Genomic DNA, 115,343 nt, shown 5'->3' on the forward strand with positions numbered 1-115,343 from the left:
TGCAGGTGTTGAGGAAGGAAGGGATGCCGGAAACAGAGCGCGAGACCTTGCTGGCTCTGATGGCGGCAATCCCTGTTATTATTGAGGAAATTTATCAGGAGGATAGATTTTGAGGGGATCTCTCAGGCTCCCGGCGTTTTTTTACGGCGGTCTGTCCTGCCCGCCGCCCTACGGGCCAACGCTGCGCGTTGTTGAAATTTCCTGTGGAAATTTTTGTTTGTCCGCGTTGATGCGGGTAGACTGCTCCACCTGTTTGACTTTGGAGTAGTAACCATGAGCGAAACGACAAGTTGGCAACCCAGCGCGCCTGTCGCTAATTTGTTGAAGCGCGCGTCGATAGTCGCCGCTATCCGGCGATTCTTCACCGATCGCGGCGTTCTGGAGGTTGAAACGCCGGCGATGAGCCGGGCGACGGTAACCGACGTCTTTTTGTGTCCGTTTCAGACTCGCTTCGTCGGGCCGGGCGTCGCGGACGGCATGACGCTGTATCTGATGACCAGCCCGGAATACCATATGAAACGCCTTCTGGCGGCGGGCAGCGGCCCCATTTTTCAGCTGTGCCGCAGCTTCCGCAATGAAGAGTCCGGCAGATACCATAATCCGGAATTCACCATGCTGGAATGGTATCGGCCGCACTATGATATGTACCGCCTGATGAATGAAATGGACGATTTACTCCAGCAGGTGCTGGAGTGTGAAAGCGCGGAAATGCTTTCATACCAGCAGGCGTTCCAGCGTCATCTGGAAATCGATCCCCTGTCGGCGGACAAGGCGCAGCTGCGCGAAGCGGCGGAAAAGCTGGGATTGGGCGACATCGCCTGCCGCGAAGAGGACCGCGACGCCCTGGTGCAGATGCTGTTTGCCTTTGGCGTTGAGCCGAATATCGGGCGCGAAAAGCCGGCGTTTGTTTATCATTTCCCGGCGACCCAGGCGTTGCTGGCCGAAATCAGTACCGAGGATCATCGCGTCGCCGAGCGCTTCGAGGTCTATTTTAAAGGCATTGAGCTGGCGAACGGTTTTCGTGAATTAACCGACGGCGACGAGCAACGCCGGCGTTTCGAACAGGATAACCGTAAACGCGCCGCCCGCGGCCTGCCTCAGCAGCCTATCGATGAAAATTTACTGGCGGCGTTAAAGCAGGGTCTGCCGGAGTGCGCCGGGGTGGCGTTGGGCGTCGACCGCCTGATTATGCTGGCGCTGAATGCCGAAAGGCTGAGCGATGTGATCGCCTTTTCCGTTGAGCGTTCCTGATATCGCCGGGCCGGGCGCGCGCCGCCGCACCCGGCCGATCCCTTCTTTATTATAGGCTTCCCGCCGTGCGGTTACCGGACGTCAACGTTTTTCTATTGCGCGATAAACTCTCCATCCGTACCTGAAGCGGCGGGAACGGCATCACCAGATTGTGCTTGCGGTAATTTTCCAGAATCAACTGATGCAGCTCATGGCGCAGCGGCATGCGGTGGCCCATCTCGGCGGCGAATATACGCAGTTCGAAAATCTGGATCCCCTGTTGCAGGTCAACCAGGAAGACTTCCGGCTCCGGCGTATCCAGGATCAACGAACAGCGGCTAATCGCGTCCTTCAGCAAGCCGGTGACTTCCTTACTGTCGGCATCCGCCGGCGCCGGAACGGTCATCACCACGCGCGTCACCGAATCGGACAGCGACCAGTTGATAAACTGCTCGGTGATAAAGGCCTTGTTCGGCACGATAATCTCTTTGCGGTCCCAGTCGGAAATGGTGGTGGCGCGGGTATTGATGCGCATCACGCTGCCGGTGAGCTCGCGAATGGTGACCGTATCGCCGATACGGATCGGCTTTTCGAACAGGATAATCAGCCCGGAGATAAAGTTGGCGAAAATTTCCTGCAGGCCGAAACCCAATCCGACGCCCAGCGCGGCCACCAGCCATTGCAGTTTGGACCATTCGATGCCGATAAGGGAAAAACCCATCAGACTGCCGATCAGCATCAGGATATATTTGCTGATGGTGGTGATGGCGTAGCCGCTGCCCGGAGAAAGCGCCAGATGCTGTAGCAGCGCCAGTTCCAGCAGGGCCGGCAGATTACGCACCACCTGCGCGGTAATAACGAAGATAAGCACGGCGATCAGCACCGAGCCCAGCGTGATGGACTGTACGCTTTCGACGCCTTTTACCGTACTGCTGACGTCCCACAGGCTGATATTTTCCATAAAAGCGAACGCGGAATGAATTTCCGACCACAGCACAATCACCGAAACCAGCGCGATTAACGTCAGGATAGAGCGCACCAGCTGCAAGGATTTGGCGCTGATGGCGTCCAGATCCACCACAGGTTCTTCAATGGCTTCCGAACCGCTCTCATAAGAGGCGCCGGACGGCGCGTCCTCTTCGCCGCGCGCGCGCTGCGCCAGAATCTCCGAGCGCCGGTTTTTGGCGCGGTCGAAGGCGATACGCCGGCGCTGGATAAGCATCCAGCGGCGGATAATATGATAAACCACCAGCAGAAAGAACCAGATGGAGACCGAGGTTTCCAGCCGCACCAGCAGGGCCTGCGCCGTGGCAAGATAGCCGATGCAGGACGCCAGCGCGGCCGCCAGCGGCGCGCAGATCAGCAGGTTCCACATCGCCCGGTTGACGGAATTCTCTCCCGACCCTTCTTTATCCAGATAAAGGGGAATGCCGGCCCGTTTCAGACCGGTGGTGACCAGGCTCAGCGCCAGACAAAGCAAAATAAAACACAGGCGCCCCAGGGTACTGGAGAATTCGCGATCGTTGAGCTTATCGAAGGTGATCAGCGCCATGATCAACGGCACGATAAAGGCAATCGACAGCCGGTAGTAGCGCATCGCCCGGGCGACCCGTTCCGGCGACCAGCGGAAGTGGACGATAAACAGCCCCTGAGGATGGGAGAACGACGCGCTGATCATCACCACCCACATTAACGGCACCGTGGCGGTTACGCTGTCGCCGATAGCCACGGCCACCGGATAGGGCCAGGCGTTTTGCAACCCGTAACCCAGCGCGGCCCAGAGCACGGGCAGCGGCAGCGCCACCAGAATCGACCAGAACACGGTACGCAGCGTCAGCATAAAATGGTCGAGCGTCACTTTCCCCACCCGGCTGCTGGCTCGTTCCATAAACGCATGGTAATGCCGGCGGGAACTGATGCTGAACCCCACCAGCAACAGCGCCCCCAGCAGCGGGATCACCGTTTCCCGGCTGGTGACCATCATCACCATGGCGCTGCTGAGCTGGGTCAGGGTATCCAGCGACAGCAGGCGGGTAAGGTCCTGCACCAGCTTCAGCGGGTAGGCAAAGGTGATGGGGTCGACATCCGCCACCCAGAAAAGATAGCGGTGCGCCGCTTCCCGGGTTTCGCTTAACGCGTCTTGCAGCTGATTGTTGGCCACCTTGAGTTTGGTCAATTCGAGAATTTGCGTGTCGCAGCCGGAAATCAGCGACGTCAGCAGATCGCGCTGGGTACGCAACTGGTCGGTCAGGATGCGTTGCTGGGTATTGGTGAGCGGCGTGCCGTCATCCTGTTTTGCCTGGTCGACATCGTGTTGCTTATTAATCAGCTCCTCAAAATGCAGGCGCTGTACGCGCAGCTGCGCCATATCGCTGTCCAGCAGCTGCGGCTTGGGCATTTCCGGCAGTCGCGCCACCTGCGCCCGCAGGGTTTCCCCCAGCACCGGAGAAACCCCCAGCCACTGCGCCTGCTCGCGGATGGTGCTCAACGCCTGACGGACCTGCAGAGTATGGGTGGCGGCCTGACGCTGCTGCGAAGCGATAAGGTCCATATGCTGCGCCTGCTGATTCAGGGCCATGGACAGCTCGCGGTTGATGGTCAGCAGTGAACTGATGGCGGAGGGCAAACTTCCGCTTTGTTCCGCCAGCAGCTCCGTTTTTTCCAGCGCCTGCTCCGCTTCCCGTTGACGCAGGCTGTTGATATTGCTGCGTAACCCCTGCAGCAGGGTATCCAGGCGGTCATGACGTTTTTTATACAGTTCGGCGCGTAGGCGGGACAGTTCCTGACGGCTGCTGGCGGACAGCTGCGCCAGCTCCAGCTCGTCAACCCGGCTTTTACGCAGCGCGGATTCCGCCTGCAGCGCGGCTAACTGCGCCTGCCCCAGCGGAGTGGTCGGCGACCCCAGAGACTGGATGCGGCTTTCGATCTCTCCGAGCGAACGGCTGGCTTCGGTTTGCTGCTGGGGAAGCTGCCCCAGAGAATCGCTGATCTCCCGCAGCCGTTCCTGCTCCTGTTGGAGCTGGCGCGCCTGCTCCAATAGCTGGCTGCTGGTTTGCAGGATCTGCTGTTCGAGATCGTTGACGGATTGATTCTCCGTGATGGTCGACGGCTTCTCGTCTTCCGCCGTTATCTGTCGGCGGAGTTCCTGCACCAGCTTGGGAAAATCATCAATAACGCGTTGATACTGCGCCGCGCGCTCGCGTGACTCTTTACGCTCCTGCATGGCGCTCAGGGCGGACTGCAGTTCTTCGACTATTTCGGTCTGATCGGCGGCGCCTTTATTCGCTTCCGCCTGCTGTAATTGCTGGCGTAACTGCGCCTCGCTGGGCACCGGAGCGGCCAGTGAGGCGGTTGATAATAAACATCCCAGCAGAAAAGCCACAATCAGACGCACGTTCATCCTACCTTTCATTTACCACAATAACGGGGGTGATTATTTACGGCGCGGCGGGTTTTCAACCCGGATGGTCCGTGGCGCCGGCGTTGGTGTCCGCATCAGGGCGCGCAAGCGGCCCGGACGTCTCTTCTATGGCGTCGTCCGCCTGTTCATTATCCAGCACCTCAGCGAAAGGTTCGCCCACGCGGGTGACGCTGAGGCAGCCGAGGTGGGCGGAAAACTGAATCCGGCCGGATGAGAACAGGTTGATTACCGTGGAGCCGAGCTTAAAGCGTCCCATTTCCTGGCCTTTCGCCAGTTCGACCGCGCCTTCCTCGCCCGCCTGCGGGTAGGTCCAGCGTTTGATGATGCCTTCGCGCGGCGGCGTCGCCACGCCCGCCCAGACGGTTTCAATACTGCCGACGATGGTGGCGCCGACCAGAATCTGCGCCAGCGGGCCGAATGCGGTGTCGAACAGGCAGATAAGGCGCTCGTTGCGGGCGAACAGATTAGGCACGTTTTGCGCCGTCAGCAGATTGACGGAGAACAGATCCCCCGGCACATAAATCATTTCCCGCAGCACGCCGTCGCACGGCATATGGACGCGGTGATAGTCGCGCGGCGATAAATAGGTGGTGGCGAACAGGCCGTCGCGGAACAGGTCGGCCATGACGTAGTTGCCCGCCAGCAGCGCTTCCAGCGAATAATGGTGATTTTTGGCCTGAATCAGCTTGCCGTCGGCGATGGCGCCCAGCTGGGACAGCACGCCGTCGGCCGGCTGCACCAACCGCTGCGCGTGAGAATCCACCGGGCGGACGTCGGGGCGCAACGGACGGACAAAAAACTCGTTGAAGGTGCGGTAAGCGGCGGTATCCGGCTGCTGCGCTTCCTGCATATTGACCTTGTAGCAGCGGACGAACAGATCGATCGCCAGCTTGGTGAGTTTGCCCGCCGGTTTATCCGCTCCCCAGCCGGCCAAACGGGTCAGCCAGATTTTGGGCAGCCAATACTGTAATTTGATTTTGATGCGATCCAGCACAGTGAGCCTCTTGGATTAGTGATGCGCCATAAAATAGGGGATAAAGGCGGCGCATTGTAGCGATGGATAAGATAAATGTCAGTTATCCGTATCGGAAAAGGTTTTACGTGTTTTTACCTGAGCCATGCTTTCCAGAATGCGATGGTAGTTATCAAAGCGCTCGGCGGCGATTTCGCCGCGTTCCAGCGCCGCGTTAATCGCGCAGCCGGGGTCGTTTTCATGACGGCAATCGCGGAATTTGCAACTGCCGATGTATTGGCGAAACTCAATGAAACCCTGGGTGATCTGATCGGGGTCCAGATGCCAGAGACCGAATTCACGCACCCCTGGCGAGTCGATAACATCTCCGCCGTGCGGGAAATGATACAGCCGGGCGGCGGTGGTGGTATGCTGCCCCAGCCCCGAGTTATCCGAGACCTCATTCACCAGGATACGTTCTTCTTCCAGCGCCAGCAGGGCGTTGAGCAGGCTGGACTTGCCCACCCCCGACTGCCCGGCGAAGATGCTGATGCGTCCGGTCAGCGCCTGCTCCAGCTCGATGATGCCCTGCTGCGTATGGCTTGACACCATAATCACCGGATAGTTGAGGGCGCGGTAGATATCCATCAGACCGTCGACAAACCGCCGGGCTTCGTCATCCAGCAGATCGATCTTGTTGAGCACGATCAGCGGCTCGACCTCCAGCGTTTCGCAGGCGACCAGATAGCGATCGATGATATTGAGCGACAGCTCGGGAAGAATGGCGGAAACGATCACGATCTGATCGATATTGGCGGCGATCGGCTTCACGCCGTCATAGAAATCGGGACGGTTCAGCACGGAACGGCGCGGGTGGACGGCTTCAACAATGCCGCTGATGCCGGACAGAGTTTCATTGCCGGCGCGCCACACCACGCGATCGCCGGTGACCAGCGATTTAATGGTGCGACGGATATTACAGCGATGCACCACGCCGTTTGCGGCTTCCACATCGGCATGCATACCGAATCGGCTGATGATAATGCCCTCCTGGGCCTCGCCCAGCTGGCTATCTTCCCATACGATCTTGCTTTCGGAATGCTTAAGGCGACGCTGGTGATTGGCGCTGACCCGGCGTTGTTGACCTTTCGACAGTTTCTTTTTGCTCACTGAGCCTCACTTAATACTATTATGATCGCCACGATGCTGTTTATCGCTCATGGAGATTGCAGCGACTATAATAACACCCTATTTGATTAATGCTGGTCACTTAAGACTGGTGTTCTGGATTGACGCGCTATGGTCGTCAACCGGCGGGCAATGGCACAGGCTAAACAGGAATACCTACGATGGTAGATGAAAATAATCTAATCTGGATCGATCTTGAAATGACGGGATTGGATCCCGAGCGGGATCGCATTATTGAAATTGCAACGCTGGTGACGGACGCCAACCTCAACGTATTGGCCGAGGGGCCGGTTTTGGCGGTACACCAGCCGGACAGCCAACTGGCGCTGATGGACGACTGGAATGTGCGCACCCACGGCGCCAGCGGCTTGATTGACCGCGTTAAGGCCAGCAAGGTGGACGATCGCGCGGCGGAGCTGGAGACGCTGGCCTTCCTGCAAAAATGGGTGCCGGCGGGCAAATCGCCCATTTGCGGCAACAGCATCGGCCAGGATCGCCGCTTTCTGTTTCGCTATATGCCGGAACTGGAAGCCTACTTCCACTATCGCTATCTGGATGTCAGCACGCTGAAAGAGCTGGCGCGCCGCTGGAAACCGGAAATTCTGGCCGGTTTTAAAAAACAGGGCACCCATCAGGCGATGGATGATATCCGCGAGTCGCTGGCGGAGCTGGCTTATTACCGCGAACACTTTATTCAACTTTAGCCCGGACCGGCCCGTATCAGAGGGCGTTCGGCGAGCCGGCCGGGCGTGAAACCGGCCCGACGCTCCGGTATGCTGATGGATAAACGTTTTAGCGCCGGATTGCTCTTTTTATCGGCAGTCAGATGGTTTTTCATATTCGGGGGCTTGCGGCCGAAAGGATTTTTCGTATAATGCGCACCCCGTACCGATGCACAATTTGGTATCCGTACGCCACTTCCCGAGCGGGAATAGCTCAGTTGGTAGAGCACGACCTTGCCAAGGTCGGGGTCGCGAGTTCGAGTCTCGTTTCCCGCTCCAATTCTTGTTCTATAGACGGCCACCAAAGTCTGTAGTTCTCTGATTCAACAGGGTAATCGCTCTGTTGAGCATCCGGCGAAATCCATTAAAAACCACCGTCAACCACGCCGAAGTAGTACATTAATCAGTACCAGAAAATCGGGTGCGTTGCGCTTATCATTATGCTCACGTAACTCCCCGTTGCTGTTGGAAATTGATCGTTAGCCAACATTTTGCCGCAAAATATATCTTTATCCCTTACTCGATTTGCCCAACAATTCGGAACGTCCAATAACCGTTCTTTGGCTTCCGGTTAGCTCTGGTTCCGAAAACCCCGCTTGTGCAATCGCCTTATCCAGCCCCTTGAACGTGGCAACACTTTTTGGACTGCGTAATGATGCCATTCCGTCATTCCAGGCATATACCATTTGCTTGGCGACTGTATGCCAGCGAGGTTCATTTTTGGCGGCTTCGATCACTTCCTTACCTACCTCAATGGCCGATTCGCATAAGCGTTCCACCATTTCCGTATACTGTCTCGGTGCGATCCCTAGTCTGGCTTTGCAGAACCGTTCCAGTGTTTTGCCGACAGCCCATGCCTGGCGTCCCTCGACAGATAATCCCGGTGGATTAGTCGCGTAGCGTGGATAGGCCTGCGTCGTTACGATATCGTAGACCGGCGTGTAGGCCACATCTTTCAACGAACTGTAGTACAACGCGATGTTCTTGGCATGACAGTCGGCGTTGCGTACCACATAGTTGGTCAGAAGATGCCAGCTAAACTGCTCCAATTGCTTTCGGACTTTCGCTGCTGGCAGATATGTGCGAGTCGCATTAAGAACGCGCTCAATGGTGGTTGCATACTTCTCGTGCGGCGGAAGCCCCAACAGACTACAGGCATCCTCAATGCCATGCGTTGACAAACCGTTTTCATCAACGTCGAAGCGATCCACGATCAGTACGCAGCCATCATCAGACATACGCGTTTTTGCAACCGGGACGACATGTAAACGTTCCAGAACCCGCATGGTGTAGAACTCGTTGAAGCCTAGATAAGGAGTGCTGTCGTCCGAGCCCTTGATGATATGATGGTTGCTGCGCAGCGTAGGTTTGCCTAACGGTTGGCTTGGGTTCTTGGCATTTTCTTCAGGCGCAATGAATTTGGGCACCATGCCGGAAATGGACGCGCGGGCGTACTGGCGCACAAGGCTGGCAAAGCGTTCAGTGGTGTTCTCCGCCTTCAGTAACTGCTCGATCTGCAAAGGCGCCATCTCTTCAACGGGAGCGCCGCCTTCAGGGGTAACCGTAACTCGACCGATGCCCATGCCACCCACGACGGCCAACAGTGAAAGATCGGTGCCATCAAGCAACGGCCCGAATTCCTCGCGGATAATGCTCAGCAGATAGCCTTCGGGCAGATTCTGTCGAAAGAAAGGATGCAGATCCCGCGGCCAGCGCCAGGGCTCCTCACGAACTGGCATCGTCAGGCTGATAAAGTCTGCTGGGGCCGTGCCGGGCAGGTATTTCAGAATATATTCGTCGCGTTCCCGATAGAGGCTGGCAACGGTTCGTCCGCAAACATGCACATCGAGTTTCATACCTCGTCACCTCGCCGTTGTTCAGCCAGGATATCTTCGATAGTGCGTGTATGACCCGGCCTAACGGGTTGCAGATCGTAGCCTGCGGCCTCAAATAAGCGTACCAGTGCCGAAACGCTCATATCCCCTTTGGCCAACGTTTCCATACGTGCAACCGTGGTGCGGGAAACGCCAGCGCGTTGCGCGAGCGCCTCCTGGCTTAGACCGGCTTCCCGTCGTATGTTGCGCAACATATCGGCGATATCGGCTAATGTGGTCATTGTATCCCTCAGGCTTCAAAAGTGAGTTATAGTAGGTTTACTGTAGCTTAAGGGATACAAATGGGCAATCGTTACGGCTATGTCATAGGATAGATAGCCAAGATCTCGTTTTTGTAGCCTTTAGGCATCAAAACGTGAAAATCAGGACTGAATTGTAGCTTGAGGGATGCATTTTATGGTGTTTAAAACGCCGTCTGGATCAAGGCCAGAATTGAGGTTGGAATGAGCAGGAGAGTTTCAGACATCTTGCCAACTACCCCAATCCAGTACGCAATATAGCCAGACAACCAATTCGGTGTACCGAAAATCCTTGTTGAATCAGCTGATTGATCGAGAAATATTTATCTCGTTTCCCGCTCCAAATTCTTTTCTATAAATGTTCGCCAAAGTCTGTATCTCTCTGATTAAACAGGTTAATCGCTCTGTTGAGCATCCAGCGAAATCCACTGAAAACCACCGTCAACCGCGCCTTGCGGCTTGGTTAAACCTGAATAATCAGTAAACGCTAGTGGGCTAAGTGTCGGTTCAGTACGGGTTCCCTCTATTGTCATCCCTCGTCATCAATTGTATGAGTTTCGGATGTACATAGAGCTTTTCACGGCCTGCGGTTATCTCGTTCAGAACGCCAATTTCACATAGCTGTTTCAAATAAACAGAGGCTGTTTGGCGTTGGGCGATGCCTTTATCGATAAGGTTTGCGATGCGGCAATAAGGCTGTTCAAAAATGACCTGCACCAGTTCGTGGCTGTAGATTTTGGGTAGAGTCTGTCGAATGTGATTTGTGGTAATGGATAGCAATTCACGAACGGCAGCGATTTTTGCCGTGGTCCATATTGATGTCTCTTCAACTGCTTGCAGCATAAATAAAATCCAGGGCTCCCAGTCACCAGAAGCCGTTACCCCACGCAGCAGACTATAATATTCCGCTTTATGGGTGACGATATATCGGCTCAGGTAAAGTATTGGTAACGTCAGCAGTTCTTTTTCAATTAGAAACAGGATGTTGAGAATGCGCCCCGTCCTGCCGTTGCCGTCGGGGAAAGGGTAGATAGCTTCAAACTGGTAGTGTGCGACGGTCATTTTCACCAGCGGATCGATGTCATCCTCTGCGTGAATATAGTTTTCCCAGTTGCCAAGTAGATCTCGGATGAGTGCTTCACCGCTCGGGGGCGTATAAACGATCTTATCGTTGCCGCCGATCAGTACAGTGCCGGGAATTTTACGGATATCAATCTCGACATTTTTCAGCGTGCTGCAAATTCTTACGGCTGTTGATGTGCAGAGAGGCTGTTTTTTTAGGTTTTTGAATCCGTTATAGAGTGCGGTGCGATAGCGCAGCGCTTCTTTGGTGGCAGGATCGGCCTGGCTGTCTTCCTGCGAAAACTGAAAAAGCCTGTCTGACGTGGTGACGATGTTTTCAATTTCGGATGAATCTTTGGCTTCCAGCAAAGGAATAAGGTTGATTAATAGCCTCTGATTAGGCAGCAATTCTCCGGCCTGTTTAAGTTCAGCCAGTGCGGCGCGAGCTTTGATGCAAGCCTTCAAGACAGGCACTGACTCAATCTGATCGCCGTTTGGCGGCAAGCGAGGAAGTTGGTTAAACGGTTCTTTTGGATCCCATGACATAGTTAAAGATCTCGTTTTTATCGACAGGTTTTAAGCATATGTCGATGCGATAAACATGTTCCACTAATATGTCGAAAAAAATGAATTTTATCGACATGTTTTTGAACCATGTCGATGCGATAAACATGTCCCCCCAACCTTATCCCTCAATCAGCACATGCGGTAGATGAAAACCGGATACATTGCCGTGCGCGGGTAACAGAAATGTTTAAGCGCTAAACATTTTTTTAACATCGATTTTCATATGACGATGAAAATTTGCCTTGGCTTGCGTTTTTTGCGCGGCATCTTAGGTGCTTATTAATGGCTTTTTTGCTGTTATTTGGAGTTTTATTTAGTGGATAATTCTATATATCCCGCTATCTTTTATTGTTTTTAGCCTTTTATTTTATTTTTCCAACGGCGTTGAATGCCCGGCTGGTGTCATTCATTTGTCTAAAATTAATAAAGATTGTCTTTCTGGCCTGGCCGCTTTTAATGCGCTCTGCCAATGTGCAAGCGTCGGCACGTTAGGGGGGGCGGAGAGCGTGAGCGACAAGGTTACTCACCAATAATATGAAATGTCACGAGATGTTTATGGGGGCTTGACTTCACTTTGGCCAGTCGTGATAGTTCTATAAAAAGGTAAGTAAAAATCTTTAGGGCCGGGCAGGTTATTTATTTTTGTCTGCGTCCATTTAATTTATGACGATTATTTTTTATTTAGACAAAGGCACTGGCATGGTTTATCCGGAGCAATCCATCTCTCGTCTGACAAAAATGCTTTCTCCGCACGCGCATGCTGCAATCCCCTCGGAGGTTGTAAGAGGGAAAAGACGTTATCATCTTCATTCTTCTGGTGAACAAGTTATCTATTTCCTCGATGAAGGTGAATTTTTAATAAAAAGAACCCGCGATAACAAAGTTATCTCGGTGATCCTGTCTCCGACCATAGTCGGCTGGTCTTTGGCGGCATTGAAGAGTGATGATATCTATATTGAAAGAGTCGACTACGGCAAAATAAGATGCTTGCCATTTAATATCGCGCTAAGGGTGGTTACCGCCTATCAGCGTTTTGATGATGTTCTGATTATCATTAATTTCTGGTTTCATTTTCTGATTGATTTTTGTGCCGATAACGACGGCGATTCGCTATCTATAGTGAAAAATATGCTGCTTTCGCTTAATAAACTGCCGCCGGATGTCCGGCGGCGCTATACCGCGTTAACCTTTATTGCTCAAAGAACCTCGCTTTCTAAAAGCACTATATTCAGGGTGTTAAAGAAGTTGCAGACAGAAAAGCTTATCGAGTTAGAACGCGGAAGGTTAAAAAAAATAGCTTTTAGCCAACCCGTTGTCTGCTGAATCGCCGTCAATGTCGGCATTCGCTTTTCCTCGCATCCCTCCCTTGCCGGCCGCGCTTTTCTCTTCCTGATACAAAGTAAACCCATCGTACCATTCTCGCCTATTGGTTTCCTGCCAGAATAAATTCATTGTTTAATTGTAACGCTGCATGAAATAGTCATTGCTGTTGTATTTTTATATTGATTATTTTCTGGTTTTTTTAATTATTTAAATTGTTCTCGGTCTTATTGGTTCATTTTAATTTTTTCAGAAATGTTAAGTGTCTGATGGGAATGTTTATATAACTAAACAATAAAAAAACATCCATATTCATATGAGAACTATTTATTTATTTTTAATGCTACTAATTACATCCATCAACTACTGATGGTTTGGTTTTTTGTGCTTTTTTATACTTTTTTATGGTGCTTTTATCTGGTTTTTTAGGTTCTCCTGGCGGCGGATTGGTTTTTTTATCCGCATCATTCCGCTTTTGGGTTTTCGCTCACAATTTATTTTTTCGCAAATACTTAGAGGGCAGGGTAAATCCTATGCATGCAGTAATTTCTCCATCCCAGCGCTTCTGGATTTATATAAAGTCAGCCGTTCAGGTGTGCCTTTATATTGATGCCGGATAGATCCCGGTAGGTGAGAAATACCCATGTGGTTGAACGCCACATTCATTTTTTGGACTATTTATCTAGCCTTTTATTGGCAATAAGGAATCGTAAATTATGCGTAAAACTCTACTCAGCGCTTTAATCGGTGCGTCTGTTCTGTCAGCCGGTTTCGCTACTCTGGCTGAGGCGGCTACTACTACGGTTGCCGGAGGCACTGTGCATTTCAAAGGACAGATCGTTAATGCGGCCTGTGCGGTTAGCACCAATTCTGCCGACCAGACGGTTAACCTGGGGCAATATCGCACTTCCAACTTTGCGGCGGCAGGTGCTTACTCCGGTAAAGTTCCTTTTACGATCAAACTTGAAGATTGCGATACCACAGTATCCACTACGGCCTCCGTTGCCTTTAGCGGATCGTCCGACAGCAGCGATAACACCGTTCTGACCACCAGCAACATTAGCGGCGGGAGCTCCGGCGCCGCTTCTGGCGTAGGTATCGAAATCAGCGACAGTAAAGGCACCGTACTGTCGCCGAACGGCGCCGTTTACTCCAACGCGCAAACGCTGACCAACGGCAGCGGTAATACCCTGAATTTCAACGCGCGCTATAAATCCACGCTGGATGCCGTTACCGCGGGCCAAGCGGATGCGGATGTCACTTTTACCATGAAGTACGAATAACTATCGGCACATGCAGGGACGAGGGACGGCTGCCAGGGACGGCGCCATTTCCGATTATCAGAAGAGACGGCGTTATGGGAAAGACAATCGCCGATTCCAGCGTTTCCGTGGTTCCGACCCCGAGCATGGTTACCGGGCGCGCCGCATCGTCGGCTGCGGAACGGAGCGCGGCGGGTCTGATACCCAGCATAGCCCGCACCAATACATCGTATGGCCGTCAATCAGTTATTTTTCATCTATGAGGTTTTGCGTGTTTAATACAACTTTTTTCCGCCTCGCTCTGGCTGGCGCGGCGTTTCTTTCTCTGGCGACGCTGTCGCTGGCGGCCAAAGCCGGCGGCGTGGAATTAGGCGCGACAAGGGTCATCTATCCCGCCGGGGCGGCTCAGAGCTCGCTGGCAATCATCAATACCGATAATAAAACCCCTTTTCTTATCCAGTCCTGGGTTGAGGACAGCAGCGAAAAAAAGAGCGCGGACTTCGTCGTTACGCCGCCGTTGTTCGTCGCCAAACCCTCGGGAGAAAACACGCTGCGTATCATGTACGTGGGGGGCGAACTGCCGACCGACCGGGAGTCGGTATACTGGATGAACGTAAAAGCGATTCCGTCCGTCGACCGCAACGCCATTCAGAATAAAAACGTGCTGCAACTGGCCGTTCAGTCGCGCATCAAACTGTTTGTCCGGCCTGAAGGTCTGGCGCAGAGTCCGAGCGATGCGCCGGCTCAGCTGCGTTTCCACCGTCAGGCTGATTCCCTCGCCATCACCAACCCGACGCCCTATTTCGTCACGCTGGTCAACTTCAATATAGGCGCACGAAAACTTCCCAACACCATGGTGCCGCCAAAAGGAAACGCCTCCGTCGCACTGCCCGCGGATGCCCGCGGCGAGGTGGCTTTCCAGTCGGTCAACGACTATGGCGCCAATACCCCCCGGACTACCGGCACTATGCAGTAGTTGCGGACCGGGGCGCCGGTGAGGCCCGAACCGGGCATGGAATAAAGGAAACGTCGGCCGCGTTACGCGGTACGTTCCGTCACTTCTTCAGGAGTTTTTCGTATGCGGCCATTTTATTGGAAGCGCAGCCCCAGACATCAACGCGCAACGGCGGGATGGCGCCGGTCGCCGTTATGCCGGGCCATCGCATTATGCGCGGCATTACCTGCGGTCAGCGCTTATGCCGAACTGTTTTTTAATCCGGCGTTCTTGTCCAACGACCCCGCCGCGGTAGCGGATCTGTCTCGCTTTGAGCAAGGGAAAGGGCAGGCGCCGGGCGTCTATCACGTCGATATTTATCTCAACGGCGAATATATGGCGACGCGCGATATTCAATTTAACGAGCGCCAGCCGGAATCCGCCGACGCGGAGCAGGGGGATGATTCGGGGCTCGATCCCTGCATTACCCGTCCCCAACTGGAGGCGTTCAATGTCAATACCAAGGCGTTTCCGCCCATCGCCAACGCGCCGGCGGATCAGTGCGTGGCGCTGACGCGCCTCATTCCGGATGCGCACACGACCTTTGATTTCGAACTACAGCGCCTGAATGTTACTCTTCCCCAGGCGTCGCTGAACAACAGCGCCCGCGGCTATATCCCGCCGGAGCAGTGGGACGACGGCATCAACGCCGCGCTGCTGAATTACGATTTCACCGGCAGCAACACCTCCGGCGACGACAGCAGCAACAACTACTTTCTCAATCTGAACAGCGGGCTTAACTGGGGCGGCTGGCGGCTGCGCGACTACTCCACCTGGAACTACTACAGTTACCAGGGGCGCCGTACTCACGACTGGCAGCACGTTAATACCTATCTGCAACGCACCATCGTTCCGCTAAAGAGCGAGCTGACGCTGGGCGACAGCAGCACGTCGAGCGAGGTGTTTGATAGCCTCGGTTTTCGCGGCGTACGGCTGGCCTCCGATGATAATATGCTGCCGGACAGCCTGCGGGGATTCGCGCCCACCATCCGCGGCGTGGCGAAAAGTAACGCCCGCGTCACCGTGCGGCAAAACGGCTATGTGATTTATCAAAGCTATGTTCCGCCGGGCGCTTTTACCATCGACGATCTCTACCCCACCACTTCAAGCGGCGACCTGGTGGTGACGGTAACCGAAAGCGATAACAGCACCAATAGCTTCACCATCCCCTATTCGGCGGTACCGGTGCTACAGCGCGAGGGGCGCGTCAAGTATGCGCTGACCGCGGGTCAGTACCGCAGCAACTACAGCCAGCAGGATAAACCCGAATTTGCTCAGGGCACGTTGATCTGGGGGCTGCCCGCCGGCGTCACGCTGTATGGCGGGTCGCAGCTGGCGGATAACTATCAATCCATGGCCCTTGGCGCCGGTAAGAACTTGGGGGAATGGGGCGCGTTTTCGGCCGACGTCACCCAGGCCTACAGTACGCTGGCGGATGGCAGCGATCATCAGGGCCAGTCGTTGCGCTTTTTATATGCCAGATCGTTAAACGCCTTAGGCACCAACTTTCAGCTACTGGGCTACCGTTACTCAACGCAGGGTTTCTACACCCTGGATGAAACCAGCTATAAGCGGATGAGCGGCTATAGCATCGATACGGTAAATGTCCGACCGATTTACCAGGACTATTACGACCTCAACCATACTAAAAAAGGTAAGGTTCAGGTGAATATCACCCAGCACCTGGGGGAGAACGGAACGCTCTTTTTCACCGGCAGCCGACAGGACTACTGGCACACGGACAAGACCGCCGATTTGTGGCAGGCCGGCTACAGCGGCTCCTGGGACGGCATCAGCTATAGTCTGACCTACAGCTATAACAAGAACCTGGGCGCAGAGGCGGATCGCCTCGTGGCGTTTAATCTCTCGTTGCCGTTAGGCCAATGGCTTAGCGGCGGCGGCCGCAAAACCGATATAACCCATTCATCCAATTCATCCTACCTGACCTATAACGCCAATACCGACACCCACGGACGCAATATCCAGCAGGCCGGCGTCAGCGGCACGCTGCTGGCCGACAACAATTTAGGCTACGGCGTGCAGCAGGGTTACGGCAGCCAGGGGATCGGCTATAGCGGCAATGCCAGCCTCAATTATCAGGGCGAGTACGGCAACAGCAACGTCGGCTACAACTACAGCAAAGGGTTCCGGCAGGTACATTACGGCGTAAGCGGCGGCGTAGTGGCGCATGCCGATGGCGTCACCCTGAGCCAGCCGTTAAGCGATACCAACGTGCTGGTCAGCGCGCCCGGCGCCGGCGGCGTAAAACTGGAGGACGTCACCGGCGTCAGCACCGACTGGCGCGGATACGCGGTGGTGCCCTACGCCACAACCTACCGGCGCAATCGCATCGCGCTGGATGTCAACACGCTGAACAACCATACGGAAGTTGACGACGCCGTAGTGAACGTCGTGCCGACGCGCGGGGCGCTGGTGCGCGCCAACTTCGATGCGCGGGTGGGGGTGCGTGCCTTGATCACGCTACGGCAGCGCAGCGGTAAACCGGTGCCGTTTGGCGCCGAAGTGCGTCGCGCCGACGGTAGCGGCACGGCGATTGTGGGCGATAACGGCCAGGTTTTCCTCTCCGGACTGTCGCCCAAGGGCGTGCTGCAAGTTGCGTGGGGGGCGTCTGCGCAGCAACAGTGCGCCATCAATTATGCCCTGCCGGCAGGGAGTGAAAACAAGCCGATGACTTATGCTAAGGCGGAATGTTTATGATCAATAAAATGAAAATGTTAATCAGCGCGTTGGATGGAAAACGGCGGTGGCTATGCCCGGCGGTATTGCTGTTTCTTTGTCCGCAGTATGTTTTCGCGACGCAGTGCAATACCGCCGCCGGCTCGCCCGTGACCTATGATTTTGCCTTTCAGTTTACTTCACAGCAAAACACCATCGGTTATACCACCGGATGGAATGAAAAAAGGGACAGCGGTTCGTACACCATTAGCGGGGGATGCAATAACAAGGATACGGTCTATTACACCGCCCAGCCCGGCCCGTCGCTAAGCCTGGCCTCTTCGGAGAGCGGCATGAACTGGTATGATATTACCGGCAATGATTACCTGCAGATTGCCTCGCAGATGTATGTGTATAACGCATCGGGCGGCAGTACCTATAACAATGTTCCCTTTGTCGACCTATCGAATAATTGCAACGGCAGATGCGGCGGACAGGCGACGACGGGCAGCCGGGTGCGGGTGAATTTTCGTATCAAGCGCAAGTTCGTCGGCGTGACCACCATCCCGTTGACGCCGGTTTTCTATCTATACGGCAACCAGGGAGGGACGGGGCAGGGAACCGGCTCGCCGCTGGTGGTCGGATATATGAGCGGATCGATGACGGTGCCGCAAAGCTGTACGCTCAACTCGGGGCAGGTCATCGCCATCGATTTTGGCACTATTTCCACCGGGGCGTTCAAAACGGCCGGCGCCAGACCCGACGGCGTCAACCCGGTGAGCCGGACGATAGGCATTACCTGTAACGGTATTGACGCTCAGGCCAGTCTGACTCTGCGCGTCCAGGCGGATAATACCTCCGGCAATATCATCGTATCCGATAATCCCGACGTCGGCTTTGTGATTACCGATAGCGGCAGCAGCCCGCTGACGCCGAACGATCTCTCCAGCGTGCTGCCCTTTACCCTTGATGACGCCAACAGCGCCAATGTGACCATCACGGCCTATCCGGTGAGCGTGACCGGGAATAAGCCGGCGGAGGGCGTTGTGACCGCGCTGGCTTATTTGCGAGTCGATTTTGCCTGAGGAGGAGAAAGGGATGATAGGGCCTTATAGAGCGAAACGTCATACGGGCGCCTGCGCCAGGAATATGGGCGCGGAGGGAAAGCGAAGAGCGGAGATGGTCGGGAACGGCGCCGCTCTGGCGCGCGGGCTGCTGGCTAGCGCGATCCTGTGCTGCGCGCCATTCGCCCACGCCGATTTGGGAATGTCCAATATCCAGCTTACCGCGACGCTGGTGGCAAACGGGTGTTCCGTCAGCGTGGGGTCTCAGGAGCAAACCGTCGATATGGGCACCAGAGCGTCGAAGCAGTTCACCGCCGGCAACCGCAGCGCGCCGCCGGTCAGATTCGTCATCAATCTTGAGAGCTGCGGTCCGGCGACGTCCGGGGTAGAGACCGTTTTCAACGGCACTATCGACGGCGACGACGGCACGCTGCTGGCGCTGAGCAGCGACAGCACCGCCGCCAACCTGGGGATCGCGATTCTCGATAAAGATTACCAGCGTATTCCCATCGGCCAGAGCGGCACGGTCTATCCGCTGACCGCCAGCGCCGGCAGCGCGCAGCTGGTGTTCTACGGACAATACGTGGCGACGAAAAATAGCGTGATTCCCGGCACGGCCAACGGGGATGTGACCTTTACGCTGAACTATCAGTAAATCCGCGTCGTGCCTGGCGGCGGCTTTCAGAAGAGGGGCGGGAAACCGGCAACGGCGGCAATGGTGCTAAACTTTTATTTATTGCTAGCCTGCGCCAACCGTTTTCCGCCGGCCGCTTAAAGGTTTGGGCGTGGTTGGCTATCCGTTGAAAGGAGCGCCTCGCCATGAAAATCATCGGTTTCCCGTCGTCTGGGTACGTATTGGCCGTCCAGCGGCCTGACGGCGAGCGCTATTGATGTTGACGCCTGAACGTCGTTCTTCGTCCTCCCTCAGCCGCTTCCAGCCAGCCACTCAATCGTGGTTCGCGTCGGCTTTCGCCGCGGCGACGCCGGTGCAGCAGGCCGCCTGGGCGGCGATTGGCGCCGGCGACAGCACGCTGGTGATCGCGCCCACCGGGTCCGGCAAGACGCTGGCCGCCTTTTTGCACGCCATCGATCGGCTGTTTCAGGAGCGTGAGGATAGTGCCGAGCGCGCGCGTCATACCGCCACCCGGGTAGTCTACATTTCACCAATCAAGGCGCTGGGCGCCGACGTGCGGCGCAATCTGCGCGCGCCGCTGGAGGGCGTCGGCGCCGCCCGCCGGCAGCGCGGCGACCCGCAGGTGGAACTGACGGTGGGCATGCGCACCGGCGACACGCCCGTCGCCGAACGCGCCGCTCTGCTGCGGCGTCCGCCGGATATTCTGATCACCACCCCCGAATCGCTCTATCTGATGTTGACGTCGAAAGCGCGCGAGACCCTGCGCGGCGTGACTACGGTGATTATCGACGAGATTCACGCGGTGGCCGGCGGCAAACGCGGCGCGCATCTGGCGCTGAGCCTGGAGCGGCTGGACGCCTTGCTGTCCGCGCCGGCGCAGCGTATCGGTTTGTCGGCGACGGTGCGCCCGGTGGAGCGCGTGGCCGATTTTCTGGGCGGCGCGCTGCCGGTGACGGTGGTCAATCCACCGGCGAGCCGCACGCTTGAGGTGAAGATCGCGGTGCCGGTAGAGGATATGACCGATATCCCGGCGCGCGGCGCGGCGAATTCGACGGCGGAGACGACCGGGCGCGCCGGGTCGATTTGGCCGCACGTGGAGGCCGGCATCCTGGAGCAGATTCTTTCCTGCCGCTCCACCATTGTCTTCGCCAATTCCCGCGGGCTGGCGGAGAAGCTGACCGCGCGCCTGAATGAACGCTACGCGGAGCGCTGCGCCGCCGCTCTGCACCTGGAGGAGCCGGCCGCCAACTACGTCTCCTCGTCGGGCGGCACCGGGAAACGCGCCGCCGGCGAACCGCCGATCCTCGCCCGCTCTCATCATGGCTCGGTGTCGAAGGAGCAGCGGGCGGAGATTGAAACCGCGCTCAAGTCCGGCGAATTGCGCTGCGTGGTCGCCACCTCCAGCCTGGAGCTCGGCATCGACATGGGGCTGGTGGACCGGGTGATCCAGGTCGGCGCGCCGCCTTCGGTGGCGAGCGCGCTGCAACGGGTCGGGCGCGCCGGTCATCAGGTGGGCGGCGTCTCGAGAGGGGTGATTTATCCGCGCACCCGGCGCGACCTGATCGACGCCGCGGTGACGGTGGAACGCATGCTGGCCGGTCGTCTGGAGGCGCTGGCGCCGCCGCGCAACCCGCTCGATGTGCTGGCGCAGCACACCGTCGCCGCGGTGGCCGTGGAGCCGCTCAATATTGATGAGTGGTATGCGCGGGTGCGGCGCGCCGATCCGTTTCGCGCTCTGCCGCGCAGCGCCTTCGACGCCACCCTCGACATGCTGGCCGGGCGCTATCCCTCGGAGGCGTTCGGCGAATTCCGTCCGCGCCTGATCTGGGACCGCGCCAGCGGCCTGCTCACCGCCCGTCCCGGCGCGCAGCAGTTGGCGGTCATCAGCGGCGGCACCATCCCCGATCGCGGCATGTTCAGCGTGATGCTGCCGGAAGGCGAGGAGCAGAGCGGCGCGCGGCGGGTCGGCGAACTCGACGAGGAGATGGTCTACGAATCGCGGGTGAACGACGTGATCACCCTCGGCGCCACCTCCTGGCGCATCCAGCAGATCACCCACGACCAGGTGGTGGTGATCCCGGCGCCGGGGCGTTCCGCCCGATTGCCGTTCTGGCGCGGAGACGGACTGGGGCGCCCGTCCGAACTGGGGGAATCCATCGGCGCTTTTCTGCGCGAGGTGGAGGCGGCGACGGGCGGCAAACGACGCCTGACTAGCGAGGACGGCCCGCTGGCGGCGCGCCTTACCGCCGCGGGATTGGACGACAACGCCGTCAATAATCTGCTCGAGCTGGTGGCGGAACAACGCGAGTCCACCGGGGCGCTGCCCACCGATCGCACGCTGGTGATTGAGCGCTGCCGCGATGAGAGCGGCGACTGGCGACTGATGCTGCATTCTCCCTATGGTCAGCGCGTGCATGCGCCCTGGGCGTTGGCGATCGCCGCGCGCATTCGCCAGCGCCTGAAGTTCGATCCCGCCGTCGTCGCCAGCGACGACGGCATCATTGTTCGCATACCGGACGGCGTCGGGCGGGTTCCCGGCGCGGAGATGTTCGTTTTTGATCCGCAAACGCTGCGGCGGATCGTCGCCGATGCGGTAGGGCACTCGGCGCTGTTCGCCGCCCGTTTCCGCGAATGCGCGGCGCGCGCGCTGTTGTTGCCGCGACGCCGTCCCGGCAAGCGTTCGCCGCTGTGGCAGCAGCGCCTGCGCGCCGGTCAACTGCTGGAGATCGCCCGCGAGCATGACGATTTTCCGCTATTGCTCGAAGCCGCCAGAGAGTGTTTGCAGGACGTTTACGATCTGGACGCGCTACAGGCGCTGCATCAGCGCCTGCACGACGGCGCGGTGCGGATGCTGGAGGTCGCCACCGAGATCCCTTCGCCGTTCGCGGCCAATTTACTGTTCGGCTACGTGGCGGAATTTATCTATCAGGGCGATGCGCCACTGGCCGAACGCCGGGCGTCGGTGCTGTCGCTGGACAGCGGGCTGCTCGGCGAACTGCTGGGGCAGGGCGAACTGAGCGAGTTGCTCGATCCGCAGGTGGCGGCGCAGGTGGAACAGGAATTACAGCGCACCACGGCGGATCGCCAGGCGAAGGGCGCGGAGGGCGTGGTCGATCTGTTGCGTGAGCTCGGCCCCCTGTCGCTGGCGGAAATTACGGCGCGCCTGGCCGATGCCGACGCGTTACCGGAGTATCTGGAACAGTTGGCGGCGCGCCAGCGGATTATTCCGCTGTCTCTGGCGGGCGAGGCGCGCTGGGCCGGCGTCGAGGATGCCGCCCGTCTGCGCGACGGGCTGGGCGTCGCGCTGCCGCCGGGCATTCCCGCCGTTTTCCTGCAAGCGGTCGAGGAGCCATTACGCGACCTGATCGCCCGCTATGCCCGTACCCATGCGCCTTTTACCGCAGCGCAGGCGGCGACGCGCTTCGGGCTGGGCGTCGCCGTGGTCAATGAGCAACTGGCGCGCCTGCGCGATCGGGGGCGGCTGTTGCCCTGCGACGTCGCCGACGGCGAGGCGGAAAACGACGTCGACAGCGGCGCCAGACGTCGGTGGGTTTGGGAAGAGGTATTTCGTCGCTTGCGGGCGCGCGGGCTACAGGCGGCGCGCGCGGCGACCCGGCCGGTATCGCGCGAGACCTTCGTGCGCCTGGTGCTGGAGCGGCAGGGCCTGCTCGCCGATGCCGCCGCGTCGGCGTCGGCCCAGGAGCTGCCCGCGGCGCAGGGCGCATTTGACGGAATTGACGGCGTCGCGCGCGTGGTTGAGCAACTGGCGGGGGTGGCGTTGCCGGTTGCGCTGTGGGAAAGCCAGATTTTCCCCGCCCGGGTGCGTGACTATCGGTCGGCCATGCTGGATGAGCTGATCGCCGCCGGCGAGGTGCTTTGGGCCGGCCACGGCGCGCAGAGCGACGGGCTGGTCTCCCTGCATCTGCGCGAGCTGGCGGGCGAAACGCTGCCGCTGCCGGAGGAGGAAAGCGCCGCCTCGACGCTTTCGACGTTGCAACGGGCCATCCTCGAGGTGCTTGCCGACGGCGGCGCCTATTTTATCCGCCAGCTGGCGCCGCTCGCCCAGGCGCGCCTGTCGCTTGTCGACGGGCAGCGCGTTTCGGCGCCGGTCACGCCGGAGGAGACGACGGAAGCTTTGTGGGCGCTCGTCTGGCAAGGGCGGGTCACCAGCGACAGCTGGTCGCCGCTGCGCGCGCTGAGCGGCTCGCGATCTCCGGCTCGCGCGCGTCCGACCCGTTCCCAGCGCCATCGGCGCCAGGTGGTCGGCTGGGAGCCGGTGTGGCAGCCGGTCAAATCCGCTGCGGGGCGCTCCCGCAGCGGCGAGGCGGCCCTGGCCGGACGCTGGTCGCTGCTGGCCGGCGAACCGGTCAACCCCACGCTCAGAATGCTGACCTGGGTCGAGAATCTGTTCGATCGCTACGGGGTGCTCAGCCGCGGCGTGGCAATGGCGGAGCAGGTGCCGGGGGGCTTTGCCGCGCTTCAGCCGCTGCTGCGCAGAATGGAAGAGGCGGGCCGCGTGCTGCGCGGACGATTCGTCAGCGGATTGGGCGCCGCGCAGTTCGCCGAGCAGGGCGGCATCGAACGTCTGCGGGAGCTGGCGCAGGCGCCGGACGGCGCGCCGGTGGCGATGTCGGCCAGCGATCCGGCCAATCCCTTCGGTTGGCTGATGTCCTGGCCTCCTCACCGTTCAGGCATTCGCCCGGCGCGGCGCGGCGGCGCCATCGTGGTGATCTGCGACGGTAAGCTGGCGTTCTATCTGGCGCAAAGCGGCCGCCAACTGCTGACCTACGGGGAGAAAAATGCGACGGAGGATGCCGAGTGGTTCGCCGCCGGCGCGCGTGCGCTGGCGGCGGCGCTTAAGCGCGAGAAATCGCGGGTGTTCACGCTGGAGAACGTCGACGGCCGGCCGGCGGGAGCCAGTCCGGTCGCCAACGCGTTATCCGCCGCCGGCTTCTCGCGCGTGCCCAAAGGGTACGCGTGGTACGGCTGAGGCGGCGGGTTCCCGCCTTGCCGCCTGGCGGAGTAGGGATATACCTCGTCGATTTGCAGCCAGTTGGCGTTGTTATAACCAATCAGACGGCGACGAATGAGAAAGGGCTTGCCATGCTCGGAGAACCGGTTCATAATGCGCCCATTCCAAACGCCGACTTGTATTAAAGTCTGTTTAATCAATCGGTTATCAAATAAAGCTTCGAATGAATAAGCTGTTTGGAATACCCACCATATGCGGGAATAGCTCAGTTGGTAGAGCACGACCTTGCCAAGGTCGGGGTCGCGAGTTCGAGTCTCGTTTCCCGCTCCAATTCTTGTTCTATAGACATCCACCAAAGTCTGTAGCATCCTGATTCAACAGGGTAATCGCTCTGTTGCGCCTCCAGCGAAATCCGCAGAAAACCACCGTCAACCACGCCGAAGTAGTACACAAATTAGTACCAGAAAATCGGGTGCGTTATAGGTGCGGATTGTTTGCTGAGTCGCTTCCCTGTGCGCGGTACACCTCTCTTCAATCTTGAAGGAGGCAACCCCTATGGCGTTAACCGATGCCGTCGCCCGGCAGGCCCGCATCACCGGCAAAGCCTACATACCGCCAGCAATCCAAAGCCGCGGCGCAGAATACCTTTGCGGCGGTATTCCGCCAGTGGAGCGATTTCAGGGCGCCGAGTCTGGAATCCGGGCGACAATCTCGACGGAGCTTAACGAACTCGGCTACCCGAAAAAGTGGATCGAAGTGCAATTATCCCATGCCGATCCTGATAAGATCCGGGCGGCCTATAACCATGCGGTTTACGTTGAGCAGCGGCGGATGATGATGCTGATGGGATCGATCGAGAGCAAGCGGGCAAGGTGGACAAATTCTACGATGCCTAACCGGCGCTCTCCGTTTTCGACCTTGGCGATAAACGACTGAGGGCGATCCAGCGCATGAGCCAGACTTGCCTGCGTAACCCCTTTCGCTATACGCGCCTCGCGCAGCGCCTTGATAATGCGTTGATATTCATCGGAGTAAATGGAAGCCATCTGATCAATTCCGTTAGAAAGGCCGGATTGACTATCAATGACGGATTGATTTATCCCAAAACAGGATAACTAATGAAATGCGTTATGAAGAGGCGTTAGAGAGATGAATAAAAATGACTGGCATCCTGCTGATATCATTGCATCTTTGAGAAAGCAGGGAACAACGCTGGCTGCGGTTTCCAGAGAGGCAGGGCTGGCATCGTCCACGTTGGCGAATGCGCTGACGAGACATTGGCCAAAGGGAGAGCGCTTACTTGCTGATGCACTGAAAAAAAACAACCAAAAGAGATCTGGCCTTCACGCTATCAGGATTGATCCTACCCAGCAATAGTGGACACGCAGCTAAGCGAGTAAACTCTCAACCAGAGGTGACTCATGACAAAGCCTACATCTGTGCCATCGTGAACCTGTAGGTCTATCCTGCATCTCGAAGTTTATTGATTATATAATCAGCTAACATATAAACTGAGTTTTTAATTAATCATATTACTATGACTTTAAATTATAAAAGGATAACGGTGATGCAGAAAAAAACCATTTCCCCTTAACAACTATATTTATCATATGTCTGACATTTTTTTATTCTATATATGTTCCATACTCCCTAACGGGTAGTTTTATGGGTGAAATAAGCATTCTGGATTTAGATAAGTTTGGGGGGGTAACGCCAAGTAAACTGTATGATTTTGAAATTTGGAGATTACTGGTTTCTCAATTCATACATGTTAAGCAGATTCATATGATTTACAATGTGTTATCTTTTTTCATATTAGGTGTTTTATTAGAAAAACATATTGGTTCTCGATTTTTTTTCGCTTTATGGTTTACTACTGGTGCATTAGGAACCCTTTATAGTACTAATTTTGTAAGTTATCCTTGGAATATAGGGTCAGGAGCATCTCAAGCTGTGTTGGGTGTTTCTTCTTTCGCTTTATTATTGGTTTTGGTTAAAGAAAATACGACTAATATGTTAAAGTTTGCTGTTGTTTTTGCTATATTGCCAGCAATGGCCTTGGATATTATTTATGCGCATTATCCAAAACCTGGCCATGTGCTTTCCATTTGTGTCGGTCTTGTGTTGAGTATAGTTTATTACAGAAAGCATAAACTATATTTTGATAATAAAATTATTTAAAAAATTGCAAGTTACACATAAACTATGCCAGTACTCATTGAAGATGCTTGATTTTTTTGACAGTACGCTGCCAGAAATAGTGGACTCATTAGCGTCCCGAACTCACGACAATTTTCAGGCGCTCAAACCTGTATCGTGATGTATCACGAGTATATGCCGTTATTCATATTATTTATGCTGCCATTCTGATGGCGAATTTATCTCACCGTACCAGATGTATAAAGCAAGAACGGGTTCTTTTTGTGCCTGAGTAGCATGTGGAACATTACTGTGGTGGAAAATTAGCTCGCCTGGCTTGCGAGGATGGTAGTCAGTTCACAGTAAAATTTTGTTCATGAATCATGAGCAAACTTTACTGTGAACAATCAATGAATTAGTCGCGACTCAACCTGAAACAGTTCAATAGCAAGGTTTGATTAAATTTAACAGTCGGCTATGAGCGATCAACAGACGCTCAGGTTAACTCATTTGTGGACAAAACCTTCATAGAAGTTAGCATATGTTCCACATATGTCTGATTGCTCACTATATAGTATTAAAGTTTTAAGGCAGCGCGAAGCTCTGAAATGGAAGTCCGACTACACAGCAGCTTATTGCTTGTGATTAAAATGTGTCCCCATCATAAAGTCCCATCGCCTTAGCTTGCTCACGGATTTGTTCTTCTGTGATATCAGGGAAAGATTCAAACCAACTCCGAATACCTATGAGATTTTCATCTGTTTCTAGCAAGTATTCAAAATACGGTTTATATTTTTCTGGGATTAATCCCATGAGCCTTTCTGCCTGTCTTGGATAGAAGAAACCGGATGCTGGTGGATTAAACCCGAACTTTGTGTCAAGGTCAAAACCTTGAAGTAAAAATGGGTTGCTGGCAGCTACAATAACTGCAATATATGACACGCTCAAAATGTAAGCATCAAGTGCAGACTTGCAACTTTTTTCTGTGAAAGCAGGGACTCCGATACCATTGATAACGGAATAAATTGGGCTGATTTCAAAAAAAGAATTTTCTGTTCCTTTAACGTGGACAATGTCGGAAAATTTCCAGAAAACTGAGAGGATATCCTCTAGCCAGTTATATTGATTATTTAAGTTCTCAAAATAAGCTTTCTTGGCGAGAGCTTCACATGCCCTTTTAAAATTAGGTGTGCTTCTGTCAGATTTCATCCATTCCCTTGCTTTCAAGGAAACTGTATTATCAGAAACATAAAACGCACCGGTTATGACAAGCTCAATAGCTCTCCTATATGAGTCATATGCGTGCTTAAAATGACCTTTAAGTATTAAGCTTAAGCTTTGATCTAATTCTTGTGATGCTTCTACCCAAGGGAAAAAGTCAACTTTAGCAAGACTATTCACATCTCCCTTTGGAGCTTCAATTAGATCATGGTGACAAAAATCGATGGCTTCTTGAAGCTGAACACGATTCTCATATCGCTCATTGATGTATTCGACACAACATTTCATCGAAGTCGAAGCGGATTCAAGAAGAATCATTCTTCTTGCTTCAAAATGGTCGCTTGGCAGGTCAAATGGATTCATAATTTACACATTGAATGGTCACCATTGCTCTAGACAATTTGCAGTATTATTAAATTTTGGTCAACTCGGTAGTGCCAGTTTTTGCATCTTTTAAGCTGCTGACACGGAAAGGGCGGGAACGTGTTAGCTCATTACAGCAACACACCTAGGGGAAAAAGCGAGTTAAAGACAAAGTCTGCTTTTGACATGAGCAGCCGGCTAGATCTGACCCAGAGTAGCAAGATGTCAGATTAAATATAATTCAGTACACCTTAACTCTGTTAACACCAAGCGATTTTGTCGTACTTTAATTACCACGCCCAAGCCGCCATCAAATGCCAAAGCCCTCTCGAAACCGATCAATCTGATGCATCCGCTCGTGCAGAGCCACCACTATACCGATGTCGCCGTTTGATAGTTTGTGTCAGTAGACGACATGTTGCTCGTAGTGAAAGAAGAAACCTTCTACTCCAAATTCAGCAGGTATCGGTCGCGATACGACTTCATGGGTTTTTATCCTGTCAATTGCTTGAAAAATGAAGGTAATGTAGCGATCCGCTTGCTCTGTACCCCATCGCTCGCACGTGTATCGGTAGATCTCGTCAAGACGACAGGAGGAGGCTTCCTGTATACGAACATTAGCCATAGAGTCAGACCTTGAGTCGTGCGAATGCTTCCGCTTCTACCCTTTCTTTGTCCCGGCGGGTCAGATCCCGGACGTACTCTCTGAAGTTGTCGTAAGCGCCGTTTTCGCCTAGGTTGACGGCCACGAAGTCGCTCAGCGGCCCTTTGAGGCGAACGGTCATTGTCGTGGTGCGGGGGACATGGTGTGTTCCTCATGTGTCCTCGCGATTACCTTGATCTCGAACTGAAAGCCATAAAGCCAAGTGACACCGACGGCTGTCAGCGTTGGATGAGGCGCCTTGCCCCAATATTCCGGCACGACCCGCCAGATCGTCTCGAACTTCGGTTCGGGATCGACCATGAAGACGGTAACGTCAACCACGTCGTCGAACGAACTGCCGGCAGCCGTCAGGATCGCATTCAAATTGTCAAATGCCCGCCGAACCTCTGTCTCCAGATCGGGTTCCGGCGAACCGTCTTCACGGCTGCCGACCTGTCCCGATACGAACAGAAAGCCATTGGATCGGACGGCGGGAGAATAGCGATTCCGCTCATAGAGAGCCTGGCGGCCGGGGGGGAAAACAACGTCACGCTTTGTCATGGTCTTACCTTCATCAAAGAGCCGAGGCCGGGCTGGCATCAGCAATGAGGAGACTTTAAAGCCTGGTACGTTGCGGATAAACAGGGAAGTCAGGTCTAAACTGTTTGCAGAATCCAAACAATCTCGGAGCAATAGAGTCACTATGGATCGTTTCGACGCAATGCAGGCATTCGCCCGGGTGGTGGAAACAGGCAGCTTCACCAAGGCCGCTGAAACCCTGCATATGAGTAAGACCAGCGTGACGCAACTGGTGCAGCAACTGGAAGCGCGGTTGCGCGTCAGGCTGCTCAACCGGACCACTCGAAAGGTCAACGTCACCGCCGACGGCGCCGCCTACGGGTGGATGTGCCTAGCCCATTCGCACCTATGATTCTGATACCGGCACTGCCTGCGTTCCACGCTCAATTTCCAGAGATTCAACTCGACATTGGCGTGAGCGATCGCATGGTGGATCTGATCGGTGAGAACGTTGACTGCGTCGTTCGCGGCGGGGAGCTTACCGACCAGTCGCTGATGGCGCAGCATACCCCTGTCGCCGCCACGATCTTGCGGCACCCTGGGAAAACCATGCCGAGGGAAATCGTCGGGCCCCGACGTTAGCCGGCTTCCTACGGCCGCTCACGCCACATCGAAAACGACGTTTACCGCCTCGCCGTCGCTGAAGGTGGCGAAAGTGGCTGATGTGCCGGTGTCGAAAAAAATCTCCACCACCTGTCGATCAATCAGCACATCCCACCGCGTCGGCGTAGCTGGCAACGTCATCCGGTGAGGTTTGAGGAAGGCGGCGTTGTTTTCCAACAGGACCGACCATCGGGTGACGGTGCAAACGCCCGTGGCGCAAACCAGCGCCAGCGAAATGCGCCACTTATCGTTGCCAATGGCGAGCGTCAGATTTTCGGCGTTATTGTCCTCCAGCGTGATGCGCAAACGGCCGCAGCCGTTGCTGAACGAATCAAGTGCGTAGCTGCCTACACTCGTCGCCGTTTTCGTCGTCGACAGCGTGCCCGTCGGCACGTCGAAAGCTGGCTCGGTCTCCAGACGGTAACGGTTGTCGAGATACCGCAGAGTCACCTTGCGCGGCACGCTGGCGCAGCCGATGTTGCCGTTGCTGTCGACGGCCGGAAGGGCCGCCGTATCCTGCCAGTAGCTCCAGTTGGATACCCATGCCAGGCAGCGCAGATTGTCGTAAGCGCCTTCCGTTTCGTAGCCGATATGGGCGCCGTAAAAATCGGCGCCGAGGTCAAGGGCAAGCGGCGTCGGCGTTTCGATCGCCTGAAACAGCATGTCGTCATCGAGCGTGCCGACATGCAGAAAGGTTCCGCTGGTGTCCAGTCCGCCGCCGTTGCCGCCGAACACCAGCACCGCTTTGTCCATCTTGAGATCGGGGCAATGCAGCGTCGTTATTGCCGGGCATTCAATCATGCCCATGTATTCTATCGGGACGCTGCCGAGGTAATCGAACGGCGCTTTGCCGGTCGCGGATCGATAGACGCCGAATTCGCTCTCTTCAGCCAGATAGAGATAAACGTGGTTGTTATGGATAAAGGCGAAAGGATCGCGGTAATTGGTTTTGTTGAGCGCATTCGGCTGCACCGGGTTGGATTCGCAGGGAGAAAAGGTGTATCCGTTATCGGTGGAATACCAGAGGTTCGTGGTCTGAAGCCCGCAGCAATAGCTGGTGACATACGCCAGCCAGGCGCCCGCGCCGTACCCGGCCAGATTGGCGTCGTCAATCACGATCGAACCGCTGGCAATATCCCCTTCCTTGGTTTGGTATTTGGGGATGGCGACGCCATGATCGGTAAAATTCTCCCAGTTCGATGTAGCGTAATGACGCCAGGACGAACCGTTGCCTCCCCAGGAATAGTCCCCGTTCCACAGATAGTATCCGTGCCACTGACGTTGGCTGTCATCATAGGCGAACGTCTGAATATCATTCATAAAGCCCGGCTCTGGGCTGGTCAGATGGAAACTTGAGTTGTAAGCGTATTGCTCAAGGGTAATGCTCATCGGTGCGACTCCTGTATATTTGCTAATATTTTCAACTGCGATGAGATGAAACATCTAATATCTAACGCAGATTACAATTAAAACTTGTAGATATTAAAATTTAAATTGAAGTCATTAAATAATGCAAATAGAATTTGATGCCATGAAAAAAGATACTCATTCGCTCTGCGCCGCGCGCATCGCGCAGGTTCTGGCTGAAAACGGCTGGAGCCAATCCGAGCTCGCCCGCCAACTGGGGGTTACGCCTCAATCCGTCCAATACTGGGTGAGTGGCAAAAATGCGCCTGCCGGCAAGCGGTTACAGGCGCTGTCGGCGCTGAGCGGTTATCCCGAATACTGGTTTTTTATGCCGACTCAGGTTGAAAGCGCCGACGCCAGCTATCGGGTGGAGATTCTGGATATCAGCGCCAGCGCGGGCAGCGGGCAGATCGTCTCGTCGGACTTCGTCGAAACGGTCAGAGCGATCGAGTACAGTCAGAGACAGGGAAGGACTTTGTTCGGCGGCAAGCCTGATAGCATGATCAAAGTGATCACGGTGAACGGCGACAGCATGTCGGACACCATTGAACCGGGCGATCAGATCTTTGTGGATATTTCAGTCCATACTTTTGAGGGGGATGGCATTTACGTTTTCACGTATGGCGCTACGCTGCACGTAAAACGGTTACAGATGCTGAAAGATCGTTTGCTGGTGCTTTCGGATAATCAGAAATACCAGCCCTGGTCCGTCGACAAGCAAGATGAAGCGCAGTTTCACATTATGGCGAAAGTATTGCTGCGCCAGTCGATCGACTACAAGCGTTTGGGGTGAACTGATACCCGAAAATCGGGTGCGGATTGTTTGCTGAGTCGCTTCCCTTTGCGCGGTACGCCTCTCTTGAAGAAGTACCGCGCTTATCTATCTGAGCTGTGTTGTTCAACCCTTGTAACTTATTGGAGACCTTATGCCTTACGTAAACATTAAAATTACCAATGAGGGTGCTACCGCTGAACAGAAACGCCAACTGATCGAGGGGGTGACCCAACTGCTGGTCGACGTTCTGAATAAAAACCCGAAAACTACCGTCGTAGTGATTGATGAAGTGGAGACGGACAATTGGGGCATCGGCGGCGTTCCCGTTACCGAGTTGAGAAAAAACGCCAAATAGCCGCGTTTCCGGCATGGGCTATCCGCTCTACGTCTTATCCAATATGGGCAAAACGGACGTATGCATTTTTTTGCACCGCTTAATAGCCGGCTTCTTTTTGATGGCGAACAGCCAAAATGGGAACGATATTGCTATCGTTGCGATACCGGACGACATAGCCGCTGTCGCCGAAATCGATTAGCCACTCCCGGTATTCGGGAGCCATATCCTCAATCGGGCGCCCGGCATTAGGCTGGTTAGCCAGAACTTTTACCCCGGTGCGTATTGCTTTCACAGCGCGCTTAGCTGCGTCAATATCTTTCTGGGCAAGGAATCGGTAGAGACGTTGAACATCAGCCAATGCCGGTGGGGTCCAAATCAAACGTGGCAATTGGGCAGCTCCGAATCCTCGCCAGATTCAAGTTTTTCCAGCCAGGCATCAGCTTCCTCAAGCGTCAGGTGCAAACCTGTCTGCTGATACTCTTCCCACGCGCGCAGAGCATCCTGCTTTAGCGCCTCACGTTTTTCTTCTCGCTCGACGTATTGCTCAATAGCCTCGCGCATGAGCCAATGTGAGGTTCGCCGACGAGTGGCGGCCAAGAGCTGCACGCGTTCTTTCAGGTCTTCATCGAGTTTGATGGATACTGGCGTTGCCATGTTATGGCCTCCGTAGTGCAAGGTAATACCTTGTACTACTGTAGGCGTGTGGTTGTTTTTTGTCCATCAATTCACTTCTATCAACAATAGCTTTTCAGATCAAATGAGGTCTGGCGCAGACAAGATAGTCCGCTTTGCTGTTGCATGTAACACTAAGGTGGGTTATTTTGTTACATGTAACAAAAGAGGAGAAGGCTATGGCGAATGTAAATACCCGCGTCCAGAAGCACCGCGACGCATTGCGCCGGGCCGGGCTGCGCCCGGTGCAAATCTGGGTTCCTGATACCCGGCGTCCGGATTTCGTGCGGGAGTGCCGCCGCCAGTCCGGTCTGGTGGCGCAGGCCGATCAACAGGATGCCGAACTGCGGCAACTAATGGATGATGCATTAAGGGACGTGGATGGCTGGACGGAATGAGGCGCGGTGATTTTGTGACGATCGCCGTGCAAGGCGACTTCGGCAAGCCAAGGCCCGCGTTGGTGATTCAGGCCGATCATTTCAGTGAAAGCGCGAGCGTTACCGTGCTGCCGGTTACCGGCGCGCAGGTAGCTGCGCCTTTGTTGCGAATTGAGGTTCAGCCCACGGCGGACAACGGCTTGCAGAAGCTTTCGCAGGTTATGATCGATAAAATTATAACCGTCAGACGCGAGCAGGTCGGGCCTGTGTTTGGCAGCATTGATGCCGATTCGCTGGTCGAGGTTGAGCGGAGTCTGGCGCTTTTTCTCGGTATTGCGAAGTAAAAGGGCGTTTTGCACTGGCCGTCATACCTATCCATTTTATTGGGTGGGGCGGTATTTGTTCACCCCATAAAATATTAACCGGGCAATCAAGCTGGCGCGTCGTCGTTTTGCATGGCGGCGTAGTGGATGGCAAAGTCCCTGAAGCGGGTTACTACCCGGCTGACTTCACTGCTTTTCAGCCAGACCATCCGGGTATCCACGTCAGCTATCTCCGGATCGATGGGATGACAGCGAATGGCGAGCCTATGTTCATATTCCCGTACGACGTTTTCTGGCAATAGGGCTATCCCCATGCCGGACGCCACACACCCCAGAATCGCCTGGAATGAACCGAACTCCTGTATGCCCGGCGCAATAACGCCCTGCGTGTTTAGCCAGCGCTCAAAGCGGTAGCGATAATTGCAACCATTGCGAAACGCCAGAGGTTTACATACACGCAGATCGGCCGCTGTTCGTACACTGGGATGGTCTTTGGCGGTGACCAGCAACAGTGTTTCATGGAATAGCACTGCGGAACTGAGTTTTTCGTGCGCCAGTTTTACATTGTCGGCTACGAACGCGATACCCAGGTCGCTGCTTAGTACTTGTTCTATCAATTGCTCTGTCGGCATGGTCCTCAGATTCAGCTCCACCATTGGCTCTTGTTGGCTAAAGGCGGACAGCAGTGGAGGTAAACGTATTGCGGCAGTGGTTTCCATTGATCCTAGATGTAGCGGCCCGACGGGTTTTTTCTCGCTCAGTGCGGCCTTGGCCTCATCCATCAGCGCCAGAATTCGATTGGTGTAATGCAGGAGGTGTTCACCTTCCGGTGTGATGTAGAGTCGATTCTTTTCACGGATAAACAGCGATACGTTCAGATTAGCTTCCAGCTGTTTCAGGCGTGTCGTCACATTAGACGAAACACAGTGCAAACGCTTTGCTGCACCAACGATAGAGCCGGTTTCCGCTACCGCCTTGAATAACCGCAGGGATGCGCTGTTCATGTTAAATGTTCTCACTTTTTGTGAACGAGTTATTAAGTATTATTCACTTTTATTCGCCGCGCAAAAAAGGAAGGATGAAACTCGAACGGAATGAGGTCCCCAGATAAGGCGATAACAGTAATGGCGCAGGAAAATACGGTCCAGGATCTGAATCATTTCAAAGCTGCTGTATTCGGTATGGTTATATTGGCTTTGGGGATGGGGATCGGACGGTTTCTTTATACGCCGATACTGCCGGTCATGTTGGATGAAGGGCTGTTCACCTTTAATCAGCTCTCCTATATTGCCAGCGCCAACTACGCTGGCTATCTGGTAGGGAGCCTGTTTTTTTCGTTCGGCAAACTGGGGAATGTGTCCCTTGCTCCAAGGATGCTGTATGGCGCGGCTATCGCGACTAGCGTGCTGATTGTCGCCATGGCATTAACGACTCACTTTCCCCTGGTGATGATGATCCGCTTTGCCGCTGGTGTTGCGAGTTCGGCGATGATGATATTCGGCTCTATCACTGTCATGCAGTATACCCATAACGTGCGGGTTATCGCCTCGCTTTATGCCGGTGTGGGGGTTGGGATCCTGCTGGGCAACGAATATGTCATAATCGGTTTGAGTCGTGCGTTGGACGCTACAGGTCTGTGGTGGGGGGCAAGCCTGCTATCTGTCGTGTTGCTGCTGTTGTTGTTTATTCTGTCACCGCATCGTATCAATGAATCCCGCCCTGCCGCCGCTGCGACGTTGGAACAAGAAAATATCGTCTGGTGGCAACTGGCTCTGCTCTATGGGTTGTCTGGATTCGGCTACATCATCGTCGCTACCTACCTGCCTCTGATGGCGAAAACGTCTAATTTCCCGCTACTCGCCGGACACTTATGGTCGCTCGTAGGGGGCGCCATTGTTCCCGGTTGTTTTATATGGCTGTGGGCGGCGCGCCGATGGGGGACGCTGTTCTGCCTGACGATAAACCTGATTATCCAGGGGGGCTGCGTATTGCTGACGCTTTTCTATCAGTCTCCTCTACTGCAGATCCTCAGCTGTATAGGATTTGGCGCGACGTTTATGGGAACCACCTCGCTGGTAATGCCTCTTGCCAGACGGCTGCGCGCGCCGCATGGCATTAATCTGCTCGGGTTGGTCACTTTAACTTACGGTATCGGCCAGATTCTGGGCCCTCTGCTGACCAGCCTGCTGCAATCTGGCTCGCGTACCGTTGCGCCTTCCATCATTTGCGGTGCCGTAGCGCTCTTCGCTGCCGCCGGTATTTGTCAGCGCGGTCTCTGTAAAAAGGCGGCTTGTGTCTCATAACAGCGCGGCCTCCATCAGAAAGTAGTGAACATCCGTCAATGCATCTTTGCAGAACCTTGTGAATGTTGAACTATTCTAAAAGGAGACGACAATATGCCTCGCACTACGGTTGCTATTTTGGGCGTTGGCCCTCGTGGGCTCAGTATCCTGGAACGACTGCTTACGCTTTATCACCATTTCCCCCTTTCAGGGGAAATCAATGTCCTACTAATTGATCCCAATGAAATGGGAACCGGTATCCATAGTTTGCGCCAGCCTGATCATCTGTTGGTTAATACTGTCGCCTGCCAGATTACTTTGTTCGGCGACGATACAGTTAAGGATGTTGGGCCTGTGCGCCAGGGACCCAATTTCTACCAGTGGGCTACGCAGCCGGGTTACCGCAATATTGACGGTATCTTTGTGCGCACAGAATACGGTGGGAGGACGCTGAAAGAAAATGACTACCTGTCGCGTCGTCTGTTGGGCGAATACTTGGCTTGGGCTTATCGGGAGTTCTCGCGGGATTTGCCTTCCGGTATTAGTATTCAGACGGTCCGTCAGCGTGCTGTCAATCTCAACCCCCGTCAGGACGGCAAAACGGACATCATTCTGGCAGAAGGATGTAGTTATAGCGCCGATTTTGTCTATATCACTACTGGCCACGGTAAGAATATGCACTCGCTGGATGATCACTGTCTGCAACAGTTTGTGGCTGCCAATCAAACAAAAAACACATTTCTGCGTTATTACTCGACGCCTTATCCCACTGAGCAGTTGAATGCTATCGCGCCTCAGGCTCGGGTACTGTTACAGGGGATCGGATTAACTGCCTATGATGTGTTGTCGCAATTGACTTACGGACGCGGTGGTATCTTCACTGAGAAAGATGGACAGTTGCACTATACGCCCAGCGGCCGAGAACCGGCGATTGCCTTGTTCTCCCGCCAGGCTCTGCCTTTCAGTAGTCGCGGACGTAATCAGAAAGGCTGCGGTGGGCAATACACTCCATTGTTCTTTACTCTTGATACGATACACCATCTGCGCATGCAGAGCCGCATTGCTACCGGCTCGCTACAGCTGGATTTTGAAACGCAGCTTTTACCGCTGTTGCTTAAAGAAATGAGCTACGTCTATCGGAGCACTTGGCTGGGACGCTGGCTGGATCCTGATACATATGCTGTCACTCCCGAAGACGATCAACGTATTCAGGAGTTGCTGTACCCTTATCGGAATAAAACGTTCGCGTCGTTGGATGACTATACGCAATTCTTCGCTGGGTACCTGGGGGAGGATCTACAGGCTGCAGTTGCAGGTAATGTTGATGGTCCGGTTAAAGCAGCCACTGATGCACTGCGCGACATACGGGATATTCTACGCGCTGCCATTGATTTCAGCGGGTTGACTGACTCATCCCACAGACGCTTTGTTGAACATTTCAACCCCAACTTCAATCGTATTTCCGCAGGTCAACTCGCGCGCACTACAGGATGCAGGGCGATGTGTCATTGATATGTACCAGCAACTGCGTAGTCGTCACTCGGTTAATGATTCGCCTGTTTATGTTCATTGATGGAGTGAAGATGTGCCGGGCGCATGCGTCGTCGGCATCAGTTGTAGCGACGGCGCTTACATTGCTGGTTTTTCTCATCGTCATCTCTATAAGGTCCTCGTTACTCATACCTTTGGGCGGAGTAGCTGCTGTCGGCTACTTGCTGCTGACGATGCCATACTGGTGGTCAAAAAGTAATGCGCGCAGTGGCGTGGTCATTCTGCTGGCCTGTGCGGTGGTGCTGATATGGCATCGGCACTCGCCGGATGTTAGTGCGGTGCTTGTGCGGTTTGCCGATGTGTTTTGGCTGCTGCTCGGTATGGGACTGCTGCGCCATGTGATGAACGAATGGCATATTCCGGAACAGCTATCTCAATGGCTGATACGTCGGGGGGCTGGTTCGCTTACTCTGTCTATCGCGATACTCACCGCGTTTCTTGCCTGGCCAATGAGTTTGGGGGCCATTCCCCTAATGATCATGCTCTAAAGCAGAACGTTACCCCCGCGCGCCATCTGGCCGCAATTGTGATGCGAATGACGAGCATCACAATGGTACTGATGCCAACCACTATCGGTGCAGCGGCGGTTTTTGCCGCTATGCCAAGGACACCGATGTTGATGTCCACCATGCTGGGAATACCCCTTTTTCTATTCAGCCTGTTGCTGTTGCGTACCTCTCCTGTCGTTCCGCTACGCGACTTAGCCTCCGGTGGCGATGAGCTGATGATAGAGCTCTCGGTAGTGAAAATCCGGGTGTTTCTGGCGCTCTTCTGGCTGACGTTTATCGTCGCTTTGACGGTTATTAAACTTAATGCGTTGCAAAGCATCGCATTGACCGCAAGTGTACTGTATGTCGTTGAACGTATCAGTTCACGCAGTACCTAGTGCTGACGCCGTTGTCGGCTGTAACACGCGGTATGTCTGGAGAAGTCTTGTTGTTGCTTGGCTGTAGTATGCTGGTGGCTACCTGCGCTTTGCTAATGTCTCTGTTGCCGACGGCGTTCAGTAACTCACTGTCGGCGCTCCCTGGCTGGCAGCTCTATGCCTTCATTCTGTTCGTTCTGCCGATGCTCAGTATGGTGGGGATTCACCCTATGGTGCTCTTTAGTTCAGCGTTCCCTCTACTGGAGCCGTTTATGACGCATGGAGTCGCAGACTATTTGGTCTGGATTTGTCTGTTTATTGCCGCCCAACTGCTTTCTCCTGTATCAATAAACGCTATTTTTGCTGCCAGCAGCCTACACGTTTCGCCGATGGATACCAGCTTCAGAATGCATACCCGTTACGTGTTGCTGTTTAATCTTTTCGCGCTCATCTATCTGAGCTATGTCGTTCAACCTTTGTAACTCATGGAGTTCTTATGCCTTACGTAAACATTAAAATTACCAATGAGGGTGCTACCGCTGAACAGAAACGCCAACTGATCGAGGGGGTGACCCAACTGCTGGTCGACGTTCTGAATAAAAACCCGAAAACTACCGTCGTAGTGATTGATGAAGTGGAGACGGACAATTGGGGCATCGGCGGCATTCCCGTTACCGAGTTGAGAAAAAACGCTAAATAGCCGTGTTTCCGGCATGGGCTATCCGCTCTACGTCTCAGTACCGCCGCCAGTCCGGTCTGGTGGCGCAGGCCGATCTAAACGATGCCGAACTGCGGCAACTGATGGATGACGTATTAACAGACGTGGGTGGCTGGACGGAATGAGGCGCGGTGATTTTCACCATCGTCGTGCAAAGCGACTTTGGTTTGCGCCAGGATGGAAAAATTGAGTATCAGGCGTATAATTCTTAACCTTGTTTGTCAGACGAACCAAATGCAAAGGAATCGCTATGGATATTTATCTGGGCAACAACGGTAACCGTTTTTCCAATTACTTCCTGTCGATGGCAAATCTTGAAGTGCAAAATTTGCTCAGCACCGTATATGCCGTATCGGCTTTTAATATCAAAGACGGTTTAACCAGAGTTCGCTTCCATAATGATGTTAAGAATTTTGCAATGGCGCAGTTGGATGCGATTCGGATTGCATCATCGGAATCTCATTGCCGCGAATGTCTTAATAATTTACGACAGGAAACGAATTCCCTGAAAGCGCAAGACAGAATGCTGCGTACCGGGGAAGCGACGCTTCATGCTTCTGTTGCTTTTTTAAAACGTGGCGACGTGCAGGGTTATATCATTAATGGAATCGGCGTCGTGCTGGGTGGATTACAAGTCGTGGCTGGTCTGGGTGTTATCGCTGTTTCTGTCGCGTCAGGAAATCCAGTAGGCGTAATTTTTGGCGGGATGCTTACGCTTCATGGGGCGAACAGCGTCCAGGAAGCGGGAGAAAACCTGATCTATAAAACGAATGATTCCACCGGACTTCTCAAGCAAGGTTACGTGAAAACGGCTGAATTTCTTGGTTTTGACGCCAGAGTTGGGAACATTGCTTATAGCTCGGCGGATTTGGCGCTATCAGCGTATGGTATGATTAAATTAACGCTTAAGCCTGAAGCATGGCGTCTTTTCCATTACGTCAATGCTGATTATGTTCGTGGGATTCAGAAAATGAGCAGAATCGAACTTGGCATCGAAATCTATAATGACGTTCAGGCTATAAAGTCCATTAATGACAACTACAACAAATGATTCTTGTTTTTAAGAAAAGAATATGCTTTGTACCCCAATTTCATTGGGGTAAATACATATATTATCGCTGAGACAATGATGAACATAAACAAATAGGAAATAAGATTACTTTCGTTTCCATGCACGAATGTTATTATCAGGCCAACCATAAGGATCGCAATAATAACACTGGATACGATAAACCGTTTTCTCAGTTCACTGAGTAATGATATATGGGTAGTCATTCCTTTTTCGAGATGGCGTCGGAACATGGATAATTCTTTTTTCGTAAAGCCGCCTTCAGCCATTTTACGCTCAATATTAATGTCGTTCATTTTATCCCTATTTTGATCGTCACTATTGGCTACTATCATAGCGCGCATGGGAAACGTTTTGTAGCCGTGTTATCGCGCCCCACATCTCACAAACCTCGCACCGTTCCCCGAGCCGCATCGCCAACAAAAGGCGATTCAGCGTTTGCTGCGTGTTGCCAGCCAACAGAGAATCGACCCGGCGCATACCATGGCCGCGCCTTGCCAGAACGACAGCGGAAGCGGCGTACGCAGCACCAAGGCGGCCAGGGCGGCGGAAAGCACCGGGATGAAGTAGGACGCGCCGGCGAGAATGGTCACGTTGCCGTGCAGGATGCCGATGTTCCAGGCCGCATAGCCGAATCCCATCGCCGCGGAAGCCAGCGCAAGGTAGACGATGGCGTGAAAACTGAACGTCATGGCCTCACCGCCGAGGGCGAGATACTTTATCCATAGCGTCAGCGCGGTCAGCATAAAGAACAGCGTGATGCCGTTTTTTCCTGCCGCGATTCTGACCGTCACCGTGCAGTAGGTGGCCCAGATCAGCGCGCCCGAAAACGCCAATCCGTAGCTCAGCGGATTGTCTTTGATGTTCTCCTGCATGCCGGGAAAGTCCAGCCCCTGGTCGCCGCCCAGTACCCAGCAGACGCCGGCGATGGCAATCACGAATCCCGGGACTATCAGCAGATTCGATTTCAGTTTGTTGAAGGTAATGGCGAAGACCATGGTGAGCGCCGGCCACAGGTAATTCACCATGCCGACTTCGATGGCCTGTCTGCTGGTGTGGGCATATCCGATGGAGAGCGCCAGGCACAGTTCGTAGGAGACGAACAGCACGCTTCCCCAAATCAGGTAACGCCTGGGCATTTCGCGGATCTTGCCGGGGCCGACGGTAAACAATAGCAGGAGAGAAGCCACGGAGTAGATCATGGCGGCGCCGCCCGTGGCCCCGAGGTATTCACTGACGCCGCGGATCAGGCCGACGATCGAGCTCCACAATAGGATGGCGATCAAACCGATCAGCGTTGCTTTTTTCCTGTTGCGCATGTTTTTGGGTTCAAATCAGCAGGTGGTTTGGCCGTATCAAGCCACATGTTCCTGCCGTAAGCAAGATGACCCTGCGCCCGGATGGATTTGTCTCACCCGCCGAAACCAGACTACCTTGTCGGCCACCTCAAAGGGCTTGCGGCCCTTTTCCCCAATTTAATTTTGCTTATGCTTAATACGTTGTCTTGGAGGCGGTAAAGGTGCGGTTGCGCCTGAAGTGGCTTAACCGGGCGTCCAGCGCCTCGGTATACAGCATGGTGTCCACGCCGACGGCGATGAAATTGGCGCCCCAGGCGATCGCTTTTTCCGCCATGGCCGTGTCGACGGCAAGAAAACCGGCGGCTTTACCGGCGTCGCGAATACGCTTGATACTTTGCTCAATCACCTTTTGTACTTCAGGATGCGCGGCGTTGTCAGGATATCCCAGCGAGGCGGAAAGATCCGCCGGACCGATAAAGACGCCGTCGATGCCGTCCACTTTCAGCAGCGCATCCAGATTCTCTATCGCGGTTTTGCTTTCCGCCTGAATCAGCAGACAGAGATCTTCATTCGCCCGCGCCATATAGTTATCCACTCGTCCCCAGCGCGCCGCGCGCGCCACGCCGGCGCCGACGCCGCGGGCGCCCGCCGGCGGATAGCGGGTCGCCGCCACCAGTTCGCGCGCCTGCTCGACGGTATCGATCATCGGCACCAGCAGCGTGCGCGCGCCGATATCCAATATCTGTTTTATCAATGCACGCCGGCACTCTACCGGCCGGATGATCGGATGACTGCGATAGGGCGCAATGGCCTGTAGCTGGTGATAGAGATCCTGAATCGTATTCGGCGCATGCTCGCCGTCCACCAGCAGCCAGTCGTAACCGCTGGTGGCGGCAATCTCCGCCAGATAGGACGAGGTACTGCTTAACCACAGCCCGATTTGCGTGTCGCCGCGCGCCAAACCAGCTTTAAACGGATTGAGTAACGGATCGTGCATTATGTTTTCCTGTCAACGTATATGAGCAGCATCAGGCCGCGTTTAATGGGTATACGGCCGCTTAATCGCCGCATCGGGATTGAGTTCCACGCCGAAGCCGGGTTTGTCGAGCGCCGATTTATGCAAACGGCCGTTTTGCGGCACAGGTTCGTTCAGCAGCAGCGGATCGAACTGCGGCCGCAGTTCGCTGCAATCCGGGCTGGTCATCAGAAATTCGCTAAACGGGCTGTTGGTGAAAGTGATCACCGCATGGTGGGAGTAGACGGAAGAGCCGTGGGGCACCACCAGCTGACCGCGGGATTTGGCGATGGCGGCAATCTCCAGCAGGGTGGTCAATCCTCCGCACCAGCCGACGTCGGGCTGCATAATGTCGATACCGGTTTCGGAAAGCGTGCGGAAGGATTGCAGCGTACCGTGGTGTTCGCCGCTGGTTACCATCATCCCCGGCGGCGTGCGTTTTTTTAACTCGCGGTAGCCTTCGTATTGCTGCGGCGGCAGGCACTCTTCAATCCATTTCAGGTTGTAGGGCGCGCAGGCGTGCGCCAGTTTGACGGCGTAATTGACGTCCTGGCTCATCCAGCAGTCGAGCATAAGCCAGAAGTCGGGACCGCATTTCTCGCGGAAGTCGGCCACCATGGCGGCGTCTTTGCGGATCCCGGCATCGCCGTCGTGCGGCCCCCAGTGGGCGGGCATTTTGCCGCCGATAAACCCCATTTCCTGCGCCAGGTCCGGGCGCGCGCCGGTGGCGTAAAAGCGCAGCTCGTCGCGTACCGCGCCGCCCAGCAGCTGATACACCGGCAGTCCGACGACTTTGCCGAACAGATCCCACAGCGCCAGGTCGATACAGGAAATCGTATTCATCACCAGCCCGCCGGAACCGGCGTAGTACAGGGTCGCGTTCATCATCTGATCGTGGATAAGTTTGATATCGCTGACGCATTTCCCTTCAATAAAGCGATTCAGGTGTTTCTCGACGATAAAGCACCCCATTTCGCCGCCGGTCGAGATGGCGAAACCGGTCTGTCCGTTGTCGGCTTCCACCTCGACTATCAGGGTGCCGAGCACGTTGATGCCGAATGACTGGCGCGATTGTTCATAATCCTGATATTTACTCATCGGCGTGGCGATATGATCGTCGATCCAGTGATTGGCGCCCTGATCGTGATAATCTCCGCCGCCGCCGGCTTTGTCTGCGGTAGCGCCGCCGGAGAAATAGGCGCGGACGGTTTTAATTTTTGGCAAGGTCATCTGATAGTTCCCTTCTTATGAAACATGTTGATTTAACGGACTGCGCCAGCCAAGCAGGCGGGAAATATCCCTGGCGCAGGCGATGGCCTGGCCGGCAAGGTATTCGCGATTTTCCTCGCTGATTTGCAGGCTGGTCCCGACCAATGAGATCGCCGCCGTCAGTTCGTTGCGGGCATTGAAAATGGGCGCGGCGACGCAGCGTACGTCGGGATAGTCTTCGCCGTTATCAAAGCTCCAGCCCTGGAGGCGAATACGCGTCAATTCCGCTTTTAGCGCTGCGGCGTTCTTGAGCGTCCGCGGCGTTACCGCGGCAAAGCGCAGACCGGCGATAATGCGCTCCTGCTCTTCCTCCGGCTGCCAGGCAAGCAGACATTTGCCGATGCCGGAACGGTGGAGCGACAGGCTTTTCCCTTCATGGGAACGCACGCTGATGGTGGAGGTCGATTCGATTTTGAGAATGTAATAGGCGTTGCCGTTGTCGATAATGCCCAGATGACAGAGCAGATTGGTCTCCTGCATCAGCAGCGTCAGGCGTTTGCGGGCAATCTCGCGGATATCCATCCGTTCCAGCGCATGGCCGGCCAGTTCAACCAGCCGCGTCCACAGGCAGTAATTGTCATAAATATCCATCGCAATGAAGCGTTGCCTTTTCAGCTCCGCCAGCAGCAGGTAAGTGCTGCTTTTCGGTAAAGCGAGTCCGTCGATAATTTCCGCCGCCGTGCAGGGGCCGCGTTGCGCAATAAAGTGGAGAATGGCGATAGCGCGCGTAAGCGCTGGAACAGACGTCGATTCCAACATACTAGACTCCAGTTTGATGATATGGAGACAGTGTTATTCCGATGCGCATCAGGAAATGCGACCTACTTCAAAATCAACGGTTTTATTCCCGTTTGGGGCGGGGGAGAGCGCGAATAATGTGATGCGGCTCGTATCGCGAGTACAACCTATTATATTGCTCCGCGCTGTCCGTAGCCGGCCATTTAATATTGGGGGGGAAGGAAAATACATGAGATATTTCTCCATTGCCAAACGGGCATTCCAACCTGTTGTACCTGCTATTTAAAAAACCGTGTTCAAAATCACATTTAACAGGTTTTATCACCCTCTTTTTCTTCAAGGTTGAATTATTTTGATAGCTATCACATAAATGATTCCCTTTTCCATGGAGATTGTTTTTATAGGCTAAGACTTAAGTCCAGTATTTTGGAATGTTAAGGATAGGGAACATCATTGTTTTAGCGTTTTTTATTAAATTGAAAAGTAAAGATTTTACGCTTAATGCCAGGAAGAGTTGAAGAAATAAACAAAATAAGAGGAATTTGTATGACGGTTTTCCCTGTGAAACACAATAAGTTGCTATGCAAGAAAGACGTTCTGCTGCCCAAAAATATATTAAATGAAAAAATATTAAGTGTTATTAATAATTTAATAAATATCCGTGATGAAACAGGGGAGTTTCTCATCCGCCTTGACGACGGCCGCGCTATTGATTCGAAAAGCTGGAATAGCTGGGAATGGGTACAAGGCGTTGGTTTGTACGGACTTTACCAATATTATAACCAAACCAATAATCCAGATATCAAAGATATTATGGATAAGTGGTTTGCCGAACAGTTTGCCAAAGAAGATGCGCCGATAAAAAATGTCAATACCGTTTGCCCACTGTTAACGCTGGCTTATCTGTATGAGGAAAATCCGTGTTCGCGCTGGCGGTGCTACATGGAGGATTGGGCGGAATGGGTATTATATGAAATGGCGCGCACGGATTACCAAGGGTTGCAGCATATTAATTCCAACCGGGAAAATCATCAGCAGCTGTGGGATGATACCTTAATGATGTGCGCATTGCCCTTGATGAAAATAGGGCGTTTATTTAATCGTCCTGAATTCGTTGAGGAAGCCGTCTACCAGTTTTTATTCCATACCCAACAGCTGATGGATAAAAAAACCGGCTTATGGTTCCACGGCTGGACCTTTGACGGCAATCATAATTTCGCCGAGGCGCTGTGGGCCAGAGGAAATTGCTGGATTACCATGGCGATCCCCGATCTTCTCGAACTCCTTGACGTGCCTCCCGAAAATGCCACGCGCCGCTATTTGCAGCAGGTGCTTGAACGTCAAATCAAGACGTTGGCGCAATGGCAGGATGAAAACGGTCTGTGGCATACCTTGCTCGACGATCCCTCGTCGTATCTGGAAAGTTCCGCTACCGCCGGGTTCGCTTATGGAATACTGAAAGCGGTACGTAAGCGCTATATAAGTAAAGAGTACGCGGTAATAGGCGAAAAGGCGATTAAGGGAATATTGGATAATATTGATGAAAACGGACAGCTAAATAAGGTTTCTTTCGGCACCGCCGTCGGCCGGGATCTGGATTTTTATCGCAATATACCTATTACGCCAATGCCTTATGGGCAATCAATGGCAATACTGGCGCTGACGGAATACCTTAGAGTTTATATTTAAACCTTTGATTAATGTCTGCATAAATTAAAGGTTATCTCTTGGATAGCGTTGCCGTCAATCTGACGCGCCCAATTCAGCTTCGGTAAGAATATGGGTGGGGGCTTTTATTGCCATAAGCAGGATAAGCCCCGGCGGCCTAAACCGAAAATAAGGGTAGGTAATAGTATGAATGCAATAATTCGTTCCACGCTATTAATTATGACCATGTTGTCGCCGCCGTTGACGGCCCTGGCGGAAACCATTGAACTGCGAATGTCCTGGTGGGGGGGCAATCAGCGACATCAGGCGACGCGCCTGGCGCTTGATGCTTTTGAACAGGCCTATCCCGGCATAAAGGTAAGATCCGAACCGGGAGGCTTCGACGGGCAATTACAGCGGTTGGCGACGCAGGTTGCCGGCAACTCCGAACCCGATGTGATGCAAATTAACTGGAACTGGCTGCCGGTTTTTTCCAAGACCGGGGATGGCTTTTACGACCTGAACAAGCTGGATAAGGATATTGATTTATCCCAATTCAGCGAACGGGCGAAAAGTATGGCGGTGCGTGAAGGGAGACTGAACGGCGTACCGGTTTCTCTTACCGCCAGACTTTTTTACTACAATGCGGAACCCTGGAAAAAAGCGGGCTTAAGCTACCCGACCACGTGGGATGAGCTATTTGCCGCCGGGAAAGTTTTTAAAGAAAAACTGGGAGAAGATTATTATCCGTTATCCATTTATCCCAATTCCGAGATCGTGGCTATTCTGAATACCTATATGGTGCAGAAATATAATATCCCGATGGTGGATGAAGAGAAAAAGAAATTTAATTACAGCAAAGAACAATGGCTTGATTTCTTTGGCTTCTATAAGAGATTGATCGATGAACATGTCATTCCGCCCGCCGTTTCCTATTATGCCTCTTTCGGAAAATCCAATCCCTGGGAAGTGCGGCCGTGGATGAATGGGCAGCTTGGCGGGAAATACCTTTGGACCACGGACGGCATCTATGCGCCTAATCTGAAAAACCCCGCCGATTATGTTCTTGGTCCGTTTATCAAGCTGCCCGGCGCCAAAGAGTCGGGACTGTTCTTTAAACCGGGTTTGATTTTTTCCATCGGGAAAAATACGCGTCACGTCAAAGAGGCGGCACAGCTGGTGAATTTCCTGCTCAACGATCCGCGCGGCGTTACGGCGATGGGGCTGCATCGGGGAATACCGTTAAGTGAAAAGGCGGTGCAAATTCTCCAGCAAGAGAAGATGGTTGACGCGGATAATTTGCAATTAAAATCGCTGCAACAGATGGAAGGGCTGGTGGGTAAAATCGACGTGTCCACTTTTCTTGAAGATGCTAAATTTCAATCACTTATGACGACGTATATTGAACGGTTGGAACAAGGAAAAATTTCTCTGGATGAAATCGCCACGGCGTTCCCCAAAGAGGCGGAACGGCTGTTAAGACGCTTCTTCTAGCGGATAGATATAGACAACGTTAACTGGCGCCCGCCCGGGTATCTACCCCGGCGGGCGCCAGTCATAACCCCCACAACGCATACCTGTTTATCAAAAAATTAACTTTAGACAGGAAGAAAACTTCTTTTCAGATCCTTCCGCAGGGAATTAATGTAATTGCATTAATTTCAATTGTTATTAATGCGATACGTTCAGATAAGTCTTCCCGGATTTTTCCCGTTAATTCCTTTGGTTGGAGGAGATGCCTTGAAAAAGGTGATTTTGTGGTTGGCCGCGCTGTTTTTTTCCCTGTCAACGGTCGGCGCCCGCGGTGCGGTCATTGATGAAAATTATCCCCAGAAGACCGTGCGTATCGTCGTGCCGGTTGCGGCGGGCGGCAGCGCGGACAAGCTGGCCCGGGTGCTGGCGGAAGAGCTGAGCCGGTCGTGGGGGCAGTCGGTGGTGGTGGAAAATATCCCCGGCGCGGGCGGCGTAATCGGAACGTCTCAGGCGGCTCGCGAGCCGGCGGATGGCTATACCCTGCTGCTGCGCGGCGAGTCGGCGGTGCTGCCCACCCTGTTGCTGCCGAATCCCGGTTACCGGCTCGACGATCTGACCGGCGTGGTACAGGCGGTCGTCAATCCGCAAATTCTGGTGGTCCGTCCCGGCTTGGGCATTTCCACCCTGCAAGAGTACATCGACCTGGCCAAAACAAGGCCGGGAGAGATTACGGTGGGGCTGCCGGGTAATGCCGGCATTGCCCATATCGCCCATGAGCAGTTCAATCGCCAGGCGGACATCAAGGTGAACTTTATCCCTTATTCCGGCGGTGCTCCGGCGGCGGTCGACGTTATCGGCGAGCATATCGACGCCACCCTGATCACCCTGGCGGCGGTGACGGAATATGTCCGCGCCGGTCGTCTGGTGCCCATCGCCGTCACCACGTCCTATCGCTCTCCCGCACTGCCCGACGTGCCGACTTTTGCCGAGTCCGGCCTGCCCGGGTTCTCGGTGGAGAGCTGGCAAGGGCTGCTGGCGCCGGTCGGCACGCCTGACGGAGTGAAAAACAAAATCAATCGCGATGTGCAGGCATTGCTGAACACGCCGCAGGTCAAGGAACGCGTTGAGAACCTTGGCTTCGGCATTGCAAAACCGCATACGCCCGCGGACGTTGACGCCATACTGCAAGAGCAGGGTCGGACGTATGCGGAAATCATCAAGTCCGCCGGCATCAAGCTGCAATAAACACATAAAGGCGTGAATGCCATGCGCATCGTCGATCACAAGAGTTTTCTGACGGGGGTATTTTATATTCTTGTCGGCGCAGGCGGCGTCGGCTACAGCAGTCTTTACTCTCTGGGGAACCTGGCCCGTATCGGGCCGGGATATTTTCCGTTGGCGCTGAGCGCGTTGCTGACGCTGCTGGGGGGGATTATCAGCCTGCGTTCCGTCAGGCTGAGCAAGCCGGACGCGCCGAAAAGCCCGCGGCGCGCGCCGGTATTCGACTGGCGCGGCGATATTTTTATCCTGCTGTGGATCCTCGCCTCCGTCCTGCTGTTCGCTTTTTTGCTGCCGACGCTGGGGCTGGTGCTCGCCATCCCGCTGCTGGTGATTTTGTCGGGGCTGGCGAGCCATAACAGGCATTATCGGCAGATCCTTCTCAACGCTTTCTTTATTACGCTGCTGAGCCTGGCGGTATTTATTTACGGACTGGGGCTATTGCTCCCGCTGTGGCCGCGTTTTCCGGGGGGCGCGTAATGGAATTGCTGGATAATCTCTACCTCGGTTTTACCACGGCGCTCTCCTGGCAGAATTTGCTCTACGCGCTGATTGGCTGTCTGCTGGGCACGCTGATCGGCGTGCTGCCCGGTCTGGGGCCGGTGCCGACCATCGCCATGCTACTGCCGATTACCTACAACCTGCCGCCCACGCCGGCCCTGATTATGCTGGCCAGCATCTATTACGGCGCGCAGTATGGCGGCTCGACCTCGGCCATTTTGCTGCGCATTCCGGGGGAGTCCTCCTCAGCCGTCACGCTGATCGAAGGCCACGCCATGGCGCGTCAGGGGCGCGCCGGCGTCGCCCTGTTCGGCGCGGCGGTCGGCTCGTTTATCGCCGGCTGTTTCGGCGTCATGCTGTTGGCCGCTTTCGCCAATCCCTTGACGGAGCTGGCTTTTATCTTCGGTCCCGCCGAATATTTTTCGCTTATGCTGCTGGGGCTGGTGGGGGCGATCGCCCTGTCGTCGGACGCTTTCGACAAGTCTTTGGGAATGGTGATTCTGGGCCTGCTGCTGGGACTGGTGGGGACGGATGCCAACTCCGGCGTGACGCGTTTCGACTTTGGCGTATTGCGCCTGATGGACGGCATCAGTTTCGTTTATCTGGCCATGGGGATTTATTCCGTCGCCGAAATCGTCGGCAATCTGGCGCAGTATAAAAAACAGCCGGTGGCGGCCACGACGAAAATCAATACGCTGTGGCCGCAGGGCAAGGATATCAAAAGGATGCTGCCGTCCATCGGGCGCGGAACCTTGCTCGGTTCCGTGCTGGGTATTTTACCGGGCGCCGGCGTGACCATCGCCGCCTTTGCGGCCTATACCCTGGAGAAAAAAGTTTCCCGATACCGGGGAGAGTTCGGCGCGGGGGCGATAGAGGGCGTCGTCGGCCCGGAGTCCGCCAACAATGCGGCGGCGCAGACCAACTTTATTCCGCTGCTGACGATGGGCATTCCCGGCAGCGGCGTGATGGCGCTGATGCTGGGCGCGATGATGATCCACAATATCCAGCCCGGCCCGCAGGTGATGGCCAACCATCCGCCGCTGTTCTGGGGGCTGGTGGCCTCGATGTGGATAGGCAACCTGATCCTGATTATCCTCAATCTGCCGCTGGTCGGCATCTGGGTGCGTCTGTTGTCCATTCCTTACCGGCTGCTCTATCCGGCGATTCTGGTGTTTTGCTGCGTCGGGGTCTACTCCATCAGCAATTCCGTGTTCGGCATCTATGTGATGGCCTTTTTCGGCGTGCTGGGGTATCTGTTCGTCAAACTGGATATTTCTCCGGTTCCCTTGTTGCTGGGGTTTGTTCTCGGGCCGATGATGGAAACCAGCTTTCGCCGGGCGCTGATGGTTTCGCGCGGCGACCTGAGCGTATTTATCGACCGGCCCATCTCGCTGTCCCTGCTGCTGGCGACGCTGGCATTTGTGCTGCTGGCCCTGTTGCCTAAGCTGAGACGAAGAAAACAGAAACTGTTGGAGGAGACGGAAACGTTATGACGACATTGATTGCGGCGGCGACGGTTAAAACCTGGCTGCACGACGGCGGTGAGATTGCGTTGCTGGACGTGCGCGAAGCGGGGGAGTTCGGCGAAGGGCACCCGCTTTTTGCCGTGTCCGTCCCTTATAGCCGGCTGGAATTGGACGTCGGGCGCCTGGTGCCGCTGGCCCATACCCGCATTGTGCTGCTCGGCGGCGAAAACCATACTGCGGAAAAGTCGGCCCGGCGGCTGAAGGAGCTGGGCTATCAGCAGGTTTATATCCTGTCCGGCGGCATCGCCGGCTGGCGACAGGCGGGGTATGGGGTATTCAAAGGGGTTTATGTGCCCTCCAAAGTGTTCGGCGAACTGGTGGAGCACGAATACGCCACCCCCAGCCTGAGCGCCGCCGAACTGCATGACTTGCAGCAAGGGCCGCAGCCGGTGCTGTTGCTGGATGGGCGTCCGCTGGATGAATTTCATAAGATGAGCCTGCCGGGGGCGGTATGTTGTCCCAACGCCGAACTGCCTTATCGGCTGCATTCGCTGGTGGCCGATGAGCGTATCCCGGTGGTGATCAACTGCGCCGGAAGGACGCGCAGCATTCTGGGGGCGCAAATCCTGCTGTCGGCGGGCGTCCGCAATCCGGTATATGCGCTGGAGAACGGTACTCAGGGCTGGTATTTGCAGGGATATCCGCTGGAGTCGTGCAGCGCCAGGCGCTATCCGCCGGTGGACGGCGCCGCGCCTGTCCTGCACTCGCGGCGCGAGGCGGCGCGCGCTTTCGCCGTACGCCAGGGGGTAAGCTGGATCGACGGCGCAACGCTGCGCGTCTGGGAAAAGGAACAGCAGCGCAATCTGTTTGTGTTTGATATCCGCACGGCGGAAGAGTTTGCGCAAGGCAGCCTTGCCGGAGCGGCGCACGCGCCGGGCGGCCAGTTGTTGCAGAATACCGATGTGTTTATCGGCGTGCGCGGCGCGCGGGTGGTGCTGGCCGACGCAGACGCGATCCGCGCGCCCATTATCGCCGGCTGGCTGAAACAGATGGGACACGAGGTTTATCTGCTGGCCGAATTGGAACTCGCGCCTCCGTCGCCTGAAGCGCGGGAGGCGATAGCGGCGGAAAAAATCATCGCTCTGCCACGGTTGGCGCAGGGGCTGGCGCAAAATAGCCTGAGCGTTATCGATCTCAGATCCAGCCAGAGCTATCGCCACGCGCATCTGGAAAACGCCGTCTGGTCCATTCGCCCGCGGATTGAAAGCCTGCTGGCCACGGAGTCGCGTCCCGTGGTGTTCGTCGCCGACGATTTGCGCTTGGCCGCGCTGGCGGAAAAAGAGGTTCCCGCCGCGCTGCCGGTCTATTACGCCCGCGCCGATATCGACGCCTGGCGGGCGGCGGGACTGCCGCTGGTCTCTACGCCCGATATGCCGTCCGATGCGCAGCGAATCGACTACCTGTTTTTTGTTCACGATCGGCATGCGGGCAATAAAGAAGCGGCTCGCCGCTATCTTGCGTGGGAAACCGGTCTGATCGACCAACTGGACGCGCAGGAAAGAGCGTCATTCAGACTGCGGCCGTAAGCGTTTAGGCTGCGCCATTGCCGGGTTTGCCGGGGATGAGCGCGGTGCGGCAACCTTCCTTCCTCTGGCCGGATCCGCCCGGCTCTCTTTTCGTAGTCCGCATTATTTACCGATGCCTGCTGCTAACGGTTTGCGAGAAGCGTAGCGGGCGTTGGTTTAGCGGCTTTGCAAGATCCCATCGTTCTATGCTGAACAAATCCTTTTTTATCGGCAGCGCTTATCTGATTACTTTATAAGCTTATCATTTATAAAACGTATGCAATTTATCAATAAAAAATTAGCATCATCCTCATCTTGACGATTTTTTTCTCTATCGAGTAACCGCTGAAAGCGGCTGCCCGGCAGGGGTTGATTGAGCCATCACCAGGGGAATTTGACATGCGTTTATTAAAAAGAGCCTTACCGGCCGGCGCGCTGGCCGTTTCTATACTGTCGGGGAGCGCGCTGGCCGCCGACCCCATCAGGATCGGCGTATTCAGCCATCTGTCCGGGCCGTTTGCCGAATACGGCATCAGCACCCGCAACGCCATCGAGCTGTATGTCGACGGCGTCAATGCCGGCGGCGGCATTGACGGCCGCAAAATCGAACTGGTGATCGAAGACGATCGCAACTCGCCGCAGGAAGCGGCGACGGTGGCGCGCAAGATCGCCGGCACGCCGGGCGTGGTGCTGGCTATCGGCTCATGGTCGACGACCGCGTCGCTGGCGGCGGCGCCGGCGTTTATCGACGCCAGGATCCCGCAAATCAGTCCGACCTCTTCACATCCCGACTACTCCAAACAGAGCGATTATCAGTTCCGGCAAAATAATACCGACGATATTCTGGCGCAGTACAACGCCGACACCATTCAGAACAAGCTGAAGGCTAACCGCATCGCCATTCCCTATTCGCAGGACGACTGGGGCGTGTACACCGGAAAAGCCACCGCTGAAGCGATCAAAAAAGGCGGCGGAGAGGTGGTGCTGCTGGAAAGCGTGCAGCCCAACGCCAAAGATTTTCGTCCGCTGATCAGTAAACTGCGCGCCGCCAAGCCGGACGGCGTATTCCTGGCGCTGCCTTATCAGGAAGCGTCCATCTTTATTCAGCAACTGCGGCAGGCGGGGATCAATGTGCCGGTAGGCGGCGGTATTCCTCTCACCTCGCCCAAATTTATCGAACTGGCGGGCAAAGCGGCCGAAGGGGCGGTGTTCCACACCATTTTCTTCGCCGGCGATCCTAATCAGGCCGAGTTCGTGAAAGCCTATCAGGATCGTTACGGCCGCGCGCCGGACCAGTTCTCCGCGCTGGCCTATGACGCCGTGGGCGTCGGCGTGGCGGCGATCCGCCGGGCAGCGGCGTCGGGACAGCCGCTCACCGGTCAGGCGGTGCGCGATGCGCTGGCCGACGGCCCGGCCTATCAGGGCGTGACCGGCGAAACCAAATACGACCACGGCAACGTGCGCAAGGCGCCGATTTTCATCACGGTGCGCAATGGCAAGCACGAGCTGTTCTGACCCCGGCGCGGGCAGTCTGTTTTCTCTCTTCCGTCGCACGGGGCCGTTATGGAATTGTTTTTCAGCCAGATACTCAACGGTGTGGCTATCGGCCAGGTCTATGCGCTGATCGCGCTGGGCTTCAGCCTGGTATTCGGCGTCTCCAACCTGATTAACTTCGCCCAGGGGGCGCTGTTTATGCTGGGGGCGTTTTTCGCCTTCAGCGGCGTAGTGAGTTTCGGGCTGCCGCTGCCGGTCGCCGCCGTACTGTCGGTGGCGCTGGTGACCCTGCTCGGCATGCTGCTGGAGCGCGTGGCGCTGCGGCCGTTGCAGGATGCCGCCTATATCGCGCCGCTGCTTTCCACGCTGGCGTTAAGCATGATTATCGACCAGTTGGCCGAGATCGTCTGGTCGCCGGAAGGGCAGGCTTTCCCTTCGCCGTTTGAGGATTACACCTTCTTTATCGGCGGCGCTTACATCACCAGCACCGACATTCTGATCTTTACCTTCGGCGGCAGCGTGGCGCTGCTGCTGACGCTGTTTCTGTCGCGAACCTGGCTGGGGCGCGCCCTGCGGGCGGTGGCGCAGGATCGCGACGCCGCGGCGCAGCTCGGGGTGCGTACCGGCAACGCGCGTCAACTGGCCTTCGGGCTGGCGGGGGCGCTTGGCGCCATCAGCGGTATTCTGGTGGCGCTCTATTTCAAAAGCGTCTTTCCGCAGATGGGGCTGCCTTTCGCGCTGAAAGGTTTTGCCGCCGCCATGCTGGGCGGGCTGACCAGCATTCCCGGCGCGGTGCTGGGGGGCATGATGCTGGGCGTGGTGGAAACGCTGGCCAGCGCTTACGTGGGCGAAGGGTTTCGCGATCTGGTGGCCTTTTCGGTGCTGCTGCTGTTCCTGCTGTTTCGCCCGCAGGGGTTGCTGGGCGACAGCCGTCTGTCCGCGCTGGGCGGCGGCGCGGCGGCGTCGGGGGCGATGCCCAGCACCAGCCTGCTCAGTTCCGCTTCCGGCCAGCGCGCCAGCAATGCGGCGCTGGAACTGCCGTCCTGGGGATTTGCGACCGTGGCGGCGGCGTTGTCGCTGTTGCCGCTGCTGACGCAAGACGGCTATCTGCTGCAGGCGGTGGCCTACGCGATGATTTTCGCGCTGCTGGTGGCCAGCGTCTCGCTGGTGTCGGGCAGCGTGGGGGTGATGTCTATCGGTCACGCCGCGTTTTACGGCGTGGGCGCTTACGGCGTGGCGATTCTGGCGCGTGAGCATCAGCTGCCGGCCGAACTCGCGCTATTGGGCGGCGCGCTGCTGGCGGGCACGGTATCCATGCTGGCCGCGCTGCCGCTGATGAAGCTGAGCGGACACACCGCCGCGCTGGGCACGCTGGCGATAGGGCAGATCGGTTTTCTGGTGTTTATGACCTGGCTGCCGGTGACGCGCGGTCCGATGGGCTATCTGGGCATTCCGGCGCCGCATCTGGCGCTGCTGGGGGATCTGCGTCTGACCGGCCTGGCGGGCAAGTTCTGGCTGGTGGCGGCGGTGACCGGCGCGGCGCTGCTGCTGGCCGACCGGCTGGTGAAGTCCGGCATCGGCCGGGTGTGGCGCGGTATCCGCGAAGACCGGCTGGCGGCGCATACCGCCGGGCTGCCGGTGCGGCGCTACGTGATGCTGGCGTTTGCCGTCTCCGGCGCCATGGCCGGGCTGGCCGGAGGGCTGTTCGCCTACGTGCAGACCGTGGTCAGTCCGGAGAGCTTTATGGTGCAGGCATCGATCCTGCTGCTGGCGATGGCGGTGCTGGGAGGTCTGGGCAATATCAGCGGCGCGGCGCTGGCGGGATTCGCGCTGACCTTGCTGCCGGAATTGCTCAGGGGCTTTGCCGAGTGGCGCATGATCGCCTACGGCATCGTGTTGTTGATTGCGCTGCGGGTGCGTCCGCAGGGCTTGCTGGGGGCGAAATAATGCAGCCGAACGGTGGATTTATCGTTGATGCGGTATCGCGCCATTTCGCCGGCGTCAAGGCGGTCGACACGGTCAGCTTCCGTCTGGCGCCGGGAGAAACGCTGGCGCTGGTGGGGCCGAACGGCGCCGGAAAATCGACGCTGATCCAGTTGCTCAGCGGCGTGGAACGCGCCACGTCGGGGCTCATCTATCTCAACGGCCGCCGTATCGACCGGCTGCCGCCGGAGCGCGTCGCCCGGCTGGGCGTGGGGCGCAGTTTCCAGACTTCGCGGGTGTTTCCGGCGTTGTCGGTATGGGACAGCGTCATGCTCGGCACCCAGACGGCCCTGCTGCGCCAGCCTTCCGGGCGGATGATTAATCCGCTGTCGGAGGTGCTGCACACGCTGCTGGCAACGCGGCGCTGGCGCGAACGCAACGCCGCGTGCGAAACCGCGGCGCGCGACGCGCTGGCGTTATTCGGCGATCGGCTGTTGCCGCGCCGGGACGCGCCGGCCTTCACGCTCTCTTACGCCAACCGGCGGCGGCTGGAAATTGCGCGGGTGCTGGCGGGCGCGCCGGATTACCTGCTGCTGGACGAACCGGCGGCGGGCATGAATCCCACCGAAACCGCCGAATTGACCGAACTGATCGCCGACCTGCGGCGACAGCGGCCGACGCTGGGAATTCTGGTGGTCGAACACAAGCTGTCGCTGGTGAGGCGCGTGGCCGACCGGGTTATCGTACTTAATCAGGGGCGGGTGCTGGCGCAAGGCACGCCGGACGAGGCGCTGGATCACCCGGAGGTGATCGAAGCCTATCTGGGCCGCAAGCGCACCCGTCCCACGCAATCGGATGCACATCTTGGCTAATACAGTGAACTCTCCTTTTCTCTCTTTGCGCGGCGTCGAGGTGCACTACGGCGCGGTGCAGGCGCTGTTCGGCATCGACCTGGAGGTACAGGCCGGCGAAGTGGTGGCGGTGCTGGGCGGCAACGCCTCCGGCAAGTCGACCACCCTCAAGAGCGTGCTGGGGCTGGTGCGCCTGTCCCAGGGAGAAATCCGCCTGGCGGATGAGCCGATTCAGGGGCTGGACCCGGCGGACGTGATCGCGCGCGGCGTGGCCAGCGTGCCGGAGGGACGGCGGGTGTTTCCGGAAATGTCGGTGTACGAAAATCTGCTGATGGGGGCCTATCCGCGCCGCGCCGACAAGGCGGCGGTCGCCGCGGCGCTGGAGGAGGTGTACGCCACCTTTCCGCGTCTGGCCGAGCGGCGCTGGCAACTGGCGGGGGCGCTGTCCGGCGGCGAGCAGCAGATGCTGGCGCTGGGGCGCGCCTGGCTGCGCGACGCCCGGCTGATCTGCATCGACGAACCGTCCATGGGGCTGTCGCCCAAATATGTGGATATGGTGTATGAGGTACTGTTCCGCTGGAAGGCGCAGGGCCAGACGATACTGCTGGTGGAGCAGAACGCGCGCATCGCGCTGGAGCTGGCGGATCGCGCTTATGTCTTGCAGCACGGCAGGATTATCGTGCAGGGCGCGTCCGCCGAGCTGGCCGTCGATCCGGCGGTGCGTAAAGCTTATCTGGGGGCGGCATGAACGACGACCTGCGTTATCTTGATACCGATGTGCTGGTGGTGGGCGCCGGCGGCGCCGGCATGAGCGCGGCGATAGCGGCGGCGCAGCAGGGACGCCGCGTGCTGCTTGCCGACCGCAGTCTGATCGGGCGCGGCGGCGCCACCATTATGGCGCAAATGACGGTGGCGGCGGCGCTGGGGGAACAGGGCGAAGACAGCTGGCGGCACCATTACGCCGACACGCTGGCGGCCGGCCGCGGGCTGTGCGATGCCCGGCTGGCCCGCCTGCTGTGCCGGCAGGGCGTATCCGCCATCCGTCTGCTCGATCGGTGGGGCGTCGGCTGGGCGCGGCACGACGGCCGCCTGGCGCAGGTGCAGGCGCCCGGACATGACAGGCCGCGCTGCGTCTACGTCGACTACCTCAATACCGGCCCGGCCCTGGCGCGCACGCTGCGCGCCCAGCTGCTGCTCCATGAAGCGGTGAAGCGGGTGGGCGACCTGCAAATCACCGCGCTGGTGCGCGACGGCGATCGCGTCGTCGGCGCCGTCGGCCTGCACCGGGCCAGCGGCGCCAGCGTATTGATCCGCGCCCGCGCCGTGGTGCTGGCCACCGGCGGCCTGACGCGCCTCTATCGGCGCAGCAGCGCCTCGCTGAACATGTGCGGCAACGGCCACGCGCTGGCGCTGAGCGCCGGCGCCAGACTCCAGGATATGGAGTTCGTGCAGTTTTTCCCTATCGGCCATCTGGCGCCGCGGCTGGTGGGGTTCGATCCGGTGATGTGGGATCCGTTTCGCTATAAGCTGGGGGGCAAATTGCTCAACGGGTTAGGCGACGAGTTTGTCGAACGTTACGGCAATCAGTCGGAGCAGGAGGGCTATACCGTCACGCGCGATGCCGCGACCTACGCGATTATCAAGGAAGCCGAGGCGGGGCGCGGCTCTCCGGCCGGCGGCGCCTACCTGAGCTTTCGCCACGTAGCGGCGGAAAAACTGGACGCGGCGTTCGGCCCGATTATCGGCCGGCTGGCCGAGCAGGGCGTCGATCTGCGCTCCATGATGGTCGAGGTGGCGCCGATCGCCCATTACCATATGGGCGGCGTGCGGGTGGACGAAAACCTGCACTCTGACGTGCCGGGACTGTTCGCGGCGGGCGAAGTGGTGGGCGGCGTCAGCGGCGCCAACCGCCTGTCCGGCAACGCCATTACCGAGGCGGTGGCCTTCGGGCTGCACGCGGGGGCCCACGCCGCCCGTTATGCGGACGACGCCGCGGACGCGCCCGACGCCGTGCGGCTGCGCGCGCTGGCGCGGTCGGCGCTGGCGGCGTTGCGGCCGTCGGGGCGGGAGCTTGCCGCGCGCGGCGTCGGCGAATTGACGGCCGAACTGCGCGACATTATGCAGGACGACGTCGGTCCGTTCCGCACCGACGCCGGTCTGAGGCGCGCCCTGACGCGCCTGGACGCGCTGGAAGCGGAGTTGGGCAATGAACTGCCCGGCACCGTCAGCCCGCACGACGCCCGCCGCGCCGGCGCGCTGGATCTGCGCCATATGCTGCTGGCGGCGCGGGCGGTGGCGCTGTCGGCGCTGAACCGCACCGAAAGTCGCGGCGCGCACCAGCGCGAAGATTTTCCCGGTCTGGACGACGCCTGGACGCTGAACCAGACCGTTTCCTGGCGTGACGGCGCATGGCGCCTCTCCCGCCGGCCGGTACGCGCAACGACGGAGACGCAGGCATGAGCGACAAACCAAACCTGAGAACCGATAACGACGCCGGCGGCCATGCGGCGTTACGCATTCGGCGCGGCGTCGGCGCGCAGGCCGACCGTTACCAGACGTTTACCGTGCCGCTGGCCGAGGTCACCACGCTGCTCGACGGCCTGGAGTGGATACGCCGCCACGCCGACGACAGCCTGGCGTTCCGCTACTCCTGCATTAACGCCAAAGCCTGTAAACAGTGCATGATGCGCCTGGACGGCAAGGTGGTTTACGCCTGCGTGACCCACCTGCGCGCCGACGCCGAACACCGCGTGGAGCCGATGGCCAATAAGCCGCGGCTGCGCGATCTGGTGGTGGAAAACGGCCCCAACGGAGAACGGCTGGAAGAGCCGTCGCCAACCGGGACGCATCGCGCCGAACGCATAAATGATAAACGGGCCGCGCCCGATAATAAGATGGAGTGAAACTGTGTCAAAACCGATTACCCCAACGCCTGACGGCGCCGACGCGACGAGCAGTGCGGATCGCATTCTGTCGTCGGCGCATCTGGCGACCGGCCTGTATCCCGAATTATCCGAACTGGAGTTCGGCATGATCGTCGCCTACAACGCGTTCAGCCGTTGGATCACGCGATGTATGGCGGGCGCGGGCGAAGCCGATCTGGCCGTCAACGATATCCTGGTGCTGCACCACGTGCACCATCGGGGGCGCAGCAAGAAGCTGGCCGACATTTGCTTTACGCTCAACTATGAAGATTCGCACGTCATCAACTACTGCCTGAAAAAGCTGGTCACCCTGAAGTTTATCCGCGGCGAAAAAATCGGTAAGGAAGTGTTCTATACCAGCACGCCGGAAGGCGCGGCGCTGGTGGAGCGTTTTCGCGACGTGCGCAATCGCTGCCTGTTGCCCAGCATGGCGGGCGAGGTGGCCGACGGCGAGGTGCTTTCCGCCATCGCCCGGCAGCTCAGAACGCTGTCGGGCCTTTACGATCAGGCCGCCCGAGCGGCGTCATCCCTATGAGCAATAAAAACTGGCAATTCTGGATCGACCGGGGCGGCACCTTTACCGATGTGGTGGGGCGCAAGCCCGATGGCGCGCTGGTCACCTGCAAACTGCTGTCGGAAAACCCGGAGCAGTATGACGACGCGGCGGTGGAGGGCATCCGGCGCCTATTGGGGCTGAAAGCGGACCAGGCGATCCCCGCCGACGCCATCGGCGCGGTGAAAATGGGCACCACGGTGGCGACCAACGCGCTGCTGGAGCGCAAGGGCGAGCGCCTGCTGCTGGCGGTGACGCGCGGCCTGCGCGACGGCCTGCGCATCGCCTACCAGAACCGCCCCAGGCTGTTCGACCGGGAAATCGTACTGCCCGAGCAGCTCTATGGCGAGGTGGCGGAGATCGACGAACGGCTGGATGCGGCGGGCGAGGTGGTGCGTCCGCTGGACGAGCGCGCCGCGCTGGCGGCGTTGCGCGCGGCGGCGGGGCGCGGTTATGCCGCCATCGCCATCGTGATGATGCACAGCTACCGCAATCCGCGCCACGAACTGCGGCTGGCGGCGCTGGCGCGCGAGGCGGGCTTCACCCAGATATCGGTATCGCATCAGGTTTCGCCGCTGATACGTTTTGTGGCGCGCGGCGATACCACGGTGGTGGACGCCTATCTGTCGCCGGTGCTGCGCCGTTATGTCGATCGCGTGGCGCGCGCGTTGCCCGGCGTGCCGCTGCAATTTATGCAGTCCAACGGCGGGCTGACCGACGCGCAGGCGTTTCAGGGCAAAGATTCGATTCTTTCCGGGCCGGCGGGCGGCATCGTCGGGATGGCGCAGGCGGCGCGCGAGGCGGGTTGCGAACGGGTCATCGGTTTTGATATGGGCGGAACTTCGACCGACGTGTCGCATTACGCCGGTGAATTCGAACGGGCGTTCGACACCCAGGTGGCGGGCGTGCGGCTGCGGGCGCCGATGCTGAGCATTCATACCGTGGCGGCGGGCGGCGGCTCCATTCTGAAGTTTGACGGGGCGCGTCTGCGCGTCGGCCCGGAGTCGGCGGGGGCCGATCCCGGCCCGGCCTGCTACCGGCGCGGCGGGCCGCTGACGGTGACCGACGCCAACCTGATGCTGGGCCGCATTCAGCCGGGACATTTTCCCGCGGTGTTCGGTCCGCAGGCCGACCAGCCGCTGGATCGCGAGGTGGTGGTGAGGAAATTCGCGGCGCTGGCGGCGGAGGTGTCCGCCGCCAGCGGACGCGCGGTCGGCGCCGAGTCGCTGGCGCAGGGCTTCCTCGATATCGCGGTGGCGAGCATGGCGAACGCCATCAAGAAGATCTCGGTGCAGCGCGGCTACGATATCACGCGCTACACGCTGGTGACCTTCGGCGGCGCGGGCGGGCAGCACGCCTGCCGGGTGGCGGACGAACTGGCGATGCCCTGCGTGCTGGTGCATCCGCTGGCGGGCGTGCTGTCCGCCTACGGCATGGGGCAGGCGTCGGTGGTGGCGATGCGCGAGCGGTCGGTGGAACAACCGTTGGACGCGGCGGGGCTGGCGCTGGCGGGCGAGATCCTGGACGCGCTGGCGGACGGCGCGGCGGCGGAGCTGCGTCAGCAGGGCGCGCAGGAGGAGGCGATCCGCGTCGAGCGCCGGCTCTATCTGCGCTATGAGGGCACCGACACCGCGTTGCCGGTGGCGGCTGACGCCCCGGACGCGATGCGCGCGCAGTTTGAGCGCACCTATCGCCAGCGTTTCGCCTTTCTGATGCCGGAACGTCGGCTGGTGATTGAATCGGCGGTGGCCGAAGCGATTGCCGCCCCAGAGGTGTACGATGATGCGCCAAGCGCCGATGGCGACGGCGCCGCCGCGCAGCCGGATGCCGCCGGACAGGTGGATATTCATATTGACGGCCGCTGGCGGCGCTGCCCGCTGGTGCGCGGCGGGGATTTGCGCCCCGGACAGCGCGTCGCCGGCCCGGCCATCATCACCGACGCCAACGCCACCACGGTGGTTGACGCCGGCTGGGGCGCTACGGTAACGCCCCGCCGCCACCTGCTGCTGGAGCGGGTGGAAGCCCGTCCGACGCGCGTGGCGCAGGGAACCCTGGCCGATCCGGTGATGCTGGAGATCTTCAATAACCTCTTTATGTCCATCGCCGAGCAGATGGGCTACCGCTTACAGAACACCGCCTATTCGGTGAACATTAAAGAGCGGCTGGATTTTTCCTGCGCGCTGTTCGACGCCGATGGCGGTCTGGTGGCCAACGCGCCGCATATTCCGGTGCATCTCGGCTCAATGGGCGCCAGCGTGCAGGCGGTGATGCGCGCCGGCGCCGGCGAGCTGCGCCCCGGCGACGTCTATATTCTCAACGACCCCTACGCGGGCGGCACCCATCTGCCCGACGTCACGGTGGTGACGCCGGTATTCAGCGCCGACGGGCGGAAGCTGCTGTTTTACGTCGGCTCGCGCGGCCACCATGCCGATATCGGCGGCCTGACGCCGGGCTCGATGCCGTCGGATTCGCGGGTTATCGAAGAAGAAGGGGTGCTGATCACCCCCTTCAAGCTGGTGGCGGACGGCCGTCTGCGCGAGGCCGAACTGCGCGAGCTGCTGCTGGGGGCGCGCTACCCGGCGCGTAACGTCGAACAGAATCTGGCCGATCTGCGGGCGCAGATCGCCGCCAACGAAAAAGGCCGCGAAGAGCTGCTGCGCATGGTGGACGCTTTCGGGCTGGAGGTGGTGCGCGCCTATATGCGCCATGTGCAGGACAACGCCGAAGAGTCGGTGCGTCGCGCCATCGCCAGCCTGAGCGACGGAAGCTTTACGCTGTCGCTGGACAACGGCGCGCGAATAAGCGTGAAGCTGACGGTGGATCGAGCGCGCCGCGCCGCCACGCTGGACTTCTCCGGCAGTTCGCCGCAGCAGCCGAACAATTTCAACGCGCCGCGTGCCATCACCTCGGCGGCGGTGCTCTATGTGTTCCGCACGCTGGTGGAGGACGATATTCCGATGAACGAAGGCTGCCTGAAGCCGCTGACGCTGGTGGTGCCGGAAGGCAGCATGCTCAATCCGCGCTATCCGGCGGCGGTGGTGGCGGGCAACGTCGAAGTCTCGACCTGCGTCACCAACTGCCTGTACGGCGCCCTGGGGGTGATGGCGGCCAGCCAGCCGACCATGAACAACCTGACGTTCGGCGACGGCCGCTATCAATATTACGAAACCATCGCCGGCGGGGCGGGGGCCGGCGGGCGTTTCGACGCCCAGGGCCGCCCGATCGGCGGGTTCGACGGCGCCGACGTGGTGCAGACGCTGATGACCAATTCGCGCCTTACCGATCCCGAAGTGCTGGAGCTGCGCTATCCGGTGCGCGTGGAGCGCCATGAAATCCGCCGCGGCTCCGGCGGCGCGGGGCGCTGGCACGGCGGCAACGGCGCGGTGCGCACGCTGCGTTTTCTGGCGCCGATGACGGTGTCGCTGCTGGCCAACGGCTGGCGCAATCCGGCTTTCGGACTGGCGGGCGGCGCGTCGGGCGCGCCGGGGCGCAGCCGCATCATCCGGGCCGACGGCCGGGTGGAGCCGCTGCGTCATGCCGATCGGGCGCAGCTGCAGGTCGGGGATTGCTTTGAAATAGAAACGCCGGGCGGGGGCGGTTTTGGCCCGCAGCAACAGGAGGAGAGCAAATGACCACGCCAGCGCTTGAAGCCCGTCTGCGCATTCGCAGCGGAGCGCACACCGGGCATACGGGCGGGCTGGCGCCCGGTTACGTGCAGGGCAATATCGCCATCCTGCCGGCGTCCTGCGCGGCCGATTTCCTGCGCTTTTGCCAGCGCAATCCGCAGGCCTGCCCGCTGCTCGCCGTTTCCGAGCCGGGGGAGCCGATACTGCCGGCGCTGGGGGAGGGGATCGATATTCGCACCGATGCGCCGCGCTACCGGCTGTGGCGCGACGGCGAACTCAGCGAGGAGTGCGATGATATCCGTCACCTCTGGCGTAAAGATCTGGTGAGCTTTGTGATCGGCTGTTCGTTCTCGTTCGAACAGGCGCTTATCGAGGGCGGTATTCCCCTGCGCCATGTGCAACAGGGGCGCAACGTCGCCATGTATCGCACCAGCCTGCCCACGCAGCCCGCCGGACCGTTCCACGGTCCGCTGGTTGTCTCGATGCGTCCGCTACGGCCGGCCGACGCCATCCGCGCCATCCAGATCACCTCGCGGTTTCCCGCCGTTCATGGCGCGCCGATCCATATCGGTATGCCCGAGTCGATCGGCATACGGGATCTCGCCGATCCCGACTACGGCGACGCCGTGGAGATCGGCGCCGACGAGCTGCCGGTGTTCTGGGCCTGCGGCGTCACTCCCCAGGCCGTCGCGGTGGCCGCCCGCCTGCCGCTGTGCATCACCCATGCGCCGGGTTGCCTGCTGATCACCGATCTGCTCAATTCGCGCATGGCCAGCCTGTAATCAGGGCGGCCCTCACGCTCACGAACCTGGAGTGAGGCGGCTTAAAAGCATCTGTCTGGGAACGTTATCGATCCCGCACCACGTCCCGGCGGGCCCGATCGACCAGCGACAGGTAGCGTTGCAGGCGCTCTTTCCGCCGGATCCGGCGCCGAACATGAATTAATGTTAATGCAAATACAAATGATTACCATTTATAACCAAGTTTCCCTATATTAAGGAAACTTGGTTAACGGTAATCCTGTGGCGGCAAGGTGCCCATAGTCTTCGGCATCGGGTCTGAATGACGCCAGGGCGCCGTGTGCATCGGATGGCAGGGCTATGCATGACAGCACTTTCTCTACAATAACGCGGTTGCGGACGGCGCTAACAACGGGGCCGCGTTGATGTGGGACCTCAAACGCCTGTTCCAGAAACACTCCCGGGACATCAACCGTTTTCTCCGCAAGCGGGGACACCGCCCGGACGTGGCGGCGGATTTGACCCAGGATGTCTTCCTGCGCATATTGTCCGCCGCGCCGCCCGAACGGGACGACAATCCCCTGGCCTATCTGCGCCGTGTCGCCCGCAATCTGTCGATCGACCTCTATCGCCGCGAACAGCTTGTTGAAAAAGGCGAACTGCCCGACGAGGAGTACGGCGGGGTAGCCGATCCCGCCCCCAACCCCGAAACGATAAACCATGACCGCCAGCGGCTGGCGATGGCGCACCGGGCGCTGATGGAACTGCCGGAAAGGACGCGGCGCGCCTTTGAGCTGTATCGCCTGGGCGATATGACCATCGCCGAAGTCGCCGCCGAACTGGACCTTTCCGTGTCGCGCACCTGGTCGCTTATCCAGCACGCATACCTGCACCTGCGCAGCCGACTCAAGGAGGGTGGCGATTAATAGGCGGCGCGGGGTGAAAATTTTCTCCCTACATTCGTTAATGATAACGTAGAGGCGAAAATCGACTTTTCCCTTGGTTTTTTTCCTGGCGCGGCGTTATCACCGGATTGATTTATCTATGACTGAAAAAACGTCGCAAGACGATAAATTATTTGCCGAGGCGTTTGACCTCATCATCCGCCAGCAGACCGAACCGGCGAATCCGCTGGTGCGTGAGCAGATCCGGCGCTGGCGTGGGCGCGATCCCTCCCATGAGGCGGTCTGGGCCGAAGCCATGGATATCCACGTTATGGCGGGACAGGTGGTGCAGGCCCGCCGCGGGGCAAGCCGGGCGCCGGCGGGCATCTCGCGCCGCTCCCTGGTTTTCGGCGGCGCGGCGGCGCTGGCCGCATGGGGCGTCGGCTCGCTGGTCGCTCCGACCGTACTGCTGCGCGCCCGGGCCGACCATATAACGGCGACGGCAGAACTGCGGCGCATTTCCCTGGCCGACGGCACGCTGGTCGCGCTCGGCCCCGACAGCGCCATTCGCTCGCGCTTCACGCCGCACGGCCGGCGCGTGGAGCTGCTTTCCGGCATGGCGTTCTTTGAGGTGGCGCCGGACGACGAGCGTCCGTTTCAGGCGCTTGCCGATGACCTTGAGGTGGCGGCGGCCGGCGCGTTCGACCTTGGCTGGAACGCGGGCTTTCTGTCGGTGGCCGTCGAGCGCGGGCGGGCCGTGGCCGCGTCGCCGGGGGGCGGCGGGACGCTGGCCGCGGGAGAGTGGCTGACCTTCGACCAGGAGAGCGGCGGCGTTGAGCGCGGCTGGCGCGAGCCGGGCCGGATCGCCTTATGGCGCGACGGCCTGCTGGTGGTGGATCGGGAGAGCGTCGCTTCCGTTGTCGCGCGGATCGCGCGCTGGCAGCCCGGCCGGGTGGTGATCGCCACGCCGGACCTCGGGCGGCGGCGCGTCAGCGGCGTGTATAACCTCACCTCCCCGGAGAGCGCCCTGCAGGCGGTGGTGCAGCCGCACGGCGGCACGGTGCGCCGGCTTTCCTCCTGGCTGACGGTGGTTTCTTAATGGTGCTCTAAAAACGGCCGTTGCGTTTCCCATAAGCACAAATATTGCCGCGGTAAAAATTGTCATTTCAGGGTGAAAAATTCTCATTCTCATTCGTTTCCATTAGCAGGAGTCGGCGACAGTCGGCCATTCGGGGAATTGTGTGAAACGAATTGGGGCCTGATAAGAATGACGCTTATAAATAAAAAATTAAAAAATAAACCCGGGGCGCGACGGATGCTGATTGCCGCCTTGATAAATCTGGGCGGCGCTTCGCTGGCGACGGGAGTGATGCAGCAGGATGCCTGGGCCCAGACCGCGCAGCAGACGGCGTTCAATATTCCGGCGGGGCCGCTGGCCGGGGCGCTCGCCGAGTTCGGACGCCAGTCGGGGCGGCAGGTGACCTATGATCCCGGCGTCGCCGCCGGCAAGCGCTCGCCGGGCATTTCGGGGACTGTCGCGCCCGAGGCGGCGCTGGCCCGACTCCTTGAGGGATCGGGGCTCTCCTATCGCCCTATCGGCGCCGGCACTTTCACTATCGAGGCGGATATCGCCGACGCCTATGCGCCGGGCGTCGGCGATGACTCTCTGCTGCTCGATACCATTACCGTCACCAGCGAGGGCGGCGTCAGCCCGGCGGACGAACCCTATCGCGGCGCGGGTTCGCGCGCCTATATCTCCGGCGAGCAGGTGGAGCGCTTTCGCGGCACCTCGGTGGGGGATTTTCTGTCCGGCGTGCCGGGGGTGCTGAACGGCGACGCGCGCAACTCCGGCGCGCTGGACGTCAATATCCGCGGTATGCAGGGGCAGGGACGCGTGCCGGTGGTGATCGACGGGGCGACGCAGGAGACTACCACATATCAGGGATATAACGGTTCCACGGCGCGCAGCTATATCGACCCCGACTTTATCGGTTCGGTCGCCATCGAAAAGGGGCCGAGCGCCGGAGCCGACGCCACAGGCGCCAGCGGCGGCGTGGTGCGCGTCAGCACCATCGGGGCAAAGGATATTCTGTTGCCCGGCCATAGTTTCGGCGTAAGGCTGAAAGGCGGTTTTAATACTAATAGTTCATCTCCGCCGGCGGCGGGAACCTCTGGAGGTTATGTCCCCCAATCTTTCGTGGGACGGCAATACGGATTGGATCGGCCGCCGTTTCTTAAACCGACCGGCGGCTCCGGCAGTATCGCTGTAGCGGGCGTCACCGAGCATCTGGAGGTGGTGGTGGCCTATGCGCAGCGCAAAAACGGTAACTACTATGCGGGTAAAAAAGGCGGTGATGGAGCTCGCCCAGTCAACGCAAGGAACCAGTATGGCAATCCAACGATCAAAAATGATGGGTTGACCCTCTATCGCTCCGGTGAAGAGGTGCTCAATACCTCTATCGATAATGAATCCTGGCTGCTGAAAACCAAGCTAAAGTTGAACGACGGCCATGCGCTGGAACTGGCCTACTCTCGCTATCTAAGCGATTACGGCCAGGTTTTAGGAAGAGCGTCGATGGATTCCACTTTGCAAGGGCTGCTTAGCTCCATCGATCTGGATACCTGGACCGCACGCTACCGTTGGAAGCCGAAAGATAGCGATCTTATCAATCTGAAAGTGGATAGCTTTTTTACCGAGGTGGATAACCGTATTAACTCAGCGGCTGAGTCTTATTATCAGGATCCCGTTGGGAATAATGTGACACGATTCTGGGTGGGATCGGAGCGGCGCGGTGTTACCGCCTCCAATACCTCGCGCTTTTATACTGAAGTGGGGGATTTCAGCCTGGAATACGGCGGCGCTTTTACCAGGGAAAATGTAGGTTTGCCCGATGGTGTCGATCGGGATTGGTACAGGTCTTTTTGGGGCCTTCAGCGCGAGGGCTGGCGCAAGGAGAGCAGCGGCTTTACCTCGCTGGAGTGGAAGCCGCTGAGTTGGCTTACCCTGAACGGCAGTGCGCGCTATTCGCACTTCGAGTCGCAGGATGACTATCAGGGTAATAGCGAATCTTTTAAACGTTCCGATAACGGTTGGTCGCCCATTGCCAGCATAACTGTGGAGCCGCTGGATGGACTCCAGGTTTATGGCAAGTACGGCAGCGTGCTGCGCTCCCCCAGCATTTTCGAATCCCTGACCAGCCTCTCCTTTTACTTTCCGGCTACAGAGAATCCGGTGAAGCCAGAGCGTAACAATAGCCTGGAATTCGGTGTTAACTACCTGAAAGACAATGTCTTTATAAATGACGATAAGCTACGCCTGCACGCCGCTTACTTCTCCAACCATATCGACGACTATATTACCCGTTCGCATATCTATCGCGGGCTGACCTCAAAGGGCCGTCCCAACTATAATCTGGGCCGGCTGAACCTTGACTATGCTGAGATGCGCGGTTTTGAAGTCTCGGCGCAGTATGATACCGGGCGCTACTACGGCAGCCTGGCATGGAACCACTATACCCACGTAATGTTCTGCGCGCCGCAGGGGAAAATACATCCGAACTACGCAACATGTTCCGCCAGCGGGCTGTACAACAGCTTTTCGCTGCAGCAGGTGCCGCCGAAAGATACGGTGACGCTGGATCTGGGGGCACGCTTACTGGAGCAGGATCTTACCGTTGGCGCACGCCTGAACTATATTGGCAGCCGCTATGCAAAGAACGATACCCAGGGCACTGAAGGCGTTACTCAAGGATCGTCGGGCGTCGGTTTTGTTCGGGCCTCGCGCTGGAACCCCTATGCACTGGTGGATCTCTACGCCAGCTATAAGCTAAACCCCAATGTGCAGCTCGATCTGACGGTGGATAACCTGACGGACCGCTACTATGTGGATGCTATAGGCGCTGCTTTGTTGCCGGCACCAGGCCGTACGGTGCGCGGCAGCGTGACCGTTAAATTCTGATATGAATTCTCTTGCGAATAATGGCGATGGGCTGGTCGGCGCGGCGCGCTGGAGCTGCGCCAGCCTGCTGGCGCTGGCGTTTCATAGCGGCGGCATTCTCTGGATGCTGCACGAGCCGCTGATGGCGGCGGCCGACAGCGTGCCGCCCGCCTCCATCATGATCGAACTGGCCGATATGCCGCAGGCCGCCGCCACCGACCATAACGAGATATCAACCGAACGGCAGAATTCCCAGGCGAGTCAGGCGGCGGAAAAGGTGGAAACGCCCAAGGAGCCGCCGCCCGAGCCGCAGGAATATACGCCGCAGCCGCAGCCGCCCGAACCGCTCAAAGAGCCGCGCCTTGAGCGGAATGACCGGGCTGCGCTCAAGGTGCCGGCGGCGCGCAAACCGCCGCCGCAGCGGCAAACCGAGCGTAGCAAACGTCCCGAGGATGCAGCAAAGCCGCGCCAGCAGCAACAGGCGGCTTCGCGTCAGACCGTTCGCGCCCAGGCGCAGGCCGCCCCGTCGGAGCGCACCGCGGCGCGGCAATCTACCGCCGGCGCCTCCGCCGCTTCCGCCACCTCGGCTAAATGGCAGGCGCGCCTGATGGCCCATCTGGAACGGCGCAAAAAGTACCCGCCGGGAGCGCGGGCGCGGGGAGAGATCGGTACGGTGTTTATCCGTTTCAGCATCGACGATGCCGGTAACGTGCTGGACGCGCAGCTGGCGCGCTCTTCGGGCTTCGCCGAACTGGATCGGGAGGTGCTGGCTCTGGTGCGCCGCGCCTCGCCGGTGCCCGCTCCGCCCGCCGGCATGCCGCACGCCATTACCGCGCCGGTGCGCTTTAGCGTGCGGGATCGCTAGCCTGTCGGGGAGTCACTTCCCCGGCGGCGTTTATACCCTTTTTTATTACCTTATCCCGTTATAGCTATTTCTACTTTTTTATCTCAAATAAGAATAAAAATAACAATAATAACTATTCGTATCTTTGTTGAGATGTGTATATATATTAACCAATATAAGCATCGCTTATCTTTTATGAATGGTTAGGTTGGGTGGAAAGTAGCGCAGCGATGCTTTACCGGGCATACGGGAGACGCCCTGTATCAAGGCGTTTCCTGGCGTGCAACACGCAGTATCCGTAGGTTAATCATTCGAGAGGAATAGAAAATGAATATTGTTTTAAGAAAAACATTGCTGGCCCTGGCAATTGCCGGCACGGCCGGTGCCGCTCAGGCCGATATCGTCAGCGGGCAGAGTTATACCGAAACCGATGGTATCCGGTTGGGAGCGGCAACCTTCCAGAATCCGGGCGTCGCTGGCGCTGGAGTCGACGGACAGTTGTTAAACCAGCTTGCGCCGGCAACCCATTTCGCACTGGCAGATTATCAGGATAGTACCGGCGTCTACACCTGGAGTGGTCGCGAGATCGTAGCCGATGGCGCCGCGCCTGGTCCGGATACGCCGATAGATCACAGCGGTATAGGCGTCTGGTCCTTTGCTCAGGTGGGCAGTCAGGATGTCTGGTTCGGCGAATGGGATGCCGAAGCGGCAGAAGGTGATGGCGCCATCGGCGATAAGGTCGCCGGCACCCATACCGCCTGGTACGTGGGTGAGAGTGGCGACGTAGCCACCACGCTTCCTACCGGCGCGCCGGTAACCTACACGGTGCAGTCGATCAACAACTACACCGGCGCGACGCTGCCCACCAGTACGCTTACCGCCAACTTTGACGGCCTGACGGCCAGTTCCACCGGCGATATTTCCTTCTCCGGCGGGGCTATCACCAATACCGGTTCCGACGTACAGCTTGCCGCCAACGGCGTGAACGTCGCCAGCAGCGGCGGCACCAATGGCGATCTGGCCGGTAACTTCTTCGGCACCGGCGCGGCGGCGGTAGCGGGGATCGTCACTTTCGCCGATCGCAATCAGGACACCGCCTTTGGGGGCAGCAAAAATCCGTGAGCGATAACCATTACTCTGGCGCAATAAGTCAGCATCTCGGCCGTAGCCGCAGTGAGGTATAGCCGACGATGAATTCCGCTTGCGCATGTACCGGGAGCAGGGGCTTGCTCCAGCTTGCCTCTGCTCTTTTTCGCGTTCGTCCCTGAATCGCTGGCGCAATGGTCGCCGGGACGTGCGTAGTGGCATTTTCCGGGATATCTATCTATGTCGTATCAGCTGGATTTGTTCGCCGTAATCCAATCAGAACAATGGCGCAGAAAGCGTTTTTTCCCGTGGGCGACGCCGGGTCGATTTGCCGTGGCCGCCATTATCCGCGTTTTTATCTTTTTTCTCTGCCTGCCGCTGACGGGCGTCGTTGTGGCGCAGGAACGCGACGATACGCGCCGCCTGCTGGAGCAGAGCATCGAGAGCCGGGCGTTTGAGCGCGAGCGCGAACTGCTGCGCGACGAACGGGAACAACCCGCCGCAAGCCGGCCGACCCTTACCCTTGACGGCCGCACCTATACCGTCGAACGTACCGCCGCCGCGTTGGGGCAGGCCCTCTATCTGTCATTGCAGCATCGACAGTGGGGGGCGGCGCGGCGTTTTCTGGATGAATACCTAACCTTGCCGGACCGCGATCCCCTGCTGGTGCACTATGCCAGGGGAATGTTGGCCCGCGCGGCCGGACAGCTGGCGCAGGCGGAGGCGGAATTCCGCGCCCTGCTGGCGCTGCGGTCCGCCTTTCTGCCCGCACGGCTCGAACTGGCGCGCGTACTGTTCGAGGACGGTCAGGAGCGCGAGGCAGAACTGGCGTTTGCGGATATCCTGGCGTCCATCAATGCCGCGGATCCCAAAACGGCCGGAGTGCGCAAGACGATTGCGGCTTACCGCAATGCGCTAAGACAGCGCAGCGATTGGCACGGCTCCTTTTCCTTCGGCCCGACCTGGTCCGATAATGTCAACCGCACCTCGGCGAGCCAGACCTGCCTCTGGCAGTTGGCCAATGGTCTCTGTCTGGTGGAGCGCAAGCTGCCGGACGCCATCTCCGCCGGCGGCCTGGCCTTCGACGCCAGCGCGCAGCGGCGCATACCGCTGCGCGGACGCCACGGCCTCTATCTCCGATCGTCCCTGTATGGCGCGCAGTATCGCCATCACGGCGACTACAACGAAACCACGTTCACGGCGCAGGGCGGCTACAGCTATCGCGGCGGGCGGCATCAGTTACAGTTGGCCCCCTCCTTCGAATATTACCAATGGGGCAGGGAAGCGCTTTACGGCGCCTGGGGAGCGCATGCCGACTGGAGCTACATACCGTGGCGCAACGCGCTGCTAAAGCTGGAAGGCGAGTATAAGGATATGAGCTACCGGCGGCGGGCGTACGCCAATAATTTCGACGGCGCAACGCGCCAACTGTACGCCACCTATTATCATGAAGTGGGCGCCGGCTGGACGCTGTTCGGCGGCGTCGATTGGGTGGACAGCGATGCGCGGCTGGAGGCCAACGGCTACCGGCAGACGGGGCTACGCCTTGGCGCTGCCGTGAACTATTCCGGTTTTTCCGCCACGCTGTTCGGCGCCTACCGGGTACGGGACTACGACGCATACAACGCCCTGCTGGCGGCCCGCAGGGAAGATGACGAACAGAATTATACCTTGATCCTCAAAGCGCCGCGTTGGCAGGCGGCCGGCTTCGTTCCGGTCCTGACCCTGCGTCATAATAAAGTGAAGAGCAACGTGGACTGGCTCTACTCCTACGATCGCAACGATATCAGCCTGAAGCTGGAGCGCACTTTCTAAGCGCGGAAGTTTATTTATTTCCGGTAATTAGTGGGTATCGCTGATGTAAATGGATTTTTAAAATATAATAATGCTGTTATTTTTATTGGGGGTATGTAAAAGCTAACATCGCTTGAGTATCTGAATGTTATTCTGTTTTCTTAATATCCTATCTGATTTACCCAGGTAAATAAATCGCCGGATAAACTCCTCACGTAGAGTGTCTATATTTATAAAAAATATAAGCTATCTAACTATATCAATAGGGGCGCACTCTGGCATGTGCTGAATTTTATTCTAAGTTTTTTGATTTATTGGTTATTGATATTAAAGAAATTATTAAGAAATGGCGATGTTTTTTTACATTTGCGTTAAGCAAAAATTTTTTTGCGTCAACTTGCATCTCGTCTTGCTTGTGCTAAATAAAATAGACAGCATAAATTTTTTACAAATGATAACACCAATAAATTATCCAAAGAGAAAAATATAATAGAGATAGAATTACCTGAATATCTTATAGAGGAAATGAACTGACGGCATGTCGTTGTCTGCTGCCCAACGATTTTTTCTGAAAAACAGACGTTTTTATTAATTAGGGCGCTACTTTAATTAGGGTGTTTTTATGATGAATTAATTGCCGGTGCGTAATTGATTCACTGTGGTTTCTTTTGCCGGGAATATATGAGTGATGTATTCGGTTATCTTTTTTCATCACTGATTTTTGACCAATACTCGTTTGGGAGTGGAAGTTAAATGAGTAATTTCTCTATTACCGCGAAAGAAAACGGCGCGACCTCTATGGTCAATACCTCTTCCGGAGAACTGAATTTATCGTCTCCTTCCATTGTGACGTTGCAGGCCGATCGGCAAGAAATTGCCTCCATGACTCGCTCCGGCAATGACTTAATGGTGACATTTCACTCCGGTGAAAAAACGGTCCTGAAAAACTTTTATATTGCCGGAGAACACGGCGCCAGCGAATTGGTGCTGGAAGACGAGAATGGCGCGCTCTGGTGGGTAAAAGATCCTGCAACGCAACCTCAATTTGAATTCATTTCCGCTATTGATGAGATCACGGCCGGCGCCGGAGGTGCGGAAGCTGCCGGCGGTACGGCCCTGCCGTACATTCTGGGCGGGATCGCCGGCGTGGCGACCGTGGCCGCTATGGCGTCCGATCGCCACGATGATGATGATAGCGAACGTGACGCCCACGCACTCGACGCGCCGACGGTAAACATCAGCGAGGATGGCTCCGCCATTAGCGGTGAAGCGGAGCCGGGCGGCAAGGTGACCATTACCGATGCCGACGGTAATACGTTGAGCAGCGCGACGGTGGGGGATGACGGTCGCTTTACGGCGCCGCTGCCACCGTCGCTGACCAATGGCGAGACGATTAGCGTGGTAGTCAGCGATGCTGCGGGTAATACATCTGCGGCGACGACCGTTTCCGCACCTGACTCCACTCCCCCCTCAGAGCCAACCGATTTGTCTGTGGCGGAAGACGGCAGCGCCGTTAGCGGTAGCGCGGACGCGGGCAGCACGGTGACCATTACCGATGCCGCCGGTAATGAACTGGGCAGGGTGGCGGTGGGTGAAGACGGTAACTTTACCGTGCCGTTATCCACGGCGCTGACCAACGGCGAAGCGATTAATGCGGTAGCCAGCGACGCGGCTGGCAATATTTCTGCAACGGTTATCTTGAACGCACTGGACATCACCGCCCCTTCAGCCCCCGCCGATCTGCTGGTAACGGAAGACGGTGACGCCGTTAGCGGCAGAGCCGAAGCGGGCGGCATGGTCACCGTTACCGATACGGCCGGCAACGTGCTGGGCCGCGCAACGGTAGGAGAAGATGGTCGCTTTACCGTACCGTTATCACCGGCACTGACCAACGGCGAGGTGATTAGCGCGGTGGTCAGCGATGCGGCGGGTAATGCTTCTGCCGGGATCAGCGTCACCGCACCTGATGCTACCGCGCCAGATAATACTGCGCCCTCCGCTCCCGCCGATCTGCTGGTGGCGGAAGACGGTTCAGCCGTCAGCGGCAGCGCCGAAGTGGGCAGCACGGTGACCATTACCGATACGGCAGGTAACGTGCTGGGCAACGTGACAGTGGGAAATGATGGTCGCTTTACCATACCGTTATCCCCTGCACAGACCAATGGCGAAGCGATTAGTGTGGTGGTCAGCGATGCGGCCGGTAATGCCTCTGAGGTGACGAGCGTTACCGCCCCGGATACCACTGCTCCTTCAACTCCTGCTGATCTGCTGGTGGCAGCGGACGGCGCCGCTGTTAGCGGCAACGCTGAAGCGGGCAGTACGGTGAAGATCACCGATGCAGCCGGCAATGAACTGGGCGGTGTGACGGTGGGGGATAATGGCAGCTTTACCGTACCGCTATCACCAGCGCTGACTAATGGCGAAACGATTAATGTGGTGGTCAGCGACGCTGCGGGTAATGCCTCAGTTGCGGCAACGACTACTGCGCCTGATACCACTGTACCCTCCGCCCCAACCGATATGCTGGTGGCAGCAGACGGCGCAGCCATTAGCGGCAATGCCGAAGCCGGCAGCACGGTGAAGATCACTGATGCAGCCGGCAATGAACTGGGCAGTGCAACGGTGGGGAACGATGGCAGTTTTACCGTACCGCTATCACCGGCGCTGACTAACGGCGAGGCAATCACTGTCACAGCCAGCGATGCAACCGGTAATGCCTCGGTTGCAGCAACCGTTACTGCACCTGATACCACCGTACCTTCAGCTCCCGCCGATCTGCTGGTGGCTGCGGACGGCGCAGCCATTAGCGGCACAGCCGAGGCCGGCAGCACGGTGAAGATCACCGACGCCGTCGGCAATGAACTGGGTAGCGTAACCGCGGATAACGACGGCCGCTTTACGGTGCCACTATCACCAGCGTTGACCAATGGTGAAGCGATTAATGTGGTGGTCAGCGACGCGGCGGGTAATGCTTCTGCGGCGACGAGCATTACCGCCCCGGATACCACCGCACCCTCAGCCCCAACCGATCTGCTAGTGGCAGCGGACGGTTCCACAGTCAGCGGCACAGCCGAATCCGGCAGCACGGTGAAGATCACCGATACCGCTGGCAATGAACTGGGCAGCGTCACAGTAGGGAACGATGGCAGCTTTACCGTGCCGTTATCACCGGCACTGACTAACGGCGAAGCGATTAGTGCAGTAGTCAGCGACGTGGCAGGTAATGCCTCTGCCGCGGTAACCGCGGTTGCATCTGACACCACCGCACCCTCCGCCCCAACCGATCTGCTGGTGGCGGAAGACGGCGGCGCCATTAGCGGCAGTGCCGAAGCTGGCAGTACGGTGAAGATCACTGATGCAGCCGGTAATGTACTGGGCAGCGTGACGGTAGGAGATAATGGCAGCTTTACCGTGCCGCTATCACCGGCACTAACTAACGGCGAGGCGATTACTGTTATAGACAGCGATACGGCCGGTAATACTTCTGCCGCGGTAACCGCCACGGCACCTGACATCACCGCACCCTCCGCTCCCGCCGATCTACTGGTGGCAGCGGACGGCACCGCCGTTAGCGGTAGCGCGGACGTGGGCAGTACGGTGACTATTACCGACGCCGCTGGCAATGAACTGGGCAGAGTGACGGTGGGTGAAGACGGTCACTTTACCGTGCCCTTATCCCCGACGATGACCAATGGCGAAGCGATTAATGCGGTGGTCAGCGATGCGGCCGGTAATGCTTCTGCGGCGACGAGCGTTACCGCACCTGATACCACCGCACCGACAGCTCCCGCCGATCTGCTGATGGCGGAAGATGGCACCGCCGTTAGCGGCAACGCCGAAACCGGCAGCACGGTGAAGATCACCGATGCCGTCGGCAATGAACTGGGTAGCGTAACGGTGGGGAATGATGGTCGATTTACTGTGCCATTATCACCAGCGTTGACCAATGGCGAGACGGTTAGTGTGGTGGTCAGCGACGCTGCCGGGAATGCTTCTGCGGCGACGAGCATTACCGCTCCGGATACCACGGCTCCTTCCGCCCCAACCGATCTGTTGATCGCAGCGGACGGTACAGCCGTTAGCGGCACTGCCGAAGCCGGCAGCACGGTGAAGATCACCGACGCCGATGGCAATGAACTGGGTAGCGTAACGGTAGGGAACGATGGTCACTTTACCGTACCGTTATTACCGGCGCTAACCAACGGCGAAGCGATTAGTGCTGTGGTCAGCGACGCTGCGGGTAATGCCTCTGCCGCGGCAACCGCCACGGCATCTGACACCACCGCACCTTCAACTCCCGCCGATCTGCTGGTGGCGGAAGACGGTGCCGCTGTTAGCGGTAGCGCCGAAGCGGGCAGCACGGTGAAGATCACCGATACCGCTGGTAATGAACTGGGCAGTGCAACGGTGGGGAACGACGGTCACTTTGCCGTACCGTTATCACCGGCGTTGACCAATGGCGAAGCAATTAGCGTGGTGGTCAGCGACGCTGCGGGTAATGCTTCTGCCGCGGCGAGCGTTACCGCCCCGGATATCACGTCACCGGCGGCTCCCGCCGATTTACTGGTGGCAGAGGACGGTGCCGCCGTTAGCGGTAGAGCAGAACCAGATAGCACGGTCACTATTACCGATACGGCAGGCAATACGCTGGGCAGCGCAACGGTGGGGAACGACGGTCACTTTACGGTGCCGTTATCGTCTGCGCAGACCAACGGCGAAGCGATTAGTGCGGTGGTCAGTGATGCGACCGGTAATGCCTCTGCCGCGGTAACCGCCATTGCACCTGATACTACCTCACCCTCCGCTCCAGCCGATCTGTTGGTGGCAGCGGATGGTTCAGCCGTTAGTGGCAGCGCCGAAGCAGGCAGTACGCTGAAGATCACCGATGCGGCCGGCAATGAACTGGGCGGCGCAACGGTGGGGGATGACGGTCACTTTACCGTGCCGCTATCACCGGCGCTGACCAACGGCGAAGCGATTAGCGTGGTGGTCAGCGACGCTGCGGGTAATGTCTCAGTTACAGCAACGACTACTGCACCGGATACCACCGCACCTTCCGCCCCAACCGATCTGCTTATGGAAACTGACGGTGCCGCCGTTAGCGGAACAGTCGAAACGGGTAGCACTGTCACTATTACCGATGCCGCGGGCAACGTGCTGGGCAGTACAACTGCGGGTGACGATGGCAGCTTTACTGTGCCGTTATCACCGGCGTTAATTAACGGTGAAGCGATTAGCGTAGTTGTCAGCGATACCGCCGGTAATACTTCTGCGGCGGTGAGCGTCACCGCTCCGGACAACACGGCTCCAGTGGCTCCCGGCGATCTGCTGGTGGCAGCAGACGGCGCCTCCATTAGCGGTACAGCCGAAGCGGGCAGCACGGTGAAGATCACCGATGCCGCTGGCAATGAACTGGACCGAGCAACGGTGGGGGATGATGGTCACTTTACTGTGCCGGTAGCACCGGCGTTAATCAACGGCGAAACTGTTATGGTCACCGTGACAGATGCTGCGAGCAATATTTCTACGCCCACCACTGCGACCGCGCCGGATCTCACCGCACCCTCTGCACCAGTCGATCTGTTGGTAGCGGAAGATGGTTCCGCCATTAGCGGCAACGCCGAAGCGGGTAGCAAGGTGAAGATCACCGGTACGGCCGGCAATGAACTGGGCAGCGCAACGGTGGGGGATGACGGTCACTTTACCGTACCGCTATCACCTGCACTAACCAACGGCGAAACAATCACTGCTACAACCAGCGATACGGCCGGGAATGCTTCTGCGGCGGCAACCGCCGTTGCACCTGATACCACCGCACCTTCAACTCCCGCCGATCTGTTGGTGGCAGCGGATGGTTCCGCAGTCAGCGGCAATGCAGAAGCTGGCAGTATGGTGAAGATCACCGATGCGGCCGGCAATGAACTGGGCAGCGCAACGGTGGGGAACGACGGTCACTTTACGGTGCCGTTATCGTCTGCGCAGACCAACGGCGAAACAATCACTGCTACAACCAGCGATACGGCCGGGAATGCTTCTGCGGCGGCAACCGCCGTTGCACCTGACACTACGGCACCTTCAACTCCCGCTGATCTGCTGGTGGCGGAGGACGGTACCGCCGTTAGCGGCAACACCGAGGCAGGCAGTAAGGTGACCATTACTGATGCGGCAGGCAATGCGCTGGGTGAAGTGACTGTGGATGACGATGGTCACTTTACTGTGCCGTTAGCACCGGCGTTAACCAACGGCGAAACTGTTACGGTCACCGTGACAGATGCTGCGAGCAATATTTCTACGCCCACCACTGCGACCGCGCCGGATCTCACCGCACCCTCTGCACCAGTCGATCTGCTGGTAGCGGAAGATGGTGCCGCCGTTAGCGGCAGTGCTGAGGCGGGCAGTACGGTGACCATTACCGATGCCGCTGGCAATGCGCTGGGTAATGTAACTGTGGGGGATGACGGCAGTTTTACCGTGCCGTTATTACCGGCGCTGACCAATGGCGAGGCGATTACTGTCGTAGCCAGCGATGCGGCCGGGAATGCTTCTACCATAGTAACCGCTGTGGCACCTGATACCACCGCACCTTCAACTCCCGCCGATCTGTTGGTGGCAGCGGATGGTTCCGCAGTCAGCGGCACCGCAGAAGCTGGCAGTACGCTGAAGATCACCGATGCGGCCGGCAGTGAACTGGGCAGCACAACGGTGGGTGACGATGGTCACTTTACCGTGCAGCTATCGCCGGCGCTAACCAACGGCGAGGCAATTAATGTTGTAGCCAGTGATGCGGCAGGTAATGCTTCTGCCGCAGTAACCACCGTGGCACCTGATACCACCGCACCCTCCACCCCCGCCGATCTGCTGGTGACAGCGGACGGTACAGCCGTTAGCGGCAGTGCCGAGGCAGGCAGTACGGTGACCATTACCGATGCCGCTGGCAACGTGCTAAGCAACGTAACGGTAGGGGATGATGGTCACTTTACGGTGCCGTTATCGCCTGCGCAGACCAATGGTGAAGCGATTAGTGTGGTGGTCAGCGACGCTGCCGGTAATGCCTCTGCGGCGGCGGGCGTTACCGCCCCGGATACCACGGCGCCGGCGGCTCCTGCCGATTTGCTGGTGACGGAAGACGGCGCCTCCGTTAGTGGCACAGCCGAGGTCGGCAGCACAGTGAAAATCACCGACGCTGCCGGCAATGAACTGGGCAGCGCAACGGTGGGGAACGATGGCCGCTTTACCGTACCGTTATCCCCGGCGCTAACTAATGGCGAAGCGATTAATGTCGTAGCCAGCGACGCGGCAGGTAATGCTTCTACCGCGGCAACGGCCACCGCGCCAGACGCCACGGCGCCGGAAGCGCCGGAAGCTTATATCAGCGACGACGGCACAACGGTAAACGGTACGGCGGAGGCGGGCAGTACCGTGACGGTGACCTTGCCGGATAATAGTACCCAGACCGCGACGGCGGCGGAAAACGGCACCTGGAGCATCACCCTGCCGCAAGGGTTAACCGCCGGCGAGCAGTTGGCGGTAACCGCCACGGATGGTGCGGGTAATACCTCTTCTGCCGCTCAGGTTACCGTCCCGGATACGTCTGTGCCGGACACCACCGAGCCGGATGCGCCGGAGGCGGCGGTCAGCGATGATGGACTGACCGTGAGCGGAACGGCCGAGCCGGAGAGTACGGTAACGGTGACGCTGCCGGACAGCTCCACGCTGACCACCACGGCGGATGCGTTTGGCGTGTATAGCGTGACGTTGCCAACCGCGCTAATCAACGGGGAAACCGTTACGGTCACCGCGACGGATGCGGCGAACAATATTTCTGCGTCCACCGCCGCGATCGCCCCGGATCTTACCGCCCCTGCGGTCCCAACCGATTTGCAGGTGTCGGCAGACGGCGCCTCCATTAGCGGTACAGTCGAGGCAGGCAGTAAGGTGAGCATTACCGATGCGACAGGCAATGCGCTGGGTGAAGTGACGGTAGGTGACGATGGTCACTTTACCGTACCGCTATCACCGGCGCTGACCAACGGCGAGGCAATTAATGTCGTAGCCAGCGACGCGGCAGGTAATGCTTCTACCGCAGCAACCTCCACGGCACCTGATACCACCGCACCTTCAACTCCCGCCGATCTGTTGGTGGCAGCGGATGGTTCCGCAGTCAGCGGCAATGCAGAAGCTGGCAGTATGGTGAAGATCACCGATGCGGCCGGCAATGAACTGGGCAGCGCAACGGTGGGTGACGATGGTCACTTTACTGTGCCGTTAGCACCGGCGTTAACCAACGGCGAGGCAATTAATGTCGTAGCCAGCGACGCGGCAGGTAATGCTTCTACCGCAGCAACCTCCACGGCACCTGACACCACCGCACCTTCAACTCCCGCCGAACTGCTGGTGGTAGCAGACGGTACCGCCGTTAGCGGCACAGCCGAAGCCGGCAGCACAGTGAAAATCACCGACGCCGCCGGTAATGAACTAGGCAGCGCAACGGTAGGGAACGACGGCCGCTTTACCGTACCGTTATCACCGTCACTCACCAACGGCGAAGCAATCACTGCCACAGCCAGCGACACTGCCGGTAACGCCTCAACCGCGGCAACGGCCACCGCGCCAGACGCCACGGCGCCGGAAGCGCCGGAAGCTTATATCAGCGACGACGGCACAACGGTAAACGGTACGGCGGAGGCGGGCAGTACCGTGACGGTGACCTTGCCGGATAATAGTACCCAGACCGCGACGGCGGCGGAAAACGGCACCTGGAGCATCACCCTGCCGCAAGGGTTAACCGCCGGCGAGCAGTTGGCGGTAACCGCCACGGATGGTGCGGGTAATACCTCTTCTGCCGCTCAGGTTACCGTCCCGGATACGTCTGTGCCGGACACCACCGCGCCGGAAGCGCCGGAAGCGGCGGTCAGTAGCGACGGACTGACCGTTAGCGGAACGGCCGAGCCGCAGAGTACGGTAACGGTGACGCTGCCGGACAGCTCCACGCTGACCACCACGGCGGATGCGTTTGGCGTGTATAGCGTGACGTTGCCAACCGCGCTAATCAACGGGGAAACCGTTACGGTCACCGCGACGGATGCGGCGAACAATATTTCTGCGTCCACCGCCGCGATCGCCCCGGATCTTACCGCCCCTGCGGTCCCAACCGATCTGCTGGTGGCAGTGGACGGCGCCGCCGTCAGCGGCACAACGGAAGCGGGCAGCAGGGTAACCATTACCGATGCCGCCGGCAACGCGCTGGGCAGCGCAACCGCGGGTGACGATGGCCGCTTTACCGTACCGCTATCACCGGCACTGACCAACGGAGAAGCAATCACGGCCACAGCCAGCGATGCGGCGGGTAATGCCTCTGCCTCGGCAACAGTCACGGCGCCGGATACCACCGCGCCGGATGCGCCAAGCGCGGCCGTCAGCGACGATGGCGGCAGTATCAGTGGGGTGGCGGAGAGCGGCAGTTCCGTTACCATCACTCTGGCGGATGGCTCGGTCGCTACCGTACAGGCGAATGCGCAGGGTAACTACAGCTACGATTTCCCGAGCGCGCAGGCCAACGGGCAGTCGGTGTCGGTTACGGCCGCCGATGCGGCGGGGAATATTTCGGCGGCTACCAATGTTATCGCGCCGGTGCTGGAGCTGGCGGCGAACGATAATAATGTGTCGCTGGAGCTGGCGACCGATGCGGAAGTCAGCACCCAGTCGTACAGTGACTGGGGGGTATTGGTCGTTGGGGCGCTGGGCAATATCGCGTCGTTGCTGGGGAATGACAGCGCTCAGGTCACCTTCACCGTTGACAACGGCGCCACGGCGGATGTGGTGCTGGAAGCCAATGCCACCGGCGGCGTGTTGTCGCTGCTTAACAGCATGGGGATGCTGGTGCAGCAGTATAACGCCGACACCGACTCCTGGACCACGGTGATCGATACCGCGGACGCCCAGTGGGCCAGCCTGCTGACCATCGGCAATAACGGCGTGACGCTGAACGTGGAAAACATGAATGAGGGCACTTACCGCGCACTGGCGTATAACACCGCCTTGCTGTCGGTCGGCTCTTATGTCAGCGTGGCGGCGACGGTGACCCAAACCGCCGCCGGCGTGGTAAACGGGGAAACCCTCCATACCGGTAACGTTATTACCGATGAGGACCTGAATCACGGTACGGATGTCGCGCCGGCGGGTACGGTGGTGACGCAGGTCGCGCACGGCGCGGGGGAGGCGGTCTCGGTAACGGCGGATGGCGCCGCCATCCAGGGCGAATACGGCACGCTGAGCATCAATCAGGACGGCGGCTATACCTACACGCTCACCGATACTTCCACCGCGGTGCTGGGCCACACGGATAGCTTCACTTACACGGTAACCGCGAATGGTGAAACCTCTACCGCCAGGCTGGTGGTGTCGCTGGGAACGGAGCCCGGCGCCAGCGGTAATGTCGTCGCCGTGGATGATTCGGCGGCCATTACCTATGCAACCACGGTGGATGAGATAGATAACGGCGCCTCCTCGCAAAGCGGTTTTACCGTGCTGAACCTCGGCCTGGGCAGCGTGATGAATGTGGGCATTCTGGACGATATCACCAACCCGATCATTTTCGACGTGGAAGAGGGGGTAACCCGGACGATGACGCTCCAGGCGTCGGTCGGCGGCGTTTCCCTGTTGTCCGGTTTCGATCTCTATATCTACAAATTTAATGACGCCACCCAGCAGTACGATCAGTATCGCACGGTGGAAAACTGGCTGACGGCCCCGCTGCTGGGCGGCTCGTCCGATGAATTGACGCTGACGCTGGATGGCGGCAAGTACCTGTTCCTGCTGGATACCGCTTACGGCGTCTCCGCGCTGACGAGGTACACCCTGCATATTCTGGAAGACCATATTTATACCGTGGAAACGGTCAGCGCCAGCGCCTCCGGCAGCGTGATGGAAGACGACATCGCGCCGACCGGGTCGTCAATCAGCGCGGTGAACGGCGTGGCGATAGCCGCCGATGGCGTCACCAGCGTTACCGGCGAATACGGCGTATTGACCATTGACGCGCAGGGTCACTATACCTACACGCTGAACGCCGGCGTGGGCGCGGACGGCATTACCGCGCCGGACAGCTTCGTCTATACGCTGACGTCGCCGGACGGCGAGTCCGACAACGGCACCCTCAATATCAACCTGGTTGCTTCCCCGCTGACGGCGGTGGACGATAGCGTCACCCTGGCGGCGACGGCGGTGCAGGAGGAGACCAGTTACAGCGACGGCGATGCGGGCTCCACCGCCTGGCGTTCGTCGCTGCTCGGCTCTACCTCGGAGAGTGCCAGCGGCACGGTCACCGTGGCGGAGCATACCCTGGTGAAAGACGCCAGCATCACCTTTAAAGTGGATTCGTTACTCAGCCTGGGCAGCCTGAGTATTGGCTGGACATTGCTGAACAGCGACGGAACCGAGCTGGCGAACGGGACGGTGGGCAGCGGCACGCTGCTCGGCAGCAGCGCCACCGTTTCCCTTGGCGACCTGACGCTGGACGCCGGGGAATACACCCTGAACTTTACCGGCTCTATCGGCGCGCTGTCCGTGGGGAGCGTTACGGTGAGCGCGTCGGTGGCGGGGACCAATATCCTGCTGGATGACTTCCAGACCGAAAGCGCCGCGGTGGAAGGGAATATTTTCGATGGCAGCGGTTCGCAGGAGAGCGCCGCCGACCAGTTGGTTTCCGTGGCGACCACGCTATCCATTGCCGATGTGGACGGCAATATCACCACGCTGAATCCTTACGTCACCAGCGATGCGGCGGCGACGGTGCAGGGGCGCTATGGCGTGCTGACGCTCAATATCGACGGCGAATACAGCTATACCCTTAACGGCGATGTGGATCTCACCGCCATCACCGAGAAGGAAAGCTTCAATTACACCCTCACTTCCGCCAGCGGGGAAACCGCCGCCGCCACGCTGACCGTCGACCTGGCGCTGCAGCTGAACGGCACCAGCCACGGCGACATCGCCACCGGTTCGGTCTACGACGATACCTTCGCGCTCGGCGGGGGCGGCGACACGGTGATTTTCAACCTGCTGGATGCGCAGGATGCCACCGGGGGCAACGGCAGCGATACCTGGACGGACTTCTCGCTGGCGGATGGCGACCAGATTGATGTCAGCCGCTTACTGCAGGGCGGGAGCGACGCCGCCGGCAACGTCGGCGACTGGCTCTCGGTGGAAACCGTTAACGGCAACACGGTGATCTCCATCGACCGCGACGGTCAGGGAACCGCGTTCAGCCCCACGGAGCTGGTCACCTTGCAGGGCGTGGAAGTCACGCTGGATGAGCTGCTGGAAAACCATGCCATAACCGCCTGACGCATTATTAAATCCCGCGGCGCGGCACCGCTGCCGCGCCGCGGGTGATTTTATTCAATTGATTGATTTTATTATGGAATGATATGAACCTCTGTCGCGTATATATGATGGCGTTGGCGTATTTGCTGCTCTTTGTCGGAGGCGGTTACCGTAGCGTCGGCGCCGCGCAGACCGAACGTCCGCCGGGCGCTATCAGCGCCGGGCAGGTCGTCGCCTGGGAGCAACTGCCTTCGCTTTTTGGCCCTGTGTCCCCGCCCATCGCCTCCAAAGCGCCTGAAAGCCTTGATATTAATCTGGCGGTCGCGCGCGCCGTCTCCTGGCACCCGGATATTGGTAAAGCCGTCGGGCGGCTGTTCGAACAGTCGGAAGCGGTCAACGTGGCGCGGTCGCAATATTATCCGCAGGTGAACGGCGGAATTAATAACGGTATCACCAACACTTACCGCGACAGCGGCTATAGCCCGTCGCTGGTGTTGTCGCTTTCCCAGATGCTGTATGACTTCGGCAAGGTGGATAGCCAGGTGCGCGCCGCCAACGCCGGCGTGGCGCAGGAGCAGGCCAACGTTCTGGTGAGCATCGATACCGTGGCGCATGATACCGCGTCGGCGCTGGTCCAGGTGCAGGGCTATCAGAATCTGGTGAAGATCGCCAGGGATCAGCTGACGGCCCTGAGCGGCATCAGCCAGCTGGCGCGTCAGCGCAGCGATGAGGGCGCCAGTACGCTGTCGGACGTGGTGCAGACCGACGCGCGTATCGAAGGCGCGCGCTCGTTGTTATTGCAGTATCAGGCCAATCTCGACCGCTGGCGGGCGACGCTCGCTTCCCGGCTGGGCTGGGAGCGTATTCAGCAGGTCAGCGACGATTTTCCGCCAGGCCTGAGCCGCGCCTGTGAGGCCGGCGAACCGGACGACCGGCTGATCCCGGCGGTATTGGCGGCTTACGCCCAGGCCAATAAAGCGCAGGCGCAGCTGGACGAGGCCGACGCCAGAATGCTCCCGACCATCTCATTGCAGCCGGAGGTCAGCCACTACCTCAACGACCGTTACGCCAACAGCGCGACGCTGGATCGCACGCAATATTCCGCCTGGGTCAAGGTCGAAATGCCGCTTTATCAGGGCGGCAAGCTGACCGCCGGCCGCAACGCGGCGGCGCACTCGCGGGAAGCCGCCAACGCCGCGGTGCAGGCCGCGCGGCTGGACGCGCGCCAGCAGCTGGCGGAATCGCAAAATGAGGCCCAGGGGCTGGCGCGCACGCTGCAAATTCAGCAGCGGCAACGGGAGCTGGGGGAAAAGACCCGCGCGCTCTATCAACAGCAATATCTGGATCTGGGCAGCCGGCAGTTGCTCGACGTGCTGAACGCCGAACAGGAGGTGTTTCAGGTGCGCTTCAGCGAACGGCAAACGCTGGTGCAACTGCGCCAATTACAGCTCGATTGCCTGTATAGCACCGGCAAGACGCGCAGCGCTTTCGCGCTGAATAATCGCACTATCCAGACCGTGGAGATCCAGCCGTGAGCCAGTCGGCAGAGGTAAAAGAGCCGGCGGCGGCGCAAGGCGACGCGCGGTTGCTGTCGCTGTGGGCCGGCGCCGTAGGCTATGTGGCCGGCCATTACCGGCTGGCCTTTTCACCGGGGGCGCTTCAGGCCGGCGCGCAGTGGCTGCAGGAACGCTCTTTCCCCCAGGCGCTGCAACATCTGGCGCGTCAGGCCGGATTGACGGCCCGCGTTCTTCAGCAGCATCAGGATATCTCCGCCTGGCGGCTGCCGTTGGCGATACAGCTGGCGGACGGTCAGGTGGGCGTTATCGAACAGTTTGACGGTCAGGATACCGTTAGCCTCTGCTTTATGGCCGACGGCAATCAGCTTAGCCAGCTCTCGTTAAGCCGGCTGCTGCCGGAGATCCGCCATGTGGTGGCGCTGCGCCCGGCGGCGGCGGTGAAAGACAGCCGCGCCAGTCGCTATCTGGAAAGTTACCGCCCGGACTGGCTGTGGAAACTGGTGCTGCGGGATTTCAAGCCCTATATCTATGTGATGCTGGCCTCGCTGGTGGTGAATATCCTGGCGCTGGCCGGGATCCTGTTTTCCATGCAGGTGTACGACCGGGTGATCCCGGCGCAATCCTACCCGACGCTGTATGTGCTGGCGACAGGCGTGCTGATCGCGGTGATCTTCGCTTTCCTGCTGCGGCTGGGGCGCGGGCAGATTATGGATATTCTCGGCAAGCGCGCGGATATCCGCGTTTCCGACCGGGTGTTCGGTCATGCGCTGCGGCTACGCAACAGCGCCGTTCCTCGCTCCACCGGGAGCTTTATTTCCCAACTGCGGGAGCTGGAGCAGATCCGCGAAATGGTCACCTCCACCACGGTTTCCGCGGTGGTCGATCTGCCGTTTTTCCTGCTGTTTTTACTGGTGCTGCTGATCGTCGCGCCGGCGCTCGCGTGGATCGCGCCGGTGTCGGCGCTGCTGATGATCCTGCCGGGCGTGCTGCTGCAAAAGCGGCTGGCGCAGCTGGCGCGACAGTCCACCCAGGAAGTCACGCTGCGCAACGCGGTGCTGGTGGAAAGCGTGCAGGGGCTGGAAGATATCAAACTGATGCAGGCGGAGAACCGTTTTCTGCAGCAGTGGAACAGCTACATCAGTATCAGCGCCGAATCCGGCGTGCGCATCCGCAAGCTCACCCAGGGGCTGATTAGCTGGGGCGTGAGCGTTCAGGGACTGGTGTACGCGCTGGTGGTGATGATTGGCGCGCCGCTGGTGATTGCCGGCGAGATGACCACCGGTGCCGTGGTCGCCGCGTCGTTATTGTCGTCGCGCATGATTGCGCCGATGACCACCCTGTGCGGCGTGCTGGCGCGCTGGCAGCAGGTCAAAGCCGCGAAACAGGGGCTGGACGGCGTGATGCAATTGCCGGTGGAAAACGGCCTTGATGAAAGCAAAGTGAATTGCGACGTGCTGTACGGCCACTACCAGTTCCAGCGCGCGGCGTTCCGCTACCACAGCGAAGACGGCGTTATCGCGCTGAAAATAGCGCAGCTGGAGATCCGCCCCGGCGAACGGGTGGCGATTCTGGGACGCAACGGCGCCGGGAAGTCGACGCTGCTCCAGGCGATGGCGGGCGGTATGGAGCTGGTGGAGGGGGAACTGCGGCTCGATAACCTGAGCCTGGCGCATATCGATATGGCGGACGTGCGCCGCAACATCGGCCTGACCACGCAAAACGCCCGGCTGTTTTTCGGCACCCTGCGCGAGAATCTGACCCTGGGAGCGCCGCGCGCCGGCGACGCGCAGATCTTTGCCGCGCTGGAAGTGTGCGGCGCGGACGGTTTGGTGAAAAAACTGGCTCTGGGGCTGGATCACCCGGTGATGGAGGGCGGGATCGGCCTTTCCGGCGGCCAGCGCCAGTCGATCCTGCTGGCGCGCATGCTGCTGCGCGATCCGAATATCGTCCTGCTGGATGAACCTACCGCCTCGCTGGACGAGCACGCCGAACGGGAATTTATTCAGCGCCTCGCGGTCTGGCTGGCGGGACGCACGCTGGTGGTGGCGACCCATCGGGCCGCGGTGCTGGAACTGGTGGAGCGCGTGATTGTACTGCAGGATGGCCAGGTGGCGATGGACGCGCCGAAGGCGCAGGCGCTGAACGCCGCGCGGCATCACAACGGACGCCAGGATGTAAATAATGAACATTAATCCGCCGGAACTGATGAACGATGACCTGGTCAACGCGGATGAGGGGAAAGACCCGTGCCTCGGCGCGCAGCGCATTATTGTGGTAATCGCGCTATTGCTGCTGGCGGCGGGGATCTGGGCGTGGTTCGGCATTCTGGACGAAGTGTCTACCGGTATAGGGAAAGTGATCCCCAGCTCGCGCGAACAGACCTTGCAGACGCTTGACGGCGGGATACTGGCGGAGTTGAAAATCCGTGAGGGAACGCTGGTGGAAGCCGGGCAGGTGGTGGCGCGGCTGGATCCGACCCGCTCCGAATCCAACGTGGGCGAGAGTGCGGCCCGCTATCGGGCCTCGCTGGCCGCCAGCACTCGTCTGAACGCGGAGGTCAACGACGAGCCGCTGGAGTTCCCCGAGGCGATAAAAGCGTGGCCGGAGCTTGTCGCCGCGGAAACCCGGCTCTATAACAGCCGCCGCACGCAGCTGGAGGACGCCGAATCACGGCTGAAAGAAGCGCTGCTGCTGGTTGAGAGCGAACTGGCGATAACCGAACGGCTGGTGAAAACCGGGGCGGCGAGCCACGTTGAAGCGCTGCGTCTGCGACGCCAGAAAGCGGATCTCGATCTGAGGCTGACCGACCTGCGTTCGCAATACTACGTCCAGGCGCGCGAGGAGCTGGCCAAGGCCAACGCGGAAGTGAATATGCTCTCGGAAGTGATTAAAGGGCGGACGGACTCGGTAACCCGGCTGACGGTACGTTCGCCGGTGCGCGGCATTGTGAAAAATATTCAGGTGACCACCATCGGCGGGGTGATCGCGCCCAATGGCGCACTGATGGAAATTGTCCCGGTGGACGATCGTCTGCTGATCGAAGCGCGCCTGTCGCCGCGGGATATTGCGTTTATTCATCCGGACCAAAAAGCGTTGGTGAAAATCACCGCCTACGATTACGCCATTTACGGCGGGCTGGACGGCGTCGTGGAAAGTATTTCGCCGGACACCATTCAGGATGAAGTCAAACCGGAGGTCTTTTATTACCGGGTCTTTATTCGCACCGGGCAGGATTATCTGCAAAACAAGGCCGGCCGCCGTTTTTCCATCGTGCCGGGGATGATCGCCACGGTGGATATCAAAACCGGAGAGAAAACGGTGATGGACTATGTAATCAAACCCTTTAACCGTGTGAACGAGGCCCTGCGCGAACGCTAGATAAGGTCGCGAACCTTAAGGCCTCGATAAATTTTTACCACACAGTCATCATGTTGAAGACGAGGAAGGAAGATGTCCAAATTACCTGTTTGCGGGCTGGCGGCAATCGCATCGTTAGCCAATATGGCGCCGTTTGCCGAGGCCGGCGCCGCGGAAAACGACGGGAAATGGTGGCAAGAGGCCGTCGTTTATCAAATCTATCCGCGCTCTTTTAACGACAGCAATGGCGACGGTATTGGCGATCTCAACGGTATTACGCAGAAACTGGATTATTTAAACAATCTCGGCGTCGATGTTATCTGGCTGAGTCCGCATTTTGATTCGCCCAATGCCGATAATGGCTATGATATCCGCGATTACCGCAAGGTAATGGCCGAATTCGGCACCATGGCCGATTTCGATCGGATGATGAGTGAAATTAAACGGCGCGACATGCGGCTGATTATCGATCTTGTCGTCAATCATACCAGCGATGAACACCGGTGGTTTACCGAAAGCCGCAGGTCGAAAGACAATCCGTACCGTGATTATTATATCTGGCGGGACGGGCGCGATGGCGGCCGGCCCAATAACTATCCCTCTTTCTTCGGCGGTTCCGCCTGGAAAAAAGATGACAGGACCGGGCAATATTACCTGCACTATTTCGCGGAGAAACAGCCGGATCTGAATTGGGAGAATAAAAAGGTTCGCCATGAAATCTATGACATTATGCGCTTCTGGCTGGATAAAGGCGTTTCCGGTTTCCGTATGGATGTTATTCCCTTTATATCCAAGCAGCGCGGCCTGCCTGATTTGCCGGCGGACAAGTTGACGCATCCGGAATTTGTTTATGCCAGCGGGCCGCGCATTCATGAATATTTGCAGGAAATGAACCGGGAGGTTTTATCGCATTATGATGCCATGACCGTCGGCGAGGCGTTTGGCGTGACATTTGAGCAGACGCCGAAATTTATCGACGCCGAGCGCAATGAACTTAATATGATATTTCATTTCGATATTATCCGCCTCGATCGTGACAACTGGCGAAAAACCGAATGGACGTTGCCTGAGTTGAAAGCGGCTTACCAAAAAGTCGACCAGTCCGGCCGCCGGGGATGGAATACCAGCTTTCTGAGCAACCACGATAATCCGCGCGCCGTATCGCATTTCGGGGATGACAGCGAACAATGGCGTGCGCTATCCGCCAAGGCGCTGGCCACGATGATGCTCACCCAGCGGGCGACGCCGTTCTTATACCAGGGCGATGAACTGGGAATGACCAATTATCCTTTTACCAGCGTCGAGGAATTCGATGATATCGAGGTCAAAGGGCAGTGGCGCGATTTCGTCGAAAGCGGAAAAGTAACGGCGCAGGAGTATCTGGATAATTTGCGCCAGACCAGCAGGGATAACGCCAGAACGCCAATGCAATGGAACGCCGACGCCAACGGCGGATTCACCCAGGGGACTCCCTGGTTGCCGGTTAATCCAAACTATACCCGGATTAACGCCGCTGCGCAGATTAACGCCCGGGACTCGGTATATCACTATCATCGTGAACTTATCGCATTAAGACGGCAGACGCCGGCACTGATATATGGGGCGTATCACGATGTCGATCCGCAACATAATAAACTCTTCGCCTATACCCGCACCCTGGGGGATCAACAATATCTGGTGGTGATTAATTTCACCCATGACGACGTCGAATGGGATATTCCCGGTGGTAACAAGATCGTCAAAACGCTGATCGGCAACCGCGTTGAACAGGCGGCCGTCCCAGGGGAAAATCATCTGCGGATGAAGCCCTGGCAGGCGGTGATATTTCAGCTATAGCGACGGGTCGCCTGCAAGGGTAATAAAGTTGCCGGTGACGGTTTTCGTGATAGAGCAGGGATTAAGTCAGCTTAATCCCTCGTTTTAAGGCGAGGTTATTTTTCAAGGGCGCCGCCAGTCGATTTCCGGGCAAACCTTTTCACTTATCATGATTTTTTCTAAAGGAGTTGAGACTGACGCCGAATTTATTTTTAAAAATCTTGTAGAAATAGGAGGCGTTATCGTATCCGACCGTACTGATGATCTCCTCAATGGTCGCTCGGGTATTGGTGAGCATTTCCGCTGCTTTCTCCAGCCTCTTTTCCTGTAGCAGTTGTTTGAACGTCATCCCGGTATGCTCTTTGAGGACGCGCGCTATCCTGTACTGCGGGTATTGCGTTATTTCGGCAATGGATTCGAGGTTGATATCCATAAAATGAGAGTCGATAAGACTCAGCACTTTAATAGAGAGCTTGGCGTCCTGACTGGTCACGGTATAGGCATCTAATTTAGGCTGGTTCTGCAGTAGTTCAATAAACAGCAGACCAATAAGCATTTTTAACTTTGGCTCCGAATTCGGACTGTGGGAGTAAAATTCCTCTATGATATCAAACATGATTTTCTTGACTTTCACATTGTCCGCAACTGAGCAGTGCAAATACGATCCTTCAATATATCCATCATACATGGCTGATGTAATAAGCTGACTGATCACATTGTTTTTATCAATAAATGAGAAAAGATAATAAAAGAACTTGGGCTTGATGCAGATATTCAGGATGATATCATCCTTGCCGGCCGGAAAAATTTCATGAAAGATATTTTGATTAAGTAAAAATATATCCCCTTCTTTCAGCGTAACGATGGAACGCTCAACCCTCTGCTTCAGGCTACCCTGATAGACATACACCATTTCTATATAATCATGTTTGTGTTCAGGAACATGCAAGAATCTTGGGTGCCTTCCCATATTTATCAATGCGTCATTCTGCATTACCTCTTTATTTTGTATGGTAAAACGCCCCCCCTTTTTTATAAACTCCAGCTCCGCTTCCTTGGGATGCTCAAACAGAAAAATCTCTATATCTGACAAATCACAAAGTTTTTTATGAACGGCAGATTTAAACATTTTTAGCCCCAAGGATCTCATAACTTATCGGTAAAGTAATCAGAGCATGTTTGCGCCGGTTTTTTAAACGTAACCTGTTGTTAATATCCTTATTTTTATATTTTCCCCATAAAACATATTACTATATCTATTGATATCATATAGCAATGTCATCCAGCAATATTCGATACGCATCACAAAAAAATTACCTTCCCCCGATGATTTTGGACAAAAAATTTTCCAGCCACGACATAGTCTCCGTCACGCTTAAACAGAATAATACCCGAAGAATAAATTTATTATTAAAAATAGCCAATCAGAGAGGGAATTATGGGAGTGGGCTCGACGTTGACGGCAGGATCATTGCAGTGTGAATATATGACCAACCCTGTGGGGCTTGATATTGCTCATCCCCGATTAAACTGGAAAATTGAATCACCGCTCCATGGGGTACTGCAAACGGCTTATCAGTTGGTTATTTTCGACGCTGAGGGGAGCGTCGAGAAACGGGTTTACGACTCAGGAAAAGTGCCGTCCTCACAGTCAGTCGGCGTGGAATTGCATAATATGGATTTCGCATCCAGAAAGCGTTACTACTGGCAAATAAAAGTCTGGGATAACAAAGGCAATGTCTCTGACTGGAGCGAACGCGCGTTTTTCGAATTCGCATTTCTCACCCAGGATTGCTGGTCGGCAAAATGGATAGAACCGGTACAGCGTCCCTCGCAGCCGGACCTTATCGGTAGCATTGAAGAGATGTTCGAGTCTGTTCATGAGAATGACACCAAGGATTATTCATCCCTCAATCCCTGCCTGTTCATCCGCAAAGAGTTTCTGGTCGGCAACGCTATTGCCCGGGCGCGGCTGTATGCGACGGCGCATGGTATCTATGACGTGGAAATCAATGGCGGAAAGATCGGCCATTCCCAGTTCTCTCCGGGAGTCACCGCCTATGACGATTATCTTGAGTATCAGACCTATGATATTACCGACTGCCTGAGTCAGGGGGGAAATAACGCCATTGGCATTATTCTGGCGGATGGCTGGTATGCGGGACGGATCGGCGGACCGGGAACAAATATGAATTATGGCGATAAACTGGGTTTGCTGATGCAGCTGGAGATTGAATATCAGGACGGAACACGGCAGGTCATTTATTCTGATGAAAGTTTTAAAGGCACAACCGGTCCTTTTATTTATGCGGATATTTTTATCGGCGAAATGTATGATGCGCGCCGGGAAATCAACGGCTGGAGTCAGACGGGTTATGACGATAAAGATTGGCGACCTGTTATTATCAATAACCGATACGGCTACGATAATCTCGTTGCTGAATACGGAGAGCCGGTTCGCCCGATAAAAGAAATTAAGGCGCGAAATATTATTATTTCACCGCGCGGCGAGCGTATCGTCGATTTTGGGCAAATCATTGCCGGTCGGGTACGTATCCGCTTGTCTGGAAATAAGGGCGACAGAGTCGTCATTGAGCACAGCGAAATTCTGGATGAGCAGGGTAATTTCCTCAACAATATTATGGGGGGAAATAAACAGCAAAAAGATATCTATATATTGAAAGGAACGGAAAGCGAAATTTACCAACCAAGATTTACCTTTCACGGTTTTCGTTATGCGAAAATCAGTGACTACCCCGCAGAACTGCAACCGGACGATATATCAGCCATCGTACTCGCCAGTGATTTGAAAATCAGCGGTCACTTTGAATGTTCTGATAAAGATATTAATCAACTTCAGCACAATATTTTATGGAGCCAGATCGGGAACATGTTTTCGATCCCGATGGATTGCCCGCAAAGAGAGCGTGCCGGCTGGAGCGGCGATGTTTGGGTCTACGCCGCCACCGCTGCTTTTAATATGGATATGAATCCTTTCTTTACCCGATGGCTGCGCAATGTGCAAATCGAACAACGGCCTGATGGTCAGGTGCCTATGCTGGTGCCTTACTGGAAGGGTTACCAGACGATGGGAAAAATATTGTTTGAAGGAAGCCATACCTCTGCGGGGTGGGGAGACGTTTGCACCATTTTGCCCTGGACGCTTTACTCGGTCTACGGCGACAAGAGAGTGCTAGAGGAAAACTATCCCATGATGCTCAAATGGCTGCGTTACATTGAAGCGGAAGCCGCGAATAACATTCCGGAAAACCTTGCCGCGAATTTAAGCGAAGAAGAAAAAGAGCGACAGAAATATCTGTGGAATACCGGTTTTCACTTTGGCGACTGGCTTATTCCCAGCTTTCTTTCAAAAGAGAACCAGCAAGAAGGCATGATTGATTGCGCTTCCAGTACCAAAGAAATAACGGCAAGCTGCTTTTTTGCTTATTCATCGGATATCGTTGCGAAAGTGGCCAACGTGCTCGGCGACAGTAATACGGAAAATAAGTATCTGGCGTTATCCGAGAAAATCAGAACCTCATTCGCTGCAACCTATCTTGATAATGAGGCGCATATAGCCGCAAATTATCAAGGAATACACGTTTTGGCGCTTAAACTCAATATGATCCCGCAGCATTTAAAAGCCGCCTTTTTTGAGAACCTGGTTAAGTTGATCGCGGAGAATGGTTACCGATTAGACACGGGTTTTGTTTCCGTACCTTTTCTTATGGACGTGTTATGTGAAAATGGCCGTTCCGACATCGCCGTCCGGCTGCTATATCAAAGAGAATGCCCGTCCTGGCTTTACCAGATTGATAATGGCGCGACGACGTTATGGGAAAGCTGGAGCGCCATCAAGCCCTCTGGCGAAAGAACGAACGTATCCTATAACCATTGCGCCTTTGGTTGCGTAGGCGATTGGCTATATCGCTATATTGCGGGCATTCATTTAGCACATCCGGGTTACAAGGAGATCGTTATACACCCGCATCCTGACTCGAAACTGGAATATGCTAAAGCTTCTTATGATTCCGTATACGGCGCTATAGAATCCGCATGGCGGATAACAGCTGGAAAGCTGGTAATAAATATTAAAATCCCTGCCAATACCACGGCAAAAATTATTCTGCCTGCGGCAATGTCGACGTATGTGCATTGTAACGGCGGAAATCTCCAACAGGCGAGCGGTATCGCGGATATACAGCAGAACGCAGAGGGCGTGATTTTGGCCGCAGGGTCAGGAAAATACCAATTCTCTTACCCTTATACGAGCAGAATTTAATTGAGGTCGGAATAACTATGAATCAGAAAATAAAAACCAGGCTGGGCATATTTAGCATGTCAGGATTATTGATGTCCGCTTTGGCGATCGCCCCATCACTCGCTAACATATCTGCGGCTTTTCCCCAGTTAAGCGCTTCCATGGTGCAAATGCTGCTGTCCGCGCCCAGCCTTTCCAGCCTCATTGCTGCGTTGGCGGTGGGCCGAATAACCCTCCTGATACCTAAAAAGACCCTGGCGATTATCGGTATTATGCTGATTATTGCCGGTGGGATTACGCCTTTCTTTTTCCATGCGAATTTTTATTTCCTACTTGGTTGCGCCACCGTATTGGGGTTTGGCAACGGGACCATCATGACCATCACGCCCAGTATCATCTCGGAAAATTTTTCAGGCCAGGAGCGCGGTGCAATATTCGGTCAAATGACCGCCTTTGTCAGTATCGGCGCAGTGATACTCACGGTCTCAGGAGGAAAACTGGCTGAGTACGGCTGGCAGTATAATTATCTGGCATACCTTATCGCCCTACCGTTGTTGTTCATCGTCTGTTTGTGCTTACCGCAAGACGGGATAGCGAGCAATGAACACGCTGTTATCCAGGATGAGGGGCCTTTACGGCCGGGAATACCCCCCAGGGTCATTATTATTGGCCTGTGCGCGTTCATATTTTTACTGGCTTATAATGCGTTCCCGAACAATATTGCTTTGTATCTGGCGACTGAAAAAATTGGTGACGTCACCACGGCGAGCCACGCATCGGCATTGTTACTCATCAGCGGCTTGATTTCAGGGCTTCTTTTCGGTCATATTTCTAAAATAACCGCTTCCGCAACATTAATCGTGGCTTTTCTGGTGCTGGGATTTGGCATGGCGTTAACGACGTTTATCACATCACCCCAGGTGGCATTAACCGGCAGTTTTATTACCGGATTTAGTTTGAGCATGTTTATGGCCCGCGCGCCTTTCTTAATCTCAACGCTTGTTTCGGTGAAATCCATGCCCATGTCGATTGCGGTTTTTTCAATATTCACTTCCATTGCCGGATTTACTTCTCCGCTAATCATCAACAATCTGGCGGCCCTGACCGGTGAGGGGAGCCCAAGGCTGGCATTAATCGTTTCCAGTCTGCTGGCGTTATGCGCGGCCGTCATTTTATTGCTTACCCGCTTTGAGAAATTATGCTTGAAGAATAAAGTTGTTCACGAAAATAACGCTGAAGGAGATCAACATAATATAACTGGATAAAAATACCCGAATCTTATAAAAGCCAAGCATGGTTTATGATCGCCTTTAATTAAAATCCAATAAATAATTAAATATTGGGGTGTATTCTATGTTTTTATTCTCTGCTAACTTACAACAAGTTATTATACGATTGTTCGCCCCCTGTCTTTTATTAATGTTTTTGCTCAGTTATAGCGCACATGGAAACGAAACGGGAAACAATGATCTATCTGACTGGCGCGATTACGGGATCGAACCGGTGTTATATGCATCGGGATTTCACCTGGAAAACCCGACGCTGGGGCAGATAACCGACATGAGTTACAACCTGTATATTCTAACTTACGGCGCAAATGTTGATCTGGAAAAACTGGCGGGATTTGACAACCTTAAATTGCATTTCGAGCAATATGTAATACTCAATGCCACGAATGTCAGCTATGGCATGATGGTTGGCGACTCGGTGTATGGCGACCCCGTACCCTATGGGCCCAAGCGCTCGCGTTTGCAGAAGCTCACCCTGGAATATACCACGCCAAATAACAAAATGAATTTTGAAATAGGGAAAAGCGCGGCGTTAATGCATTTCGCCACGCCGGTATGTAACCTGATTTATAGTTGCATCAGTCCATTAATCCCTTCGTTATTTTACGCATCATGGGGAGGGCGTAGCCAATACAACTTCAATGAAAACTGGTCGGCCCAGGTGGGGGGATGGAATATAGTTACCGACTATCCTTTTGAGCATGGCTGGGAATGGAAGGAAAAGTCCGGCGCCATGCTCTGGATGTCGAATCTTGCCTATAACGATAAGCGTAATAGCCTGGAACTGATGTTGTTTCACTCGACGGAACAACAGACCAATCCCTATACCGGCAAAAAGCATGATGGCACATCCGGTTTTTATGTCGCTTTTAAGACAGAAATTTATCAGGGGAAAAACGTCAACGCCTTCTTTAGCATACCGAACGTGGCAATAGTGGAACAATTCACCCAGACCTTTGATCAATCAAGCACCATTGGCTTACAGCATACCAACCTGATTGGGTTAAACATAGGTTCTCCCTTTACTTTCCGGCCTCACGACAGTTATGGCGTTTCCTTGAAAGTCCATCGGCTCACCAGCGATCAACAACGTTACACGCATGGTTCATTTGTGGATAACGGCATATATAATTACACCGCCGGCCGCAACCAAAAGGTGCTCCAGCTTGATGCCAACTTCGTGATAACACCAGAAATTATTCTTAGTCCCTATATAAATTTCTCCTGGGACACCAACTCCAGGTTCAACCCTTACGACCACACTCATGTGCCTCAGGATGGCTACGCCTTTGGGGTACTGGGCGTAATAAGGTTTGACAGGCTGTTTGGCTTTTAAAGGCGAGGTGTCATCCTTTCATTTCCGGTTGCAGCCATGTGGCTTAACGCAATAATCTACTTTCCCGGCGTTAATTTTTATCGTTGCCTCGCTCAAGGAACCTGCTTATGACTGCTGTGCTGCTGTTGGATCCCCGTGCTGATGAAATCAGCCCCGTACTGTATAACCAGGCGCCGGAGCTTGAACTGGTCTTGTCGGATGGTACGGCAGGGCAGGCTGAGCGTTATCCGATCTGGCTTGGCGACCCCGCCGTCGCCGCGGTCCTGCTGGCGCAGGGAGTAAAGCCGCAGTGGCTGCAGTCCAGCTGGGCCGGATTTAAACCGTTGCTGGCCGCCGGGCTGCCGCGCGATTACCGCCTCAGCCGGGCCGTGGGGGTATTCGGTCAACCGATTGCCGAATATGTGCTTGCCTATATGCTGCGGCACGAATTACAAATGGATAAACGGCAGCATAGCCAGGCTAAGCGACAATGGGATCACCGCCTGCCGGGCTCTCTTGCCGGCAAAACGGTACTTATCGTCGGCGCTGGCGAAATCGGATGTGAGGTCGCGGGTTTCCTGCACCCCTTCGGGGTTGAACTGCATGGCATCGTAAATACGCCCCGCGCGTTGCCTCACTTTAAACAAGTATTGGGGATCGCCGGGTTGCAACAGGCCGTGCGGGACGCCGACTACGTGATTAATCTGCTGCCTGACACCTCGGCCACGGCAGATATCTACCATTCCGCCCTGTTCGCCGCGATGAAAGCGTCCGCCTTATTTATCAACGTCGGCCGGGGAACGGCGGTGGTTGACGACGACTTGCTCGCGGCCTTGCGCAATCGCCAGATTGCCGGCGCGGTGCTGGATGTGTTCAGACAGGAGCCGTTACCCGCATCCCATCCGTTCTGGCTGGAGCCGAATCTTGCCGTTAGCGCGCATATCGCCGGCCCGATGGTGCCGGAATTACTCGGCCGCTTATTTCTCGATAACCTGACCCGTTTTCGGCAGGGAGAGAGCCTGCGGGGCGAGGTCGATTTCTCCAGCGAATATTGAACGCTTGCGCGCTGAAAAAGGGCTTGCCAGTGCCAATTGATTGGGACATAATGCTGTCCGCCGAGTGAGTTTTTAGTTAAATAGCTATAAGATTCATATGGTTGTATAGATTTGTCGACTATGTATTACTTCCGGTGCGCCAAAACCGCTTTTCAACGGCACTGAGAGATAATAAGCTGGTCATATGCGGGAATAGCTCAGTTGGTAGAGCGCAACCTTGCCAAGGTTGAGGTCGCGAGTTCGAGCCTCGTTTCCCGCTCCAGAATTTAGCGCCATGGAGTTCCACTAAAGTCCATAGGTGATTGAAAAAAGCCAAAAGATTATGTCTTTTGGCTTTTTTTATTCCTGTAGCGTCCGCTAGCCCGGGGAAGTTGAAATACTTCCCGAGCCCTCGTGAAAATATTAGAACGCATTACGCATTTCTTATACGCAACGCCCCTAAGAAAAATATAATTTTGGGAAGTCATGCTTGGTTTTCTCTCGTTTGGCTAGAGCTGACAGTCGTCGTTCGTGAGAAACTGAATCGACCCAAAGCCGCCCGCAATCGTCTGAAGCATGGCATCAGCTTTGAACTAGCTACGCGTGTTTTTGCTGATCCATATGCGTTGTTTGAACAGGACCGGATCGAGAACAAGGAATACCGCTGGCAGGCTCTGGGATTGATTGAAAACCATATTGTGCTGATGGTAGCTCACACCATTCGGGATAAAGAGGGCGGTACCGAAGTTATTCGCATAATTTCGGTTCGTAAGGCCGATGCGAAAGAGAGGAGGCGTTATGAGCAAAACCGTGCGTTACAAGGTTAATCTGGCTAATCTTCCGCCGCTGACGGAAGCTCAGAGAACTGAGTTGGAAGTGTTGGCAACTCGCCCTGACCGCGAGATTGACTACGGCGATATAGCGCCGTTGGCGGAGACGTTGTGGAGAAATGCGGTTCGTAATCCGTTTTATAAACCGACCAAACAGGCTACGACAGTCCGATTGGATACCGATGTACTGGCTTGGTTGAAAGCGCCTGGTAAGGGGTATAACCGCGCTCTTTTAAGCCAAAGCACTCCAGAACAGAACGGCGGCGGAAAATAGCAGCATTAAATCTATCAGAATTTCAAAAATAGAGAGCGGCATTTTCAGGACAAAAAACTTCCCCAGATATACGCCCGCGGCAATTGCCGTACCGACCAGTAATCCATTGGCGATAATGTTGACAGGTAATGCGCCGATAGTGCCGAAGGTGATCGATTTTGAAATATATATGACAAAAGAAGCGGCCGCTTCCGTTGATAAAAGGGCTCCTTTCGTCAGTCCGTAAGAAGCAAATAGCGGTACGGTTAATGGACCGGTGGAAAAAACAATCCCGGTCAAAAATCCCAAAAAAACGCCCGCTATCGAAAGCTGCCAGTTTGTAATGGTGAAATTTTTTACTTTCGCCCATCGCCGCCACGGAATGAGTAAAAGAAAGAAACTGGCGATAATCATATCGGTGATATGGGCAGGCAAAACCCAAAGCGTTCTGGCGCCTAAAACAGCCGCCGGTATGCCGGGCAGGCTGTAATATAAAAACGCCTTAATATTTATGCTGTTTCTCCATGCCATAACGCGTGACACATTCCCTATTACAGATGCCACGGCCATGATGGGCACCGCCTCTTTGGGGCCAAAGGCGTAAATAAGGGCCGGCAGTAAAATAATGGACGATCCGGTGCCGACAATACCGCTAATGACGCCCGCCAGGATGCCTATGGCCGCAACATAAACAAAAATCATCAGTTTTCCCTAATCATTGAATTCAATCCCAAGGCAAACCGATGGTTTGAATTGGGGGGCATTTTTCATTGATTTCCGCTGCCTTCTTTATGTACAGGGAATCTATGGATTTAATATTAAAAATTAATTGGTAAAAATAATAAATACTATATAGACGAAATAACGCGCAGATGCTTTATTCAAAGCACCAGGGTAGGACTCCACATAACACCTTAAAGTTTATGCGAAAAACGGCATTGCTAATTCAGTATAGTGCAAAACCATGCTGTTCTTATCTGTTTTTTATTCGCAGAAGTAATGATAGCCTGATATATCTTCTTATTTTTTATTATTTAATCCGAATCACCATCAAAAATATCGGCGCATAGTGCTTTGAGGGAAATAAATGCCAATTCTGTCCGCCAGGTCCGGGAGGGAAGGTCAATCGCCGGCCAAATCCAGCACCATCAGCGTTCGCGGCGTCCAGCAGCGATTTACAACCAGGAATAATTCCGTTACGGCGTTGACCGGGGTGGATATCGAGATTCCGGCCGGGCAATTCCTTTCCATCGTCGGGCCTTCAGGCTGTGGAAAAAGCACGTTGCTGCGGCTTATCGGCGGACTGGATTTGCCATCGGCCGGCGAAATTCTGATCGACGACGTCAGGGTGCGGGGACCACGCAGGGAAATCGGTACGGTATTCCAGACGCCGGTGCTGTTTCCCTGGCGCACCGCGCTTGAAAACGTTCTTCTGCCGGCGGTGGTGAGACGGCAGAACCGCAAACAGGCCACGGCAAAGGCTCATGCCCTGCTTGAGGCCGTACAGCTCTCCGGATTTGAGAAGAGTTACCCCGCTGAGCTTTCCGGCGGTATGCAACAACGCGTCGGCATTGCCCGCGCGCTCGCATCCGACCCCGGCATGCTGCTGATGGATGAACCCTTCGGCGCGCTGGACGCGCTGACCCGCGAAACCCTCAACGATCAAATTCAGCAATTATGGCTGGCGCAGCGCCAGACCGTGGTCTTCGTCACCCACTCGGTGCCGGAAGCCATTTTTCTTTCGGATCGGGTGCTGGTGATGAGCGGTCGTCCCGGGCAGATCCGGGCCGATATCGCCATCGATCTTCCCCGGCCACGTACGCTGGCCGACACCGCGACGACGATATTCGGCGCCTATGCCGAGGAAATTCGCGGCCATCTCAATGCCAACGGCCGGCTGGATTGATCAATGAAAAATATCGTTATCAAAACCGTATCCAGTCTCCTGTTGTTCGTCGGCCTGCTTTGCCTGTGGCACTTCAGCGTGGTGTATTTCGGTGTGCGCAGCTATGTGCTGCCGGGCCCGATCGCCGTGGCGCAAGCCCTCTGGAACGGCATCGGCAATGGACTTTACCTTGAGCATATCTACGTTACGCTCACCGAAACGCTGACCGGGTTCGCCGCCGCCTTCGTCGCCGCGTTGGCTCTGGCGACGCTGATTTCGCTTAGCCGCCGGGCGTCCTTTTATCTTTATCCCTATATCGTTTTCTTTCAGTCGGTGCCCAAGGTGGCATTGGCGCCGGTCATCGTGATCTGGTTCGGACTGGGCATTAACTCGAAGATCGTCACGGTGGCGCTGATGTGCTTCTTCCCGCTGATGGTGAATGCGATCGCCGGCCTCCAGTCCGCGCAGAAGGATCGGATCGATCTATTACGCTCGCTCGGCGCCAACCAGTTCCAGATCTTCACGCTGCTGCGTCTGCCAAGCGCGTTGCCGTTCATCGTGGCCGGCGCCGAGGTCTCGATGATCTTCGCCCTGATTGGCGCCATTGTCGCTGAGTTCGTCGGCGCGCAGGCCGGCCTCGGCGTGCTGTTGCAAACCATGGGCAGCAATCTCGACGTCGCGGGGCAATTCGCGGTGTTGGTGATCCTCGCCTCCATTGGATTTCTGCTCAACCGGATCGTCACCCTGCTCGGCGACCGGCTTCTGGACTGGGATGCAGGCCGTAAATCACGCCGGTTCGGAAACCGGCATTAACGTTGACGCTGGAGTTCGCTATGTCGCTCAAAAGTCTTGCCCATGCCGCCCTGGCGGCGCTGTTCCTGATCCCCGCAAGCGGCGCGCTGGCGGCGGACGCGAAACCTGTGCGCTTTGCGTGGTGTACATCCTCGACCGGTATTTCGATGGCGCCGATCGCCGCGGCGAAGAAGTTCGGCTGGCTGGAGCAGGAAGGGATCGCGCTCGATATCGTCCATGTGGGTTCCGGCACCGACTGCGCGAAATATGTCGCAACCGGCGAAGTGGATTTTGCCGCGCCGGCAATCGAGGCGACCGCGGCAATGGCCGCCGTCGGCGCGGATTTGAAGATCTTCTTCACCATCCAGCAGGTGTCATCCTGGAGCATTCAGGCGCCCGCCGCCAGCGGCATCCGTACCGTTAGCGATCTCAAAGGCAAGAAAGTCGGCGTTATCTCGCTGTCCGCCCTCGGCGCGACGATCGTCAAGGGGCTGGCAAAAGAAGCGGGACTGGATCCTGACAAGGATATATCGCTGGTCGCGGTCGGCGATGCGCAACGCGCCGCCTATTTCCTGCAACAGAAAGAAATCGATGCGGTCAGCATTTTCACCCTGGCTCATCTGCAGATCGAAGCGCTCGGCACGCCGCTGCGAGAAGTGGAGGCCGCCTCGATCAAAGATGCGCCGTCGATCGCGCTGGTGACCCGGGGCGATTATCTGAAGGAACATCGCCAGGAGGCCGTCAAACTGGCCCGGGCCTATGCCAAAGGGCTCGCTTTCACCTTTGCCGCGCCGCGCGCCGCCGAGAAAGTCTTCTATGAGGTGTTCCCGAAGGCGGTGCCGGATGCGTCGGTCGCCGCGGGGGTTCACCGCTCGAATATCACGCTGACGGAATATCATGCCGGCGCGCCTTCGCCGCTGAACGGCAATTTGCCGAGCTGGGGCTACTCGCGGCCGGAGGTTTACGGCGCTTATATCGCCAGGTTGATCGACTGGGGACTGGTTCGCGGCAAGATCAGCGAAGCGGACGTGATCGACAACAGCCTGCTGCCCGAGATTAACGATTTCGATCGCGCGGAAATCGCCGCGCTCGCCGCCAAAGCATCGGGCGGCGAGTGATAGCGAAAAAACAACATCGAAATTCACTGCACTTCATCCACATAAGTGAGGTTTTTGCATGACAGACGTCCAAATCGCCGCGGCATCCGATATCTCCTGGCTGCGCCTGCCGGTGGCCCCCTTGACCCCCACCGTTCGGCAGTCTCTGACCGCCACCGTGGCGTCGATCGGCTATATCCGTCACCAGCAGAACGTCGTCGCTCATCGTCCCGCGCTGCTGACGGCCACGGCGGCCCTCGCCGAGGCGGTGCTGCGCGATCCCGAGGGCACGCTCTCGCTGCGGGAACGGGAGCTGATCGCGCTGGTGGTCAGCGCGGAAAATCGCTGTGACGCCTGCGTGATTGCGCATACCGCGGCGTTGCGCGCGCTCGGCGCCGATGAATTGTGGGCGGAGCAGGTCGCGATCAATTATCGCCGCGCCGAACTGACGCCAAGGGAGCGGGCGCTCGCCGACTATGCGCTGAAGGTGACGCGCGCCGCCAACGAGGTGGAGCCCGGCGATCTCGACGCCGTACGCGCGACCGGCGTGCCAGAGGAGGGGCTGCTGGAAGCGGTCGCCGTCGCCGCCTTCTTCAACCTGACCAACCGTCTTAACAGCGGTCTCGGCATTCAGGCGAACCGCGAGGCCCACGAGTCGCACCGGGGCAAGGCTCCCGTATGATATGCACGCACCGGCGATGCGGTTAATGGCAATATTTTCAGTCCCGGATAAATCATTGGCTTCCAGCAGATGTTGCGCCCGCGTTCGTCCGGGCGTTGGACTCAGAGCAAATTTATCAGGCGCGTGCGGAACGCCTGGTCCGCCTCTCTTCCGCGTCCGGCCTGGAGATTATCCGCCATGTGGCGTGGATTTCCCGCTCCGGGGATCACACAGGTCACCGCCGGGTGGCTGAGGCAGAACTTCAGCAAGAGTTGCGGCCAACTGGCGCAGTCGTAATCTCCCGACCAGGCCGGCAGCGGTTGCCGCAGGATATTACGCAGCAGACTGCCGCCGCCGAAGGGACGGTTGATCAGCACCGCCACGCCGTGCTCCCGCGCCAGGGGCAGAATGCGCCGCTCGGCCTCGCGGTCGTTAAGGGCGTAGTTAATCTGTAGGAAGTCCGGTTTTTCCGCCAGCAGCACTTTCTCCAGTTGGTCGTAGGCGCTGGCGGTGTAGTGGGTGACGCCCAGGTAGCGGATGCGGCTTTCTTCCTTCCACTGCCGCAGCGTTGCCAGGTGCTCCCGCCAGTCCATCAGGTTGTGTACCTGCATCAGGTCGATGGGTCTCTGTAGCAGGCGCATGGAATCCTGCATCTGTTCTATTCCGCGCTGACGGCCCTGGGTCCAGACCTTGGTGGCGATAAAGGCGCGCTCGTGGCCTGGCAACCCGTCCAGCAGAGCGCCGACCGCCGCCTCGGCCTGGCCGTACATCGGCGAACTGTCGATCACCGAGCCGCCGGCGGCGAAGAGTTCTTCCAGCACCTTGCGGCAATCGGCCCAGGCGGCGCTGTCGGCGGGGGAGATATCGAAGTTGCGGTAGGTGCCGACCCCAATCACCGGCAACGGCTCGCCGCTGGCAAGAATAGCGCGGCGGCGCAGCGGCTGTCGCTCCGGCGCGGCGCTCAGGCTGAAGGGGCTGACGGCGCAGAGTGCGGCGCCTGCGGCAAGACGAAGAAATTCGCTGCGGGTAATCGCGGTTTTCATGGTTCGGTCTCCTGCGGGTATCAGTAGTAGCGCGCCTTTGAGAGAGAGCCCGGCAAGTTGCGGATCGCGCCCTCAGCGGCGGACTCGCCGCTGAGCGCGGGAACGCGCTTCACGCTTTATTTCCCCCCGGCGGGCGCGACGGCATCCAGTTTGTCCGACGCATCCGCCGAGACGGCAACTTCGCAGGCGCGGGCGGCGGACGTTTCTCTATACCTGTCCGACCAATCAGCAAGCGGCAAAGGCGGCTGCTGATGGAAGATGCGCCTGATCATCGGTTGTAATTTCTCCATGCCGGCCATGCCGTCCGGCCAGGTGGTGGGGACCACGGCGTTCCAATGACCATCGGCATCGCACTGCGCCATCTTGAAACGGAAGCTGTAATTGCCGGCGATGCCCATACGCAAGTCGCTGACCACCAGCGAATCGCCGATAATGTCGTAGCGCAGCCAATCATTCGTGAACCAGCGCAGCCTGTCGTGCAGCGGCACGCCGTCCAGTAACCGTGCGATGTCGGGATTAAGCGGCAGCCGCACCCATTCCGGCGGCTGGTCATCAAACCAGCTGCTCACGGACTCATAGTAGTGGCCGTCAGGGGTTTTGGCGATAACGCGCCATAGCAGCGTATTGAATGGCATGGACACGGCAAGCACCTTTGTCGCCGTTATTCCCTGATTGCTCATGGCCTGCTGAACCCGCTGTTCGGCCAGCATGCGTCCGCCCAGCCCAAAGGCGAGATAGGCGGTACTGAAAGCCAACGCGCAGCACAGGACGCCGACGCCGCGCGCATTCACGCCTTTTACCGCGGCAAAAAACACCGCCGCCAGCAAGGGGAGGGTGTAGAACGGGTCGATGATGAAAATCGCCGACCAGCTTTCCGGAATGGAGGGTATCGGCCAGAAAAGCTGGGTGCCGTAGACGGTAAAAGCATCCAGCACCGGGTGGGTGACAAGCACCAGCCATAGGGTTAAAAACAGGCGTCCCCCGCTGTAGGGCGCGGCGGGCCAGCGCTGTCGAATCAGCCAGCTTAACAGCGCCGCCAATCCCGTCAGCACGAAGATGGAATGCGAAAATCCGCGGTGATAGGTCATCATCGACACCGGGTCGGCGTAGGGTATTACCACATCCAGGTCCGGCAGGGTCGCCAGCGCGGCGCCGTAGAAAAGTGCGCGTCGTCCCTGCGCTCGCCCCAACAGACTGCCTTGTATTGCTCCCCCCAACAGGGCCTGTGTTACAGAATCCATATGATGAGCCTCTACCTATCAGGTGAATATGGTTCGCCTAAGCCAGCGAAACCCTGACATCTTAGCGGTGAACGCGGCGGCGGTGCACAACAAAAGTGCATCATGTGACTTTGTAGTGCGCTTTCCCTCTACCCCCTTTTCTTGTTTCCCCTCCCTGACCCCTTCAATAAGGCGCAGTCCGGCTTTTTATGGTTATTTGTTTATCTGGCATTAATTTTGCTTGTTGTACATACAAGATTATACAGGTGACCGGATAAAGCATGATCTTATTTGACGACGTAACAAAACACTATGCGGACGGCACGCTGGTCGTAGACCGGCTTTCATTTAGCGCGCCGACCGGCAAGCTCACCATTCTCGTCGGTCCGTCGGGGTGCGGCAAAACCACCTCGCTGCGTATGATTAACCGGCTGATTCAGCCCTCCTCAGGCAAAATTCTCCTCAACGGCCAGTCTACGGAGGAGATGGACGTGGTGCAATTGCGTCGCAAGATCGGCTATGTGATTCAGAGCGCCGGCCTGTTTCCTCATAAGACCATTGTCGATAACGTCGCGGTCACCGCCCGTCTCAATGGCGCATCGCGCCATGCCGCGAGGAAGACGGCGATGGAACTGCTGGAGCGCGTGGGGTTGTCCGCCGCACTGGCGCAGCGTTATCCGTGGCAGTTATCCGGCGGTCAGCAGCAGCGCGTCGGGGTGGCCAGGGCGCTGGCGTCGGACCCTGAATTTATGCTGATGGATGAACCGTTCAGCGCCGTGGACCCTGTGGTGCGCGAACAGTTGCAGGATGAGTTTTTACGCCTGCAGCGGGATATCGGCAAAACCATCATCATGGTGACTCATGATATTGATGAAGCGATGAAACTTGGCGATCGGATCGCCGTGCTAAGGCCGGGCGGGCGGCTGGCGCAGATCGCTTCGCCGGCGGAACTGCTGAATGCGCCGCGGGATCCGTTCGTCGCAGACTTTATCGGCCGGGATCGCGGTTATCGCAAGCTGACGTTCAGCGCGATCCACCCCCGGCTGGCGTTGCAGGATGAGCCCGCCGTCGCGCTGGGTTCTTCAACCGCCGAGGCGCGCAACTGCGCCAACGGCCGCTGGGTTCTGGTGGTTGAAGAGGGGCGACCGCTGGGCTGGTTCGATCTCAATCAGCCGCGCGAGGTCGTCGGCCGGCAGGATCTCAATCTGGGCAGCACCTTCGCGCCGTTGTCCGGCTCGTTAAGGCAACTGACCGATGCGGTGCTCAGTTCGCCCTGTCAGCGGGGGATCGTGGTCGACGAGCAGCAGAAATTGCTGGGGTCGGTCAATATGGAGAGCGTGCTGGCGGCATTGCAGAACCACGGCGCGGGAGAGGCATCATGAGATTCGACTGGCTGATGCGCCAGAGTGACCAGATTTTACATCTGTTCGGCTGGCATCTTTATCTGTCTGTGGTGCCGGTCATCGTCGGTCTGATACTGGCGATCCCCACCGGCTGGGCGATTCACCATCTGCCTCGCCTTAAGAGCGGGGTCCTCAGCCTGTTCGGGTTGCTGTACACCATCCCGTCGCTGGCGCTGTTCGTCCTGCTGCCCGGCATCCTGGGCACCAGAATTCTCGATACGCTCAACGTGCTGGTGGCGCTGACCATTTACGCCTTTGCGCTGCTGGTGCGTACGGTATGCGACGGGCTCGACTCGGTGTCGGAAGATGTGCGTCAGGCGGCGGCGGGGCTGGGTTATAAACCGCTGCCGCGCTTTTTGACCGTCGAACTGCCGGTGGCGTTGCCGGTGATCGCCGCCGGACTGCGGGTGGTGGTGGTGTCCAACGTCAGCATTGTCTCGATCGCCGCGCTGGTCGGCATGCCGCAGCTCGGCACGCTGTTCACCCAGGGTTTTCAGCTCCATTTTCTCACCCCGATTATCGCCGGCATCGTGCTGTGCATCCTGCTGGCGCTGATACTGGATAATCTGGTGCTGTTGTTAACGCGCAGGATGACCTGCTGGATACCGCCGCGGGGGCTACGATGATTGACTGGTTTTTAGATAGCGCCCACTGGCTGGGCGACGAAGGCATGCTGCAACTGATTTATCAGCATCTGCTGTACAGCCTCGCGGCGTTGGCGATTGCGCTGGCGCTGGCGTTTCCCGTCGGCTGTTACGTCGGCCATACCGGTAAAGGCGGCGTGATGCTGATCGGCTGGGCCAATGCGCTGCGCGCGCTGCCGTCGTTCGGCTTGATTATCCTGCTGGTGATTCTGTTCGGCCCGGTATTCGAGTCCGATATGGCCTTTATTGTGCCCTGTCTGATCGTCCTGATCATTCTGGCGCTGCCGCCGATTATGCTGGGAATTTATTCCGGCATCGCCGCGATCGATTCCGCGGTGATTGATGCCGCCGCCGGCATGGGCTACTCCCCGTTGCGGATTTTATTCACGGTGGAGCTGCCCTGCGCGCTGGCGCTGATCCTGTCCGGTATTCGCAGCGCGGCCCTGCAAATCATCTCCACCGCCACCATCGCCGCCTATGTGTCGCTGGGCGGGCTGGGCCGTCTGATTATCGACGGCCGGGCGCAGAATGATTATCAGCAGATGGCGGCGGGCGCCATTCTGGTGGCGTTGCTGGCGCTGCTGACGGATTGCCTGTTTTCCCTGCTTACGCGTTTGTGTGTTTCGCCCGGTATTCTGCGGCGCGAATCTCGTCTTAAAAAGCACGTTTCAACGTCCTCTTCTCTCGATCGGAGCCTGGTAAAATGAAATTCACTCAACTGCTTGCCGTCTCGCTGTTTTCCACCGTGCTGTTTCAGTCCGCGCACGCCGAATCCAATACCGCCGCCGCCAAGGATGTCGGCACCGTGATCGTCGGCTCGGCCGATTTCCCGGAAAGCCAGCTGCTGGCGACCATTTATGCCGGAGCGCTTACGGCAAATAACATCAAGGTGGAGACGAAATTAAATATCGGCAGTCGCGAGGTTTACCTGCCGGCGCTGCTGGATGGCTCGCTTCATCTGCTGCCGGAGTACAGCGGCGCCACGCTGAGCTATCTGGATCACACCACCCAGGTGCACAGTTCCGCAGAGGTGGAGAAAGCGCTGGCCGCCGCGCTGCCGCCGGGAATCAGAATGCTGGAAATCTCCTCCGCCCAGAACAGCGACGTGCTGGCCGTAACGGAGAAAACCGCCAGGCAGTACAATCTGAAAACCATTGACGATCTGGCGCCGATAGCCGGAGAGCTGGTGCTGGGCGGCCCTGCCGAGTGGAAAAGCCGCCGTGAAGGGGTTAAGGGATTACAGGACGTGTACGGCCTGACCTTTAAATCCTTCAAGGTGCTGGACGTGGCCGGTCCGTTAACGTTGTCCGCCCTGAGGAACAATCAGATTCAGGTGGCGGATCTGACCTCCACGACGCCGGAACTGAAGAAAAATCATCTGGTGGCGCTGTCCGATCCCCGCAACCTGTTTTTGGCGCAGAACATCGTGCCGCTGATCGCGGAAGATAAATTGAACGGCACCATCGAGACGGTGCTGAATAAGGTGTCGGCCCGGCTTACCACCGAAGATTTGATCGCCATGAACGAAAAGCTGGGCAACTTTGCAAGTATTGACGATGTGGCCGACGAATGGCTGGTTCAGCACGGTATTAAACAATAGGCGGGCGCGGACGGATGAACACAACACGGTATGAACGGCGCGCGGGCGATAAGGATAGCGTGGCGCTGGGAAGGGGGGCCTCATCGCCGGCGGATATCGTCGGCATCGCCGATGGGGCGCGGGTGGCGCTGGAAGCGACGGCCCTTGAGGGAATGCTGACGGTAAACCGGCGCATCCATCAGGCTATCGCCGAGGGGCGGGTTATTTACGGGCTGACCACCGGCGTCGGCGATCTGGTCACGCAGCGTTTGTCCGCGGACGACATCGCCGATGTTCAACTGAATATGCTGCGAAGCCACGCCTGCGGCGTGGGTGCGCCCCTGGCGGAGCGCGAGGTGCGCGCCATGATGGCGGTGATGATTAAATCGCTGCTGCAGGGCTACAGCGGGGTCAGTCCGGCGCTGGCGACGCAGATGGCCGAGATGCTGAACAAGGGGGTCACGCCCTGGTCGCCGGCCAAAGGGTCGGTCGGCTATCTGATCGCCACCGCGCATATCGGGCTGGCGGTCTTCGGCATCGGCAAATGCTGGTATCAAGGGGCGTTGCTGCCGGCGAAAGAGGCGCTCGAACGGGCGGGTATTGAACTGCGCACGCCCGGCCCGCGCGAAGGGCACGCGCTGGTCAGCGGCACTTATGAAATCACCGCGCTGGGTTGCCTGGCGGTGGAAGCGTTTCAGGCGTTGCTGCCGGTGGCGGACGCCGCCGGCGCCGTGAGTCTTGAGGCGCTGAAGGGCAATACTCGCGGTTATGACGCCCGTCTGCACGCGCTGCGGCCGTTTCACGGTCAGCAGGAGACGGCGCGTATTTTGCGCAGCCTGCTGAGGGACAGCGAAATTCTGGATAAGTACCGCGACTTTCGGGTACAGGATGCGCTCAGCCTGCGCTGTATTCCGCAGATCCACGGCGCGGTGCGCGATCAGCTGGCCCATTGTCGGCAGATGGTGACCACCGAACTGAATTCGGTAACCGATAATCCGGTGTTTTTGCTCGAACAGGATGAACTGGTGGTACTGCCGGGCGGCAACGGTCATGGCGCGCCGCTGGCGCTGAGCCTGGATGCGCTGGCGATTGCCGTCGCGCAGCTCAGCACCGCGTCCCAGGCGCGCTCGGACCGGCTGACCAATAGCCATCTTAGCGGCCTGCCCGCTTTCCTGATTGCCAAGGGCGGGGCGAACTCCGGCATGATGATCCCGCCTTACGTCGCCGCGGCCTTGGCCGGAGAGAACCGCGCTCTGGCGGCGCCGGCCAGCGTGCACACGGCGTCCACCTGCGCCGGCCAGGAGGATCACGTCAGCATGGGGGTGAGCGCGGCGCGCAAGGCGCTGGAGGGGATTGAAAACGCCGTCGATATCGTGGCTATCGAATTGCTGTGCGCCACCCAGGCGCTGGAGTTTCACCGTCCGCTGCGCGCGTCGCTCGGCAGTGAAACGGTGCTGGCGGCGGTGCGCCGTCAGGTGCCGTTCCGCCAGCGGGACCGCGAAATGGCGCCGGATATGCGGGCCGTGCGCGATCTGATTAGCGGCGGCGAGCTGTTGCGGCGTCTGACGCCGATCGTTTATCCCGTTGCAGATAAAGACGCTTAGGCATTCGCGGGGCGGCCACCGATCGGCGGCGGCTTAAAGCAGCGCCGCCGCTTTCTTTCATCTCTCATCTTTCCTTAATTTCCCCGGAGCCAGGTTTCGCTCCGGGGAACCGCGGCTATTTCACCATCGGCAGAGTGAGCCGATATTTTTTGGCGGTGTCGATCGCCAAATCGTAACCGGCGTCCGCATGGCGCATCACCCCGGTCGCCGGGTCGTTCCACAGCACGCGCGCTAAACGGACGTCGGCTTCCGGGCTGCCGTCGCAGACAATCACCATGCCGGCGTGCTGCGAGAATCCCATACCGACGCCGCCGCCGTGGTGCAGGCTGACCCAGGTGGCGCCGCCTGCGGTGCTGAGCAGCGCGTTCAGCAGCGGCCAGTCGGATACCGCATCGGAACCATCGCGCATCGATTCCGTTTCGCGGTTGGGGGAGGCCACCGATCCGCAGTCAAGGTGGTCGCGGCCAATGACGATCGGCGCTTTCAGCTCGCCGTTGCGCACCATTTCATTAAACGCCAGGCCGGCAAGATGGCGCTCGCCCAGACCCAGCCAGCAGATGCGCGACGGCAGTCCCTGGAAGGCGATGCGCTCCCGCGCCATATCCAGCCAGCGGATCAGGTTTTTATTATCCGGGAACAGCTCTTTCAGCTTGGCGTCTGTTTTGTAGATATCCTCGGGATCGCCGGACAGCGCCACCCAGCGGAAGGGGCCTTTGCCTTCGCAGAACAGCGGACGGATATAGGCGGGCACAAAGCCGGGGAAATCAAACGCGTTTTCAATGCCTTCCTCCAACGCCACCTGACGGATATTGTTGCCGTAATCCACGGTGGGGATGCCCATATGGCAGAAGTCGAGCATTGCCTGCACGTGCACCGCCATTGACGCGCGGGCGGCTTTTTCCACCGTTTTCGGATTGGCCTTGCGTTCCTGTTCCCAGCGTTCCACGCTCCAGCCCGCCGGCAGGTAGCCGTTGATCGGATCGTGGGCGGAGGTTTGATCGGTCACGATATCCGGCTTGATGCCGCCATTTCCGGCGCGCTTGACCAGCTCAGGCAGGATCTCCGCCGCGTTGCCCAGCAGGCCGACGGAAATCGCCCGTTTTTCCCGCCCGGCCCGTTCGATTATCGCCAGCGCTTCGTCCAGGCTATAGGCTTTATAGTCAAGGTAACGGGTGCGCAGGCGGAAGTCGATCCGTGACTCCTGGCACTCCACCGCCAGCACGGAGGCGCCCGCCAGCACGCCCGCCAGCGGCTGCGCGCCGCCCATGCCGCCTAATCCGGCGGTCAGGATCCATTTACCGCTCAGGTCGTTGTGGTAATGCTGGCGTCCGGCTTCGACGAATGTTTCATAGGTGCCCTGAACGATGCCCTGCGCGCCGATGTAGATCCACGAGCCGGCGGTCATCTGGCCGTACATCATCAGGCCGGCCTTATCCAGCTCATGGAAATGATCCCAGTTCGCCCAGTGCGGCACCAGATTGGAGTTGGCGATCAGCACGCGCGGCGCGTCGGCGTGGGTACGGAATACGGCGACCGGCTTGCCGGATTGCACCAGCAGCGTCTCGTCCGGCTGCAGCGCCCGCAGCGAGCGCAGGATCTGTTCAAAACAGGCGTGGTTGCGGGCGGCTTTGCCGATGCCGCCGTAAACGACGAGATCTTCCGGGCGTTCGGCGACGTCTGGATCCAGGTTATTCTGGATCATGCGGTAGGCGGCCTCGATCAACCAGTTGGCGCAATGAAGCGTATTGCCTCTGGGCGCGCGGATTTCACGTGCTACGGCCTGACTTACTGATTCACTCATTAGCTTTTTCCTTCTGCAAACAACCGGGTTCCCGGTACTTCATTGGGGAACTTTATTGTATAATCTTGTATATACAAGTATATTTAAGCAATGTTTGTGCCAGATAGATAAAATTCATTTATATCAATATATTATGCGAGGTGTTTTAACGCCCGGAGCAGGGTGTGCGCCATTTCTGCACCATACAGGCACTTTTTATCCGTTTGGACGCGCAGCGTCGGGGCAAACCTGATGCCGGGCGGTGATGCGGGTAAACAGCATCCGCGCGTCGCTGGAGTGCGGGACGATCGCCTCGCCGTTGCGCAGCCACCAGGCGCCTTGTCCGGCGGTCAACCGCTTCCCGGCGGCGCGCCATTGGCCGGCGATGATCCAGGCCACGCCGCTCTCGGCCCGCTGCGCCCGATCGGTGACGCAGACGTCGGCGTTGAAACGATCGCGCGCGGTCATGATGTTAAAGTCCAGACTGGGCGCGCCGGATAGCCGGGCATAGACGGACTCTTCGCCGGCAAAGCGCAAAGGCCGGTTCACCCGCAGAACGTGGGACGGCTTGCCGGCAAACTCAAGTTCCACGCCGTCGCCCTGCAACAGGGT

At 57.4% G+C, this 115,343-nt stretch carries 87 protein-coding genes, 3 tRNA genes and 2 pseudogenes (1 of these 92 running past the window's edge); 68 read left to right on the forward strand and 24 right to left on the reverse strand.

Annotated elements, in window-relative coordinates:
- The first annotated feature begins 273 nt into the window (after window positions 1-273).
- The gene (gene epmA, locus MFP24_RS15325; RefSeq protein ID WP_249231463.1) at window positions 274-1,251 is read left to right on the forward strand and encodes an elongation factor P--(R)-beta-lysine ligase; all 978 of its coding nucleotides are present in this window, start codon (window positions 274-276) and stop codon (window positions 1,249-1,251) included.
- A 49-nt stretch (window positions 1,252-1,300) separates the two neighbouring features.
- Here epmA and mscM read toward each other — a convergent pair whose 3' ends face one another.
- The 3 genes from mscM to rsgA all read right to left on the reverse strand — a co-directional run bounded on the left by mscM (window position 1,301) and on the right by rsgA (window position 6,773).
- Window positions 1,301-4,624, reverse strand: coding sequence for a miniconductance mechanosensitive channel MscM (gene mscM, locus MFP24_RS15330; RefSeq protein ID WP_249231473.1), 3,324 nt, complete (start codon window positions 4,622-4,624; stop codon window positions 1,301-1,303).
- A 61-nt stretch (window positions 4,625-4,685) separates the two neighbouring features.
- Entirely contained in the window at window positions 4,686-5,645 is a 960-nt protein-coding gene (gene asd / locus MFP24_RS15335) for an archaetidylserine decarboxylase (protein ID WP_249231462.1), read from the reverse strand.
- Window positions 5,646-5,723: 78 nt separating this feature from the next.
- Entirely contained in the window at window positions 5,724-6,773 is a 1,050-nt protein-coding gene (gene rsgA / locus MFP24_RS15340) for a small ribosomal subunit biogenesis GTPase RsgA (RefSeq protein WP_249231461.1), read from the reverse strand.
- 179 nt (window positions 6,774-6,952) lie between these two features.
- On the opposite strand from rsgA, the gene orn reads away from it, so the two are divergent.
- Window positions 6,953-7,495 carry an oligoribonuclease gene (gene orn / locus MFP24_RS15345; protein WP_009111259.1) on the forward strand — a complete coding sequence of 181 codons (543 nt, stop codon included), beginning with the start codon at window positions 6,953-6,955 and terminating at the stop codon, window positions 7,493-7,495.
- 221 nt (window positions 7,496-7,716) lie between these two features.
- Window positions 7,717-7,792: transfer RNA gene (locus MFP24_RS15350), tRNA-Gly, on the forward strand.
- Between the two features lie 230 nt (window positions 7,793-8,022).
- Here MFP24_RS15350 and MFP24_RS15355 read toward each other — a convergent pair.
- The 3 genes from MFP24_RS15355 to fic all read right to left on the reverse strand — a co-directional run bounded on the left by MFP24_RS15355 (window position 8,023) and on the right by fic (window position 11,255).
- Complete coding sequence (locus MFP24_RS15355; RefSeq protein WP_249231460.1) at window positions 8,023-9,369, reverse strand: type II toxin-antitoxin system HipA family toxin; 1,347 nt, start codon at window positions 9,367-9,369, stop codon at window positions 8,023-8,025.
- A complete protein-coding gene (locus tag MFP24_RS15360; RefSeq protein WP_249231459.1) occupies window positions 9,366-9,629 on the reverse strand; it encodes a helix-turn-helix transcriptional regulator in 264 nt (87 codons plus the stop codon). The genes MFP24_RS15355 and MFP24_RS15360 overlap by 4 nt, the downstream gene beginning before the upstream one ends.
- 525 nt (window positions 9,630-10,154) lie before the next feature.
- On the reverse strand, window positions 10,155-11,255 hold the full coding sequence (gene fic / locus MFP24_RS15365) for a protein adenylyltransferase Fic (protein ID WP_249231458.1): 1,101 nt from the start codon (window positions 11,253-11,255) through the stop codon (window positions 10,155-10,157).
- A 684-nt stretch (window positions 11,256-11,939) separates the two neighbouring features.
- Here fic and MFP24_RS15370 point away from each other — a divergent pair.
- The 8 genes from MFP24_RS15370 (at window position 11,940) to MFP24_RS15405 (ending at window position 24,528) form a co-directional block, all read left to right on the forward strand.
- A complete protein-coding gene (locus MFP24_RS15370) occupies window positions 11,940-12,599 on the forward strand; it encodes a helix-turn-helix domain-containing protein (RefSeq protein WP_249231457.1) in 660 nt (219 codons plus the stop codon).
- A gap of 713 nt (window positions 12,600-13,312) precedes the next feature.
- On the forward strand, window positions 13,313-13,879 hold the full coding sequence (fimA, locus tag MFP24_RS15375; RefSeq protein ID WP_249231456.1) for a type 1 fimbrial major subunit FimA: 567 nt from the start codon (window positions 13,313-13,315) through the stop codon (window positions 13,877-13,879).
- 238 nt (window positions 13,880-14,117) lie between these two features.
- The gene (locus tag MFP24_RS15380; RefSeq protein WP_407062020.1) at window positions 14,118-14,834 is read left to right on the forward strand and encodes a fimbria/pilus periplasmic chaperone; all 717 of its coding nucleotides are present in this window, start codon (window positions 14,118-14,120) and stop codon (window positions 14,832-14,834) included.
- Between the two features lie 102 nt (window positions 14,835-14,936).
- On the forward strand, window positions 14,937-17,570 hold the full coding sequence (locus MFP24_RS15385; protein ID WP_249231454.1) for a fimbrial biogenesis usher protein: 2,634 nt from the start codon (window positions 14,937-14,939) through the stop codon (window positions 17,568-17,570).
- On the forward strand, window positions 17,567-18,613 hold the full coding sequence (locus tag MFP24_RS15390) for a fimbrial protein (protein ID WP_249231453.1): 1,047 nt from the start codon (window positions 17,567-17,569) through the stop codon (window positions 18,611-18,613). The genes MFP24_RS15385 and MFP24_RS15390 overlap by 4 nt, the downstream gene beginning before the upstream one ends.
- Window positions 18,614-18,626: 13 nt before the next feature.
- Window positions 18,627-19,247, forward strand: a complete 621-nt coding sequence (locus MFP24_RS15395; protein ID WP_249231452.1) for a fimbrial protein — start codon at window positions 18,627-18,629, stop codon at window positions 19,245-19,247.
- A 235-nt stretch (window positions 19,248-19,482) separates the two neighbouring features.
- On the forward strand, window positions 19,483-24,216 hold the full coding sequence (locus MFP24_RS15400) for an ATP-dependent helicase (protein ID WP_249231451.1): 4,734 nt from the start codon (window positions 19,483-19,485) through the stop codon (window positions 24,214-24,216).
- A gap of 236 nt (window positions 24,217-24,452) precedes the next feature.
- Window positions 24,453-24,528: transfer RNA gene (locus MFP24_RS15405), tRNA-Gly, on the forward strand.
- A 482-nt stretch (window positions 24,529-25,010) separates the two neighbouring features.
- On the opposite strand, the gene MFP24_RS15415 is transcribed toward MFP24_RS15405, so the two are convergent.
- Window positions 25,011-25,244: a helix-turn-helix domain-containing protein gene (locus MFP24_RS15415; RefSeq protein WP_249231450.1), complete on the reverse strand. Its 234-nt coding sequence runs from the start codon at window positions 25,242-25,244 to the stop codon at window positions 25,011-25,013.
- Between the two features lie 103 nt (window positions 25,245-25,347).
- On the opposite strand from MFP24_RS15415, the pseudogene MFP24_RS15420 reads away from it, so the two are divergent.
- Window positions 25,348-25,559 (forward strand): annotated as a pseudogene (locus MFP24_RS15420) (helix-turn-helix domain-containing protein).
- 304 nt (window positions 25,560-25,863) lie between these two features.
- Complete coding sequence (locus MFP24_RS15425; protein ID WP_249231449.1) at window positions 25,864-26,379, forward strand: rhomboid family intramembrane serine protease; 516 nt, start codon at window positions 25,864-25,866, stop codon at window positions 26,377-26,379.
- A 603-nt stretch (window positions 26,380-26,982) separates the two neighbouring features.
- On the opposite strand, the gene MFP24_RS15430 is transcribed toward MFP24_RS15425, so the two are convergent.
- The 3 genes from MFP24_RS15430 to MFP24_RS15435 all read right to left on the reverse strand — a co-directional run bounded on the left by MFP24_RS15430 (window position 26,983) and on the right by MFP24_RS15435 (window position 29,125).
- On the reverse strand, window positions 26,983-27,921 hold the full coding sequence (locus tag MFP24_RS15430) for a hypothetical protein (protein ID WP_249231448.1): 939 nt from the start codon (window positions 27,919-27,921) through the stop codon (window positions 26,983-26,985).
- Between the two features lie 403 nt (window positions 27,922-28,324).
- Window positions 28,325-28,546, reverse strand: a complete 222-nt coding sequence (locus tag MFP24_RS24270) for a type II toxin-antitoxin system RelE/ParE family toxin (protein ID WP_369075409.1) — start codon at window positions 28,544-28,546, stop codon at window positions 28,325-28,327.
- A 156-nt stretch (window positions 28,547-28,702) separates the two neighbouring features.
- A complete protein-coding gene (locus MFP24_RS15435; protein WP_249231447.1) occupies window positions 28,703-29,125 on the reverse strand; it encodes a RidA family protein in 423 nt (140 codons plus the stop codon).
- Between the two features lie 142 nt (window positions 29,126-29,267).
- Between MFP24_RS15435 and MFP24_RS15440 the strand changes: the two are divergent.
- Window positions 29,268-29,650, forward strand: a pseudogene (locus tag MFP24_RS15440) (helix-turn-helix domain-containing protein); the annotation flags it as partial.
- 93 nt (window positions 29,651-29,743) lie between these two features.
- On the opposite strand, the gene MFP24_RS15445 reads toward MFP24_RS15440, so the two are convergent.
- Window positions 29,744-31,135 (reverse strand): glycoside hydrolase family protein, encoded by a 1,392-nt coding sequence (locus tag MFP24_RS15445; protein ID WP_249231446.1) that lies wholly within the window; start codon window positions 31,133-31,135, stop codon window positions 29,744-29,746.
- 142 nt (window positions 31,136-31,277) lie between these two features.
- Between MFP24_RS15445 and MFP24_RS15450 the strand changes: the two genes are divergently transcribed.
- Together MFP24_RS15450 and MFP24_RS15455 are read left to right on the forward strand one after the other, a co-directional pair.
- The gene (locus MFP24_RS15450; RefSeq protein WP_249231445.1) at window positions 31,278-31,946 is read left to right on the forward strand and encodes a LexA family transcriptional regulator; all 669 of its coding nucleotides are present in this window, start codon (window positions 31,278-31,280) and stop codon (window positions 31,944-31,946) included.
- A 133-nt stretch (window positions 31,947-32,079) separates the two neighbouring features.
- Window positions 32,080-32,283 (forward strand): 2-hydroxymuconate tautomerase family protein, encoded by a 204-nt coding sequence (locus MFP24_RS15455; protein ID WP_136168567.1) that lies wholly within the window; start codon window positions 32,080-32,082, stop codon window positions 32,281-32,283.
- Between the two features lie 79 nt (window positions 32,284-32,362).
- On the opposite strand, the gene MFP24_RS15460 is transcribed toward MFP24_RS15455, so the two are convergent.
- Entirely contained in the window at window positions 32,363-32,653 is a 291-nt protein-coding gene (locus MFP24_RS15460; RefSeq protein WP_249231444.1) for a type II toxin-antitoxin system RelE/ParE family toxin, read from the reverse strand.
- The gene (locus MFP24_RS15465; RefSeq protein ID WP_249231443.1) at window positions 32,641-32,919 is read right to left on the reverse strand and encodes a CopG family ribbon-helix-helix protein; all 279 of its coding nucleotides are present in this window, start codon (window positions 32,917-32,919) and stop codon (window positions 32,641-32,643) included. Before MFP24_RS15465 ends, MFP24_RS15460 begins: the two co-directional genes overlap by 13 nt.
- A 197-nt stretch (window positions 32,920-33,116) precedes the next feature.
- Here MFP24_RS15465 and MFP24_RS15470 point away from each other — a divergent pair, with 197 nt between their 5' ends.
- Together MFP24_RS15470 and MFP24_RS15475 are read left to right on the forward strand one after the other, a co-directional pair.
- Window positions 33,117-33,335, forward strand: a complete 219-nt coding sequence (locus tag MFP24_RS15470; protein WP_249231442.1) for an antitoxin MazE family protein — start codon at window positions 33,117-33,119, stop codon at window positions 33,333-33,335.
- Complete coding sequence (locus MFP24_RS15475; RefSeq protein ID WP_263458519.1) at window positions 33,332-33,658, forward strand: type II toxin-antitoxin system PemK/MazF family toxin; 327 nt, start codon at window positions 33,332-33,334, stop codon at window positions 33,656-33,658. Before MFP24_RS15470 ends, MFP24_RS15475 begins: the two co-directional genes overlap by 4 nt.
- 86 nt (window positions 33,659-33,744) lie before the next feature.
- Here the strand turns inward: MFP24_RS15475 and MFP24_RS15480 are convergent, their stop codons facing one another.
- The gene (locus MFP24_RS15480) at window positions 33,745-34,641 is read right to left on the reverse strand and encodes a LysR family transcriptional regulator (RefSeq protein ID WP_249231440.1); all 897 of its coding nucleotides are present in this window, start codon (window positions 34,639-34,641) and stop codon (window positions 33,745-33,747) included.
- Window positions 34,642-34,761: 120 nt separating this feature from the next.
- Here MFP24_RS15480 and MFP24_RS15485 point away from each other — a divergent pair, with 120 nt between their 5' ends.
- The 8 genes from MFP24_RS15485 (at window position 34,762) to MFP24_RS15520 (ending at window position 40,104) form a co-directional block, all read left to right on the forward strand.
- A complete protein-coding gene (locus MFP24_RS15485; protein ID WP_249231439.1) occupies window positions 34,762-35,940 on the forward strand; it encodes an MFS transporter in 1,179 nt (392 codons plus the stop codon).
- Window positions 35,941-36,033: 93 nt separating this feature from the next.
- On the forward strand, window positions 36,034-37,431 hold the full coding sequence (locus MFP24_RS15490; protein ID WP_249231438.1) for an FAD/NAD(P)-binding protein: 1,398 nt from the start codon (window positions 36,034-36,036) through the stop codon (window positions 37,429-37,431).
- 50 nt (window positions 37,432-37,481) lie between these two features.
- On the forward strand, window positions 37,482-37,958 hold the full coding sequence (locus MFP24_RS15495) for a hypothetical protein (RefSeq protein WP_249231437.1): 477 nt from the start codon (window positions 37,482-37,484) through the stop codon (window positions 37,956-37,958).
- A gap of 47 nt (window positions 37,959-38,005) precedes the next feature.
- Window positions 38,006-38,356, forward strand: a complete 351-nt coding sequence (locus tag MFP24_RS15500) for a hypothetical protein (RefSeq protein WP_249231436.1) — start codon at window positions 38,006-38,008, stop codon at window positions 38,354-38,356.
- Complete coding sequence (locus MFP24_RS15505; protein WP_249231435.1) at window positions 38,356-38,817, forward strand: hypothetical protein; 462 nt, start codon at window positions 38,356-38,358, stop codon at window positions 38,815-38,817. The genes MFP24_RS15500 and MFP24_RS15505 overlap by 1 nt, the downstream gene beginning before the upstream one ends.
- Window positions 38,818-38,831: 14 nt before the next feature.
- Window positions 38,832-39,035 (forward strand): 2-hydroxymuconate tautomerase family protein, encoded by a 204-nt coding sequence (locus tag MFP24_RS15510; RefSeq protein WP_249231434.1) that lies wholly within the window; start codon window positions 38,832-38,834, stop codon window positions 39,033-39,035.
- Between the two features lie 2 nt (window positions 39,036-39,037).
- Window positions 39,038-39,178, forward strand: coding sequence for an antitoxin MazE-like protein (locus tag MFP24_RS15515; protein WP_249231433.1), 141 nt, complete (start codon window positions 39,038-39,040; stop codon window positions 39,176-39,178).
- A gap of 125 nt (window positions 39,179-39,303) precedes the next feature.
- Entirely contained in the window at window positions 39,304-40,104 is an 801-nt protein-coding gene (locus tag MFP24_RS15520; RefSeq protein ID WP_249231432.1) for a DUF4225 domain-containing protein, read from the forward strand.
- 449 nt (window positions 40,105-40,553) lie between these two features.
- On the opposite strand, the gene yddG is transcribed toward MFP24_RS15520, so the two are convergent.
- The 4 genes from yddG to MFP24_RS15540 all read right to left on the reverse strand — a co-directional run bounded on the left by yddG (window position 40,554) and on the right by MFP24_RS15540 (window position 44,463).
- A complete protein-coding gene (gene yddG / locus MFP24_RS15525) occupies window positions 40,554-41,441 on the reverse strand; it encodes an aromatic amino acid DMT transporter YddG (protein ID WP_249231431.1) in 888 nt (295 codons plus the stop codon).
- 172 nt (window positions 41,442-41,613) lie between these two features.
- Complete coding sequence (yfaU, locus tag MFP24_RS15530) at window positions 41,614-42,417, reverse strand: 2-keto-3-deoxy-L-rhamnonate aldolase (RefSeq protein ID WP_249231430.1); 804 nt, start codon at window positions 42,415-42,417, stop codon at window positions 41,614-41,616.
- 42 nt (window positions 42,418-42,459) lie between these two features.
- On the reverse strand, window positions 42,460-43,665 hold the full coding sequence (gene rhmD / locus MFP24_RS15535) for an L-rhamnonate dehydratase (RefSeq protein WP_249231429.1): 1,206 nt from the start codon (window positions 43,663-43,665) through the stop codon (window positions 42,460-42,462).
- 15 nt (window positions 43,666-43,680) lie between these two features.
- The gene (locus tag MFP24_RS15540; RefSeq protein ID WP_249231428.1) at window positions 43,681-44,463 is read right to left on the reverse strand and encodes an IclR family transcriptional regulator; all 783 of its coding nucleotides are present in this window, start codon (window positions 44,461-44,463) and stop codon (window positions 43,681-43,683) included.
- 525 nt (window positions 44,464-44,988) lie between these two features.
- Between MFP24_RS15540 and bglB the strand changes: the two genes are divergently transcribed.
- From bglB to MFP24_RS15670, 26 genes are all read left to right on the forward strand, one after another.
- Entirely contained in the window at window positions 44,989-46,131 is a 1,143-nt protein-coding gene (gene bglB, locus MFP24_RS15545) for a beta-galactosidase BglB (RefSeq protein ID WP_249231472.1), read from the forward strand.
- Between the two features lie 165 nt (window positions 46,132-46,296).
- On the forward strand, window positions 46,297-47,583 hold the full coding sequence (locus tag MFP24_RS15550) for an ABC transporter substrate-binding protein (protein ID WP_249231427.1): 1,287 nt from the start codon (window positions 46,297-46,299) through the stop codon (window positions 47,581-47,583).
- A gap of 255 nt (window positions 47,584-47,838) precedes the next feature.
- Window positions 47,839-48,807, forward strand: coding sequence for a Bug family tripartite tricarboxylate transporter substrate binding protein (locus MFP24_RS15555; RefSeq protein ID WP_249231471.1), 969 nt, complete (start codon window positions 47,839-47,841; stop codon window positions 48,805-48,807).
- Window positions 48,808-48,828: 21 nt separating this feature from the next.
- Entirely contained in the window at window positions 48,829-49,320 is a 492-nt protein-coding gene (locus MFP24_RS15560; RefSeq protein WP_249231426.1) for a tripartite tricarboxylate transporter TctB family protein, read from the forward strand.
- Entirely contained in the window at window positions 49,320-50,834 is a 1,515-nt protein-coding gene (locus tag MFP24_RS15565) for a tripartite tricarboxylate transporter permease (protein ID WP_249231425.1), read from the forward strand. The genes MFP24_RS15560 and MFP24_RS15565 overlap by 1 nt, the downstream gene beginning before the upstream one ends.
- Window positions 50,831-52,393, forward strand: coding sequence for a rhodanese-like domain-containing protein (locus tag MFP24_RS15570; RefSeq protein ID WP_249231424.1), 1,563 nt, complete (start codon window positions 50,831-50,833; stop codon window positions 52,391-52,393). The genes MFP24_RS15565 and MFP24_RS15570 overlap by 4 nt, the downstream gene beginning before the upstream one ends.
- A gap of 378 nt (window positions 52,394-52,771) precedes the next feature.
- Window positions 52,772-53,887 carry an ABC transporter substrate-binding protein gene (locus tag MFP24_RS15575; RefSeq protein WP_249231423.1) on the forward strand — a complete coding sequence of 372 codons (1,116 nt, stop codon included), beginning with the start codon at window positions 52,772-52,774 and terminating at the stop codon, window positions 53,885-53,887.
- Between the two features lie 48 nt (window positions 53,888-53,935).
- Window positions 53,936-55,813 (forward strand): ABC transporter permease, encoded by a 1,878-nt coding sequence (locus tag MFP24_RS15580; protein WP_249231422.1) that lies wholly within the window; start codon window positions 53,936-53,938, stop codon window positions 55,811-55,813.
- A complete protein-coding gene (locus MFP24_RS15585; protein ID WP_249231421.1) occupies window positions 55,813-56,661 on the forward strand; it encodes an ABC transporter ATP-binding protein in 849 nt (282 codons plus the stop codon). The genes MFP24_RS15580 and MFP24_RS15585 overlap by 1 nt, the downstream gene beginning before the upstream one ends.
- Window positions 56,654-57,388, forward strand: a complete 735-nt coding sequence (locus MFP24_RS15590) for an ABC transporter ATP-binding protein (RefSeq protein ID WP_249231420.1) — start codon at window positions 56,654-56,656, stop codon at window positions 57,386-57,388. Before MFP24_RS15585 ends, MFP24_RS15590 begins: the two co-directional genes overlap by 8 nt.
- Entirely contained in the window at window positions 57,385-59,100 is a 1,716-nt protein-coding gene (locus MFP24_RS15595) for an FAD-binding protein (RefSeq protein ID WP_249231419.1), read from the forward strand. The genes MFP24_RS15590 and MFP24_RS15595 overlap by 4 nt, the downstream gene beginning before the upstream one ends.
- A complete protein-coding gene (locus MFP24_RS15600) occupies window positions 59,097-59,543 on the forward strand; it encodes a 2Fe-2S iron-sulfur cluster-binding protein (protein ID WP_249231418.1) in 447 nt (148 codons plus the stop codon). The genes MFP24_RS15595 and MFP24_RS15600 overlap by 4 nt, the downstream gene beginning before the upstream one ends.
- Window positions 59,544-59,547: 4 nt before the next feature.
- A complete protein-coding gene (locus tag MFP24_RS15605) occupies window positions 59,548-60,099 on the forward strand; it encodes a winged helix DNA-binding protein (protein ID WP_249231417.1) in 552 nt (183 codons plus the stop codon).
- Window positions 60,096-63,749 carry a hydantoinase B/oxoprolinase family protein gene (locus MFP24_RS15610; protein ID WP_249231416.1) on the forward strand — a complete coding sequence of 1,218 codons (3,654 nt, stop codon included), beginning with the start codon at window positions 60,096-60,098 and terminating at the stop codon, window positions 63,747-63,749. The genes MFP24_RS15605 and MFP24_RS15610 overlap by 4 nt, the downstream gene beginning before the upstream one ends.
- Window positions 63,746-64,525: a putative hydro-lyase gene (locus tag MFP24_RS15615; protein WP_249231415.1), complete on the forward strand. Its 780-nt coding sequence runs from the start codon at window positions 63,746-63,748 to the stop codon at window positions 64,523-64,525. The genes MFP24_RS15610 and MFP24_RS15615 overlap by 4 nt, the downstream gene beginning before the upstream one ends.
- 383 nt (window positions 64,526-64,908) lie before the next feature.
- On the forward strand, window positions 64,909-65,409 hold the full coding sequence (locus tag MFP24_RS15620) for an RNA polymerase sigma factor (protein ID WP_249231414.1): 501 nt from the start codon (window positions 64,909-64,911) through the stop codon (window positions 65,407-65,409).
- A 73-nt stretch (window positions 65,410-65,482) separates the two neighbouring features.
- Window positions 65,483-66,466: a FecR family protein gene (locus MFP24_RS15625; protein ID WP_249231413.1), complete on the forward strand. Its 984-nt coding sequence runs from the start codon at window positions 65,483-65,485 to the stop codon at window positions 66,464-66,466.
- Between the two features lie 216 nt (window positions 66,467-66,682).
- A complete protein-coding gene (locus MFP24_RS15630) occupies window positions 66,683-69,325 on the forward strand; it encodes a TonB-dependent receptor (protein ID WP_249231412.1) in 2,643 nt (880 codons plus the stop codon).
- A gap of 1 nt (window position 69,326) precedes the next feature.
- Complete coding sequence (locus MFP24_RS15635; RefSeq protein WP_249231411.1) at window positions 69,327-70,169, forward strand: energy transducer TonB family protein; 843 nt, start codon at window positions 69,327-69,329, stop codon at window positions 70,167-70,169.
- A gap of 306 nt (window positions 70,170-70,475) precedes the next feature.
- On the forward strand, window positions 70,476-71,270 hold the full coding sequence (locus MFP24_RS15640; RefSeq protein ID WP_249231410.1) for a Slam-dependent surface lipoprotein: 795 nt from the start codon (window positions 70,476-70,478) through the stop codon (window positions 71,268-71,270).
- Between the two features lie 204 nt (window positions 71,271-71,474).
- A complete protein-coding gene (locus MFP24_RS15645; RefSeq protein ID WP_249231409.1) occupies window positions 71,475-73,049 on the forward strand; it encodes a surface lipoprotein assembly modifier in 1,575 nt (524 codons plus the stop codon).
- Window positions 73,050-73,781: 732 nt separating this feature from the next.
- A complete protein-coding gene (locus MFP24_RS15650; protein ID WP_249231408.1) occupies window positions 73,782-85,373 on the forward strand; it encodes a BapA/Bap/LapF family large adhesin in 11,592 nt (3,863 codons plus the stop codon).
- A gap of 65 nt (window positions 85,374-85,438) precedes the next feature.
- Window positions 85,439-86,887 (forward strand): TolC family outer membrane protein, encoded by a 1,449-nt coding sequence (locus tag MFP24_RS15655; protein WP_407062019.1) that lies wholly within the window; start codon window positions 85,439-85,441, stop codon window positions 86,885-86,887.
- Window positions 86,884-89,061 (forward strand): type I secretion system permease/ATPase, encoded by a 2,178-nt coding sequence (locus MFP24_RS15660; RefSeq protein ID WP_249231406.1) that lies wholly within the window; start codon window positions 86,884-86,886, stop codon window positions 89,059-89,061. Before MFP24_RS15655 ends, MFP24_RS15660 begins: the two co-directional genes overlap by 4 nt.
- A 13-nt stretch (window positions 89,062-89,074) precedes the next feature.
- Complete coding sequence (locus tag MFP24_RS15665) at window positions 89,075-90,247, forward strand: HlyD family type I secretion periplasmic adaptor subunit (RefSeq protein ID WP_249231470.1); 1,173 nt, start codon at window positions 89,075-89,077, stop codon at window positions 90,245-90,247.
- Window positions 90,248-90,319: 72 nt separating this feature from the next.
- The gene (locus tag MFP24_RS15670; protein WP_283164112.1) at window positions 90,320-92,062 is read left to right on the forward strand and encodes a glycoside hydrolase family 13 protein; all 1,743 of its coding nucleotides are present in this window, start codon (window positions 90,320-90,322) and stop codon (window positions 92,060-92,062) included.
- A 139-nt stretch (window positions 92,063-92,201) separates the two neighbouring features.
- On the opposite strand, the gene MFP24_RS15675 is transcribed toward MFP24_RS15670, so the two are convergent.
- Entirely contained in the window at window positions 92,202-93,170 is a 969-nt protein-coding gene (locus MFP24_RS15675) for an AraC family transcriptional regulator (protein WP_249231405.1), read from the reverse strand.
- Between the two features lie 309 nt (window positions 93,171-93,479).
- Here MFP24_RS15675 and MFP24_RS15680 point away from each other — a divergent pair, with 309 nt between their 5' ends.
- The 7 genes from MFP24_RS15680 (at window position 93,480) to MFP24_RS15710 (ending at window position 101,044) form a co-directional block, all read left to right on the forward strand.
- Complete coding sequence (locus MFP24_RS15680; protein WP_455550480.1) at window positions 93,480-96,323, forward strand: alpha-L-rhamnosidase; 2,844 nt, start codon at window positions 93,480-93,482, stop codon at window positions 96,321-96,323.
- A gap of 17 nt (window positions 96,324-96,340) precedes the next feature.
- A complete protein-coding gene (locus MFP24_RS15685; protein ID WP_249231403.1) occupies window positions 96,341-97,567 on the forward strand; it encodes an MFS transporter in 1,227 nt (408 codons plus the stop codon).
- A gap of 88 nt (window positions 97,568-97,655) precedes the next feature.
- Window positions 97,656-98,927: a carbohydrate porin gene (locus tag MFP24_RS15690; RefSeq protein WP_249231402.1), complete on the forward strand. Its 1,272-nt coding sequence runs from the start codon at window positions 97,656-97,658 to the stop codon at window positions 98,925-98,927.
- A gap of 107 nt (window positions 98,928-99,034) precedes the next feature.
- Entirely contained in the window at window positions 99,035-99,961 is a 927-nt protein-coding gene (locus MFP24_RS15695; RefSeq protein ID WP_249231401.1) for a D-2-hydroxyacid dehydrogenase, read from the forward strand.
- Between the two features lie 186 nt (window positions 99,962-100,147).
- Window positions 100,148-100,223 (forward strand) — tRNA-Gly (locus MFP24_RS15700).
- Between the two features lie 256 nt (window positions 100,224-100,479).
- Window positions 100,480-100,767: a BrnT family toxin gene (locus MFP24_RS15705; protein ID WP_249231468.1), complete on the forward strand. Its 288-nt coding sequence runs from the start codon at window positions 100,480-100,482 to the stop codon at window positions 100,765-100,767.
- Window positions 100,739-101,044, forward strand: a complete 306-nt coding sequence (locus MFP24_RS15710) for a BrnA antitoxin family protein (RefSeq protein WP_249231400.1) — start codon at window positions 100,739-100,741, stop codon at window positions 101,042-101,044. The genes MFP24_RS15705 and MFP24_RS15710 overlap by 29 nt, the downstream gene beginning before the upstream one ends.
- Here MFP24_RS15710 and MFP24_RS15715 read toward each other — a convergent pair.
- Window positions 101,003-101,725 carry a sulfite exporter TauE/SafE family protein gene (locus MFP24_RS15715; protein ID WP_249231399.1) on the reverse strand — a complete coding sequence of 241 codons (723 nt, stop codon included), beginning with the start codon at window positions 101,723-101,725 and terminating at the stop codon, window positions 101,003-101,005. The genes MFP24_RS15710 and MFP24_RS15715 overlap by 42 nt on opposite strands.
- Before the next feature lie 385 nt (window positions 101,726-102,110).
- On the opposite strand from MFP24_RS15715, the gene MFP24_RS15720 reads away from it, so the two are divergent.
- The 4 genes from MFP24_RS15720 to MFP24_RS15735 are packed head-to-tail and all read left to right on the forward strand — an operon-like array spanning window position 102,111 to window position 105,479.
- On the forward strand, window positions 102,111-102,929 hold the full coding sequence (locus MFP24_RS15720; RefSeq protein WP_249231398.1) for an ABC transporter ATP-binding protein: 819 nt from the start codon (window positions 102,111-102,113) through the stop codon (window positions 102,927-102,929).
- A gap of 3 nt (window positions 102,930-102,932) precedes the next feature.
- Entirely contained in the window at window positions 102,933-103,721 is a 789-nt protein-coding gene (locus MFP24_RS15725) for an ABC transporter permease (protein ID WP_249231397.1), read from the forward strand.
- Between the two features lie 20 nt (window positions 103,722-103,741).
- A complete protein-coding gene (locus MFP24_RS15730) occupies window positions 103,742-104,818 on the forward strand; it encodes an ABC transporter substrate-binding protein (protein WP_249231396.1) in 1,077 nt (358 codons plus the stop codon).
- A 58-nt stretch (window positions 104,819-104,876) separates the two neighbouring features.
- The gene (locus MFP24_RS15735; RefSeq protein WP_249231395.1) at window positions 104,877-105,479 is read left to right on the forward strand and encodes a peroxidase-related enzyme; all 603 of its coding nucleotides are present in this window, start codon (window positions 104,877-104,879) and stop codon (window positions 105,477-105,479) included.
- 101 nt (window positions 105,480-105,580) lie between these two features.
- Here the strand turns inward: MFP24_RS15735 and MFP24_RS15740 are convergent, their stop codons facing one another.
- Together MFP24_RS15740 and MFP24_RS15745 are read right to left on the reverse strand one after the other, a co-directional pair.
- Window positions 105,581-106,501: an aldo/keto reductase gene (locus tag MFP24_RS15740; RefSeq protein ID WP_249231394.1), complete on the reverse strand. Its 921-nt coding sequence runs from the start codon at window positions 106,499-106,501 to the stop codon at window positions 105,581-105,583.
- 116 nt (window positions 106,502-106,617) lie between these two features.
- The gene (locus MFP24_RS15745) at window positions 106,618-107,742 is read right to left on the reverse strand and encodes a metal-dependent hydrolase (RefSeq protein ID WP_249231393.1); all 1,125 of its coding nucleotides are present in this window, start codon (window positions 107,740-107,742) and stop codon (window positions 106,618-106,620) included.
- Between the two features lie 260 nt (window positions 107,743-108,002).
- On the opposite strand from MFP24_RS15745, the gene MFP24_RS15750 reads away from it, so the two are divergent.
- Genes MFP24_RS15750 through MFP24_RS15770 form a run of 5 tightly spaced genes read left to right on the forward strand, consistent with a single transcriptional unit; the run spans window position 108,003 to window position 112,951 of the window.
- Entirely contained in the window at window positions 108,003-109,103 is a 1,101-nt protein-coding gene (locus MFP24_RS15750) for an ABC transporter ATP-binding protein (RefSeq protein ID WP_249231392.1), read from the forward strand.
- Window positions 109,100-109,750: an ABC transporter permease gene (locus tag MFP24_RS15755; protein ID WP_249231391.1), complete on the forward strand. Its 651-nt coding sequence runs from the start codon at window positions 109,100-109,102 to the stop codon at window positions 109,748-109,750. Before MFP24_RS15750 ends, MFP24_RS15755 begins: the two co-directional genes overlap by 4 nt.
- Complete coding sequence (locus MFP24_RS15760) at window positions 109,747-110,475, forward strand: ABC transporter permease (RefSeq protein WP_009111301.1); 729 nt, start codon at window positions 109,747-109,749, stop codon at window positions 110,473-110,475. Before MFP24_RS15755 ends, MFP24_RS15760 begins: the two co-directional genes overlap by 4 nt.
- Window positions 110,472-111,368: an ABC transporter substrate-binding protein gene (locus MFP24_RS15765; RefSeq protein WP_249231390.1), complete on the forward strand. Its 897-nt coding sequence runs from the start codon at window positions 110,472-110,474 to the stop codon at window positions 111,366-111,368. The genes MFP24_RS15760 and MFP24_RS15765 overlap by 4 nt, the downstream gene beginning before the upstream one ends.
- Window positions 111,369-111,382: 14 nt before the next feature.
- Window positions 111,383-112,951 (forward strand): HAL/PAL/TAL family ammonia-lyase, encoded by a 1,569-nt coding sequence (locus MFP24_RS15770; protein WP_249231389.1) that lies wholly within the window; start codon window positions 111,383-111,385, stop codon window positions 112,949-112,951.
- 115 nt (window positions 112,952-113,066) lie between these two features.
- On the opposite strand, the gene hutU is transcribed toward MFP24_RS15770, so the two are convergent.
- Window positions 113,067-114,752 (reverse strand): urocanate hydratase, encoded by a 1,686-nt coding sequence (gene hutU / locus MFP24_RS15775; RefSeq protein WP_249231388.1) that lies wholly within the window; start codon window positions 114,750-114,752, stop codon window positions 113,067-113,069.
- A gap of 195 nt (window positions 114,753-114,947) precedes the next feature.
- A protein-coding gene (locus MFP24_RS15780) for a HutD/Ves family protein (protein WP_249231387.1) crosses the window boundary here: on the reverse strand, window positions 114,948-115,343 show its 3' portion. It continues 180 nt past the right edge of the window; 396 of the gene's 576 nt are visible here — the last part of the coding sequence; the start codon falls outside the window, past its right edge — the gene reads right to left on this strand; it ends in the stop codon at window positions 114,948-114,950.

It is taken from the genome of Brenneria tiliae, from assembly GCF_023347575.1.
GTDB classification, from domain to species: Bacteria; Pseudomonadota; Gammaproteobacteria; order Enterobacterales; family Enterobacteriaceae; genus Brenneria; species Brenneria corticis.

Coding starts and splice junctions, on each gene's coding strand:
- MFP24_RS15385 (WP_249231454.1), top strand. CDS start 14,937: ATGCGGCCATTTTATTGGAAGCGCAGCCCCAGACATCAACGCGCAACG.
- MFP24_RS15645 (WP_249231409.1), top strand. CDS start 71,475: ATGTCGTATCAGCTGGATTTGTTCGCCGTAATCCAATCAGAACAATGG.
- yddG (WP_249231431.1), bottom strand. CDS start 41,441: ATGCGCAACAGGAAAAAAGCAACGCTGATCGGTTTGATCGCCATCCTA.
- MFP24_RS15715 (WP_249231399.1), bottom strand. CDS start 101,725: ATGATTTTTGTTTATGTTGCGGCCATAGGCATCCTGGCGGGCGTCATT.
- MFP24_RS15685 (WP_249231403.1), top strand. CDS start 96,341: ATGAATCAGAAAATAAAAACCAGGCTGGGCATATTTAGCATGTCAGGA.
- yfaU (WP_249231430.1), bottom strand. CDS start 42,417: ATGCACGATCCGTTACTCAATCCGTTTAAAGCTGGTTTGGCGCGCGGC.
- rhmD (WP_249231429.1), bottom strand. CDS start 43,665: ATGACCTTGCCAAAAATTAAAACCGTCCGCGCCTATTTCTCCGGCGGC.
- MFP24_RS15735 (WP_249231395.1), top strand. CDS start 104,877: ATGACAGACGTCCAAATCGCCGCGGCATCCGATATCTCCTGGCTGCGC.
- MFP24_RS15490 (WP_249231438.1), top strand. CDS start 36,034: ATGCCTCGCACTACGGTTGCTATTTTGGGCGTTGGCCCTCGTGGGCTC.
- MFP24_RS15640 (WP_249231410.1), top strand. CDS start 70,476: ATGAATATTGTTTTAAGAAAAACATTGCTGGCCCTGGCAATTGCCGGC.
- MFP24_RS15560 (WP_249231426.1), top strand. CDS start 48,829: ATGCGCATCGTCGATCACAAGAGTTTTCTGACGGGGGTATTTTATATT.
- MFP24_RS15610 (WP_249231416.1), top strand. CDS start 60,096: ATGAGCAATAAAAACTGGCAATTCTGGATCGACCGGGGCGGCACCTTT.
- MFP24_RS15750 (WP_249231392.1), top strand. CDS start 108,003: ATGATCTTATTTGACGACGTAACAAAACACTATGCGGACGGCACGCTG.
- MFP24_RS24270 (WP_369075409.1), bottom strand. CDS start 28,546: ATGGCTAATGTTCGTATACAGGAAGCCTCCTCCTGTCGTCTTGACGAG.
- MFP24_RS15570 (WP_249231424.1), top strand. CDS start 50,831: ATGACGACATTGATTGCGGCGGCGACGGTTAAAACCTGGCTGCACGAC.
- epmA (WP_249231463.1), top strand. CDS start 274: ATGAGCGAAACGACAAGTTGGCAACCCAGCGCGCCTGTCGCTAATTTG.
- MFP24_RS15765 (WP_249231390.1), top strand. CDS start 110,472: ATGAAATTCACTCAACTGCTTGCCGTCTCGCTGTTTTCCACCGTGCTG.
- MFP24_RS15435 (WP_249231447.1), bottom strand. CDS start 29,125: ATGACAAAGCGTGACGTTGTTTTCCCCCCCGGCCGCCAGGCTCTCTAT.
- MFP24_RS15730 (WP_249231396.1), top strand. CDS start 103,742: ATGTCGCTCAAAAGTCTTGCCCATGCCGCCCTGGCGGCGCTGTTCCTG.
- MFP24_RS15725 (WP_249231397.1), top strand. CDS start 102,933: ATGAAAAATATCGTTATCAAAACCGTATCCAGTCTCCTGTTGTTCGTC.
- MFP24_RS15720 (WP_249231398.1), top strand. CDS start 102,111: ATGCCAATTCTGTCCGCCAGGTCCGGGAGGGAAGGTCAATCGCCGGCC.
- orn (WP_009111259.1), top strand. CDS start 6,953: ATGGTAGATGAAAATAATCTAATCTGGATCGATCTTGAAATGACGGGA.
- MFP24_RS15355 (WP_249231460.1), bottom strand. CDS start 9,369: ATGAAACTCGATGTGCATGTTTGCGGACGAACCGTTGCCAGCCTCTAT.
- MFP24_RS15455 (WP_136168567.1), top strand. CDS start 32,080: ATGCCTTACGTAAACATTAAAATTACCAATGAGGGTGCTACCGCTGAA.
- MFP24_RS15680 (WP_455550480.1), top strand. CDS start 93,480: ATGGGAGTGGGCTCGACGTTGACGGCAGGATCATTGCAGTGTGAATAT.
- MFP24_RS15475 (WP_263458519.1), top strand. CDS start 33,332: ATGAGGCGCGGTGATTTTGTGACGATCGCCGTGCAAGGCGACTTCGGC.
- MFP24_RS15630 (WP_249231412.1), top strand. CDS start 66,683: ATGCTGATTGCCGCCTTGATAAATCTGGGCGGCGCTTCGCTGGCGACG.
- MFP24_RS15595 (WP_249231419.1), top strand. CDS start 57,385: ATGAACGACGACCTGCGTTATCTTGATACCGATGTGCTGGTGGTGGGC.
- bglB (WP_249231472.1), top strand. CDS start 44,989: ATGACGGTTTTCCCTGTGAAACACAATAAGTTGCTATGCAAGAAAGAC.
- MFP24_RS15550 (WP_249231427.1), top strand. CDS start 46,297: ATGAATGCAATAATTCGTTCCACGCTATTAATTATGACCATGTTGTCG.
- MFP24_RS15470 (WP_249231442.1), top strand. CDS start 33,117: ATGGCGAATGTAAATACCCGCGTCCAGAAGCACCGCGACGCATTGCGC.
- MFP24_RS15390 (WP_249231453.1), top strand. CDS start 17,567: ATGATCAATAAAATGAAAATGTTAATCAGCGCGTTGGATGGAAAACGG.
- MFP24_RS15620 (WP_249231414.1), top strand. CDS start 64,909: ATGTGGGACCTCAAACGCCTGTTCCAGAAACACTCCCGGGACATCAAC.
- MFP24_RS15670 (WP_283164112.1), top strand. CDS start 90,320: ATGTCCAAATTACCTGTTTGCGGGCTGGCGGCAATCGCATCGTTAGCC.
- MFP24_RS15665 (WP_249231470.1), top strand. CDS start 89,075: ATGAACGATGACCTGGTCAACGCGGATGAGGGGAAAGACCCGTGCCTC.
- MFP24_RS15520 (WP_249231432.1), top strand. CDS start 39,304: ATGGATATTTATCTGGGCAACAACGGTAACCGTTTTTCCAATTACTTC.
- MFP24_RS15575 (WP_249231423.1), top strand. CDS start 52,772: ATGCGTTTATTAAAAAGAGCCTTACCGGCCGGCGCGCTGGCCGTTTCT.
- MFP24_RS15770 (WP_249231389.1), top strand. CDS start 111,383: ATGAACACAACACGGTATGAACGGCGCGCGGGCGATAAGGATAGCGTG.
- MFP24_RS15740 (WP_249231394.1), bottom strand. CDS start 106,501: ATGAAAACCGCGATTACCCGCAGCGAATTTCTTCGTCTTGCCGCAGGC.
- fic (WP_249231458.1), bottom strand. CDS start 11,255: ATGTCATGGGATCCAAAAGAACCGTTTAACCAACTTCCTCGCTTGCCG.
- MFP24_RS15755 (WP_249231391.1), top strand. CDS start 109,100: ATGAGATTCGACTGGCTGATGCGCCAGAGTGACCAGATTTTACATCTG.
- MFP24_RS15650 (WP_249231408.1), top strand. CDS start 73,782: ATGAGTAATTTCTCTATTACCGCGAAAGAAAACGGCGCGACCTCTATG.
- MFP24_RS15600 (WP_249231418.1), top strand. CDS start 59,097: ATGAGCGACAAACCAAACCTGAGAACCGATAACGACGCCGGCGGCCAT.
- MFP24_RS15615 (WP_249231415.1), top strand. CDS start 63,746: ATGACCACGCCAGCGCTTGAAGCCCGTCTGCGCATTCGCAGCGGAGCG.
- MFP24_RS15585 (WP_249231421.1), top strand. CDS start 55,813: ATGCAGCCGAACGGTGGATTTATCGTTGATGCGGTATCGCGCCATTTC.
- fimA (WP_249231456.1), top strand. CDS start 13,313: ATGCGTAAAACTCTACTCAGCGCTTTAATCGGTGCGTCTGTTCTGTCA.
- MFP24_RS15500 (WP_249231436.1), top strand. CDS start 38,006: ATGACGAGCATCACAATGGTACTGATGCCAACCACTATCGGTGCAGCG.
- MFP24_RS15540 (WP_249231428.1), bottom strand. CDS start 44,463: ATGTTGGAATCGACGTCTGTTCCAGCGCTTACGCGCGCTATCGCCATT.
- MFP24_RS15360 (WP_249231459.1), bottom strand. CDS start 9,629: ATGACCACATTAGCCGATATCGCCGATATGTTGCGCAACATACGACGG.
- hutU (WP_249231388.1), bottom strand. CDS start 114,752: ATGAGTGAATCAGTAAGTCAGGCCGTAGCACGTGAAATCCGCGCGCCC.
- MFP24_RS15445 (WP_249231446.1), bottom strand. CDS start 31,135: ATGAGCATTACCCTTGAGCAATACGCTTACAACTCAAGTTTCCATCTG.
- MFP24_RS15370 (WP_249231457.1), top strand. CDS start 11,940: ATGACGATTATTTTTTATTTAGACAAAGGCACTGGCATGGTTTATCCG.
- MFP24_RS15510 (WP_249231434.1), top strand. CDS start 38,832: ATGCCTTACGTAAACATTAAAATTACCAATGAGGGTGCTACCGCTGAA.
- MFP24_RS15745 (WP_249231393.1), bottom strand. CDS start 107,742: ATGGATTCTGTAACACAGGCCCTGTTGGGGGGAGCAATACAAGGCAGT.
- MFP24_RS15380 (WP_407062020.1), top strand. CDS start 14,118: ATGAGGTTTTGCGTGTTTAATACAACTTTTTTCCGCCTCGCTCTGGCT.
- MFP24_RS15695 (WP_249231401.1), top strand. CDS start 99,035: ATGACTGCTGTGCTGCTGTTGGATCCCCGTGCTGATGAAATCAGCCCC.
- MFP24_RS15395 (WP_249231452.1), top strand. CDS start 18,627: ATGATAGGGCCTTATAGAGCGAAACGTCATACGGGCGCCTGCGCCAGG.
- MFP24_RS15400 (WP_249231451.1), top strand. CDS start 19,483: ATGTTGACGCCTGAACGTCGTTCTTCGTCCTCCCTCAGCCGCTTCCAG.
- MFP24_RS15710 (WP_249231400.1), top strand. CDS start 100,739: ATGAGCAAAACCGTGCGTTACAAGGTTAATCTGGCTAATCTTCCGCCG.
- MFP24_RS15415 (WP_249231450.1), bottom strand. CDS start 25,244: ATGGCTTCCATTTACTCCGATGAATATCAACGCATTATCAAGGCGCTG.
- MFP24_RS15690 (WP_249231402.1), top strand. CDS start 97,656: ATGTTTTTATTCTCTGCTAACTTACAACAAGTTATTATACGATTGTTC.
- MFP24_RS15430 (WP_249231448.1), bottom strand. CDS start 27,921: ATGAATCCATTTGACCTGCCAAGCGACCATTTTGAAGCAAGAAGAATG.
- MFP24_RS15480 (WP_249231440.1), bottom strand. CDS start 34,641: ATGAACAGCGCATCCCTGCGGTTATTCAAGGCGGTAGCGGAAACCGGC.
- MFP24_RS15635 (WP_249231411.1), top strand. CDS start 69,327: ATGAATTCTCTTGCGAATAATGGCGATGGGCTGGTCGGCGCGGCGCGC.
- MFP24_RS15565 (WP_249231425.1), top strand. CDS start 49,320: ATGGAATTGCTGGATAATCTCTACCTCGGTTTTACCACGGCGCTCTCC.
- MFP24_RS15760 (WP_009111301.1), top strand. CDS start 109,747: ATGATTGACTGGTTTTTAGATAGCGCCCACTGGCTGGGCGACGAAGGC.
- MFP24_RS15485 (WP_249231439.1), top strand. CDS start 34,762: ATGGCGCAGGAAAATACGGTCCAGGATCTGAATCATTTCAAAGCTGCT.
- MFP24_RS15495 (WP_249231437.1), top strand. CDS start 37,482: ATGTTCATTGATGGAGTGAAGATGTGCCGGGCGCATGCGTCGTCGGCA.
- MFP24_RS15450 (WP_249231445.1), top strand. CDS start 31,278: ATGAAAAAAGATACTCATTCGCTCTGCGCCGCGCGCATCGCGCAGGTT.
- MFP24_RS15465 (WP_249231443.1), bottom strand. CDS start 32,919: ATGGCAACGCCAGTATCCATCAAACTCGATGAAGACCTGAAAGAACGC.
- MFP24_RS15580 (WP_249231422.1), top strand. CDS start 53,936: ATGGAATTGTTTTTCAGCCAGATACTCAACGGTGTGGCTATCGGCCAG.
- MFP24_RS15425 (WP_249231449.1), top strand. CDS start 25,864: ATGGGTGAAATAAGCATTCTGGATTTAGATAAGTTTGGGGGGGTAACG.
- MFP24_RS15675 (WP_249231405.1), bottom strand. CDS start 93,170: ATGTTTAAATCTGCCGTTCATAAAAAACTTTGTGATTTGTCAGATATA.